The organism is Variovorax sp. PDC80 (assembly GCF_900115375.1).
Lineage (GTDB): Bacteria > Pseudomonadota > Gammaproteobacteria > Burkholderiales > Burkholderiaceae_C > Variovorax.
The window spans coordinates 113,661-212,314 of sequence record NZ_FOWG01000016.1 but is presented as its reverse complement, the minus strand read 5'-3'; the positions used below and the strand labels follow the sequence as shown (position 1 = coordinate 212,314).

Here is a 98,654-nt window from a genome sequence, read left to right as displayed (position 1 = left end):
ATCACCATGCAGCACGTGCTGCCCAACATCTCGGCGGTGCTGATCGTGCAGATCACCATCCGCTTCGCCATCGCGATCCTGGCCGAGGCCGCCCTGTCCTACCTCGGCCTGGGCACGCAGCCGCCGCAACCGTCCTGGGGCCGCATGCTCAGCGAGGCGCAGACCTTGATGTTCCAGCAGCCCCTGCTGGCCGTCTTCCCGGGCATGGCCATCGCGCTGGCGGTGCTGGGCCTGAACCTGCTGGGCGATGGCCTGCGCGACCTGCTTGATCCGCGCCTGGCGCGCGCGAGGTGAGCGCAAAAGTGAACCCCATGCCCCTCCTCGAAGTCGACAACCTCCACATCGGCCTGCAGACCCAGCGCGGCCCCGCCCAGGCCGTGCGCGGCGTCTCCTTCTCGCTCGAGCGCGGCCAGACCCTCGGCATCGTGGGCGAGTCGGGCTGCGGCAAGTCCATCACGGTCATGTCCCTCATGGGCCTCTTGCCGGCCACCGCCAAGGTCACCGGCAGCATCCGCCTGGACGGCCAGGAGCTCATCGGGCAGCCCGAGTCCGCCATGTGCCGGATCCGCGGCAACCGCATCGGCATGATCTTCCAGGAGCCGATGACGGCCCTGAACCCGGTCCACACCATCGCGCGCCAAGTCGGCGAGCCGCTGCGGCTGCACCGAGGCCTCACCGCCAAGCAGGCCCGAGCCGAGGCGCTGAACCTGCTGCAGCGCGTGGGCATTCCCGACGCGGCCTCGCGCCTGGATGCCTATCCGCACCAGTTCTCGGGCGGCCAGAGGCAGCGCATCGGCATCGCCATGGCGCTGGCCTGCGGGCCCGACCTGCTGATCGCCGACGAACCCACCACCGCCCTGGACGTGACGATCCAGAAGCAGGTGCTCGACCTGATCCAGAACCTGGTGGCCGAGATGGGCATGGCGCTGATCCTGATCTCGCACGACCTGGGCGTGATCGCCAACAGCGTGCAGCGCATGCTCGTGATGTATGGCGGCAGCGTGGTGGAGAGCGGGCCCACACGCGCCCTCTTCGCGAACCGCGCGCATCCGTACACCAAGGGGCTGTTCGCGGCGCGGCCGGTGATCGGGGCGCCGAAGGGGCAGCGGCTGGCGACCATCCGGGGCAGCGTGCCCGAGCTGGTGGACCTGCCCGCGGGCTGTCCGTTCGCGGGGCGCTGCAGCTACACGGTCGATGCCTGCCGGTCGACGCGGCCACCCGCGGTGATGCTGCCCGACGACCATGCGGTGCGCTGCATCCGGCTCGACGAGATCGAAGCGGAGGCCGTGGCATGAGCACGACCACCACCAACAACACACCGCTGCTGCAGGTCACCGACCTGGTCCGACACTACGCCCTGCCGCGCGAGAAGCTGCTGGGCCCACCGCCCACGGTCAAGGCGCTCAATGGCGTGAGCTTCGAGGTGCAGGCCGGGCGCAGCGTGGGGATCGTCGGCGAGTCCGGTTCGGGCAAGTCGACCATCGCACGCCTCGTGATGGCGCTCGACAAGCCCACCTCGGGCAGCGTGAAGCTCGAGGGGCGCGAGTTGCATGCACTGAGCAAGGACGAACTGCGCACCGCCCGGCGCGACTTCCAGATGGTCTTCCAGGACCCCTACGGCTCCCTCGACCCACGCCAGACGGTCGCGCGCATCGTGGCCGAGCCGCTCGAAGCGCTGGCCCAGGTCTCGAAGAAGGAGCAACGCGAGCGCGCCGCCGAATCCCTCGCCGCCGTGGGCCTGCGCCCCACCGACCTCGACAAGTACCCGCACGAGTTCTCGGGCGGCCAGCGCCAGCGCATCGCGATCGCCCGCGCCCTCATCACCCGCCCCAAGCTCATCGTCGCCGACGAGCCCGTGAGCGCCCTGGACGTCTCCGTGCAGGCCCAGGTGCTCAACCTCATGCAGGACCTGCAGCAGCAGTTCGGCATCAGCTACCTGCTCATCAGCCATGACCTCGCCGTCGTCAACCACCTGTGCGACGAAGTGTGCGTGGTCTTCAAGGGGCAGATCGTCGAGCGCGGGACGCCGCAGGCGCTGTTCGCCAACGCCCAGCACCCGTACACGCGCACGCTGCTCGGCGCCGTGCTGCAGGCACCGGCCCACTGATTTTTTTCTGTTGTCTTTTCCAGGAGCTATCGAAGTATGTTGAAGCGACGCACCCTCATGACGTCCGCCATGGCCGCGGCCATCCCGGGCGTCTTCCTGCCGCAGGCGCGCGCGCAGGCCGGCAAGAACACGCTGACCATCGGCATGCCGCTCGAACCGCCGGGCCTGGACCCGACCACGGGCGCGGCCTCGGCCATCGCCGAGATCACGCAGTACAACATCTTCGAGACGCTGACCAAGGTCAACGCCGACGGCTCCGTCACGCCGATGCTGGCCGAGAGCTGGACCTCCTCGCCCGACATGAAGACCTTCGTCTTCAAGCTCAAGCGCGGCGTCAAGTTCCAGAACGGCGAGCCCTTCAACGCGGCGGTGGTGAAGTTCTCCTTCGACCGCGCGGGCAACGCCAAGAGCACCAACAAGGACAAGCGCTTCTTCAGCGAGATCGGCACCGTGGTGCTCGACGAGCACACGGTGGGCGTGAACAGCACGCTGCCCAATCCCGACCTGCCCTTCATGCTGGGCCAGTCCACCGCCTGCCTGGTCGAGCCCAAGAGCGCCGACACCAATGCCACGCAGCCCGTGGGCACCGGCCCCTACAAGCTCGGCGGCTGGCAGCGCGGCGCCTCGTGCACGCTGGTCAAGTCCACCACCTACCGCGATCCGGCGCAGGCCAAGATCGAGCGCTTCGTGTTCCGCTTCATGTCGGACACCGCGGCCCAGACCGCCGCGCTGCTGTCGGGCGACATCGACATCTTCCCGCGCGCGGGCACGCGCTCGGTGAGCCAGTTCAAGGGCAACAACCGCTTCCAGGTGATCGAGGTCGGCACGCGCGGCAAGGTGATCCTCACCATCAACAACCGCAAGAAGCCGCTCGACGACGTGCGCGTGCGCCGCGCGATCCTGGCGGCGATCGACCGCAACGCGATCGTGCAGGGCGCGGCCGACGGCTTCGGCAAGCCCATCGGCAGCCACTACGCGCTGGGCGCGCCGGGCTTCGTCGACACCACGGCGATGAATCCCTTCGACGTCGAGAAGGCGAAGAAGCTCTTGGCCGAGGCCGGCGTGAAGACGCCGCTCGAGCTGCGCCTGCAGCTGCCGCCGCCGTCGTATGCACGCCAGGGCGGCGAGGTGATCGCCGCGCAGCTCGCGCAGATCGGCATCAACGTGAAGATCCAGAACGTGGAATGGGCCCAGTGGCTCAGCGGCACCTTCGGCGGCGCGCACGACTTCGACCTCACGATGGTCGCGCACGTCGAGCCCTTCGACCTCGTGAAGTACACCGAGCCCGACTACTACTGGGGCTACGACTCGAAGAAGTTCCGCGACCTCTACGTCGCGATCCAGAACGAGGAGAACAAGAAGCGCCGCGCCGACCTGCTGGGCGACGCGCAGAAGATGCTCGCGACCGACGCGGTCAACGGCTTCCTCTACCAGGCCGTGTTCCCGACCATCGCGCGCAAGGAAGTCAAGGGCCTGTGGCCCAGCATGCCGATCGTGGTGAACGACCTCGCGGCCATCTCGTGGAGCTGATGCGATGACGACGAAGAACCTGTACGACCTCGGCGCGGCCGAGCTCGTCGCCGCCTACGCACGCCGCGAACTCTCGCCGGTCGAGGTGGCGCGCTCGGTCAATGCGCGCATCGAGGCGCTCGAGCCCAGGCTCTGCGCCACCTGGCTGTTCCGCCCCGAGCTCGCGCTCGAGCAGGCGCGCGCCTCCGAGGCGCGCTGGCTCGCCGGCACGCAGCGCGGCGCGCTCGACGGCGTGCCCGTGACCATCAAGGACAACCTCGCGACCGCGGGCGACCCGATGCCGCTGGGCACCGCCGCCTATCCACTGGTGCCGATGGCGCAGGACTCGCCGCCCGCCGCGCGCCTCAAGGAGGACGGCACGGTGCTCGTGGCCAAGACCACCATGCCCGACGTGGGCATGCTGTCCTCGGGCCTGTCGACCTTCCACCATCTGTCGCGCAATCCCTGGGACCTGTCGCGCACGCCGGGCGGCTCGAGCGCCGGCGCCGGCTCGGCCGCCGCGGCCGGCTACGGCCCGCTGCACGTGGGCACCGACATCGGCGGCTCGCTGCGCCTGCCCGCGAGCTGGTGCGGCATCTACTCGCTCAAGCCCAGCTTCGGCCGCATCCCGCTGAGCACGCCCTACATGGGCCGCTGCGCCGGCCCGATGACGCGCACCGTGGAAGACTCGGCGCTGATGATGGCCTCGATGGCCCAGCCCGACGCGCGCGACTACTCCGAGCTGCCGCCCGGCGCGATCGACTGGGCCGCCTTCGCGGTCGAGCCCGATTTCATCAAGGGCAAGCGCGTGGGCCTGCTGATGGACGCGGGCTGCGGCCTGCCGCTCGATCCGCAGATCGCCGAGGCGGTGCGCCGCGCCGCGAAGCGCATCGAGGACGCGGGCGCGCACGTCGAGCCGATGCAGCCCTTCATGACGCCGAAGATGCTGCAGGGCATGGACCACTTCTGGCGCATGCGCTCGCTGAGCGACCTGCGCACGATGAGCGCCGAGCAGCGCGCGAAGATGCTGCCCTACATCCTGACCTGGGCCGAGAGCGCGGCCGGGTTCTCGGGCGAGCACATCTACGAGGCCTACAGCCAGTTCATCGCCACGCGCGCCGCGGCGGTGGCGGCCACGGTCGGCTTCGACTTCGTGCTCTCGCCGGTGTCGCCCAACATGCCCGCGCCCGCGGAGCATGCCTCGCCCACCAACGACCCGCTGCGCTCGCTCGAGCACATCGGCTTCACCGTGCCCTACAACATGTCGGAGCAGCCGGCGGCCTCGATCAACTGCGGCTACTCCGCCGAGGGCCTGCCGATCGGCCTGCAGATCATCGGCCGGCGCTTCGACGACCTCGGCGTGCTGCAGTTCAGCCGCGCCTTCGAGCAGATCCGCGAGCCGCAGAAGCCCTGGCCCGAACTCGGCTGAAGCGCTTGTCCGACACTGGGCGGCGCGCGAGCCTCTCGCGCACCGCCCCCGTTTTTCCGCGGCGCCCCGCCGGCGCCGCCCGCAAGGAGACACCCCCATGAACCCCACCCACTTCATCGACGGCCGGCGCGTGCCCTCGGAAGGCAACGCCACCATCGACGTGATCGACCCCAGCGACGGCGAGCGCTTCGGCCAGCTCGCGCGCGGCACCGCGGGCGACATCGATGCCGCCGTGAAGGCCGCGCGCCGCGCGGTCGGCGAGAACTTCGACGGCCCCTGGGGCGCGCTGAGCGCGCTCGAGCGCGGCCGGCTGATGGCCAAGCTCGGCGCGGCCGTGCTCGCCCACCACGAGGAACTGGCCCAGCTCGAGGCGCGCGACACCGGCAAGGCGCTGCGCGTGGCGCGCAACGACGCCACCGCGCTCGCGCGCTACATGGAGTACTACGCCGGCGCCTGCGACAAGCTGCACGGCGATACCCTGCCCTACGAGCGCGGCTACACCGTGCTCACCGTGCGCGTGCCGCACGGCGTGACCGGCCACATCATTCCCTGGAACTACCCGATGCAGATCGCGGGCCGCAGCGTGGGCGCCGCGCTGGCCGCGGGCAACGCCTGCGTGGTCAAGCCGGCCGAGGACGCGAGCCTCTCGCTGCTGCGCCTGGCCGAGCTGGCGGCCGAGGTCGGCTTTCCGGCCGGCACGCTCAACGTGGTCACGGGCTACGGCAAGGAAGCCGGCGCGGCGCTGTGCGCGCACCCGGGCATCGACCACATCTCCTTCACCGGCTCCACCGTCACCGGCCGCAGCGTGGGCCTGGCGGCCGCCGAGCGCCACTGCCCCGTGACGCTGGAGCTGGGCGGCAAGTCGCCGCAGATCGTGTTCGCCGACGCCGACCTCGACGCGGCCGAGCCGGTGCTGGTCAACGCCATCATCCAGAACGCCGGCCAGACCTGCTCGGCCGGCAGCCGGGTGCTGGTCGAGCAGTCGATCTACGAAGAGGTGGTGCAGCGGCTCGCGAAGCGCTTCTCGGCCGTGCGCGCCGGCCCGCCGGCCGACGACCTCGACATGGGCCCGCTGATCAACGAGAAGCAGTTCCGCCAGGTGCGCGACATGGTCGCCACCGCCGAGGCCCAGGGCCTGAAGGTGGCCGCGCGCGGCAGCGTGGCGCCCAGTGCATCGGCCCAGGGCTTCTACCAGGAGGCCGTGCTGTTCCGCGACGTGCCCGGCGACAGCGACATCGCGCAGCGCGAGATCTTCGGCCCGGTGCTGGCGCTCACGCCCTTCGCCGACGAGGCCGAGGCCGTGCGCCTGGCCAACGGCACCGACTTCGGCCTGGTGGCCGGCATCTGGACGCGCGACGGCGCCCGCCAGCTGCGCATGGCGCACAAGATGCACTGCGGCCAGGTCTTCATCAACAATTACGGCGCGGCCGGCGGCGTGGAACTGCCCTTCGGCGGCGTGAAGTCCTCGGGCTTCGGCCGCGAGAAGGGCTTCGAGGCCCTGCTCGGCTTCACCACCCTCAAGACCATCGCGATCAAGCACGGATAAGCAAGGCGGAAACGAACCATGGCATTGAACGAACAAGAGAAGGCGGCCGCTCCCAAGCGCCGCGTGGGCCTGGTGGGCGTGGGCCTGATGGGCAGCGGCATCGCGCAGAACATCGTGGGCCACGGCCATGCGCTCACGGTGCTCGAGCACCCGGGCAACCAGCCGATCGACGCCCTGCTCGCGGCCGGCGCGACCTCCACGCCCGACGTGGCGAAGCTCGCAGCCGAGGTCGACGTGCTGATCCTCTGCGTGACGGGCACGCCGCAGGTCGAGGCCGTGATGCTCGGCGAGAAGGGCGCGCTGTCGGCCCTGCGCCCCGGCACCGTGGTGGTCGACTGCTCGACAGCGGTGCCCGAATCCACCTCGCGCGTGGCGCGCGCCGTCGAGACCAGGGGCGGCCATTTTCTCGACGCGCCGATGACCCGCACCGCCAAGGAAGCGGCCGAAGGCAGGCTCAACCTGCTGGTGGGCGGCGACGCCGAGGTGCTGGCTTCCTGCCTGCCGCTGCTGCGTGCCTTCGCCGAGAACGTCACGCACGTGGGCGGCATCGGCGCCGGCCATGCGATGAAGCTGCTGCACAACTTCGTCTCGCTGGGCACTGTGGCGCTGCTGTGCGAGGCCGCGGCCTGCGCCGAGCGCGCGGGCGTCAAGCCCGAGGTATTCGTCGACGTGCTGGCCAAGGGCGGCGGCAACGGCGTCGCGCTCGAGCGCGTCAAGCCCAAGCTCCTGACCGGCAGCACCGATTCGCTCAAGTTCTCGATGGCCAACGCCAAGAAGGACCTGGGCTACTACAACGACATGGCCGAGCAGTCCTCGTCCGCGCACGGCATCGCCCAGGCGGTCGACGCGCTGCTCACGCGCGGCGTCGACACCTTCGGCGGCGACCGCATGGTGCTGGACCTGGTCGAGGCGCTCAAGCGCTGAACCCGGCGCTGGAAACGCCCTCGCGCGGGCGTTTCCAGCGCAGGTTCGCGCGACGCCCGCATGACCGCCGGGCCCCGCGCGACCCCATACCCGTTTTTCGAAGTCGCTGAAGCGACAAGGCAAGTTCGGGCAAACCTCAGTCGACGCGGCCACACCGCGCTTCCACAATCCTCCGCTGGACCCCGACGACACCGACCTCCAGAGCCGGTGCGCGGGTGAATGCCGTTGCGGCAACTGCGAGGATCGACGTGGAACTGTTCTTTCAGCAACTGCTCAACGGCCTGACCGTGGGCGGCGTCTACAGCCTGGTGGCCCTGGGCCTCACGCTGGTCTACGGCATCCTGCACGTGCCGAACTTCGCGCACGGCGCCTTCTACATGGCCGGGGCCTTCGCGGGCTACTACCTGATGGCGCGGCTGGGCCTCAACTACTGGATCGCCATGGCCGGCGCGGCGGTGGTGGTCGCGGTGATCGCGATGCTGGCCGAGCGGCTGGTGTTCCATCCGCTGCGCAACGCGCCCGAGCTGCACGACATGATCGCCGCCATCGGCATCCTGCTGTTCATCGAGGCCGGTGCGCAGGCCATCTTCGGCGCCGACTTCCACCGCATGCCCACGCCCTACGGCCAGATCGTCGAGGTGTTCGGGCTCACGGCGCCGCTGCAGCGCCTGCTGATCATCGCGGGCGCCTTCGGGCTGATGGTGCTGCTGCACCTGTTCCTCAACCACACGGTGCTGGGCTCGACCATCATCGCGATGGCGCAGAACCGCGACGGCGCGGCGCTGGTGGGCATCGACGCCACGCGCGTCACGCTGCTGGTGTTCGCGATCTCGGGCGCGCTGGCGGCGGTGGCCGCGGTGCTCTACGCGCCGATCAACCTGGTCTACCCGAGCATGGGCAACCTGGTGATCACCAAGGCCTTCGTGATCATCATCCTCGGCGGCATGGGCAGCTTCCCGGGCGCCATCGTCGGCGGCTTGATCATCGGCATGGCCGAGAGCTTCGGCGGCTTCTACTTCTCGACCGACTACAAGGACATCATCGCCTTCGTGCTGCTGGTGGTGATCCTGTCGCTGCGCCCGCAGGGCCTGTTCACGCCGAAGGGAGCGCGCTGATGGGATCGCTGCTGCAAGGCAAGGCCGGCTGGGCCGTGCTCGCGCTGATCGCGCTGGCCTTTCCGCTGTTCGCGCCCAACAACTACCTGATCTCGGTGGCGACGCAGGCCTTCATCATGGCCATCGCCGCGCTGGGCCTGAACCTGATCACCGGCTACACGGGCCAGTTCAACCTCGCGCACGGCGCCTTCATGGCCGTGGGCGCCTACACGGTGGGCATCCTCACGGTCGACCACCAGGTGCCGTTCTGGATCGCGTTCGCGCTCGCGGGCGTGGTCACGGGCGTGCTGGGCTTCTTCATCGGCATCCTGTCGCTGCGCCTGAAGGGCCACTACTTCTCGATCTTCACGCTGTGCGTGAGCTACATCATGTTCCTGCTGATCGAGAAGTGGGAGAGCCTCACGCACGGTCCGGTGGGCATCATGGGCATCCCCTCGCCCACGGGCATCGGGCCGCTGCAGTTCGGCACGCCGCTGTCGCAGTACTACCTGGTGCTGGCCTTCCTCGCGCTGGGCATCTGGGTCATGGCGCGCATCGTGCGCTCGCTGCTGGGCCGCAGCTTCATGGCGGTGCGCAACAGCGACGAGCTGGCCGAGGCGCTCGGCACCGACCTGATGCGCACCAAGACGCTGTCGTTCGTGCTGTCGGTGATCTACGCCGGTTTCGCGGGCGCGCTCTACGCGGGCCAGGTGCGCTTCCTCGGCCCCGACCTGGCGAGCGAGGCCGTGACCTTCGACCTCGTGATGTTCGTGCTGGTGGGCGGCATCGGCACGCTGCTCGGCCCGCTGGTGGGCACCTTCCTCGTCACCGGCCTCACGCAGAGCCTGCAGTTCCTGCAGGACTACCGCATGGTGGTGTTCGGCCCGGTGCTGATCGCGCTGATCATCTTCCTGCCCGACGGCATCGTCGGCACCTGGCTCAAGCGCCGCGCGCGCCGTGCCGATGCGCGGCGGGCCGCGGCCTCCGCCGCCACCGTGCAGGAGGTGCAGCGCCATGCTTGAGATCGAGGGCCTCACCAAGCAGTTCTTCGGCCTGACCGCGGTCGACAGCGTGAGCACGCGCTTCGAACGCGGCCAGATCAGCGCCATCATCGGCCCCAACGGCGCCGGCAAGACCACCTTCTTCAACCTGGTGGCGGGCACGCACAAGCCGAGCGCGGGCCGCATCGCCTTCGAGGGCCGCGACGTCACGGGCATGCGCCCCGACCACGTGGCGCGGCTGGGCATCGCGCGCACCTTCCAGACCACGCACCTGTTCGACAACGCCACCGTGCTCGACAACCTGATCGTGGGCCACCGGCTGCGCACGCACTCGGGCCTGTGGGACGTGCTGATCGGCAGCCGCCGCCTGCGCGAGGAAGAGAAGCTGTGCCGCGACAAGGCGCAGGAGGCGCTGGATTTCGTGGGCCTCTCGCACATCGCCAACCGCATCGCGGCCGACATCACGCAGGAGGAGCGCAAGCGCGTGGCCTTCGCGCTCGCGCTGGCGACCGACCCGCAGCTGCTCCTGCTCGACGAACCCGCGGGCGGCGTGAACCCCGAGGAGACCGTGGGCCTGGCGGCGCTGATCCGCAAGCTGGTGGCGCACGGCAAGACCGTGTGCCTGATCGAGCACAAGATGGACATGATCATGCAGCTGGCCGACAAGATCGTCGTGCTCAACAACGGCGCCAAGATCGCCGAGGGAACGCCCGCCGAGATCCGCCGCGATCCACAGGTGATCGAGGCCTACCTGGGGACCGACCATGCTGCGGTTTGAGGGCGTCGACCTCCACTACGGCAGCTTTCGCGCGCTCAGCGGCGTGAGCCTGCATGCCGATCCGGGCGAGCTGGTGGTGCTGCTGGGCGCCAACGGCGCGGGCAAGACCTCGATCTTCATGGCCGCCAGCGGCATCCGCCGCCCGAGCGCGGGCCGCATCCGCCTGGGCGACGGCGACATCACGGGCCAGCGCCCGGCGCAGATCGTGGCCTCGGGCCTGGTGCACTGCCCCGAGGGCCGCAAGCTGTTCCCGATGATGACGGTGCGCAAGAACCTCACGCTGGGCGCCTATGTGCACCGCGGCGACAAGGCCGGCATCCAGCGCTCGCTCGACGAGGTGTTCTCGCTGTTCCCGATCCTCGCGGCCAAGCAGAACGATCCCGCGGGCTCGCTGTCGGGCGGCCAGCAGCAGATGGTGGCGATCGGCCGCGCGATGCTCGGGCGGCCCAAGGTGCTGCTGCTCGACGAGCCCTCGCTGGGCCTGGCGCCGCTGATCGTGAAGCAGGTGTTCGAGGTGATCCAGCGCATCAACCAGCAGGGCACCACGGTGCTGCTGGCCGAGCAGAACGCCTACTCGGCGCTGGCCATCGCGCACCGCGCCTACGTCATCGAGCGCGGCCGCATCGCGCTCGAGGGTGACCGCGAGTCGCTGCTGCACAACGAGGCGGTGCGCGCCGCCTACATCGGCGCCTGAGCCGCGCGCCGGTCCCCGCTTTTTTCCTCGCCCCCCAACTACAGGAGACAACGCCATGACATCCACCACGCCCCTTCGCACCCGCCGCCGCCTCGCCGCGCTGCCCGTGGCCGCCGCGCTGGCCGCCGCCTTCGGTGCCGGCACCGCCTTCGCGCAGGACACGGTGAAGATCGGCTTCACCGGCCCCCTGAGCGGCGGTGCCGCGCTCTACGGCAAGAACGTGGTCAACGGCATGGAGATGGCGATCAAGGAAGTGAATGCCGCGGGCCTCGAAGTGGGCGGCAAGAAGTACAAGTTCGAGCTGGTCGCGCTCGACGACAAGTACTCGCCGGCCGACGCCGCCATCAACGCGCGCCGGCTGGTGCAGCAGCACCAGTCGCCGGCGGTGTTCGTGCCGCACTCGGGCGGCATCTACGCGATGCAGGCCTTCAACGAGCAGGAGAAGTTCATCGTGATGGCGTACTCGAGCACGCCGAAGATCACCGAGACCGGCAACAAGCTCACGATCCGCATCCCGCCGACCTTCAACTCCTACATCGAGCCCTTCACGCGCTACGAGATGAACAAGTTCGGCAAGCGCGTCGGCATGCTGCCGGGCGACCACGAGTACGCGAAGAACTGGAGCCAGCTGTTCGGCCCGGCCTGGGAGAAGGCCGGCGGCACCATCGCCTCGAACAACCCCATGTCGTACAACCGCTCGGCCGACTTCTACAGCGGCGTGAGCCGCGTACTGGCCGAGAAGCCCGACGTGCTGTTCGTCGGCGGCCCCTCGGAGCCCACCGCGCTGGTGGCCAAGCAGGCGCGCGAGCTCGGCTTCAAGGGCGGCTTCCTGGTGATGGACCAGGCCAAGTTCGACGAGATGGCCAAGGTCACGGGCGGCCTCGGCGCGCTCGAGGGCTCGATCGGCGTGCTGCCGGTGTCCTACGACGAGCGCGTGGGCCCGAAGAGCTTCGCCGAGGCCTACCGCAAGGCCTACGGCGCCGACAAGGACGCGACCACCGAGTCTTCCTACAACTACACGCTGGTGCACGCGCTGGCCGGCGCGATGAAGCTCGCGGGCACCACCAGCGACGCGGCGGCGATCCGCGCCAAGCTCGGCGATGCGCTCAAGGCACTGCCCGAGAAGATCAATGCCGGCAGCTTCAAGGGCGTGGACAGCGTGGGCGGCACCATTGTCGACCCGCTGGTGGCCACAGTGGAAGGCGGCAAGATCAAGCCGGTGAACCTCAGCGACCTGATGAAGTGACGGGCGCGACGCTGCGCGCCAGCAGGTGGTCCACCAGCCGGCGCTGCGGAAAGCCCAGCGTCTCCTGCCGCGTGCAGATGTACATGCGGCGCGAGGCCCAGGCGTCGGTGAGGTTCAGGAAGCGCAGCCCCATCTCCTTGCGGTAGGTGGCGGCCGCGCCCTCGGGCAGGATGCCCACGCCCATGCCGGCCTCGATCATCCGGCACACGGCCTCGAAGCTCTTGACCTGCACGCGCAACCGCAGCACCTTGCGCGCCAGCGCGGCCGCGTCCTCGATGGTGCGCGCGATCGCGGAGTCGCTCTCGAGGCCGACGAAGTCGAAATCGAGCAGCTGCTCGAACGAGACCTCGCGGCCGCGGTGCGGATGCCGCCGGTGCACCACGGCCACCAGCCGGTCCATGCGGTAGGGGATGAAGTTGAGGCTGGCGTCCGAGGTCTCGCCGGTGATCACGCCGACGTCGGCCTGGCGCTCGCGGATGGCCTGCACGATCCACACGCTGCGGTGCTCCTCCACGTCGACGCGGATCTCGGGATAGGCACGCCGGAAGCTCGCCACGTCGTCGGGCAGGAACTGCCCCATCGCCGAGGCATTGGCCTGCAGCCGCACGCGGCCGGTGGCGCCCTGCGCGTAGTCGGACAGGTCGGCGCGCATGCGGTCGACGTCGCGCAGGATCAGCCGCGCATGCACCGCGAGCGACTCGCCGGCGCCGGTCACGGTCACGCCGCGCGAGCTGCGCTGGAACAGGGTCACGCCGAACTGGCTCTCGAGCATCGCGATGCGGCGGCTCGCGGCCGACAGCACCATGTGGCTCTCGGCGGCGGCCTTCGAGAGGCTGCCGCATTCGACGGCGCGCAGGAACAGCGCAAGGGAATCCAGGTCGGGTCTCATGGGGGCGGGGGGCGGTCGGCCACTATCATTGCACGCCGCCGCGCGCCCACTGCCGCGGCCGGCCCCTTCGACCGACAATCCTTGCCATGACCGACGCCACCGAACGCCCGCCCCTGCCCGACCGCCTCTCGACCGACGCACGCAGCCCCTTCCACCTGCCCACGGCCTTCGAGCACGAGATCGGCATCCGCTTCAACGGCAAGGAACGCCTCGACGTCGAGGAGTACTGCATCAGCGAAGGCTGGATCAAGGTGCCGGCCGGCAAGACGGTGGACCGCAAGGGCCATCCGCTGCTGCTCAAGCTCAAGGGCGCGGTCGAGGTCTACTACCGCTGACCCTCGCCGAGGGGACAGTCCTTCAGCGCCCCCAGCGCAGCACCAGCGGATCGAGCCGCCGCGCGGTCTCGATCAGTCCCGCGCGCGTGTCGGGATGCAGCGCCGGCAGCGGATGCCGCGGCGCCTCGCAGGCGATGACGCCGCCCTCCTTCATCAGCGCCTTGCAGGCCAAAAGGCCGGCCTGGCGGTTCTCGTAGTTGATCAGCGGCAGCCACTGCTGGTAGCGCGCGAAGGCCTCCTCGCGCCGGCCCTCGCGGTGCGCCACCAGGATCGGGCGCAGGCCGTCGGGATAGCCGCCACCGGTCATCGAGCCGGTGGCGCCGGCATCGAGGTCGGGCATCAGCGTGATCGCCTCCTCGCCGTCCCACGGGCCCTCGACCGCGTCGCCGCCCAGGCGGATCAGCTCGCGCAGCTTGGCGGCCGCGCCCGCGGTCTCGATCTTGAAATAGGCCAGGTGCTCGATCTCGCGCGCCATGCGCGCGAGGAACGGCGCCGACAGCACGGTGCCGCTGGCCGGCGCGTCCTGCACCATGATCGGAATGCCCACGGCGTCCGACAGCCGCGCGTAGAACGCGAAGATCTGTTCCTCGGGCACGCGGAAGGTGGCGCCGTGATACGGCGGCATCACCATCAGCATCGCGGCGCCCATGTCCCGCGCGCGGCGGCTGCGCTCGGCGCATACCCTGGTGCTGTAGTGGGTGGTGGTGACGATCACCGGCACACGGCCCTTCACGTGCTCGAGCACGGTGCGCGTGAGCACCTCGCGCTCCTCGTCCGACAGCACGAACTGCTCGGAGAAGTTGGCCAGGATGCACAGGCCGTCGGAGCCGGCGTCGATCATGAAGTCGACGCAGCGCTTCTGGCTCTCGAGGTCGAGCGCGCCCCGTTCGTCGAAGGTGGTGGGCACCACCGGGAAGATGCCGCGGTATCGGGGGGTCATGGAATGGCTCGGGCTTTCAATGGGAATGACGCGGCACGGCCGCGCCGCGGCAGCCGACCAGGAAATCGAAGTCGCAGCCCTCGTCGGCCTGCAGCACGTGGTTCACGTAGAGCTTCTGGTAGCCGCCGCCGCGCGTGCTCATGGGCTGCGCGTCGGAGGGCCCGAGCGCGGCCAGCCGGGCGGCCAGTTCCTCGTCGCCGATGTCCAGGTGCAGCCGACCGGCATCGCAGTCGAGCTCGATCCAGTCGCCGTCGCGCACCGCCGCCAGCGGGCCGCCGTCGGCCGCCTCGGGCGCGACGTGCAGCACCACGGTGCCGTAGGCGGTGCCGCTCATGCGCGCGTCGGAGATGCGCACCATGTCCTTGATGCCCTGGCGCAGCAGCTTGGGCGGCAGGCCCATGTTGCCGACCTCGGCCATGCCGGGATAGCCCTTGGGGCCGCAGTTCTTCAGCACGAGGACGGAGCTGGCGTCGACCTCGAGCGACTCGTCGACGATGCGTTCCTTGTAATGCTCGAGGTTCTCGAACACCACCGCGCGGCCGCGGTGCTTGAGCAGCTCGGGCGTGGCCGCCGAGGGCTTGAGCACGGCGCCGCGCGGCGACAGGTTGCCGCGCAGGATGCGGATGCCGCCGTCGGCGATCAGGGGTTTGGCCAGCGGACGGATCACCTCGTCGTCGAGGCTGGGCGCGTCGCGCACGTTGTCCCACAGCGAGCGGCCGTTGACGGTGAGCGCGCCCGGGTGCGGCAGCAGGCCGTTCTCGCCGAGGCGGCGCAGCACCGCGGGCAGGCCGCCCGCGTAGTAGAACTCCTCCATCAGGAAGCGGCCCGAAGGCATCAGGTCGACGATGGTCGGCGTGTGGCTGCCGATGCGGGTCCAGTCCTCGAGCTCGAGTTCGACGCCGATGCGCCCCGCGATCGCCTTCAGGTGGATCACGGCATTGGTCGAGCCGCCGATGGCCGCATTGACGCGGATGGCATTCTCGAAGGCCTCGCGCGTGAGCACCTTCGAGAGCGTCAGGCCCTCCTTCGCCATCTCGACCGCGCGCATGCCCGACATCTGCGCCAGCACGTAGCGCCGCGCGTCGACCGCGGGAATGGCCGCGTTGTGCGGCAGCGAGGTACCGAGCGCTTCTGCCATGCAGGCCATGGTGGAGGCCGTGCCCATGGTGTTGCAGGTGCCGGCCGAGCGCGACATGCCGCCTTCGGCCGAGAGGAACTGGTGCAGGTCGATCTCGCCGGCCTTGAGCGATTCGTGCAGCTGCCACACGGCCGTGCCCGAGCCGATGTTGCGGCCGTCGAGCTTGCCGTTGAGCATCGGCCCGCCCGTGACCACGATGGCCGGGATGTCGCAGCTCGCGGCGCCCATCAGCAGCGCGGGCGTGGTCTTGTCGCAGCCGGTCAGCAGCACCACGGCATCGACCGGGTTGCCGCGGATGGCTTCCTCGACGTCCATGCTCGCGAGGTTGCGCGTGAGCATGGCGGTGGGCCGCAGGTTCGATTCGCCGTTGGAGAACACCGGGAACTCGACCGGGAAGCCGCCGGCCTCCGAGATGCCGCGCTTGACGTGCTCGGCGATCTTGCGGAAGTGGGCGTTGCAGGGCGTGAGTTCCGACCAGGTGTTGCAGATGCCGACGATCGGCCGGCCGTCGAACTCGTGATCGGGGATGCCCTGGTTCTTCATCCAGCTGCGGTACATGAAGCCGTTCTTGTCGGCCGTGCCGAACCATTCGGCGGAGCGCAATTTCTTGGGGGTCATGGGGAGGTCGATCAGCGGCGCGGGGCGCGCGAGGTGAAGAAGCGTTGCAGCAGGCAGAACACGAACAGCAGCGCACCGACGACGATGCGCGTCCACCACGAGCTCAGCGTGCCGTCGAAGGAGATCAGGGTCTGGATGATCCCGAGCATCAGCACGCCGAACAGCGTGCCGGCGACATAGCCCACGCCGCCCGTGAGCAAGGTGCCGCCGATGACCACCGCCGCGATGGCGTCGAGCTCGAGGCCCACGGCATGCAGGCCGTAGCCCGAGAGCATGTAGAAGGTGAAGATGACGCCGGCCAGCGCCGAGCAGAAGCCCGAGAGGGTGTAGACGCCGATCAGCGTGCGGCGCACCGGCAAGCCCATCAGCATGGCCGAATGCTCGCTGCCGCCGATGGCATAGACGGCGCGGCCGAAGGGCGTGCAGTGGGCGACGAAGACCGCGGCCAGCAGCACGCCGACGGCGATCGCCGCGCTCAGCGAGATCGAGGCCTCGCCCCAGATGGGAATGCGGATCTGCGAGACCTCGGTGTAGAACTCGTTGGTGATGCTGATCGAGTCGATGCTGATCAGGTAGCACAGGCCGCGCGCGAGGAACATGCCGGCCAGCGTGACGATGAAGGGCTGCAGCCGGTAGCGCTCAATCAGGAGGCCCATGAAGGCGCCGAAGGCGGTGCCCATGGCGAGCACGAGCGGAATCACGACCGCCGGGCTCCAGCCGTGCTTCTCGACCAGCGCGGCCGACACCATGGTGGTGAGCGCGATCACCGAGCCCACCGAAAGATCGATGCCGCCCGAGAGGATCACGAAGGTCATGCCGACGGCGACGACGATCAGGAAGGCGTTGTCGATCAGCAGGTTGAGAAAGACCTGGGCCGAGAAGAAGCCGTCGTAGAACACCGAGCCCAGCGTGGCGACGAGCACGAACAGCGAGATGGTCGCGGCCAGCGGCAGGTACTTGGGATTGAGCCTGCTGCGCCCTCTTCCGCTTGCGGGTGAGGGCCGGGGTGAGGGTGCGGTTTCGATCACGGCGCTCATGCCTTGGCTCCGTCACGCGCCGGCCGCTGCACCAGCGCCCGGATCTCCGCCCTGAACTCGGGCGACTGCAGCAGCATCACCGCGAACACCACGCCGGCCTTCACCACGAGGTTGATCTCGGGCGGCACGCCGAGCGAATAGATCGCATAGGTCAGGGTCTGGATGATCAGGGCGCCGATCACGCTGCCCACGAGGCTGAAGCGCCCGCCGGTCAGCGCGGTGCCGCCGAGGGTCACGGCGAGGATCGCGTCGAGCTCGATCAGCTGGCCGGCGTTGTTGCCGTCCGCGCTCTTGACGTTGGAGCTGATCAAAAGGCCCGCCACGCCCGCGCAGGCGCCGCAGAAGGCATAGGCCCCGACGATCAGCCGCCGCGCCTGCACACCCGCCACGCGCGCGGCCGTCGGGTTGATGCCCACGGCCTGGATGAACAGGCCCAGCGCGGTGCGCGTGATGGCGAGATACAGCAGCACGAACACGGTGGCGACGATGAACAGCGAGAACGGCAGGCCCAGCAGGTAGCCGCTGCCGAGGAAGAAGAAGGGCTTGTAGTAGATGGTGATGATCTGGCCGTCGGCGATGAGCTGCGCGATGCCGCGACCGGCCACCATGAGGATCAGCGTGGCGATGATCGGCTGCATGCCGACCTTGGCGACCAGCAGGCCGTTCCACAGACCGCACAGCACCGCGATGCCGATGGCCGCCAGGATGGCCAGGCCCATGGGAAAGCGGCTCACGTCGCTGGCCACCGAGCCGCCGATCATCCAGGCCGCGAGCGCCGCCGCGATGGCCACGACGGCGCCGACCGAGATGTCGATGCCGCGGGTGGCGATGACCAGGGTCATACCCAGCGACACCAGCACCAGGGGGGCGGCGCGGTTGAGGATGTCGATGAGGCTGCCGTAGAGGTGGCCTTCTCTCCATTCGAGGTGGAGGAAGCTGGGGTTGAAGGCTGTGTTGATGGCCAGCAAGAGGAACAGCGTGACCAGGGGCCAGGTCAGGCGGTGGTGCATGGCTTTGTGCACTCGGCTTTTTGTTGTTGTCATTGGGGGGGTCTCTGCTGGAGGGCTGGGGCGCGTGCACAGGACAGCGGGTACTTCCCTCCGCGAATGTCCCCCGCCTTCGGCTCCTCCTTTATTTCGCTGCGGGAAGCACCCACTGCCCTGTGCACGAGGAGCGCAGTCGTTGTGCGGCCGGTTCCACGGTCGTGTCCAGGCTCACGTCGATGGGGTACTCCCCGCAGCGAAATAAAGGAGGAGGCCGAAGGCCGGGGGACATTCGCGGAGGGGAGTACCCCGTCGGCGTGAGCCCGCCCCGAACGAACAACAAAAGACAAGCGCGTCATGCCGCAGCAATCATGTCGTACACCTCGTCCTCCGTAGCCCCGCCCGGCAACTCCCCCACCTTCTTCCGGTCACGCAGGACCACGATGCGATGCGCAACCCGCACCACCTCGCTCATCTCGGAAGAAATGAAGATCACCGCCATCCCCGCGCGCGCGAGCCGCAGGATCTCTTCCATGATCTCCTGCTTGGCCGCCACGTCGATACCGCGCGTGGGCTCGTCGAGGATCAGGATGCGTGGCTCGGTCGCGAGCCAGCGCGCGATCATCGCCTTCTGCTGGTTGCCGCCCGAGAGCAGACCGATGGGGGTTTCGACACTCGCCGTCTTGATGCCCAGCGAGGCCACGAAGCGCTCGGCCATCGCCGTCTGTTCGGCATGCGAGAGGAACTTGCGCGTGCCCAACCGTGCCTGCAACGCGAGCGCGATGTTCTCGCGCACCGACAGCTCGGCCACGATGCCGTCGGTCTTGCGTTCCTCGGGACACAGTGCCAGGCCCTCGCGGATCGCATCGGCCGGGTTCGAGAAGCTCAGCGTGCGGCCCTCGATCTTCAACACCCCGCGATCGGGCGTCTCGAGCCCGAACAGCAGCCGCGCCAGTTCCGTACGGCCCGCGCCCAGCAGGCCCGCGATGCCGACCACCTCGCCGGCGCGCACTCGCAGGTCGGTCGGTTGCAGCTGGCCGGCCTGTGCCAGTCCCTCGATCTGAAGCAGCGCGGGGGCCGCCTCGTCGAAGGCCGGCAATGCCGCGGGCCGCGCCGACTGCGCCGCCAGCTCGCGCCCGAGCATCGCCGCGATCAGCGCCTGCGGCCCCAGGTCCGCCGCCTTCCATTCGCCCACCCAGTGGCCGTTGCGCAGCACCGTGATGCGGTCGGACACCGCGTACATCTGGTTGAGGAAGTGCGTCACGAAGACGATCGCCATGCCCTCCGCGCGCAGCCGCCGCAGCACCTCGAACAGCTTCTCGACCTCGTCGTCGTCCAGGCTCGAGGTCGGCTCGTCGAGGATCAGCACCTTCGACGACACGCCGAGCGCGCGCGCGATCGCCACCATCTGCTGCACCGCCACCGAATAGCTCGACAGCAAGCGCGTCACGTCGATCTCGAGACCGATGCGCGCGAGCAGTTCCTCCGCGCGGCGGTTCACCGCGCGCCAGTCGATGCGAAAGCCCTGCAGCGCGCCGCAGCGCGGATAGCGGCCCGCGAACACGTTCTCGGCCACCGACAGGTTCGGGCACAGGTTCACTTCCTGGTAGACCGTGCTGATGCCGAGTTTCTGCGCATCGAGCGGCGAGGCCGGATGGATCGCCTGCCCGTCGAGGAACATCTCGCCGCCGCTCGACGGCAGCACGCCCGTCAGCACCTTGATCAGCGTCGACTTGCCCGCGCCGTTCTGCCCCATCAGCGCATGCACCTCGCCCGGGTACAGCTCGAGCTGCACGTCGTCGAGCACGGCGATGCCGCCGAACTGCTTGCGGATGCCGCGCAGCGCGAGCACGGGCGGGGGCGCGGAGGTCGCTGATTCGGTCATGGGGCTACTTGTTCTTGTTGTAGACGTCGATGAACACCGCCGCCAGCAGCACCAGCCCCTTGATCACCTGCTGGTAGTCGATGCCGATGCCGAGGATCGACATGCCGTTGTTCATCACGCCCATGATGAAGGCGCCGATCACCGCGCCCATCACCTTGCCCACGCCGCCCGAGGCCGAGGCGCCGCCGATAAAGCAGGCCGCGATCACGTCGAGCTCGAAGCCCAGGCCGGCCTTGGGCGTGGCGGTGTTGAGCCGGGCCGCGAACACCAGTCCCGCGAGCGCCGCCAGCGCGCCCATGTTCACGAAGGTCAGGAAGGCCAGGCGTTGCGTCTTCACGCCCGACAGCCGCGCCGCCTTCTCGTTGCCGCCCAGCGCATAGATGCGCCGGCCGATGGTGGTGCGGTTGGTGACGAAGTCGTAGGCCACGATCAGCACCGCCATCACGATCAGCACGTTGGGCAGGCCCTTGTAGGTGGCCAGCAGGTAGCTGAAGAACAGGATGATGGCCGCGAAGAACAGGTTCTTCACGAGGAAGAAGGCATAGGGCTCCTGCGCCATGCCGTGCGCGGCGAGCTTGGCGCGGCCGCGCAGCTTGAAGAACACCAGCGCCGCGGCCGCCAGCGCGCCCACGACCAGCGAGGTGGTGCGCAGCGCCGCGCCGCCGATCGGGTCGGGGATGAAGCCCGAGCTCAGGCGCTGGAAGGCCTCGGGAAACGGCCCCACCGACTGGCCCGCGAGCAGCGCCAGCGTGAGCCCCTTGAACACCAGCATGCCCGCGAGCGTGACGATGAACGAGGGGATCTTGCGGAAGGCCACGAACCAGCCCTGCGCCGCGCCGATGACCGCGCCCGCGAGGATGCTCACGATGGCGGTCGGCACGAAATGCCATTCGTACTCCACCATCAGCACCGCCGCCAGCGCGCCGATGAAGCCGCAGACCGAACCCACCGACAGGTCGATGTGGCCGGCCACGATCACCAGCAGCATGCCCAGCGCCATGATCACCACGTAGCTGTTCTGCAGCAGCAGGTTCGTGAGGTTCAGCGGCCGCAGCAGGGTGCCGTCGGTCAGCACCTGGAACAACACCATGATCGCGACCAGCGAGATCAGCATGCCGTATTCGCGCAGGTTGTTCTTGAGGAAGCCCGCGTGCAGGCCCCTGGGCTCGGCGGCCACGGCGGCGGTCACCGCCTGCGCTTCAGGCTGCGACATGGACCGTGCTCCCCGCGCGCACGATGGCGTGCATGATGCGTTCCTGCGTGGCCTCGGCGGCCGTGAATTCGGCGACGAAGCGCCCCTCGTTCATCACGTAAATGCGGTCGCACATGCCGAGCAGCTCCGGCAGTTCGGAAGAGATCATGAGAATGCCTTTGCCCTCGCGCGCGAGCCGGTCGATGATGGTGTAGATCTCGTACTTGGCGCCCACGTCGATGCCGCGCGTGGGCTCGTCGAGGATCAGCAGCTCGGGCTTCGTGAACAGCCACTTGCTCAGCACCACCTTCTGCTGGTTGCCGCCCGAGAGGTTGACCACCGGCTGCTCGATGCCCGCGCAGCGGATGTTGAGCGCCTTGCGGTACTCGTTCGCCACCTGGAACTCGCGGCCCGGGTCGATCACCAGGCCGTCGGCCACCGCGTCGAGGTTCGCGAGGCTCACGTTCTTGCGGATCTCCTCCTCGAGCACCAGGCCCAGGCCCTTGCGGTCCTCGGTCACGTAGGCGATGCCGTGGTCGATGGCCTTGCGCACCGTGCTCACGTCCACCGTCTTGCCGTGCATCAGCACCTCGCCGCTGATGCGCTGGCCGTAGGAGCGGCCGAACACGCTCATCGCGAGCTCGGTGCGGCCCGCGCCCATCAGGCCCGCGATGCCGACGATCTCGCCCTGGCGCACGCGCAGGCTCACGCCGTGGATCTGCTCGCGATCGGCATGCTGCGCATGGTGCACGCGCCAGTCGCGCAGCTCGAACACCGTCTCGCCGATCCTCGGCTCGCGCGGCGGATAGCGGTGCGCCATGTCGCGCCCCACCATGCCGCGCACGATGCGGTCCTCGCTGATCGCCTGGGCGCGGCAGTCCATGGTCTCGACCGTGGCGCCGTCGCGCAGCACGGTGATCGCATCGGCCACCTTGGCGATCTCGTTGAGCTTGTGAGAGATCAGGATCGAGGCGATGCCCTGGCGCTTGAGCTCGAGCAGCAGGCGCAGCAGCGCGTCGCTGTCGGTCTCGTTGAGGCTCGCGGTGGGCTCGTCGAGGATCAGCAGGCGCACCTCCTTCGCGAGCGCCTTGGCGATCTCCACCAGCTGCTGCTTGCCCACGCCGAGGTCGGTCACCAGCGTGGTCGGCGCTTCTTTCAGGCCGACCTTGGCGAGCAGCTCGCGCGTCCTCGCATAGGCCGCGAACCAGTCGATCACGCCGCCGCGCGCGATCTCGTTGCCGAGGAAGATGTTCTCGGCGATCGACAGCAGCGGCACCAGCGCGAGCTCCTGGTGGATGATGATGATGCCGAGCTTCTCGCTGTCGGCGATGCCCCGGAAGCGGCGCGGCTCGCCCTCGAACAGGATCTCTCCGTCGTACGAGTCGCAGGGGTAGACGCCGCTGAGCACCTTCATCAGCGTGGACTTGCCGGCGCCGTTCTCGCCCACCACCGCGTGGATCTCGCCCGCGCGCACCGCGAGGTTGACGTTGCTCAGCGCCTTCACGCCCGGGAAGGTCTTGGTGATCCCGCGCATCTCGAGGATCGTGCCGCCGCCGTGCGCGTCGCGCTCGTTCACTTGACCTGGCTTTCCTTGTAGTAGCCGCTGTCGACCAGCACCTGCTTCCAGTTGCTGCCGTCGACGCTGACCGGCTTGAGCAGGTACGAGGGCACGACCTTGACGCCGTTGTTGTAGGTCTTGGTGTCGTTGACCTCGGGCGTCTTGCCCGAGAGCATGGCGTCGACCATCGCCACCGTGACCTTGGCGAGTTCGCGCGTGTCCTTGAACACGGTCGAGCTCTGCTCCTTGCGCAGGATCGACTTCACCGAGGGAATCTCGGCGTCCTGGCCCGACACCACCGGCATGGCCTGCGAGCCCGAGCCGTAGCCCACGCCCTTGAGCGAGGACAGGATGCCGATCGACAGCCCGTCGTAGGGCGAGAGCACCGCGTCGACGCGCTCCTTGGTGTAGAAGGCCGACAGCAGGTTGTCCATGCGCGCCTGCGCCACCGCGCCGTCCCAGCGCAGGGTGCCGACCTTGTCCATGCCCATCTGCTTGCTGCGCACCACCAGCTTGCCGCTCTTGATGTAGGGCTCGAGCACCGACATCGCGCCGTTGTAGAAGAAGAAGGCGTTGTTGTCGTCGGGCGAGCCGCCGAACAGCTCGATGTTGAACGGCCCCTTGCCGGCCTTGAGGTCGAGCGCCTTCTCGATCGACTGCGCCTGCAGCACGCCGACCTGGAAGTTGTCGAAGGTGGCGTAGTAGTCGACGTTCTTCGAGCCCTTGATGAGCCGGTCGTAGGCGATCACCTTCACGCCCTTGTCGGCAGCCTTCTGCAGCACGTCGGACAGCGTGGTGCCGTCGATGGCCGCGATCACCAGCACCTTCGAGCCCTTGGTCACCATGTTCTCGACCTGCGCGAGCTGGTTCGGAATGTCGTCGTCGGCGTACTGCAGGTCGGTCTTGTAGCCCTTCTCCTTGAAGTACTTGACCATGTTGGCGCCATCGGCGATCCAGCGCGCCGAGGACTTGGTGGGCATCGAGATCGCGATCAGGCCCTTGTCCTGCGCATGGGCCAGCGGCACGATGCCGGCGGCGGCGAGCGCGAGGCCCGCCACGGCGGCCTTGAGGAAGTTGCGCTTCATGGTCGTTCTCAGTACTTGCGGTTCGGGAATTCCTTGGCGGCCACTTCCATCGGGAAGATGCCCTCCTCGGTCACGATGCGCTTGGGCAGCGTCTTGCCGGCCTTGATGTCCTTCACCGCCTGCATCAGCTGCGGGCCCAGCAGCGGGCTGCATTCGACCGAGACGTTGAGCTTGCCGGCGATCATGGCCTCGAAGGCGCCCTTCACGCCGTCGATGGAGATGATCACGATGTCCTTCGCGGGCTTGAGGCCGGCCTCCTCGATGGCCTGGATCGCACCGATCGCCATGTCGTCGTTGTGCGCGTAGAGCACGTTGATCTTCTTGCCCTCGGCCTTGAGGAAGGCTTCCATCACCTCCTTGCCCTTGGCGCGCGTGAAGTCGCCGGTCTGCGAGCGCACGATCTTGAACTTCGGGTCGGCCTTGATGATTTCCTCGAAGCCCTTCTTGCGGTCGATGGCGGGCGCCGAGCCCACCGTGCCCTGCAGCTCGACGATGTTGACCTCGCCCTTCTGGTCCTTCATCTTCTCGACCAGCCAGCGGCCGGCCTTGCGGCCCTCCTCGACGAAGTCCGAGCCCATGAAGGTCACGTAGAGCGTGTCGTCCTTGCTGTTGACGGAGCGGTCGGTCAGCACCACCGGGATCTTGGCGGCCTTGGCCTCGCGCAGCACCGTGTCCCAGCCCGACTCGACCACGGGCGAGAAGGCGATCACGTCGACCTTCTGCGCGATGTACGAGCGGATCGCCTTGATCTGGTTCTCCTGCTTCTGCTGCGCGTCGGAGAACTTGAGCTCGATGCCGGCCTCCTTGGCCGAGGCCTTGATCGACTCGGTGTTGGCGGTGCGCCATTCGCTCTCGGCGCCGACCTGCGCGAAGCCCAGCACGAGCTTCTTCTGCGCGAGGACGGAAGCCGGCAGCAGACCGCCGAGGGCGGCGGCGGCGAGCGCGGCGTTGAGGGTGCGGCGGTTCATGGTCATGGGTCGTCTCCTGTTGTGGATGGGGGCTGCTGGTCGGGAAACTTCGGGGGATCAGGGTGCGGCTCAGGCCAGCATGTAGCCGGTCTTGACCTGCGTGTAGAACTCGGCGGCATGGCGTCCCTGCTCGCGCGGGCCGTAGCCCGAGCCCTTGCGGCCGCCGAAGGGCACGTGGAAGTCCACGCCCGCGGTCGGCAGGTTGACCATGGTCATGCCGACCTCGGCATGGCGCCTGAAATGCATCGCGTGCTTCAGCGAGTTGGTACAGATGCCCGCGCACAAGCCGAAGGGCGTGTCGTTGCACAGCGCGAGCGCATGCTCGTAGTCGGTGGCGCGCAGCACGCAGGCCAGCGGGCCGAAGATCTCCTCGCGCGCGATGCGGTGGCCGGGCTCGGCCAGGAACAGCGCCGGGCTCATGTAGTGGCCGGCGGTGGCGCGCTCCAGCGCTTCGCCGCCCCAGACATGCTCGGCGCCCTCGGCGCGCGCGATCTCGACCCAGGCGAGATGCCCCGCGAGCCGTTCGGCGTCGGCCACCGGGCCGATCTCCACGCCGCGCTCGAGCGCATGGCCCACGCGCAGCGCCTTGAGCCGCTCGCGCAGCCGCGCCACGAAGGCGTCGTGCACCGCGGCCTCGACGATCAGCCGGCTCGAGGCGGTGCAGCGCTGGCCGGCCGAGAAGTAGGCGCCCTGCACCGCGCAGTCGACCGCGCGCTCGAGGTCGGCATCGGCCAGCACCACCAGCGCGTTCTTGCCGCCCATCTCGAGCTGCACCCGGGCACGGCGCGCGCTGGCACCGCGCAGCACGCGCTCGCCGACGGCGGCCGAGCCGGTGAAGCTCAGCGCGTCGACGTGCGGGCTGTCGACCAGCGCCTGGCCGACCTCGCGGCCGCTGCCCATCACGAGGTTGAACACGCCCGCGGGCAGCGCGGCGCGGCTGATGATCTCGGCCAGCGCCCAGCCGCAGGCCGGCACCCGCTCGGCCGGCTTGAACACCACGCTGTTGCCGTGCGCGAGCGCGGGCGCGATCTTCCAGGCCGGCACCGCGAAGGGCGCGTTCCACGGCGCGATCAGGCCGACCACGCCGAGCGGCTCGCGCGTGACGTCGACCTGCACGCCCGCGCGCGCCGAGGCGAGGCTCTCGCCGCCGCCGGCGCCCGCGCCGCCACGGAAGGCCTCGCCCGCGAAGAACTTGAACACCTGCCCCGCGCGCGCCACCTCGGCCACGGCCTCGGGCAGCACCTTGCCCTCCTCGCGCGCCAGCAGCAGGCCCAGCTCGTCCTTGCGCGCCAGCAGCTCGGCGCCGATGCGGTCGAGCACGTCGGCGCGGCGCTGCGGCGTGCTGTGGCTCCAGTGGGGGAAGGCGTCGGAGGCGGCGCGGATCGCCGCGTCGGTCTGGCGGCGGTCGGCCCGTGCGTATTCGGCCACCACTTCGCTGGTGTCCGAGGGATTGGTGCTCACACCGGTGGTCGCGCTGGTTTCCCAGCGGCCGTTGATGTACTGCCGCACGTTCTGATGGATCTCGCCGTGGAACACCGTGGCGCCGACCTTGTCTCTGTTGTTGTAGGGGGTGGGCGGCAGTCTAGGAATGAAACGGATATCGATCCAATCATTTTTTCGACAAAATGAATATCGATCGAGACATTCTGGAAAACCCGGGCGAACCGAGGTTCTCACCCTTCATGACGAACTACACCCATTGGTTTATCCGCGCGCGGCTCAAGACGCGCCAGCTGCTGCTGCTGGTGGCACTGGCCGAGGAAGGCAACATCCACCGCGCCGCGCAGGTGCTCAACATGACGCAGCCGGCGGCCTCCAAGCTGCTCAAGGACCTGGAGGACGTGCTCGAGGTGCCGCTGTTCGAGCGGCTGCCGCGCGGCATGCGGCCGACCTGGTACGGCGAGACCATGATCCGCCACGCGCGGGTGGCGCTCGCGAGCCTGAACCAGGCGCACGACGAGCTCACCGCGCTCAAGGCCGGCCGCTTCGGCCAGGTGAGCGTGGGCGCGATCACCGCGCCGGGCCTCACGCTGCTGCCGCCCGCGGTGGCGATGGTCAAGCGCGAGCAGCCCCACCTGCGGATCTCGCTCGAGATCGAGACCAGCCCGGTGCTGATCGAGCGGCTCGAGCAGGGCAAGCTCGACATCCTGGTGGCGCGGCTGTTCGCCGAGCACGACAAGTCGCAGCTGCGCTACGAGGCGCTGACCGAGGAGCCGGTGTGCGCGCTGGTGCGCCCCGGCCATCCGCTGCTGGGCGTGAGCGGCCTCACGCTGCGCGACGTGGTCGGCGAGGGCTGGATCGTGCCGCCGGCCGGCAGCGTGCTGCGGCACCGCTTCGAGCTGATGTTCCAGGAGGAGGGGCTGCAGCCGCCGATCAACACCATCGAGAGCTCGGCGCTGCTGTTCATCACGCGCATGCTGCAGCAGAGCGACATGGTGGCGGTGCTGGCGACCGACGTGGCGCGCTACTACGCCGCGCACGGCATCGTGTCGCTGCTGCCGCTGGACATGCCCTGCCACATGGACGCCTTCGGCATCATCACGCGCACCGACCGGCTGCTGTCGCCGGCGGCCAAGGTGATGATGAAGGCGCTGAAGACGGCGAGCCTGAGCGTCTACGGGCGCAAGCTCGAGATCGACTGACGGGCCGCCGGCCGGGCTTCAGGTCCAGCCGGCGTCCACCGTGAACTCCTGCGCCGTGCACATCCGCGCATCGTCCGAGGCCAGGAACAGCACCATGCGCGCGATGTCCTCGGGCATCAGCTTGTCGGGCAGGCACTGGTTGCGCTTCAGGGCCTGCTCGCCCTCGGCATCGAGCCACAGCGCGACCTGGCGCTCGGTCATCACCCAGCCGGGCGAGACGGTGTTGATGCGGATGCGGTCGCGGCCCAGCTCCACCGCGAGCCCGCGCGTGAGGCCGTTGACCGAGGACTTGGCGATCGCATAGCAGGGATAGCCCGAGCCCTTGGTCTGCCAGCCGGTGGAGCCGAGGTTGACGATCGAGCCCGCGCCCAGGCGCTTCATGCCCGGCACCACCGACTGGATCGCGAACAGCGCGGGGCGCTCGTTGATCGCCATGCGGTTGTCGTAGTAGTCGGGCGTGACCGACTCGAGCGTGTGGCGGTCGTCGCTCGCGACGTTGTTGACCAGCACGGCGAAGTCGCCGAGTTCGGTGGCCGCATCGGCGATGGCGGCCTGCAGCGCGCCGATGTCGCGCACGTCGCAGGCGCGCCACCAGGGCGCCGCGTGGCCGGCCTGCGCGATGCGTTGCGCGAGCTCGGCGCTGGCGGCTTCGGCGATGTCGACGAAGGCCACCCTGGCGCCCTGCGCGGCGAAGGCCGACACGATGGCCGCGCCGATGCCGCTGCCGCCACCCGTGACGAACACGGTGCGGCCCGAGAGGCTGGGGTGGATGGCGAGGGAGGAGGAAGCGGTCAAGGAGGTCTCCGGACGGGGTGGTCTTGATGCATTGCAAATTGCATATCAATGCATACAGTTATTTTTGATTTCCGTTATCAATATGCCTTGATACGATCCGCGGCGTCAAGAAGACCCGCCACGAGGCACACAACGAAGAAGGCACGCGCAATCACCGCCGCAGAGACAAGCCCCCTCCCCGCGCCGACGATCCTCGGCACGCCCGAATGCATCTGGGATGCCGGCGCCAACCTCGGCGAAGGCACGATGTGGTCGCCGCGCGAGCAGGCGCTCTACTGGATCGACATCCTCACGCCGCGGTTGTTCCGCTTCGACCCCGCGAGCGGCGAGCGCCGGACCTGGCGCTTCGCCGAGGAGATCACCGCGATCGCCGAGCGCGCCGCCGCCCCGGGCCTGGTGATCACGCTGAGCCGCGGCTTCGCCTTCTTCGATCCCGCGACGGCGCCCGAGGGCGAGACCGCCGCGCCCGCCTACCTGCACCAGCCCGAGCCCGAGCGCGCGGGCAACCGCTTCAACGACGGCAAGTGCGATGCGCGCGGCCGCTTCTGGGGCGGCAGCATGGACTTCGACTGCCAGGCGCCCACTGGCGCGCTCTACCGCTTCGACGGCGACGGCCGCTGCAGCCGGCACGACGACGGCTTCGAGGTCACGAACGGCCCGACCTGGTCGGCCGACGGACGCACCCTGTACTTCAACAACACGGTGCTCAACCACCTCTACGCCTACGACTTCGACATGGAGGCCGGCACGGTGGCGAACCGCCGCCTCTGGCACCGCTTCCCCGCGACCGACGGCCTGCCCGACGGCATGACCACCGACGTGGCCGGCCGGCTGTGGATCGCGCACTGGGACGGCGCCTGCGTGAGCTGCCACGACCCGGTGAGCGCGCGGGAACTCGCGCGCATCGCGCTGCCCGCGGGCAACGTCACCGACTGCGCCTTCGGCGGTCCCGATCTGCGCACGCTCTACATCTCGACCGCGCGCAACGGCCGCACCGAAGCGCAGCTCGCGTCGGAACCGCTGGCCGGCGGCCTGTTCGCGGTGCGCATCGACGGCCCGGGTGTACCGGCGAGCCTGTTCGCAGGCTGACCCGACCCTGCTGGCCCCACGGGCACGGGGGATTGCGATGCCGGCGCCGCCGAGTCGCCGGACAATCCCCCGCTTCGCTCCGACGGCCATGCTGCACTTCACGACCGACGACCTCCGCCCGCAGGACCGCTTCGACCACTGGTGCGAGGTGCGCGGCCGGCACCTGTTCGGCGTCACGATCGAGCTGCCGCGCGAGCGGCGCACGGCCTTCGAAGGGCACTTCCTCTCCACGCCGGTCGGCAACGCGAACGCCTGCGCCAGCGTCTCCGAGCTGCGCGCCTCCTCCTACCGCGTGAGCCGCACGCGCGCCGACATCGCGCGCGTCGCGGGCCAGAGCCTGTGCATCGGCCTGCAGGTGCGCGGCCCGGGCTGGGTCAGCAGCGGCCGCGACGAAGGCCGGCTGGTGCGCGAGGGCGACCTCGTGGTCCACCATGCCGACCTGCCGTTCGAGGCCACGCCGATGCGCGGGGACGGCTTCGATTTCCGCTCGCTGCGCATACCGCTCGCGCCCGGCATGCTGCTGGGCGCGCGCGCCGACGACCTGTTCGCGGCACCGCTCACGCGCACGGCCGCCTTCGCGCGGCCGCTGATGGCGCTGTTCCGCGCGCTGACGACGCGGCCGGGAGAGCTCGCGAACGCCGGGGCCGAGGTGGTGCATGCCGTGCGGCTGACGCTGCTGGCGCGCGGCCGCCTCGCGCCGGGCCTGCCCGAGAGCCGCGCCGCGCTGCGCTCGGGCCTGCTGCACGCGGCGCGCGAGATCCTGCAGCGCGACCTGCGGCTGCCCGAGCTCTCGCCCTCGAGCGTCGCGCGCGAGCTGGGCATCTCGCTGCGCCAGGTGCACGTGCTGTTCGAGCCCACCGGCCGTTCGTTCGCGCGCACGCTCACGGCGCTGCGGCTCGCCGACGCCTCGCGGCTGCTGGGCGCGGCACCGGGCCGCTCGATCACCGACATCGCCTACCTCTGCGGCTTCGACAGCCTCGCGACCTTCTACCGCGCCTTCCGCGCCGCCTATGCCATGACGCCGCGCGACGCGCGGGCGCTGGCAGACGGCCCCTGATCGTTTCACCGCGGGGCGCCTGCGCGCAATGAGAAGACGCGGCGGCCGCGCGCGCCAATCATCGCGGCCATGTACCTGCATCCCCTCACGGCCGGCCTTCCGATGGCGGAACGGGAATGGCTGACCCGCCACAGCGAGCTGCGCTACTTCCGGCGCAACGAGACCGTGCTCGAGGCTGGCGAAGACACCGACCGCGTCTACTGCGTGGCGAGCGGGCTGCTGCGCGTGGTGGCGCGCGGCCGCACGCCGGGCGCCGACTTCACGAGCGAGTTCATCCGCGCCGACGACTTCTTCCTCGACCTCGGGCTGCCGGAGGACCGCTACCGCTCGACGCAGGCGCTGGTCGCGGCGCTGCCCTCGTCGGTGCATCTGGTGTCGGTGGCCGCGCTGCGCGAGCTGTGCGCGCGCCGGCCCGAGATCGCGCTGCGCCTGCTGGGCCTGGTGGCGAAGCGGCTGGCCCTGCTGCGCGGACGGCTGCGGCGCGTCTCCACGCTGTCCTCGGGCGCGCTGGTGGGCCACGTGCTGCACCAGCTCACGCAGCTGGCGCCGGTGCACGCGGGCGGCTTCGACAAGCGCATCTCGCAGTCGATGATCGCCTCGTACTCGGGGCTGTCGCGCGAGGTGGTCAACAAGACCATGCGCGCCATGGAGCAGCGCGGCCTGCTGCGGCGCGATGCGCAGGCCGTGCACGTGCCCGAGGATTTCGCGCTGACGGATTTCGGCGCGCTGCCCGACGACCAGCTGTCGACGGCCTGAGCCCGGCGCCGGGCTTCAGGCGATGCCGAAGCGGTGCTCGGTGACGCTGCGGAACACCTCGCCGGGCCGCAGCACCGTGGAGGGAAATTCCGGCCGGTTCGGCGAATCGGGGAAGTGCTGCGTCTCCAGGCACAGGCCGTCGCCCTGGCGGATCGCCGCGCCGCCGCTGCCCAGCAGGCTGCCGTCGAGGAAGTTGCCCGAATAGAACTGCACGCCGGGCTCGGTGGTGTGCACCTCCATCGTGCGGCCCGAGGGCTCGTGCGCCAGCCGCGCGGCCAGCGCGAGGCCGTCGCGCTCCTGCGCGCGGTCGAGCACCCAGTTGTGGTCGTAGCCGCGCGCGATCAGCATCTGCGCATGGCCGTCGCGGATGCGATCGCCGATGGCCAGCGGCTGCCGGAAATCGAAGGGCGTGCCCGCCACCTCGGCCAGCCCGGTGGGGATCAGCGTGGCATCGACCGGGCAGTAGCGGCTGGCCGGCAGCGTGAGCCGGTGCGCCATCACGCTGCCCTGCCCCGCGAGGTTGAAGTAGTCGTGGTGGCTCAGGTTCAGCACGGTCGGCCGGTCGGTCTCGGCGCGGTAGCCGATGCGCCAGGTGTTGGCGGTGGTGCTCAGTTCGTAGCGCACCGCGAGCCGCAGCTCGCCCGGATAGCCCTCGTCGCCATGCGCGCTGACATGGCGCAGCTCGATGCCGATGCGCCCGGGCTCGCCCGGCAGCGCGTAGATGCTCCAGAAGCGCTTCCCGAAGCCCTGCGTTCCGCCGTGCAGCGAGTTCGGCCCGTCGTTGAGCGCGAGCTGGTGCGCCTGGCCGTCGAGTTCGAAGCGCCCGGCGGCGATGCGGTTGGCGAAGCGCCCGACGATGGTGCCGAAGTGCGGATGCGGCCCGAGGTAGGCCGCGAGGTCGGGCAGGCCCAGCACCACGTTGGCGGCGCGGCCCTGGCGGTCGGGCACCAGCAGCGCGGTGACGATGCCGCCGAGGTTGATCGCCTGCAGCCGCAGGCCGAGGCCGTTGTCGAGCGTGTACTCGATGACGGGCCGGCCGTCGGGCATGCGGCCGTAGCTGCGCTGGGAGATCCTCGGTTCGCTCATCGGATGAAGTCGGGTGTGGATGGAGCGGCCCGGCGCTCAGCGTTCGGTGCCGCGCGGCTCCGGGTACATGGCTTCGCGCGCGCAGGCCGCGGCGGCATTCGGCCCCGCGCGGTCCTTGAGGTCGTGGAAGTCGGGCGGCTCCGCGGCCGCGGTGCGGATCTCCACGCGATGGCCCGCGCGCTGCAGTGCCTCGGCGAAGCGCTCCTGCAGCGCGAAGGGCGTGTTCTCGTCCTCGCGGTTGCCGATCAGCACGATGCGGCGCGCCGGATCGGGCACCACGCCGTCGACATGGTCGAGCGGGTCGTAGAAGCGCGTGCTGCCGGTGGTGTCGGTGCGGCCGTCGCGCGAACGCCCGAGCAGGCGCGCGCGCTCGAGCAGGCCGTAGGCGCCCGAGGTCAGCACCGCGCAGGCCACGCGCGTGCGGCCCAGCGTGAGCAGCGCGGCACCCGCGGTGGCGCCACCGCTGTGGCCGAGGATGACCAGGCGCTGGATCCGGTGGCGCTGCATCAGCGCGTCGAGCGCGGCATCGAGCGCATGGAACTCCACCGGCTGGCGGCGCTGGCGGTGGTTGCCCGAGGAGCCGTAGGTGCCGGGCCGCGCGACGAAGATCCAGGGCACGCCGGCGCGGTCGCGGTTGCGCTGCGCGTCGGTGGTGCGCAGCGCCTCGGTGTTGCCCGAGATGCGCGCGGGCGGCTGGTCCATCACGGCGTCGCGGTCGCCCGAGAACTGCACGATGGCGACGCGCGCGCCCTCGATGTCGCTGCTCGCGAAATAGCGGATGCAGGCCGGCCCCTCGACCGGCTGCACCCAGAGGAAGCCGAAGCGGCCCTCGGGGCAGTTCTCGCGCACCGCGGGCTGGTTCCAGTGCAGCACCTCGTCGCCGATGGCGCGGATCGCGGGCGGTCGGATCTCGGCGCGCTGCGCGCAGGCCGCCTGCACCAGCGCCACGGCGAGCGCGCACAGCAGCACGGAGGTCGAGCGCAGGTTCATAACTTCTGCAGCAGCTCGGGGATGTCGCCGAAGTCGGAGCGGTCGCGGTCGCCCTTCACCAGCAGCAGGTCGCCGTCGCGCAGGAAGGCGCCGAGGTAGCCGGCGGCCTCGGCCGCGCTCTCGAAGTGCGGGCCCAGCATCGAGGCCGGCATCTCCTCGCGCAGCCAGCGCATCTCCTGGCCGTGCGTCACCACGTGCTCGATGCCCGAGTCCAGCAGCGGTGCCGCGAGGCTGCGGTGCATGGCCTCGGCCGCATGGTCGAGGTTGACGATGCGGCCCAGCATGGCGATGCGGCGCGCGACCGGCGCGGCGCCATTGCCGCCAACGCCCGCGCGGCCGTAGTCGCGCACGAACGCCATTGCATTGCGCATCGACATCACCTCGGCGTTCCAGCTGTCGTCGATCAGCGTGGCCTGCACGCCGCTTTCGGTGCGCAGCGCCTGCACGTGCATCACCGAGGCCGGCAGCCGCACGCCGGGCATGCGCGCGCAGGCGGCCTCGGGGTCGAAGCCCATCGCGACCAGCGCCGCGAACGAGAGCGTGGAGTTGCGCACCAGCCCTTCGCTCGCGACCGGGAACAGGTAGGAATGGGTGCGCCCGCGCAGCGCGATGTGCACGCGGCAGCCATGGCCCTCGGGCTCGGTGCCGAGCACGCGCACGTCGGCCTGCGGCCCGCGCCCCACCACCCAGACCGCGCCCGCGGTGCGCGCGGCGGCCTGCACCATCTGCAGCAGACAGGGGATGTGGTCGGGCACGATCGCCACGCCGCCGGGCTCCAGGCCGAGGAAGATGCGCGACTTGTACTCGGCCGTCTGCTCCACGCTCACGGCCTGCCGGGTCTGCGACAGGCCGATCTCGGTGACGATCGCCACGTGCGGGCGCGCCATCAGCGAGATCGGGCCGCGGTCCATCCACAGCGAGCTCTGCGCCATCTCGAGGATGCAGACGTCGACGTCGGGCCCGAGGCTGGCCAGCATCGCCGGCACGCCGACGCGCGAGTTGTAGTTGTCGATGGTGGTGTGCACGCGCGCCTGCGCGGGCAGCAGGTCGCGCAGGATCGCGATGGTGGAGGACTTGCCCACGGTGCCGGTCACGCCGACCAGCAGGCCGCGGTAGCGCTCGCGCGCGGCGGCACCCAGGCGCAGCATGGCGCGGATCGGGTCCTCGACCTGCAGCAGCGGGAAGTCCGGAGCCAGGCCCTCGACCGGGTGCTGCACGATCGCGCCCGCGAGCTGGTCCTGCAGGCCGGGCAGCAGCAGGTGGCGGTCCCAGTTGACCGTGCTGCGCGGCCGGCTGTAGCGCTCGTGCGCGGCCAGGGTCTGGTAGTCGGAGGCGACGAACAGCGCGGGCGCCGGCAGCAGCTCCATGTGCTTCGGGCCGCGCACCACCGAGCGCGCGAGCCAATCGGGCGGCGGCTCGACCAGCCACTGGCCGCGCGTGATGCGCTGCAGCGCCTCGGCGGTCCACACCGGCTCGGGCGTGGCCGAGGCGCCGGGGCGCAGCGCGAACAGCACGGGCGCGGGCCGCTCGGGCAGCGGCAGCGCCACCTGCGAGGCGCGCAGCCCGCACCACACGGGCAGGCGCTGCGCCGGCCATTCGGGCGCGGGCACGGTCTCCTCGGTTTCCTCGCCCAGGCGCGCGGGCCGGGCACTGCCGACCACCCGCACCTCGATCTGCAGCACGTCGCTGCGCAGCAGGCTGCTCGCGGGCGGCCGCAGTCCGTAGCGGTCGCGGTGGATGCGCCCCGGCTGCCAGCGGCTGGTGGGCCACATCCAGTCGCAGGGATCGTGGTCCATGCTCTCGCCCCAGGGCGGCATGTGGGTGCTGCGCATCGGCATGGCGCGGAACTGCACGCGCAGGTCGTCGGCCACCGGTTCGACCGCGCGCCAGAACGACTCGACCCACAGCATGCGGCGGCCCGAGATCTGCGTCGGCGCGCAGCGGATGCCGAGCAGCTCGAGCGGGCCGAAGCGGATCGGCGCGATGTGGCGCGAATCGGGCGGCAGCACGTCGACCAGCCATTCGGGCCGTGGCGCGAGCAGCGGCGCGACGCGCGCGAACGCCGGCTCGGGCAGCGCGGACACGTCGGCGGCGAGCCGCGAGGCGCGCTCGGGCGGTGCCAGCGCCAGGGTGCAGCGGCCTTCGGGCAGCACCGTCATGCGGGTGCCGAGTGCCTCGCACTGGCGCGCGAAACGCGTGGCCGCGCCGCGCGCGCGCTCGTTCGCATACTGGCGCGAACGGCCGAAGCCCACGCCGATCGGCGTGAAGCTCAGCTGCTCGACGCCGCGCGGGCTCAGCGCGAGCGTGAACACGCCCGCGTCGACGAAGTCGTCGCGCACCGCCTCGAACAGCAGGTCGCCCGCGTCGTGCACGATCGGCCGCCCGCGGTAGACCTCGATGCCCTGCAGCACGTGCGCCGAGGTGCCGAGCACCGCGTCGGCGCCGGCATCGACGATCGCATGGCCGGCCGCGATCTCGGCCTCGGAGGGTTCGGTCTCGAGGTTGTCGCCCCAGTGCACCGCCACCAGCACCACGTCGGCCGACTCGCGCGCCTTCTCGATGCGCGGCGCGAGCAGCGCGGTCCAGGCCGCGGGCTCGTCGAGCGGCAGGTAGGCGGCGCCGGGCCGGTCGGGGCCGGCCGCGAACTGGGGCTGGGTGGCGTCGAGCGAGAACAGCGCGACGCGCACGCCGCCGGCCATCGCGAAGGCCGGGCGCAGCGCGGCCTCGAGGTCGCGGCCGGTGCCGGCCCAGGCGATGCCCGCGGCCTGCAGGTGCCACTGCTGCTCCATCAGCGCGCCCGGACCGTAGTCGCCGCTGTGGTTGTTGGCGGTGGCGACGATGCCGATGCGCGCGGTGGTCAGCACGTCGAGCATCTCGGGCCGTGCGCGGAAGTAGTAGGAACCGGCCTCGCCCTTCTCCACGCCCTGCTCGCCGGTGGTGGCGACCACGCATTCGAGGTTGACGATGCGCAGATCGGCCTCGCGCAGCGCGGGGATTCCGCTGAGCATGCGACGCGCGCCGCCCAGCTCGAGGCGCCGGTAGTGCAGGCGGCGGCCGAGGTTCACGTCGCCGCCAAAGGCGACGGTGCCGGTGCGCGCCGCGGGCGTGTCGGCCGGCACCGGCAAGGCAGCGGCCTGCGGCGCGAACGACGGCGCGGGCAGCTCGCCGCCCTCGCGCGCCTTCAGCAGCCGGTGGTAGGCGACATAGCCCGACAAGTAGTGCTCCACGTCGTCGATGCGCACGCGGAAGCTGTGGTGCTTGATGAAGAACGAGCCCGCGATGCGGTCGGGATGGCGGAAGAACATCGCGAGCTCGGGCCAGAAGTGGCCGTTCGCGAGGTAGCGCGCGCGGTGCTCGAGCGCGCGCTCGAACTTGTCGCGGTCCAGGCCCTCGAGCAGGTGGCGCAGCTCGGGATCGGCCTCGATGCGCAGCACCATCTCGCGCGCGGCCATCATCAGCTCGAGCAGGGTCGGGAAGGTGGTGATGCGCTCGCGCACGAAGTCGAGGTAGTCGGCCACGTTGCGCAGCCCGAACTCGTAATAGCGCAGCGCGGGCCGGTGGCGCGTGAGCTCGTTGACGCAGTAGCCGAGCCAGTGGTCGTGCGCGCGCCAGTGCTCGGCGGCGATGAAGTGGTCGAAGGCCTTCTCGACCATCGCGAGCCAGCGCGGATCGCGCGTGAGGCCGTACAGCCGCATCAGGCCGAACGCGGCCTCGCCGTCGTAGTAGATGACGCGGAAGGCCTCCTTCACCGCGAGGCTGGGCCGGTGCAGCACGTGCACGAAGCGGCCGGTCTCGGGGTCCTGCATGTGGCGGATGCCGAGCGCGAGCAGCTCGAGCAGCGGCAGGAAGCGGCGGTCGCCGGTCAGTTCGGTGTACTTGACGAAGGCCAGCAGGCAGACCGCGTTGCCGCCGAGCTTGACCTCGTGCGCCACGTCGACCAGGAAGGCCGCGCGGCTGCCGTCGGGCAGCACCGCGGGCCGGATCAGCGAGCCCGCGAGAAAGGCCAGCGAACGGTCGATGGCCTCCTTCTGCGCCGCGTCGCGCGTGAGCTCCCAGGCCTCGAGCAGCGCATAGGTCGAGCTCGCATGGCGCAGCGTGTTGTAGGTCGGGATGGCGCGGTCGAAGCAGGGGAACCAGCCGTAGTGGAACTCGCCCGTGGGCTTGACCTGCGCGGCCAGGTAGCGGCTCGCGTCCTCGACCATGCGGCGCACCGGCGCGGCGCCCCAGTCGTCGAGGCGGCGCAGGTGGGCCTCCTGGCCCTCGGGGACGATCGGCCAGGCGCCCTCGGCATCGACGTAGACGGCGCGCGTGGTGAAGCACCACACGGGCACGGCGTCGTCGTCGGGAAAGTCGAGCTCCTTGCCGAAGCGGCGCCGGGTGTGCAGCCGCAGGTTGCCGGGGTTGGGCTGGCAATGGTCCACGCTGCCGTCGTAGAAGACCGCGCTGCCGTTGGCCTCGGGCGCGAGCAGCGCGAACTCGAAGCGGCTGTCGAAGGACACGCCCTGCTGGAAGTAGTTGCGCCGCGTCTTCGCGAGCAGTTCCTTGAACTCGCCCCAGTGCATCGGCAGCACGTGCTCGACCAGTTCCGCGCGCAGCCGCTGCGGCGGCCGCTCGCCGCGCTGCGCGGCATCGGCCAGCGCCTCGGCCGCTTCCTCCCAGGCCTGCGCGGCATCGGCGCCGCGGCCCGAGACCACGCGCGCGCGGCTGCCGCCCTCGCCGATCGCGAGGAAGACCACGCTGCCGGTGACCGGCGTGGCCGGCGGCAGCGCGGGCAGCACGCCCTCGGGACCCGCCAGTGCCTGCCTGGCGCGGTTCAGGAGTTCGGCGAGAGAAAGGGTCGATTCGGGCATGCGAGAAAGGAGGAAGACCCCGCCAGCGGCAGGCCGCGCGCATCGTACCCGCGTGCCGGCGTTTCGCGCTGACCGGAGGCTGACAGGGGCCGCCTTGCCACAGGGGCGGATGGCCTCAGACGCCCCAGGCCTCGAACACCGCCTGCCGCACCACCTCGACCGCCGGCGCCCGCGCACCCGCGGCCGGTTCGATCCAGCACAGCCAGGTGTGGGCGCGCCAGCCGGGCCAGATCGCGAGCTCGCCGTGGCGCTCGCCCTGCTCGGCCTGGTCGAGCCGCATCAGCCCCGCGCCCATGCCGCTCGCGACCATGCTGCGCACCGCGCTCTCGCTGTCGGCGGTGCGGCCCTGGCGGTACTCGCGGCCGGCACCGGCGAACAGGCGGTCGAGGTGCGCGCGCAGCACGCAGGTGGGCGGCGTGCCGACCCAGGGCTGCTCGGTGAGCGCCTCGAGCGACAGGCCCGGATGGGAGTCGGCCATCGGCAGCGGCAGCACGACCACCAGGTCGACCGGCGCCAGCCGGTGCAGCGCCAGGCCTTCGCGCGAAGCCACGTCGCTCAGCGTGTAGGCGCAGTCGAGCTCGCCGCGCTCGACCGCCGAGGCGGTCTCGTACGACAGGCCCTGGCGCAGTTGCAGCGTGACCTGCGGATGGCGCTCGGCCAGCTTCACGAGCACGTCGCCGAGCCGCAGCGAGACCGGGTCGACCACGGTGCCGAAGCGCACCACGCCCTGCGCGGCGCCGCGCAGCTGCTCGGCGGCCGAACGCATGCGCAGTGCCGAGGCCAGCGTGCGCTCGGCCTCCTCGAGCAGGCTCTGGCCCGCGGGCGTGGGCGTCATGCCGCGCGGCGTGCGCTCGAACAGGCGCACGCCGAGCTCGTCCTCGAGCGCCTTGAGCTGCGCGCTCACGGCGGGCGCGCTGGTGAACACGCGCTCGGCGGCGCGCGTGAGGCTGCCCTCGCGGGCGATGGCGACGAAGGTCTTCAGCTGGTAGAGCTCCATGGCGGCCGATTGTGAGCGCGCGGCGGCGCGCGGTCCCTTCGTTTTTTCGGAGGGCCCGCTCCAAAGAAGCGAATGGCATTCGCGCGGCCCCGCCCCGATCCTCGGACATCGACTCCTTCATCGTCCGAAAGCCCTCCATGTCCCGATCTCAACGCCTGTACGGCATCGCCGCCTTGCTCTTCGCCACCTCCGGCTGGGGCTCCCTGTTCCTCGTCAGCAAGGGCGTGCTCCACCACGTCGAACCCGTGTGGTTCACGCTGATCCGCTACAGCCTCTCGGCGCTGCTGTTCGCGCTGCTGGTGCTGCCGCGCGGCGCCGCGCCCTGGCGCAGGCTGCGCCGCCATGCGGGCGCGCTGGCGCTGCGCGGCGCGGCCGGCTTCGGGGTGTTCAGCGTGCTGTTGCTGATCGGCCTCGCGCACTCGGTGCCCTCGCACGGCGCGGTGATCATCGCCACCACGCCGATGACCACGCAGCTCGTGCGCTGGCTGCTCGACGGCGTGCGCCCCACGCGCGCCGCGCTGCTCGCCACCGCGCTGGCGCTCGCGGGCGTGGCGATCGTCTCGGGTCTCATCGGCGGTCATGGCGGCCACGGCGGCGCGGGCAACGCCACGCTGTTCGGCGATGCCATCGCCTTCGTCGGCACCTTGGGCTGGGTCGGGTACACGCGCGGCGCGGCGCGCTTTCCCGAACTCGACGCGGTCGAGTACAGCGCGCTCACGGTGCTGGCCGCGTGGCCGGTGCTGCTGGTCGCCGCGGTCGGTGCCGCGCTGCTCGGCTGGTCGGCGGCGCCCAGCCTCGAAGGACTGCGGCTGTCGTGGCAGGCGCTGCTGTTCGTCGGCGTGGTGCCCTCGGCCGCCTCGGTGCTGGCCTTCAACCATGGCGTGCGCACGCTCGGCGCCGTCACCGGCACGGCCTTCCTCAACTTCGTGCCGGTGTCGGCGCTGCTGATGAGCGCGGCGCTCGGCACCCTGCCCACGGCGAACGAGCTGCTGGGCATGGCGATGGTGGTGGCGGCGCTCCTGATCCATACCGCCCTGAACCGCAAGGCCAACGCCCTGCCCGCGGCAAGGATCGCGCCGCCCCCGCAGAATCCCTGCACCTACCGCACCCCTGGAGCCACGACACCGTGAGCAGCGACACCCCCCGCCTCTTCGAGCCGATGCGGCTCGGCCCGCTTTCGCTCGACAACCGCATCCTGATCGCGCCGATGTGCCAGTACTCGGCGAGCGAGGGCACGCCGGGCGACTGGCACCTGATCCATCTCGGCCATCTCGCGCTGTCGGGCGCGGGCCTGCTGATCCTCGAGGCCACCGCGGTCGAGGCCGAGGGCCGCATCACGCCGGGCGACCTCGGACTCTATTCGGACGCCAACGAGGCGGGCCTGGCGCGCGTGCTCGCCGCCGTGCGCGCCCATTCGTCGATGCCCGTGGCAATGCAGCTCGGCCACGCCGGGCGCAAGGCCTCGAGCCGCGCGCCCTGGGAAGGCGGCGCGCAGATCCGTCCCGGCGAGCCGGGCGGCTGGAAGGCCTTCGCGCCCTCGGCCGTGCCGCACGCACCCGGCGAGGACACGCCGCTCGCGCTCGACGCCGAGGGCCTGGCGCGCGTGCGCGAGGCCTTCGTGGCCGCCGCCCGGCGTGCCGCGCGGCTCGGCATCGAGGGCATCGAGATCCATGCCGCGCATGGCTACCTGCTGCACCAGTTCCTGTCGCCGCTGGCCAACCACCGCGACGACGCCTATGGCGGCAGCCTCGAGAACCGGCTGCGCTTTCCGCTCGAGGTGTTCGACGCGGTGCGCGCCGTCTTCCCGGCCGAGCGGCCCGTGTGGGTGCGCGTGTCGGCGGTCGACTGGGTGGAAGGCGGCTGGGACCTCGAGGGCACCGTGGCCTTCGCCAAGGCACTCGAGGCACGCGGCTGCGCGGCCATCCATGTCTCGAGCGGCGGCGTGTCGCCGAAGCAGGCGATCGCGCTGGGCGCGGGCTACCAGGTGCCGTTCGCCGAACGCGTGAAGGCCGAGGTCGGCATCCCGGTGATCGCGGTCGGCCTGATCACCGAGGCGCGGCAGGCCGAGGCCATCCTCGCCGAGGGCAAGGCCGATGCCATCTCGCTGGCGCGCGCCATCCTCTACGACCCGCGCTGGCCCTGGCACGCGGCCGCCGAGCTCGGCGCGCAGGTGAAGGCGCCGGTGCAGTACTGGCGCTCGCAGCCGCGCGAGTTCAAGGACCTGTTCGAGAACGCGAAATTCGGGGCGCGCTGAACGCCTTCAGCGCAGCGCCTCGAGCCAGAACAAGGTCTGGCGCACCTCGATCGCCTCGCCCGCCTGCTGCCGGCGATGCAGCTGCGCGAGCGCATCGCGCGTGCCTTCGATCGTGAAGTCGGGGCAGACATAGGGCACGTTCTTCAGGTACCAGGCGAAGGCGCCCACGTCGGCGAAGCGCAGCAGCTCGGCGCCCGCCTCGGCGCGCAGGATCTCGAAGCCCGCGCGCTCGAGCTGGCGCCGCGCGATGTCGAGCCGCCACTCGGGCGGTGGCTCGGCCGGTGCCAGGCCCGCGAGCCGGTAGTGGTCGGCATTGAAGTCCGAGTCCACCTGCTGCGTGAGGAAGTGGCCGCCGCGCGCGAGCACGCGCGCCACCTCGGCCGGCACGAAGGACTCGTGGCGGTTGACCACCAGGTGGAACTCGCCGTCGGCGAAGGGCAGCGGCGCGTCGTCCTGCGCATCGCCATCGTGCTGCGCGCCGTTGTCGAGCGCGCCCTCCACCGCCACCACCTCGATGCCCAGCGGCGCGAGCCGCTCGCGCGCCACCGCGACGTTGGGCGCCCAGCCCTCGGTGGCGACGGTGCGCGCGGGCCGCAGCGGCAGCCGGCTGAGCCACTCGCCGCCGCCCGTGCCCATGTCGAGCAGGTCGGGCGACTGGCGCGCGCGGTGGACCACCGCCCGTTCGAAATCCCAGGGCACGGCGGTGGTCGCGATGCGGCCATCGCAGGACAGGTCCCAGCCGACCAGCGGCTTGCGCGCAGCCTCGGCCAGCAGTCGATCGAATTCGGTCATCGCGCCAGTCTGCCGCACGACGGCCTCAGGGCGCGAGCGTGCGATAGAAGTAGGTGGTATCGCAGAAGCCGCCGCGCGGCAGCAGCGCATAGCCGGGGATGGTGCCGCTGCGCTGCCAGCCCGAGCGTTCGTAGAGCCGCTCGGCCTCGGGGCTCGAGGTGTCGAGCACCAGCAGCGTCTTGCCGCTGTCGCGCGCGGCCTGCTCGGCCGCCTGCATCAGCAGCGCGCCGAGCCCCTGGCGCCGAGCGCGCCGGTGCACCAGCATCTTCGCGAGGTCGGCGCGGTGCGGCTGGTTGTCGGGCTGGTCGAGCACGAGCTGCACCGTGCCGACGATGCCCTGCGCATCCTCCACCACCATCAGCGCGCGCTCCCCGCGCGCCACCCCGTCGGCCACCTTGCGCCAGAAGGCCAGCGCCTGCTCGAGCGGCAGCGGATGCATGAAGCTCACCGAGGCATCGCCGTCGACGCAGTCGATCAGCAACTCGGCCAGCGATTGCAGTTGCGCCGCGTCCACCGCCCGCAGGCGGCGCACCGGGTGGAGGCTGGTGGGGCTCGTGGGGTTCATGGCGTTCGTTCTCACTTCCAGACGTCGGGATGCGGACTCACGATCGCGACCGCATAGCGGGCGGTCTCGCGCGTGGGATTGAAGTAGGCGACGGGCCGGTCGAGCACCATCGCGAGGCAGTCGCCGGCGTCGAGCCGGTGGCGCTCGTCGCCCACCGTGATCTCGATGGTTCCCTCGAGCATCCAGACCTGCTGGTGCACCCGCGCTTCGCGCGCACCCGATTCGTAGGCCACGCGCGCCTTGGGCGGGAACAGCACCTCGACGATCTGCAGCGGCGAGGCGATGCCGCCGGGCGACACGTTGCGCCGCAGATAGCCCGACGAGGGATCGCGCCATTGCGGCTGGTCGGCGCGGCGCGCCACCGGATCGGCGCGCGGGCGCGGCTCGTCGAACAGCGCGGCCAGCATGGTGCCGAGCCCGGCCGCGAGCTTCTCGAGCACCACCGCCGTGGGGCTGCTCTCGCCGCGCTCGATCAGCGAGATCATCGAGCGGCTGACCCCGCTCTGCGCGGCCAGCGCCTCGAGCGAGAGGCCGCGCGCGGCGCGCAGCTCGCGCACGCGCCGGGCGATGCGGTCGTTGAGAGGGGCGGGAGCTTCTTCTTTCATGTTGGATTTATTCTCCAACATGATGGAATTGTGGTCAAGCCGGCGATGCCGCCTCGCGCAGTGCCTTGTAGGCGGCCACCAGGTCATCGAGCGAGAACGCGCGATTGAGTCCGCTGGGATTGGGCAGGACCCAGGTCTCGATGCCGGCGAAGGGCTCGGGCTGACGGCCCCATTCGATCTGCGGGCGCCCCGTCATGCCCGCATAGGCGGCCTTGCCGAGGAACGCGAGGCGGCGCGGGCCGCAGGCGGCGATCTTGCGGGTGAAGGCCTCGGTGGCGGCCGCGAATTCATGCGCCGCCAACTGGCTCGCGCGCGCCGTCGGCCGGTCGACGGCCGTGGTCAGGCCGTAGCCGCGTTGCAACAGCTGCGGCGCCTCGGCGGGCTGCATCTGCACCGGCGTGAAGCCCGCCAGGTGCAGCACGCGCCAGAAGCGGTTGCCCCGGCCTTCGAAGTGCAGGCCCGAGGCGGCCGCGCGCTGGCCCGGGTTGATGCCGCAGAAGACGATGGCGAGGCCGGGGGCGAGGAGGTCGGGCAGAGCTTGGGAAGCCATGCGGGTCGATTGTGTCGTCTCGCGACGAGAGGCGCCCGCGTGCCTGCGCGGCCTTCTTCTAGGCTTTCGACGCCCCCGCTTGCGCGCCGGGCCCGGCCTGATCGGCATGGGCAGGGTCTTCGGGCGGTTGCCCGCGAACGGCAGGCAGGGTGCCATGCCGCAGCCATGCATCGAGCTCACCCTGCGAGATGCCCATCCAGCCGGCCGTCGATGCACCCAGGCCGTCGACCGCCTGCTGGTACGCGAGCTTGAAGGCACCCTGCGCCTCGGCCTCGCTGCCGAAATGCCCGTCCCTGTGCCAGAGCCCGACAGGAACGACCTGACCGGGTTTCGCTCCCGCCTCGACGAGCCTGCGGTGATCCCTCTGCGTGAAGCCCTTCGATCGGCGACTTGCCGGAAGATCCTTGGGGGTGCTCAAAGCCATGGCGCTCTCTGGTGGGGGTTGAACCTGCCCCACGGCCAGACAGCCCGCACCGCAGGAGTTGGTCTTCGACCAACGCCATCTACGCAGTGGAAACGGCTTCGGATTCAGCCTGGCGATGGCGCGTCCTTGCGTTGTCGCCCGCCCATCGACCGCTCATGCCAGGCGAGCCGAGGCTCGCCCTCCTCCTCATCACTCCACCGTCACGCTCTTCGCCAGGTTGCGCGGCTTGTCGACGTCCGTGCCGCGCGCGCAGGCCGTGTGATAGGCCAGCAGCTGCAGCGGCACCACGTGCAGCAGCGGCGACAGCGCGCCGTAGTGCTCGGGCATGTGGATCACGTGCAGGCCTTCGCTGCTCTTGATCTTCGAGTCGCCGTCGGCCAGCACGTAGAGCACGCCGCCGCGCGCGCGCACTTCCTGCAGGTTGCTCTTGAGCTTCTCGAGCAGGGCGTCGTTGGGCGCCACGGCGACCACCGGCATCTCGCTGGTCACCAGCGCGAGCGGGCCGTGCTTGAGCTCGCCGGCGGCATAGGCCTCGGCGTGGATGTAGGTGATCTCCTTGAGCTTGAGCGCGCCCTCGAGCGCGATCGGGTAGTGCAGGCCGCGGCCCAGGAACAGCGCGTTGTCCTTGCGCGCGAAGTCCTCGGCCCAGTTGATGATCTGCGGCTCGAGCGCGAGCACCGACTGCAGCGCGACCGGCAGGTGGCGCATCTCCTTGAGGTAACGCGCCTCGTCCTCCGCGCTCAGCAGGCCCTTCGACTGCGCGATCGCCAGCGTGAGCAGGAACAGGCCCGCGAGCTGGGTGGTGAAGGCCTTGGTCGAGGCCACGCCGATCTCGACGCCGGCGCGCGTGATGTAGGCCAGCTTGCACTCGCGCACCATGGCGCTGGTGGCGACGTTGCAGATGGTCAGGGTCTGCTCCATGCCGAGCGAGCGCGCATGCTTGAGCGCGGCCAGGGTGTCGGCGGTCTCGCCCGACTGGCTGATGGTGACGACCAGGGTGCGCGGATCGGGCACCGAGTCGCGGTAGCGGTACTCGCTCGCGATCTCGACCTGGGTCGAGATCTTCGCGATGCCCTCGAGCCAGTACTTGGCGGTACAGCCGCTGTAGTAGCTGGTGCCGCAGGCCAGGATCAGGATGCGGTCGATGTCCTTGAACACGCGGTGCGCGCTGGCGCCGCTCTGCTTGCCGTCCTGGCCGATGCCGTCGAACAGCTCGGGCACGATGCCTTCCACGCCCTCGAGCGTGTCGCCGATGGCGCGCGGCTGCTCGAAGATCTCCTTCTGCATGTAGTGGCGGTAGGGGCCGAGCTCGGCCGCGCCGCTGTGGGCCTGCACGGTGCGCACGGGACGCTGCACCGGCTTGTGGGCACGGTCGACGATCCAGTACTTGCCGGGCTGCAGGTCGACCACGTCGCCTTCCTCGAGGTACACGATCTGGTCGGTGACGCCGGCCAGCGCCATCGCGTCGCTGGCCAGGAAGTTCTCGGCACCGTCCTTGCCGGCGCCCAGGATCAGCGGCGAACCAGCGCGCGCGCCGACCACGCGCTGCGGCTCGTCGCGGCTGATCACGGCGATGGCGTAGGCGCCCGTGAGCTGGCGCACGGCGCCCTTCACGGCCTCGAACAGGTCACCGTCGTAGAGGCTGTCGACCAGGTGGGCGATGACCTCGGTGTCGGTCTGGCTCTCGAACACGTAGCCCTTGGCTTCGAGGCTGGCACGCAGCGCCTCGTGGTTCTCGATGATGCCGTTGTGAACCAGCGCGATGCGGCCGGGCCGCGCTTCCTGCGCGCCGGCGCCCGGGCCGTGGCTGAAGTGCGGGTGCGCGTTGTGCACCGCGGGCGCGCCGTGCGTGGCCCAGCGGGTGTGGGCGATGCCGGTCAGGCCCTCGAGCTTGTCCTCGGCCACCTGGGTCTGGAGGTCGGCCACGCGCGAGGTGGTGCGCGCGCGCGTCAGGCCGCCCGCGTGCACGGCCACGCCGCAGGAGTCATAGCCGCGGTATTCGAGCCGCTGCAGGCCCTGGACCAGGACCGGGACGATGTTTCGATGGGAAGCCGCGCCGACGATGCCGCACATGGTTGTCTTGCCTTTGGAAAGGAATGAAGGAGAACGAAAAGAATTGCTGCGAATGGTAGGGAGGGTGAAAAGAAATTTGCCGTCTAAATTTCCATGAATTTGGACTTTTCTTTCACACATTCAAGTCAATGAATTTTTATTCCATAATTTCACAAATCATGGAATCCATCGCACTAGACGCCATCGACCTGAAGCTGCTCGACGCCCTGCAGCGCGACGCCTCGGCCACCAACCAGAAGCTGGCGGCGGCCGTGGGCATCTCGCCGCCGACCTGCCTGCGGCGGGTCCAGCGGCTGTGGCAGGAGGGATTGATCGAGCGCCAGGTGGCGCTGCTGTCGCCCGACCGGCTGGCCGCCGTGCTGGGCCACGGGCTGCAAGCGGTGGTGGAGATCTCGCTCGACCGGCAGGACGCCGAGTCGCTCGAGGCCTTCGAGGCGCGCGTGATCGCGGACGACGCGGTGCAGCAGTGCTGGCGCGTGTCGCCGGGACCGGATTTCGTGCTGGTGGTGGCGGCGCGCGACATGCCCGACTACGGCGCGCTGGTGCAGCGGCTGTTCACCGCCGACGCCAACGTGCGCAACGTCAAGGCCTTCTTCAGCCTCAAGCGTGCGAAGTTCGAGCCGCGGGTGCCGCTGGCGCCCGCGGGCTGAGGTCCGTCAGGCCGTCAGCCCTTCGGCTTCTTCTGCGGCCGCTGCCAGTTCGGCAGGCTGATCTGCTTGCCGCGCGCCACGGTCAGCGCGCCGGCCGGCGTGGTCTTGGTGACGGTGGAGCCGCCGCCCACGGTGCCGCCCGCGCCGATGGTGACCGGCGCCACCAGCACGCAGTTGCTGCCGATGTGCACGTCGTCCTCGAGCACGGTGCGGTGCTTGTTGGCGCCGTCGTAGTTGGCCGTGATGCTGCCCGCGCCGTAGTTGACGCGCGCGCCCACGGTGGCGTCGCCCAGGTAGGCCAGGTGGTTGGCCTTGGCGCCGGCGGCCAGGGTGGAGTTCTTGACCTCGACGAAGTTGCCGATGTGCACCTCGGTGCCGAGCTGGGCACCGGGGCGCAGCCGCGCGAAGGGGCCGATCAGCGCGCGCTCGCCCACGGTCACGCCGGCCTTCTCGCCGTCGATGTGGGTGAAGGGATGGATCACGGCGCCGGCCTCGATGCGGGCATTGGCGATCACGCAGTTGGCGCCGATGCGCACGCCCTCGCCGAGCGAGACCTGGCCCTCGAACACGCAGTTGACGTCGATCTCGACGTCGCCGCCGCATTCGAGCGTGCCGCGCAGGTCGAAGCGCGCCGGGTCGGCCAGCCGCACGCCCTGGGTCATCAGGGCCTCGGCCTGGCGGCGCTGGAAGGCGCGCTCGAGCTCGGCCAGCTGCACCGGGCTGTTGATACCGGCCACCTGCAGCCCGTCGGTCGTGATGTGGGCCACCACCGGCACGCCGTCGGCCGCGGCGTGCTTGACGATGTCGGGCAGGTAGTACTCGGACTGCGCATTGCGGTTGTCCAGGCGCTCGAGCCAGCCCTTGAGCTGTTTCGCGGGCACGGCCATCACGCCGCTGTTGACTTCGCGCACCGCGCGCTGCGCCTCGCTGGCGTCCTTGTGCTCGACGATGGCGGTCACCTCGCCGCCCGCGGCGTTGCGGATGATGCGGCCGTAGCCGGTGGGGTCGTCCAGCTCGATGGTCAGCAGCGCCAGCCGCTCGCCGCCGCTGGCGGCGATCAGGGTGCGCAAGGTGTCCTCGGCGATCAGCGGCACGTCGCCCGAGAGGATCACCACCGTGCCGTCGTCGGGCAAGAGCGGCGTGGCCTGCTGCACCGCGTGGCCGGTGCCCAGCTGCGGCTCCTGGCGCGCGAAGCGCAGCGAAGCCGCCTCGGGCGAGGCGGCCATGGCGGCCTCGACCTGTTCGGCGCCGTGGCCGGTGACGATCACCACGTGCCGGGCGCCGATGCGCGCGGCGGTGCCGGTCACGTGCGACAACAGCGCGCGGCCGGCCAAACGATGCAACACTTTGGGCAGTCTGCTCTTCATGCGCGTGCCCTTGCCGGCCGCCATGATCACGACGTCGACCGGTCCCTGGTTGCCCTGCTTCGGAATCTGATTCATGCCTTTTTCTACCCGGATGCGTTGTTTCAAGCTGGCGCGGATTATCGGCGTGATGGCGCTGGTGGCCGTCCTGGGGGCTTGCAGCGCCATCAAGCTGGCCTACAACAACCTGCCCGAGCTCAGCTACTGGTGGCTCGACGGCTACCTCGATTTCGACGGTTCGCAGACGCCCAAGGTGCGCGACGAACTCGCGCAGTTGCTCGACTGGCACCGGCGCAACGAGCTGCCGAAGATCGCGGCGCTGCTGCAGGAGGCCGAGACGCTGGCGCCCGGCGAGGTGACGCCGGCCCAGGCCTGCGCCATGACCGACCGCATCCGCGACCGGCTGCTGGCGGTCAGCGAGCGCGCCGAGCCCGCGGGCACCGAGCTGTTGCTGAGCCTCAGCGAGGCCCAGCTGCAGCAGCTCGAGCGCAAGTACGCGAAGAACAACGCCGACTACCGCAAGGACTGGCTCGACCGCTCGCCGGCCCGGGTGCAGGAGAAGCGCTACGACCAGTTCCTCGACCGCTTCGAGGACTTCTACGGCCGGCTCGCGCCCGAGCAGCGCGAGCTGCTGCGCCAGCAGGTGGCGCAGTCGGTGTTCGACCCGAAGCTGCAGGACGTGGAGCGTCGCAAGCGCCAGCAGGAGGCGCTGGTGCTGCTGCGCGGCTTCGTCGCGAACCGCACGCCGCCCACCGAGGCGCGCGCCGCGCTGCATGCCTACCTGCAGCGCATCGCCGATCCGCCCCCGGGCCCCTGGCGCGAGCAGCAGCAGGCGCTGCTGCAGGAAGGCTGCCGCAACCTGGCCGCGCTGCACAACGGCACGAGCGCGGCGCAGCGCGCGCAGGCGGTCAAGCGGCTGCAGGCCTACCAGAACGACCTGCGGCAGCTGGTGGCCGGCGGCTGAGCCGGCGCCACCCCCGGGTCAGATCAGCGGCGTGGGCCGCAGCGGGCGCTCGAAATAGTCGCCCAGCGCCTCGAGCGCGCGCGGCTCGAGGATGCGCAGCCAGCGGTCGTCGAGCTTGTAGAGCCCGAGCTGCGACAGCCGCCGCAAGGTCTTGTTGGTGTGGACCAGCGACAGCCCGAGCGCATCGGCGATGTGCTGCTGGTTGAGCGGGAACTCGACCCAGCCGTCGCGCACCATGCCCACGCGCTCGGCGCGGCGGTACAGGTGCATCAGCAGCATCGCCACGCGCTCGACGGCGCTGCGCCGGCCGGTGGTCACGAGGTTGTCGTCGATCATCTTTTCCTCGCGCGCGGCCAGCCAGGTGATGTCGTAGCCGAGCTTGGGCTCGGCATGGAACAGCTCCCAGAGCCTCTCGCGCGCGAACACGCACAGCGAGACCTCGGTCAGGGCCTCGACGCCGTGGGTCTGGCCGTCGGCGAACTCGTCCTGCAGCCCGACGAAGTCGCCGGGCAGCAGCACGTTGAGGATCTGCCGCCGGCCGTCGCTCAGGGTCTTGTAGCGGAAGGCCCAGCCCGAATAGAGCGTGAACAGCTGCGGGCTGCGCCGGTGTTCCTCGATGATCGAGCCGCCGGCCTCGACGCGGCGCGCGCCGATGCGGAACGATTCGATGGTGCGCAACTGGTCGGCGGACACCGGCAAAAAGGCCGGCAGCTGACGCAGCGCGCAACGGCTGCAGGGATGGGGCCCGTTCTCCGGGGCGGCGGGTGTGGGGTACTGGTCGGGCACCACCGACTATAGGCATCGAGGGGGGTGGGACCGGTATGTCTTTTTACATTTCGTGATGTCGGACGGCTGCCTACACTGCGCTCGCTTTTCCCATCCCGGCCCATGATTTCCGACGAACAGACGCAAGCTCCCGCGCCCGCCCCGGCGCTCTCCGAGATCCTCTACTGCAGCGAGCTTGCGCCGGACCTGCCGCCCGGCACGGTGGCCAACATCGTCGCGCGCGCCCGCGCGCGCAACGGCGAACTCGGCATCACCGGGCTGCTGGTCTTCGACGGCCAGCGCTTCTGCCAGCACATCGAGGGACCGCCCGACGCCCTGCGCTCGCTGATGGACCGCATCGCGCGCGACCCGCGCCATGTCGACGTGCGCGTGGCCTGGCAGGGCGAACTGGCCGCGCGCCGTTACAGCGGCTTCCGGCTCGGGCTGGCCGAGAGCGAGGGACCCGACCTGATGGCCGGCGTGCATGCGCTCGACGGTGAGGTCGCGCTCAAGCATTTCCTGGCGCTGCGCCGCAGTTTCGACATCAACGGCTGAAGACGGCCGCGCCAAAGGAAAAGGGCCGGACGATGCGCGAAGCGCCGTCCGGCCCCTTGGTATGGCGGGCGCGGCTCGCGCCGCCGCCCGATGGCCCAGGATCGATCAGTAAACCCGCGGGATCAAGCGGCGTCCCACGTGTACGTGGCGCCGTAGCCGTCCCAGGCTTCCATCACGATGCGCTGGCCGGCCGCCACGGTGAGCGACTCACCGGGGGCGAGCACCAGGTCCTCGCTCGGGTTCTCGAGCGTGGCATCGGGCGTGATCCAGACCCGGCCCTGGCGCACGCGCAGCACGCTGTCGCCGCGCGCCTTCAGGCTCATCGCCTCGCCGGGCGCGATTTGCCAGGCACCGCGGCGCACGGCCGGCGGAATCGCGGCGGCGGTGTTGCGGTTGGGCAGCGACAGGGTGGACAGCGTAGAGGTGGTGCAGACGGCAGTGGACATGATGGGCTCCTAGGTGTTTGCCGAATCGCGAATCAATGGGTGCTTGGAAAAGGAGGCAGCAATGGCGCGGTTCGGGAATGAATGATCGTTTCCCGGCCGTTGGCAGTCCAATGAAAAGGAGGTAGCCTACTGATTCCGGTTTCGCATCAATCCCGAAGCAGGCGCCGGCCCCCGATCCATGCAGCATTCGCAAACCCACCTGCGCTCCCGCCCGATCTCCGCCGGCCACCTGCGCGCCTTCGAGGCGGTCGCGCGGCACCTGAACTTCCGCGCCGCGGCCGAGGAAATGGCCCTGACCCAGTCGGCCGTGAGCCGCCAGATCCAGTCGCTCGAGGAGGAAGTGGGCGTGCCGCTGTTCCTGCGCCACACGCGCGCGGTCGAGCTGACCAGCGCGGGCGCCCAGCTGCTTTTGGCGGTGCAGCAGGCGCTGCCGCGCGTCGACACCGCGGTGCGGCAGATCCGCCAGAGCGCCGGGCGCAAGAGCGTCTCGCTGACCACCTTCGCCTCGTTCGCCTCGATGTGGCTGATCCCGCGGCTCGAGGCCTTCCAGCGCGACAACCCCGAGATCGACATCCGGATCGACGCCAGCGACCTCGCGGTCGACCTCGAGGTGGCCGACGTCGACATCGCGCTGCGCTACGGCCCGCGCGAGGCCATGCCCCCGCAGGCCGTGCGGTTGTTCGGCGAAAACCTCACGCCGGTGGCGAGCCCCTGGCTCATCAAGAGCAGCCCGCCGATCAAGAAGCCCGAGGACATCGCGCGCTTCACGCTGATCGAGGCCGGCGACGCCCACCGCACCCACCTCGAGTGGCTGACCTGGCGGCGCTGGTTCGAGCTGCACGGCCTGGAACGCGCCCAGCCCAAGCGCTGGCTCTATTTCAACTACGCCTACCAGATGGTGCAGGCCGCGCTGACCGGCCAGGGCGTGGTGCTGGCGCGCAGTTCGTTGATCGCCGAGAGCCTGGCCAACGGCGACCTGATCGAGGTGCTGCCGCAGCACCGCATGGATTCGCCGATGTCCTATTGGCTGATCGCCGGCCCGCGCAGCGCGCTGCGGCCCGAGATCAAGGCTTTCTGGGACTGGCTGCTGGCGCAGGCCGGCACCACGCGCGAGACCATCGGCGAGGTGCCCGACCCGGACACCATCGACAACATGGACTGAAGAGAAAAAGGGCGCCGCGGCTCGAGGCCGGGCGCCCGTATGCGCAGGAAGCAGCCGCTCAGCCGATCGGCCAGACCACCCCGTTGTCGTTGAGGATCGCGTCGAGCGGCAGGTCGTGCGCCTCGGGCTCGAAGTCCTCGAGGAAGCCGTTCGCGAAACCCAGGCCGACCGTGAAGGGCCGCGGCTCGAGGGCGGCCAGCGTGCGGTCGTAGAAGCCGCCGCCGTAGCCGAGCCGGTAGCCGCCCGCGCTGTAGCCCACGCAGGGCACGAACAGCAGGGTCGGCACGATCAGCTCGGTGTCCTTGGGCTTGGGGATGCCGTAGGCGTCCTCTTCCATCTGGCAGCCCGGGTACCAGGCGTGGAAGGTCAGGGTCTTGTGGACCTTGTCGATCACCGGCAGGCCGATGCGGCGGCGCTGCGGCTCGTCGATCAGTTCGCCGTCCTCCTTCCACCGATGCAGCGCGGGCAGCGGATCGAACTCGCCCTTGATCGGCCAGTAGGCGCCGATCACGGTGTCGGGCCGGCCGACCAGCCAGATGCGCATCACGCGCTGCAGCAGGTCCGCGCGTGTCAGCCGGTCCGGCATCCCCAGACGTTGTTCGATCAACGCCTTGCGCAGCTGATCCTTGAGAAAACTCGCCGTCGCCGACGTGGCGGCATCCTTTGACTTGTCCATAATCTCCCGATGCAGTTTCCAAGCATTTTGGCATCCATGTGCCGCCGCCCGCGCAGCGTCGCGCCGGCACTGGTTCTTTCGGCCCTCGCGGCCTGTGCGCTGACCCTCTTCGCGCCCGCCGCGGCGCTGGCGCAGAACAACAGCAACGACGAGGTGCTGCTGCAGATGAAGCAGGCCTTCCAGCGCGGCGACAAGGCCCGGCTGGCGGCGCTGCTGCCGCAGGCACGCGGCCACGTGCTCGAACCCTGGGCCGCCTATTGGGAACTCAAGGCGCGGCTGCAGGAAGCCGGCGCGAACGAGGTGCAGGACTTCTTCGCGCGCTACCCCGGCACCTACCAGGAAGACCGGCTGCGCAACGACTGGCTGCTGCTCACGGGCCAGCGCCGCGACTGGGACAACTTCTCGGCCGCCATCGCGGGCTTCCGCATGGGCGACGACGCCCAGGTGCGCTGCTACGCGATCCTGGTCGACGCGCTGCGCAGCGGCAGCGCCACCCAGGCCCAGGCCGACGAGATCCGGCGCAACTGGTTCGCCCAGCGCGACAGCGACGACGGCTGCCTCACGGCCGCCGACCGCATGATCGCCGCGCGCCTGCTCTCGCCCAACGACGCCTGGAAGAAGGCGCGCCTGGCCATCGAGGCCAACCGGCCGCAGGCCGCGCGCGGTGCCGTCACGCTGGCGTCGCCCGATGCGCTGCCGCTGTTCGAGGAGGTCAACGCGAGCGCGGCCAAGTTCCTCGTCACGCGCGGGCCCGTGGCCGCCAAGTCGCGCCGCGAGCTGGTCACGCTGGCGCTGATCAAGATCGCGATGGCCGATCCCGAGCAGGCCGCCTCGCAGCTCGACGCCAAGTGGAGCGCGATGCTCTCGGCCGAGGAGCGCAACTGGATCTGGGGCACCATCGGCCGCCAGTCGGCGATCAAGCTCTGGCCGCAGGCCGTGAGCTACTTCGGCAACGTCACCAAGAACGCCGACCTGTCGGACGACATGCTCGGCTGGCGCGTGCGCGCGGCGCTGCGCGCCGGCCAGTGGAAGGACGTGGCGCCCGCCATCAACGCCATGAGCGAGGCCAGCCAGCAGGACCCGACCTGGACCTACTGGAAGGCGCGCGCGCTGGTCAATGCCGGCGGCGACGAGCGCCGCGCCCAGGCGCGCGAGCTCTACCAGGGCATCGCGGGTACGCGCGGCTTCTACGAGATGCTGGCGCTCGAGGAGCTGGGCCAGCGCGTGATGGCCGCCACCCGGCCCGCGCCGCTCACGCCCGAGGAACGCAACGCCGCGCGCCTGAACCCCTCGCTCAACCGCGGCCTCTACGCGATCGCGATCGGCCTGCGCCCCGAGGGCACGCGCGAATGGAACTACGCCACCAACCTGCACGACCGGGGCGGCATGGACGACCGCGCGCTGCTGGCCGCGGCCGACTTCGCCTGCCAGCGCGAGGTCTGGGACCGCTGCATCAACACCAGCGAGCGCACCAAGGGCGTGATCGACGTCGAGCAGCGCTTCCCGATGCCCTTCCACGACACCGTGCTGCGCAAGAGCCAGGACATCGGCCTCGACCCGGCCTACGTCTACGGCCTGATCCGCCAGGAGAGCCGCTTCATCATGGACGCGCGCTCGGGCGTCGGCGCCTCGGGCCTGATGCAGGTGATGCCCGCCACCGCGCGCTGGACCGCGCGCAAGATCGGCATGACCGACTTCACGCCGGGCCAGATCAACGACCGCGAGACCAACATCACCATCGGCACCAACTACCTGAAGCTCGCGCTCGACGACTTCGACGACTCGATGGCGCTGGCCGCCGCGGCCTACAACGCCGGCCCGGGCCGCCCGCGCAGCTGGCGCAACGGCCCGGTGCTCGATGCCGCGATCTGGGCCGAGAACGTGCCGTTCAACGAGACCCGCGACTACGTGAAGAAGGTGCTGGCCAACACCACCAACTACGCCGCGATCATCACCGGCCGGCCGCAGTCGCTGAAGGAACGCCTGGGCCGGGTCGGCCCGCGCGACGCCGCGATGCCCGAGCCCAACAAGGACCTGCCCTGAGATGAGCTGGCGCGACGAGGTCCTCGACACCATCGCCGCCGAGTTCTCGGACGTGGGCGACCTCGCCCAGCTCACGCGCATCCTGGTGCGGCTGCTGCTCGCGGCGCTGCTGGGCTTCGTGCTCGGCTTCGAGCGCGAGCAGCAGGGCAAGGCGGCCGGCGTGCGCACCCACATGCTGGTGGCCATCGGCTCGGCCATGTTCGTGCTCGTGCCGCAGCAGACCGGCATCGTGCCGGCCGACATGAGCCGCGTGATCCAGGGCCTGGTGGCCGGCGTCGGCTTCCTCTGCGCGGGCACCATCCTCAAGCAGGGCAAGGACGAGCACCACGTGCAGGGCCTCACCACCGCCGCGGGGCTGTGGATGACGGCCGCGATCGGCATGGCCTGCGGCCTGGGCCGCGAGGCCACGGCGGTGATCAGCGCGCTGCTGGCGCTGGTGGTGCTGCAGTTCGTGCCGCGGCTCGTGAGCCTGATCGAGCGCGTGATCGGGCCACCCAAGGGCGAGGAGGCACCCGGCCGCGCCGCGCCGCGCGTCATCGCCTCGAGCAGCGAGCCCCCGCTGCGCACCGACGACACCGACCGGCGATAGCCGCCGGCGTGCGGGCCGCGCCCGTCATCAATGCGCGCCGCAAACGGTATCAATCGCGCGGCGCCCGCGCCCTAGCATCGAAGGCTTTGCCACGAAACCAACCGGAGGAAATCCATGCTCAAGCTCTACATCGGCAACAAGAACTACTCGTCGTGGTCCATGCGTCCCTGGGTGCTGCTCAAGCAGGCCGGCATTCCCTTCGAGGAAGTGATGGTGCGCTTCGACGCCTTCGAGGCCGGCTCCAACTTCAAGGCCGTGGTCGGCGCGGTCAACCCCACGGCGCGCGTGCCGGTGCTGATCGACGGCGACATCACGGTCTGGGATTCGCTCGCCATCGCCGAGTACCTGGCCGAGCAGTTCCCCGACAAGGCGCTGTGGCCGCGCGACAAGGCCGCGCGGGCCCGCGCGCGCAGCGTCAGCGCCGAGATGCACTCGGGCTTCGGCAACCTGCGCAACCACTTCCCGATGAACATCGAGGCCTCGCTGGCCGAGGTGGGCGCGCGCGTGCTGAAGGAACAGCCCGGCGTGGTCGAGGACCTGGAACGCATCGCGGCCATGTGGAGCGAGCTGCTCGACACCCATGGCGGCCCGATGCTGTTCGGCGAGTTCGGCATCGCCGATGCCTTCTATGCGCCGGTGTGCATGCGCATCCGCAGCTACGGGCTGCCGGTGCCGCCCGCGGCGCAGGCCTACATCGATCGGGTGGCGGCCCTGCCGGGCGTCGCCGCGTGGATCGAGCAGGCGCTCGCGGAGCAGGATTTCGTGGCCTTCGACGAGCCCTACCGGACCTCGCGCTGATCGTCGTTCGCTGTCGTCGATCGGCGCGAGCCGGCCAGGCCGCGTCGTGTCCGGTCAGAAGCGGTAGGTGGCCGCCACGTAGGTCACGATCGGATTGAGCTTCAGGCGCGCTTCGCTGGTCGCGATCGGCAGGCCCGTGATCGAGGTCGTCGTGAGCTTGGCCTTGGTCTTCAGCGGGATGTAGGAGACCGAGAAGGAAATGCCCCAGTGCTTGTCGAACTGGTAGGCCAGGCCGGCGTTGAGCACGGGCGCGAACGAGCTGTCGAGCTTGGCGGTGGTCACGGTCGACAGCGGCCGCTGGCGCAGCTGGCTGCCGAGCGCTTCCTGCAGGTTGCTGGTGATCTGCACGCCGCTGTACCAGACGTAGGTGGCGCCCAGGCCCACGAAGGGACGGAAGGCGGCATTGCCGTCGTTGAAGTAGTACTTGCCGAGGATGGTCGGGCTCCACTGGCGTGCCTTGCCCAGTTCGCCCACGCGCGCCAGCGTGCCGGTGCCTTCGAGCTTGAACTTCGGCGGGATGCCCAGCACGCCTTCCACGGCCCAGTGGTCGTCGAGGAAATAGGCCGCGTTGAGACCCAGCGTGTCGGAATCGCTCACGCTGGCGCCCGAGCCGGCGAGCACGCTCTGCACCGGCGAGGTCAGCATCAGCGGCTTGCTCTTGTCCTGCGGCGAAAGATGGAACCAGCCCGCGCCGACGACCCAGTCGCCGGCCTTCTGTGCAAAGGCGCTGCCGGACGTCAGTGCCCCGAGGGCTGCCAACGCCAACATGGTTTTTTTCATGATGTGAATACTCCTTTGGTTGAAATTCCCCCTCCAAACGCGGTGCCGGTCTGAGGCCGGTGAGGCGTTCGAGCACCTCGAACGAGCGAACGATCGTTCGATTTGCCCGGCAATTATCGAACGACCGTTCTTTTTAGGCCCTGCGGGGTATCCCTACACTGGGCGCATGAAAACCTATCTCGTCGGCGGCGCGGTGCGCGACCGCCTGCTCGGACGCCCGGTGTCGGACCACGACTGGCTCGTGGTCGGCGCCACGCCCGAGGACATGGTGGCACAGGGCTTCCTGCCCGTGGGGCGCGACTTCCCGGTATTCCTGCATCCATCGACGCGCGAGGAGTACGCGCTCGCGCGCACCGAGCGCAAGAGCGCGCCCGGCTACCGCGGCTTCGTGATCCACGCCGCGCCCGACGTGAGCCTCGAGCAGGACCTCGCGCGGCGCGACCTGACCATCAACGCGATCGCGCTGCCGGCCGAGCGCGTGGGCGCCGACGGCAGCTTCGACCCCGCCCCCACCGACCTGGCCGACCCCTTCCACGGCCAGCGCGACCTGCGCGAGAAGCGGCTGCGCCACGTCACCGACGCCTTCCGCGAGGACCCGGTGCGCATCCTGCGCGTGGCGCGCTTCGCCGCGCGCTTCGACGACTTCGAGGTCGCGCCCGACACGCTGGCGCTGATGCGCGAGATGGTCGCGGCCGGCGAGGTCGATGCGCTGGTGCCCGAGCGCGTGTGGCAGGAACTCTCGCGCGGGCTGATGGAGACGCGGCCCTCGCGCATGTTCGAGGTGCTGCGCGCCTGCGGCGCGCTCGCGGTGCTGCTGCCCGAGGTCGACCGGCTCTGGGGCGTGCCACAGCCCGCGCAGCACCATCCCGAGATCGACACCGGCGTGCACCTGATGATGGTGCTCGACACCAGCGCGCGCCTGTCGGCGTCGCTGGGCGTGCGCTTCGCCTGCCTGATGCACGACCTCGGCAAGGGCACCACCGAGCCGGAGATCCTGCCGCGCCACATCGGCCACGAGAAGCGCAGCGCCGAGCTGCTGCAGGCGGTGTGCGATCGCTGGCGCGTGCCGGTCGACCTCCGCGAGCTGGCCGAGGTGGTGGCGCGCGAGCACGGCAACATCCACCGCAGCGGCGAGCTCGATGCCGCCGCACTGGTGCGGCTGCTCGAGCGATGCGACGCCTTCCGCAAGCCCGCGCGCTTCGCCGAGGCGCTGCTGGCCTGCGAATGCGACGCGCGCGGCCGGCTCGGCTTCGAGCAGCGCGACTATCCGCAGCGCGAGCGCCTGCTCGCGGTGCTGGCCGTGGCCGCGGCCGTGGCCACCGACGCGGTCGCGCGCCAGGCGCAGCAGGCCGGCGCCACCGGCCCGAAGATCGGCGAGGCGATCCACCGCGCGCGCATCGACGCCGTGAAGGCCGCGACCGGCTGAACGGCCGACCGCCCCAGGCGCGCGAATACCACGCGCGCCGCGGCATGTCTTCACGCCTATGGCGGAGGTTCCATGACTTAGGGCACTTCCGACGCCGCACGCCCCGGCTAGCATGGGCCGGGTGATCGCCGCCCCGCCTCCCACCTCCTCGCCGGACCCGAGCGCCACGCACGCCGCGCCGCCGGTCGCGGCCGCGGTGCCGCAGGACCTGGCGCTGCGCGTGCTGCGCGAGCACCTGGCCTCGGTCTACGGCGCCTACGACGCCTCGATCGTGGTGCACTTCGGCCTCGGCGTCGCGCTCGGGGCCGCGATGTACATCGCCTCGCCGCGCGCCTGGATCCTGGCCTGGATGGCGGCCCACCTGCTGCTCGGCCTGGCGCTGTACCTGATGCCGCGCTGGCATGCCGACCTGCCGCTGGACCAGACCCCGCTGTGGGCGCGCCGCCATGCGCGCACCGTCACCCTGGTGAGCCTGGCGACCGCCACCGCGCCCTGGCTGTTCATCTCGCGCGACGACCTGTCCGCGACCTCGGTGCTCACGGTGGTCGTCATCGGCAGCTGCGCGCGCGCCATGCAGCTGCTGTGGCCGCTCAAGCCCGCGCTCTACGGCTACACGCTGCCGATGATGCTGAGCCTGATCACCGCGCTGGCCTGGCAGGGCGACGGCATGCACCTGTTCCTGTCGATGTTCAGCCTGGCCTACCTGCTGTTCACGCTGCGCGTGGGCCAGCAGCAGCACCGGCTGCTGACCGACTCGCTGGTGCTGCGCTTCGAGAACGAGGCGCTGGCCGAGCGCCTGGGCGAGCAGATCGCCGCGGCCGAGCGCGCGAGCATCGAGAAGACCCGCTTCCTGGCCACCGCCAGCCACGACCTGCGCCAGCCGCTGCATGCCATTGCGCTGTTCGGCGCCGCGCTCGAGAACGAGCATCCCCAAAGCCGCAACGCGCAGCGCCTGATGCGCGCGGTGAACGCGCTCGGCAGTTCGCTCGACACCATGCTCGATGTCTCGCGCCTCGATGCCGGCGTGGTCGAGCCGGCGCTCGAGCCGGTCTCGCTCGACGTGCTGTTCCGCGCGCTCAATCCCATGTTCGCGGCGCAGGCCGAGCAGCGCCAATTGCAGCTGCGGCTGCGCGCGAGCGGCCTGTGGGTGCGCAGCGATCCGCGGCTGCTGCACCGCATGCTGTCGAACCTGCTCGACAACGCGCTCAAGTACACGGCGCGCGGCGGCGTGTCGGTGCGCGCGCGCGTGCGGCGCAACGGCGACGGGCTCGGCGATTCGGTGTGGATCGAGGTGGTCGATTCGGGCATCGGCATCGCGCCGGGCCAGCTCGACCGCGTGTTCGAGGAGTTCTACCAGGTCGACAACCCCGGGCGCGAGCGCTCGCACGGGCTGGGCATCGGCCTGGCCATCGTGCGCCGCCTCTCGCGGCTGCTCGGCCATCCGGTGCAGCTGCGCTCGCGCGTGGGACGCGGCACGCGCTTTCGGCTCGTGCTGCCGCGCTGCGACGCGCAGGCCGCCGCCGGGCCCTGGGCCGTCCGCGCCGAAACCGCACCCGCCCCGGCGGCACCGGTGCCGGGCCGCATCCTGCTGATCGACGACGACGCCGAGATCCGCGCGGCGATGACCGAGCTGCTGCAGGCCCACGGCATCGACCTGGAGGCCGTGGCCGGCGAGGCGGAAGCGGCCGCGCTGCTGGCATCGGGCCCGGCGCCCTTCCGTGCGCTGCTGTGCGACTACCGGCTCGCCAACGGCGACAACGGCCTCGACGTCGGCCAGCGCCTGCGCGCGCGCTTCGACCTCGCGGCGCCGCTGATGCTGGTGACCGGCGAGACCGCGCCCGAGCGGCTGCAGCGCGTGCGCGCCTCGGGCGTGCCGGTGCTGTTCAAGCCGGTGGAGGCCACGGCGCTGCTGCGCGCGCTGGCCGATCTCGCGCCCGGCGCCGCGCCCTGAGCCTGCGCGCAGGTCGCGGCCCCGGCCCCCGGGCACGTCCGGTTTTGGCCGACACGGCGCGCGCGGGGGCCGTGCTAAGGTCTTTCACGATGTCCAATCCCATCCGCAGCAACGATCCGCTGCCTCCTCCCCTGGGCCGGGACGCGGCCCTCTTCCTCGATTTCGACGGCACCCTGGTGGGCCTCGCGGCCACGCCCGAGGCGATCGAAGTCCCCCCTGCCCTGGTCGCGCTGCTCGGCGACCTCAAGGACCTGCTCGGCGGCGCCCTCGCCGTGGTGTCGGGCCGCCAGATCGACGTGCTCGACCGCTTCCTCGCGCCGCTGCGCCTGCCGGCCGCGGGCGAGCACGGCGTGCAGCGCCGCGATGCCAAGGGCGCGATGCAGGAACAGCATCCGCCCGACCTGGTGCCCGTGCTCGAGATCGCCAACGAGCTCGCGCGCGTGCACGAAGGCCTGCTGGTCGAGCGCAAGCACGCGGCCATCGCGCTGCACTACCGGCTCGCGCCGCAGCTCGAGGCCGTGTGCGGCGACGCCATGTCGCGCGCCATCGCCGAGCGGCCGCAGCTCGAGCTGCTGCACGGCAAGTTCGTGTTCGAGGTCAAGCCCGCCGGCGTCAACAAGGGCATCGCCATCGACGCCTTCATGCACGAGCCGCCGTTCGCGGGCCGCGTGCCGGTGTTCGCGGGCGACGACACCACCGACGAGAGCGGCTTCGCCGTGGTGCAGCCACGCGGCGGCGTCGGCATCAAGGTCGGCTCGGGTCCGAGCCTCGCGCAGCACCGGCTCGAGTCGCCGCGCGCCGTCTACGAATGGCTGGTGCAGGCGCGCGACCAGCTCGCGAACGCGCCCTCCCCCGCTCCCGAAGAAGCTTCGCCAAGGAATCCCGCATGAGCGACACCCAGCAGGAAGAACAACAACAAGTCCCGGCCGGGCGGCACGACGATCCGCAAGCACGGCAGCTCCAGAAGGCTCCCGAGGACCGCGGCGGCGAAGCGGTGGCCGGCGCGGCCGGCCCCGACGACGATGCGCCGGTCGACGAACGCACGGCCGCCGCGCCCAAGCCGCGCGAATTTCCGCGCCCGGCCGACTGCTCGCTCAACCTCGGCGTGATCGGCAACTGCGCCTTCAGCGCGCTGGTCGATGCGCGCGCGCGCGTGGTCTGGTGCTGCCTGCCGCGCTTCGACGGCGACCCGGTGTTCAACGCCCTGCTGCATCCGGGCGAAGGCGGCGCGGCCTGGGGCTTCGAGATCGAGGACTTCGCCGAAGCCAGGCAGTGGTACGAGCCGAACACCGCCGTGCTGCGCACCCAGCTGTTCGACAGCGCGGGCCAGGGCATCGAGATCACCGACTTCGCGCCGCGCTTCTACAGCCGCGCGCGCTACTTCCGCCCGCTGATGCTGGTGCGCCGCGTGCGCCCGATCGCCGGCGCGCCGCGCATGCGCGTGGCGCTCGACCCGCGCTTCCAGTGGGGCGCGACCGAGCCGGTCGAGGTCACGCGCGGCAGCAACCACATCCGCTACGTCGGCCCCGACGTCACGCTCAGGCTGAACACCGACGCCTCGATCTCGCACATCCTCGCGCGCCAGCCCTTCGTGGTCTCGCGCGAATACAACTTCATGTTCGGCGTCGACGAGACCCTGCTCGACGGCATCGCCGACACCGCGCGCCGCTTCGAGCAGGAGACCATCGCCTACTGGCGCGTCTGGTCGAAGCGGCTCGCGATCCCCTTCGAGTACCAGGACGCGGTGATCCGCGCGGCCATCACGCTGAAGATGTCGCTGTACGAGGACACCGGCGCCATCGTGGCCGCGATGACCACCAGCATCCCCGAGGCGCCCGACAGCCAGCGCAACTGGGACTACCGCTACTGCTGGCTGCGCGATGCCTTCTTCGTGGTGCGCGCGCTCAACTCGCTGAGCGAGGTCGGCACCATGGAGGACTACCTGCGCTGGCTCGGCAACGTGGTGATCGGCTCGCACGGCGAGCACATCCAGCCGCTGTACGGCATCGGCCTGGAGCGCGAGCTGCCCGAGTCCTTCGTCGAGACCCTGCCCGGCTACCGCGGCATGGGCCCGGTTCGCGTGGGCAACCAGGCGCAGGAGCATTTCCAGCACGACGTCTACGGCAACATCGTGCTGGGCGCCGCGCAGGCCTTCCACGACCACCGGCTGCTGCAGCGCGCGGGCGAGGCGGAGTTTCCGCACCTCGAGGCCGTGGGCGAGCGCGCGATCGCGGTCTACGGCACGCCCGACGCCGGCATGTGGGAGCTGCGCACCCGCGCGCGCGTGCACACCAGCTCGGCGCTCATGAGCTGGGCCGCCTGCGACCGGCTCGCGAAGATCGCGCGCGCGCTCGACAAGACCGCGCGCGCCGAGGCCGCCTCCTCGGGCAAGCCCGCGGAGAACCGCATCAACTTCGCCGAGCGCGCCGCCTACTGGCACGGCCATGCCTCGCGCATGCGCGAGGAGATCCTCGCCAAGTCGTGGAGCGAGGAGCGCCAGGCCTTCGCCGAGAGCTTCGGCGGCCGCGAGCTCGACGCCAGCATCCTGCTGATGGCCGAGGTGGGGCTGATCGACGCGCGCGATCCGCGCTTCGTCTCGACCGTCGACGCGATGGAGAAGTCGCTGTGCGACGGTCCCTACATGCGCCGCTACGAGGCGGCCGACGACTTCGGCAAGCCCGAGACCGCGTTCAACATCTGCACCTTCTGGCGCATCGACGCGCTCGCGAAGATCGGCCGCAAGGCCGAGGCGCGCCAGATCTTCGAGACCATGCTGGCCGCGCGCAATCCGCTCGGGCTGCTGTCCGAGGACACGCATCCGGTCACGGGCGAGATGTGGGGCAACTTCCCGCAGACCTATTCCATGGTCGGCATCATCAACGCGGCGATGCGTCTGTCCGCCCCCTGGGACTCCGCCATATGAGCCGCCTCGTCGTCATCTCCAACCGCGTGGCCGATCCGCGCAAGCCCGCCGCCGGCGGCCTGGCCGTGGCGCTCGGCGAGAGCCTGCAGCAATCGGGCGGCATGTGGTTCGGCTGGAGTGGCCAGATCGTCGAGGGCGGCCCGACCGGCGAGGGCGAGCTGCGGCGCCAGCAGGCCGGCAAGGTCACGCTGGCCACCATCGACCTGAGCCGCGAGGACCACGACAGCTACTACCTCGGCTACAGCAACGACGTGCTGTGGCCGGTGTTCCACGACCGGCTCGACCTGGCCCATTTCGACGCCAACTTCATCGGCGGCTACCGGCGCGTGAACCAGCTGTTCGCGCGCAAGCTGATGCCGCTGCTGAAGGACGACGACGTCATCTGGGTCCACGACTACCACCTGATCCCGCTGGCGGCCGAGCTGCGCGCCATGGGCTGCAAGCAGCGCATCGGCTTCTTCCTGCACATCCCGCTGCCGCCGCAGATCATCATGGCGGCGATCCCGCAGCACGAATGGCTGATGCGCTCGCTGTTCGCCTACGACCTGATCGGCTTCCAGGCGCAGCAGGACGTGCAGCACTTCGAGCACTACGTGCACAACGAGGCCAAGGGCGAGAGCCTGGGCGCAGAGATGTACCGCGCCTACGGCAACACGGTGCGCGCGGCGGCGTTTCCGATCGGCATCGACGTCGACGAGTTCGCGGCGCTCACCCATGCCAAGGAAGCGCGCGACATGTACGAGACCATGAAGCGCGAGTACTCGCAGCGCCGGCTGCTGCTGGGCATCGACCGGCTCGACTACTCCAAGGGCATCCCGAACCGGGTGCGCGCCTTCCGCGAGCTGCTGGCCCACTACCCCGAGAACCGGCGCAGCGCCACCTTGATCCAGATCGCCTCGCCCACGCGCGAGACGGTCGATGCCTACGCCGACATCCGGCGCGAGCTCGAGTCGCTGTGCGGCGCCATCAACGGCGACTACGGCGAGCTCGACTGGATGCCGGTGCGCTACATCCACCGCATGGTCGCGCGCAAGCGCGTGCCGGGCCTGTGCCGCGCCGCGGCCGTGGGGCTGGTGACGCCGCTGCGCGACGGCATGAACCTGGTCGCCAAGGAGTACGTGGCGGCGCAGGACCCGGCCGACCCCGGCGTGCTGGTGCTGTCGCGCTTCGCGGGCGCGGCCGAGCAGATGAAGGAAGCGCTGCTGGTCAATCCCTACGACACCCACGGCACCGCCGAGACGGTGCAGCAGGCGCTGCAGATGCCGCTGGAAGAGCGGCGCGAGCGGCACCAGGCGCTGCTCTCGCGCATCCGCGAGCAGGACATCCACTGGTGGCGGCGCAGCTTCCTCGAGACGCTGCGCGAGGCGGCCAGCGTGCGCTGACGCGGCCGCTCACCAGCCGGTGAGCAGCTGCATCAGCCGCATCACCGGCCGCCGCGGCACGGCCCAGGCGGCCGACACCGGCTCGGCCGGCGGCTCGGCCCGCGCGGGCAACCGCCGCGCGACGGCGATCGGCGCATGGATGCGCAACTGCACCGGCGACAGCGCCGTCAGCTCGATCCAGCCGCCGTGCTCCACGCCATGCGTCTCGCCCTCGCCGAGCACCGTGTGCGCGGTCCACACGGCCTCGCCGATCCAGCGCGGCGGCGACGACACCCGCACGCGGCCCTCGGCCACCTGCAGCCAGGTGCCGGCGTCCACCGCCGTGCGGAAGGAATCGCCGGCTTCGAGGAAGACGGCATCGGGGGCTTGCGAGAGGGTGGTGATCATGGCGGTACCTCGGGTTCGGAAGTCGGTGAAGGAAGGGCTGGGCGCGCTTCGATCGTAGAAATTCCCCGGCCCGTAAAACAGGCACACGCCGGCGCGATTCGCACCGGAACAGTCAGGGCCGGCGGCCATCTGTTATGGTCGTTTTCCCTCGCAACTGCATCTGTTTTCCAATGAACGATCGCGCGAGCATCGACGCCATGGACTCGCTACCGCTCTATCGGCAACTGGCGGCGCGCTACGTGGACGCGATCCACACCGGCTCGCTCAAGCAGGGCGACCGCCTGCCCTCCCTGCGCAGCCTGATGCGGCTGCACGCCATCAGCCTGTCGACCGCACTGCAACTGTGTCGCGCCATGGAGAGCGACGGCTGGGTCGAGGCGCGCGACCGCTCGGGCTACTTCGTGCGCCGGCCGCGCCGGCTCGCGATCGCGCCGATGGAGGAGCCGCTGACCGTGCTGCCGCCCGATCCGGCGCAGTACGTGGGCATCCATGCGCGCGTGTCCGACTTCGTGGTGCGCGGCCGCACGGCCGGCGACACGCTGAACTTCGCGATCGCGCGCGGCGCGCCGCAGCTCTATCCGGCCGAGGCACTGCGCAATGCGATGACGCGCGCGCTGCGCCACAAGCCCGAGCTGCTGACCTCGGCCACGCCGCAGAAGGGCAACGCGCAGTTCCGCGCCGTGCTGGCCCAGCGCAGCCTGCGCATCGGCATGACGATCCCGCCCGACGAGGTGCTGGTCACCAACGGCTGCATCGAGGCGCTGAACCTCGCGCTGCGCGCGGTCACGCAGCCCGGCGACACGGTGGCCGTGGAGTCGCCCACCTTCTACGGCCTGCTGCAGGTGCTCGAGAGCCTGGGCCTGCGCGCGCTCGAGATCCCGACCAGCCCGCAGACCGGCATCTCGATCGAGGCGCTCGAGCTCGCGCTGCAGGCCTACGACAACGTGAAGGCCGTGGCCGTGGTGCCGCACCTGCAGAACCCGCTGGGCAGCGTGATGCCCGACGCGCACAAGCAGCGGCTCGCGCAGCTGTGCGAGCGCCACGGCATCCCGGTGATCGAGGACGACTCCTACAGCGAACTGGTCGACAGCGAGACCCCGCTGCGCGCGCTCAAGTCCTGGGACCGCACGGGCAACGTCATCTACTGCGCCTCGCTGCACAAGATCCTCGCGCCCGGCCTGCGCCTGGGCTGGATCACGGCCGGGCGCTGGCATGCGCGCGTGGAGATGCTCAAGTACGCCCAGACCCGCAACAACGAGGACCTGGCCCAGCTCGCGGCCGGCGAATTCATGGGCACGGGCAGCTACGACCGCCACCTGCGCCGGCTGCGCGAGCACCTGGGCCGCCAGCGCGAGCAGACGGCCGAGGCGATCGCGAACTACTTCCCCGCCGGCACCCGGCTCAACCTGCCGCGCGGCGGGCTGCAGCTGTGGCTGGAGCTGCCCGAGCGCATCGGCGCCAACGCCCTGTTCGAGGCGGCGCTGGCCGAGCGCATCCAGATCGCGCCCGGCGCCATGTTCTCGAACTCGGGCCGCTTCGACCACTATCTGCGCATCAACTGCGGCTGGCCCTATTCGCCGGCCATCGATGCGGGGTTGAAGCGGCTCGGCGAGCTCGCGGCGCAGTGTTGCGCCGCGGCGCGCCGGGCCGCCTGAACAGCCCGGTGCTCAGGGCGCGATCGGCGTCAGCCCCGTGGCGCCCTTCGCCGCATAGGCCGCGAACAGCGCGTTCGAGGCCGCGAGGTTCAACCGCAGCTGCTGCTTGCCGACCGCCTTCGACTTGTAGCCGAACGACACCTCGCCGCCGCGTTCGATGAAGACGCGCTCGTAGTCGATGAACAGCGCGAAGTCGCCCACCGGGCTGAAGCTCAGCACGCGCGCATCGCCCAGGGTCTCGATCTTGTAGCTGCCCGTACCGACCGCGATGCAGTTGCGCGGCGAGCCGTTGATCACGCGCTGCTGGCATTGCAGGAAGGTCACGGCGTTGCTGCCGCCGCCCGCGAAGCTCGCGCGCATCAGGTAGTTGCCGGTGTAGTAGCCGGTGATGGTGGCCGCGGTGCCCAGCGGCGCGCCGCCGACCGTACCGAGGTCGACCGAGGTGGCACCCCACCACTCGTTCTTCGGCCCACTCTGGAAGCTGCCGTTGTCGCCGTCGAGGGTGCCCACGCCGAAGACGCAGGGCACGCCCGGGCTGCGCTGGATCAGCGTCTCGAGGGTCGCGACGCGCGCGGTGGCCGGCAGCGGGTTCGCCGCGCAGGCCACGCTGCCCCGGGTGCTGTCGCCGCCTTGCGCGATGTCCGCCGGATAGAGCTGGACCTTCGCGTTGTCGCGCACGTCGTAGGCGATCGCGGTGGCGAGGTCCATGCTGCCTTGCAGGCGCAGCCGGGAGCCGGCCGGGAAGGTGGCGCTGCCGAGGTCGGCGCTGATCGCCGCCGCGCTGGCCTGCGGGCCCCAGTTGGCATAGCGCGATCCATAGGGACCGTTGCTGGTGTACGGGGAGGACTTGATGCGGTTCACCACGTCGGCCAGCTTCTGGCCCGAGATGTCGACATCGATGCGGCGCGAGCGGCTCACGCTCAAGCCGTCGCAGTAGTCCGAGATGTTGCGCCCGGCGGCGTCGCGCACGGTGGTCGTGTTCTTCGAGTCCGCGCACGCGAGCCAGCTGCGGCCGTTCCAGTGCAGGTCGCCGACCCGCGCCGGATCGCCGCCCGAGGCCCAGTGCGTGACCGTGCCGGCCACGCTGCGCTCGCGCTGGTCGCGAAAGTGCGTCAGTCCGTCCACCGGCGTGTTCTCCGCGACGGTCGAGACCAGCAGGCGGCGGCTCCAGTTGTTGCTGTCGGAGATGGTGAACCAGTCGAGGATGCCGGTCGCCGCGATGGCCTCGCCGGCGCCCACGGACGGCCCCGCGGCCAGCTTGGTGAGGCCGACGGCCACGCCGATGTTGGCCGGGCGCAGCTGGTTCTCCTGGGCGTTGGTCGCGTAGTAGGTCGACTGGCCCGCCATCAGGTCCTGGCACGGCTTGGTGCCGACACCGCCCGCGCAACTGGCGCGCGAGAACTCCTGGTTCACGAGGTTGCGCACCGAGGTCAGCTTGTCGAGCAGCATGCGCTGCGTCTCGAGCGAGATGTCGCCGACCGAGATGGTGCCGCCGCTGATGTCGGCGGTGCCGATGCTGTCGGCGAGCGTGCGGGAGATCGCCTGCGAGAACGCGACCAGCGTCGCGGCCGTGGTGGCCGAGAGCAGGTCGCCGTTGGCGGTGTAGTCGTCGAACAGGCTGCCGCCCAGGCCGAGCTGCGCGCGCAGGTTGGCTTCGGCCTCGGCGGAGGTGGCGCCCGCGCCGGTGCCCAGGTAGTGCACGAGCGTGGTCAGCGGGCTCACGAGGCCCGGCTTGTCGGCCGGTGCCTTGAGCACGTAGGCGGTCTTCACCGGCCCGAGCTCGGCATCGACGGCGTCGGTGCCCACCAGCGCGACGACCGGGTACTTGCCGGCGTCCGCGGCATCGATCTCGAGCGTGACCTTGCCCGCCGTGTCGGTCCTGCCGCTGGGCTCGCCGCTGTCGAGCAGGCCGTTGTTGTTCTTGTCGAGGAAGACGTTGGCATTGCGCAGCACGCCGTCGACCACCTTGACCTCGAGCTTCTGCGCGGCCGGCGGTGCGGGCGCCGGTGGCGGCGGCGCGACGCCGACGAAGGGAAAGCCACCACCGCCACCGCCGCCTCCACCCCCGCATGCCGCCAGCGCCAGCAACGCCGCGACGCTCGCCAGCGACATGCCCGAACGCGAGAACACCCTCTTGGAACCAGTCATGGGAACACTCCTTTTTTTGCGTCAACGAAGGTTCTCCATGAACCCCCTCGGCTCGAGTGTTCTGGCCCGCGCGCGGGCGCGCATCATCGAAATGAATGAGAGGCGGGGTGGTGGCGCGAATTCATCGCGCGAGGCCGGTGCGGGCCTGGCCCGGTGCCGGTGGCGTTCAGTCGAGCAGCGCGAGCGCCGCGTAGTCGCCGATCTTGTCGCCCAGGCCCGCGCGCACCAGCTCGACGCCGCGCGTCAGCGGCAGCAGCCGGCCGTCGATCTGCGCCTGCAGCCGCGGCAGCAGGAAGTCGCTGTGGTGCAGGAACACGCTGCCGCCGAGGCTGATGCGCTGCAGGTCGAGCGTGGCGACCAGGTTGTAGAGCAGGCGGCCCATGACGCGGCACAGCGCGTCGACCACCTCGAGCGCATGCCGCTCGCCGGCCGAGGCGGCGGCGAACAGGTCGGGCGCGGGCCGGCCGAAGCGACGGTCGATGGAGTTGCCGGCCACCAGCGCCTCGACGTCGCCGATGTTGCCGCAACCGCAGAGCGCGCCGCTGCCGTCGTCGGCCACGAAGCTGTGGCCCGCATGGCCCGCGTTGCCGTTCTTGCCGCGCAGCGCGCGGCCGTCCACGCACAGGCCCACGCCCACGCCGGTGCTCCAGGTGACGTAGGCGCAATGGTCGAAGCCCTGCAGCGCGCCCCAGTGGCGCTCGGCCTCGAGCGCGGCCACGGCGTCGTTCTCGACCCGCACCCAGCCGTAGCGCTGCGCGAGCGGCGCCTCGACCACCGCCGTCATCCAGTCGTTGGGCAGGCCGCGCGCCGGGCCGGCGATGCCGCCGCAGATGTTGGGCGTGGCGAGCTCGACCTTGCCGTCGCGCAGTTCGAAGGGGCCGGTCGAGGACACGCCCACGCGCTCGATGCTCGCGGGGTCGACGTTCTGCTCGGCGCAGATGGCATCGATCATGCGGATGATCTGCAGCGCCACCGCGTCGTTGTCGCCGGTCTTCGCGGTGGGCTCGCTGCGCCGCCCGATCAGCGGTGCATCGCTCGACGCGGAAAGGCTCACGGCCACCTTGGTGCCACCGATATCGACGCAGGCTCTCATTGCGGTTGTCTTCCTTCGTGAAATCCGGCGTTGCCGGAGCTACAGCAGCCGCGCCACCAGCGCCGCGATCATGCTGAGCACCACCGTGCTCGCGATCGGCAGTTGCCATTCGCGGCCGAAGGCGCGGAACTCGAAATCGCCGGGCAGTCGTCCGAAGCCGAAGCGGCGCAGCCAGGCGGTCAGGCCGCTCATGAGCACCAGCGCCAGGACGACGACGATCAGCCAGCGAAGCATGAAACCAGTCTAGCCCTGGAGCACGGCCAGTGCTTGTCGGTGAAGTTCGGGTGTGGCCGCCGCGATCACGCGGCCATCGGACTTCAGCCCCAGCGGCCGGCCTTCCCAATCGGTGATCACGCCGCCCGCGGCCTCGATCAGCCCGGCCGGGCCGAGGTAGTCGTAGGGCTGCAGGCCGGTCTCGACCACCAGGTCGATGGTGCCGCCCGCGAGCTGGGCATAGCCGTAGCAGTCGCCGCCGAAGCGGCGCATCGCGCACTGGCGGCTCAGCCGGTCGAAGGCCTGCCAGTCGGCGGGCGCGAAGATGTCGGGCGAGGTTGTGACGATGCGCGCCTTGGCGACCTCCGTGCAGGCGCTCGCATGCACCGGCTGGCCGTCGCGCGTGGCGCCCACGCCGGCCTGGCCGACCCAGCGTTCCTTCAGCACCGGCATGTCGACCATGCCGAACACCACGCGCCCACCCTGCAGCACGCCGATCAGCGTGCCCCACAGCGGCGAGCCGGTGATGAAGCTGCGGGTGCCGTCGATCGGGTCGAGCACCCAGACGCGCTCGGCCTCCAGGCGCTCGGCGCCGTGCTCCTCGCCGTAGATGCCGTCGGCCGGCGCGCGCTGCGCCAGCAGTTCGCGCATGGCGGTCTCGGCCGCGCGGTCGGCCAGCGTGACCGGGCTCTCGTCGGCCTTGGTGATGATGTCCAGCGGGGTGCGGAAATGGCGCATCGACTGGGCGGCGGCGGCGTCGGCCAGCGCCTGCGCGAGGCTCGGGAGATCGGCGTTGGAAGTGCTCATGGCAAAGGACTGCGGGCAAAGCGGCAGGGCGCCGCGAACCCCGGATTAGACCCGACCTTGCGCCGAGGTCCAGGCCGAACTTGGATCGGCCCGGGGTTTGACCGGCACGACACGCCGTCCTAGCATGGCCCGAAAATTGCCAAGCGGAGACGACATGACCAGCTTCCAGCCCCTGCGCCGCGCCCTGCTCGCGGCCCTGCTCGGCACCGCCGCCGCCTTCGCCCACGCCACCCCGTCCGAATCGGAACACCGGCTGATCGACACGCTGATCCAGCGCGTGGCGAAGATGGGCTCGATGACCTTCCTGCGCAACGGCAGCGAGTACAACGCCACCGAGGCCGCCAAGCACATGCAGGCCAAGTACGAGCACTTCAAGAAGGAGATCGTGACCGCCGAGGACTTCATCGAGCGCTGCGCCACGCGCTCGGAGATGACCGGCCAGGCCTACCGCGTGAAGCTCGGCGGCGGCGCGATCAAGGAATCGGGCGAGTTCCTGCGCGCCGAGCTGCACAGCCTGCGCGAGGAGGCGAAGAAGGGCGGCGCCAAGGCCGGCTGAGCACGGTCGGTCAGCGCTGCTGGCCCCACTTGCGCACCGTCAGGCGCTCGAGCGTCTTGAAGCCCAGGCTCTCGACCAGCAGTCCGATCAGCACCACCATGACCAGGCCCGCGAACACGCGGTCGGTGTAGAGCTCGTTGCGGTTCTGGAAGATGTACCAGCCCAGCCCGCCCTTGCCCGAGGAGGCGCCGAACACCAGCTCGGCCGCGATCAGCGTGCGCCAGGCGAAGGCCCAGCCGATCTTGAGCCCCGAGAGGATCGACGGCAGCGCGGCCGGCACCAGGATCTGCAGCACGTAGCGCAGGCCCGTGAGGCCGTAGTTGCGCCCGGCCATGCGCAGGGTCTCGGGCACGCCCTGGAAGCCCGCATAGGTGTTGAGCGCCAGCGGCCACAGCACCGAGTGGATCAGCACGAACACCAGGCTGCCGCGGCCCAGGCCGAACCACAGCAGCGCCAGCGGCAGCAGCGCGATCGCGGGCAGCGGGTTGAACATCGAGGTCAGCGTGTCCAGCAGGTCGCGGCCGATGCGCGTCGACACCGCGAGCGTGGTCAGCGCGAAGGCCAGCACCACGCCCGCGAGATAGCCCTGCACCAGCACCGCGAGCGAGATGCGCACCTTCTCGAGCAGCTCGCCGCTGGCCAGGCCCTCGACCAGCGCGCGCGCGGTGGCGCTGAAGGTGGGCAGCAGCAGGTCGTTGTCCTGCCAGCGCGCTGCCAGCTCCCACAGCAGCGCGATCGCGACCAGGATCAGGCCCTTGCGCAGCCAGGCCTGCGAGGCCAGGCGCGCGCCCAGCGGCAGCCGGCGCTCGACCGGCAGCTCGGTGAAGGGTTCGAGCGTGCGCTCGTACTCGGGGCGCACGGGGGGAAGGATCGCGCTCATCGGCCGGCCTCGGTGTCGTGTGCTTCGTCGAACAGCATGTCGTGGATGCGTTTCGCGGTCTGCTGGAACTCGGTGCCGCCGAGGCTGTCGAGCGTGAAGCCGTGGCTGTTGATCTCGGCGCGCATGCGCCCGGGATGCGGCGACAGCAGCGCGATGCGGTTGCCCACCACCAGCGCCTCCTCGATCGAGTGGGTGACGAACAGCAGCGTGAAGCGCACCTCGTCCCACAGCGCCAGCAGCTCCTGCTGCATGCGCCGGCGCGTGAGCGCATCGAGCGCGGCGAAGGGCTCGTCCATCAGCAGCACGCGCGGCTGCATCGCGAGCGCGCGCGCGATCGCCACGCGCTGCTTCATGCCGCCCGAGAGCTGGTGCGGATGCACGTCGGCGAATTTCGCGAGGCCCACCTTGTCGAGGTAGTGCAGCGCGCGCTCGGCCGCCTCCTTGCGGCCCAGCGTGCGCGAGGCCAGCAGCGGGAACATCACGTTCTGCCGGACGGTCTTCCACGGCGGCAGCTGGTCGAACTCCTGGAACACCACGATGCGGTCGGGCCCGGGCCGCAGCACGCGCTCGCCGGCCAGCCGGATCTCGCCCTCGACCGGCGCGATGAAGCCCGCGACCGATTTCAGCAGGGTCGACTTGCCGCAGCCCGAGGGGCCGAGCAGCACGAAGCGGTCGGCCTGGTGCACGTCGAAGCTCACGCGGTGCGTGGCGCGCACCACGCGCTCGGGCGTGCGGTACTCGAGACTGACACCGTCGACCTGCAGCAGCGCCGCCGCGGCCTCCTGCGCGCGCGCCTCGTCGCGTGCCAGCTCCGGGAAGGAGGACCCGGCCGCGGGCGCCACCCGCTGCCGGTGGGCCAGGGCATCGGCCCGCGAATCCAGCACCGCCGCCGTGCTCATCAGTTGCCCGAGGCGTTGTGCGCGTCGTCGAAGAAGTAGTCCTTCACCGAGGCCGGCTTGTTCTTGATCGCGCCCACGCGGTGCATGAAGTCGGCCAGCGCGTAGGTGTTCTGCGGCGTGGTCTTGAACTGCACCTCGGGGTTCTTGATGATCTTCAGCAGCAGCTCGCGGTCGAGCTTGGCGTTGCTGACCTTGAGGTAGATGTCGGCCGCCTTCTCGGGATTGGCACTGACGAACTTCGCGGCCTCGTCGAGCGCGTCGATGAAGGCCTTGTAGGTCTTGGGGTTCTCGTTGCGAAATTTCTCGGTGGCGTAGAGCACCGTGGCCGACGAGGGGCCGCCCAGCACCTGGTAGGAGTTCAGCACGATGTGCGCCGCGGGGTTGCCCGCGAGCTCCTGCTCCTGAAACGGCGGGTTGCCGAAGTGGGCCGTGATCTCGGTGCCGCCCTTGATGATGGCCGCGGCCGCGTCGGGATGCGGCAGCGCCACGCTGATCTTGTCGAGCTTGTTGAACTCCTTGTCGCCCCAGAGCTTGGCCGAGGCGAACTGCAGCACGCGCGACTGCACCGACACGCCGACCGCGGGCAGCGCGATGCGGTCCTTGTCCGTGAAGTCGGCGATGGTCTTCACGTTCGGGTTGTTGCTCACCAGGTAGTAGGGGAAGTTGCCCAGCGAGGCCACGCCCTTGACGTTCTGCTTGCCCTTGGTGCGGTCCCACAGCGTGAGCAGCGGGCCGACGCCCGCGCCCGCGATCTCGATGTTGCCCGACAGCAGCGCGTCGTTGACCGCCGAGCCGCCCGAGAGCTTGACCCATTCGACCTTGGCGTCGACGCCCGCGGCCTTCGCGTGCTTCTCGATCAGCTTCTGGTCCTGCGCCACGTTGAGCAGCAGGTAGACGATGCCGAACTGCTCGGCGATGCGGATCTGGCCTTCGGCGTGCGCGGCGAGGCTGCCGGCCAGGAGGCCGAGGCCGGCGACGAGGGATGCGGCCTGGCGGGTGAAGCGGTTCATGGCGGGAAGGACTCCAAGGGAAGAAATTCGGGGTGCAGCGCTCCGCGCGGACCCGGCGTCGCCGGTCCGTCGAGGACGTTCGTCTGCGGAGGTGGTCGGTCTATCGGGGCTCGTCGCCCACGATGGTGGTGCGGTTGAGCCGGCGGCGCAGGTGGTCGGGCGTGCCCGCCGCCAGGTGCATCAGCGAGCGGTTGTCCCAGAACACGAGGTCATGGGGCGCCCATTGGTGGCGGTAGACGAATTCGGGCTTCACGCTGTGCGCGAACAGCTCGGACAGGAGTTCATCGCTTTCTTCCTTGGGCAGGCCGACGATGCGGGTGGTGAAGTGCTCGCTGACGAACAGCGCCTTGCGCCCGGTCTCGGGATGCGTGCGCACCACCGGCTGCACCGCGGGCGCAACCTGGTCGATCTGCGCCTGCGAGAGCTTGGGCCGCCACGGATTCTTGGCGCGCAGTTCCTCGTACTTGGCGAGGTAGCTGTGCTCGGCCTTGAGCGGCAGGATGCGCTGCTGCAGGTCGCTCGGCAGCGCTTCCCAGGCCAGGTGCTGGTCGGCGAACAGCGTGTCGCCGCCCTCGCTCGGCAGTTCCTGCGCGTGCAGCAGGGAGCCGAGGCTGGGCTTGGGCTTGTAGGAGATGTCGGAATGCCAGTAGACGCCCGCGTCGCCGAGGCCGATGGGCTCGCCGTTCTCCTTGATGTTGGAGACGATGAGGATCTCGGGATGGTTCTTGAGCTGGAACTGGTGCAGGACGTGGATCTCGAGCGGGCCGAAGCGGCGGCTGAAGTCGATGTGCTGCTGGGGGGTGATCTGCTGGTTGCGGAAGACCAGGACGTGGTGGTCGAGGTGGGCGCGGTGGATGCGGGCGAAGTCTTCTTCCGGGATGGGGCGCGCGATGTCGAGGCCGATGACTTCGGCGCCTACGGGGGCGGGGAAGGGGCGGATCTCGAAGGATTGGGTGCGCTCGGGGACGAGGACTTGGCTCATGTGCCGCAATGTAGGCGGGGATGGGGGGTTGGGCAACGAACTCTTCGTTGAATGCTTATGACTGCTCTGGGTGTTTTTTGGGGTTTTTCTCTCTGCTTAGGCCGTTGGCCGGGTCTCGCCCCGGCGGGCGAGTCACTTTCTCTTGTCTCGCCAAGAGAAAGTAACCAAAGAGAAGGCGACCCCGCTGTCTGTGTCCCTCCGCTTCGCTGCGGGCAACCTGCGGTGCTCGGAGAAAGCGGGGGTCCGCAGAACTCGCTGCGCTGCGCTCCGCTCAGACAGCTGCGGCCCTTATCCCGCTTTCTCCTGCGCTCCTCGGCACAGCCAGAGGGGACTAGGGTCAACGCGCCGTGGCGCGTCCTTGTGTGGTGAGTGCGTATGCAGAGGCCCTGGATCTTTCACTGAGGCCGAGCGAAGCGAAGGCCCGTTGGGGTATCTGTGGCCGAGCGCAGCGATGGCCCGCCCCACCCCTCTGGCTGCGCCGAGGAGCGCAGCGTTTCGCGGATAAGGGCTCGCAGCTGTTTGAGCGGAACACAGTGGAGCGAGTTCTGCGAGACCCCGCGAAACGCGAGCACCGCAGGTTGCCCCGGAGCGAAGCGCAGGGGTCGCAGACAGTGGGTCGCCTTTTCTTTGGTTACTTTCTTTTGGCGAAGCAAAAGAAAGTGACTCGCCCGCCGGGGCGAGTCCCGGCCGACAACCTACCCAAAGTCAACAGCCGCAAAAGAATCAGAGCGTATGACTCCGATCCCCCTCACTAAACCCAACAGCCTCCCAAGCATCACCCACAGCAAACCCCACCACCTTGAACAACTCCCCCATCTCATGCTCATGCACCAGCCGAGCCCCCATAGCCCTCTCCCCCACAGAAGCCGTCTCCATCAAAGAAACCAGCCCGCAGTTCAACAGAAAGCGCGCCTGACTCGCATACCCCAACACAGCCAACCCCGCCTCCTGCCCAGCCAACGCCACCCCCGTGAAGTCAACGTGAGCAGTGATGTCCTTCAACCCCACGTCGGACAGCGGATCCCCATCCGCCCGATGCGCCCGATGGCACATCACCGTCCCCATGTGCCGCTGCGGGTGGTAGTACTCGCTCTCGGGAAAGCCGTAGTCGATCAAGAAGGCGGCCCCACGCTCGAGCCGGTCCGCCAGGGTCGCGACGAAGGCCTTGGCCTGGGGATGGATCTCGGTCAGGTAGTCGTGCTCGCCCGGCACCTCGACCGGCGGCCGCAGCTCGGTCTCGCGGTCGGCCCAGGCCCAGCCGTCGCCGGCCGCATTGCGCACCACGCCGCGCTCGAACCAGCGCCCGCCGTGGCGCGCGAGCAGTTGCACCGGCATCGCGTCGAGCACCTCGTTGCCGACCACCACGCCCTGCATCGCCGCGGGCAATTCGAGCCGCCATTCGACGCGGTCGCCGAAGCGCGCCAGCACCTGCTGCTGGCGCGCGCGCAGGGTGCCCGAGAGGTCGACGATGCGGTAGTTCACGTCGCCGCGGCCCAGGGCATCGAGCGCGTCGAGCAACTGGGCGGCGAGCGCGCCCGAGCCGGCGCCGAATTCCCACACCGTGGTGGTGCCGGTCTTCTCGAGCGCCTCGGCCAGCTGCGCGGCCAGCGCGCGGCCGAACAGCGGGGTGAGCTCGGGCGCGGTCACGAAGTCGCTGCCCGATTCGGGCATCTGGCCGAACTTGGCGAGGCTGTTGGCGTAGTAGCCGAGCCCCGGCGCATAGAGCGCGAGCGCCATGAAGCGGTCGAAGCCGATCCAGCCGCCGGCGCGCTCGACGGCACGGGCGATCAGGGTGTCGAGGGCGATGGGTAAACTGCTGTGGGTCTGTGTCGTCACGGGCACCGATTCTCCTCGCATCCTCCAGCCCCCACCTTCCGCATGAGCGCCGCGCCCTCCTCCACCGCCCCGGCCCCCGAGCGCCGCACCGTCCTCGTCACGGGCGCGGGCAAGCGGCTGGGGCGCGAGATCGCGCTGGCGCTGGCCGCGGGCGGCTGGCGCGTGGCGGTGCATTTCCGCCAGTCGCGCGCCGAGGCCGAGCAGACGGTGGCCGACTGCGCCGCGCTCGCGGGCGAGGCCCATGCCTTCGGCGCCGATCTGCTCGACGAGGCCGCCACGCGCGCGCTGCTGCCGCAGGTGGCGGCGCACTTCGGCCGGGTCGACGCGGTGGTGCACAGCGCCGCGCTGTTCGAGCACGACGACGCGGCCAGCTTCAGCTACGCGCTGATGGACCGCCATGCGCGCGGCAACACGGGGGCCGCGATCGTGCTGGCGCAGGCGCTGCACGCGCACCTCGCGCAGCGCGACCCGGAAGGCACGCTCACCGGCGCGGTGGTCCACATGCTCGACCAGAAGCTGTGGAACACCAACCCCGATTTCCTCAGCTACACGCTCTCCAAGGCCGCGCTCGAGGCCGCCACGCCGATGCTGGCGCTGGCGCTCGCGCCGCGCGTGCGCGTGGTGGGCGTGGCGCCCGGCCTCACGCTGCCGAGCCACATGCACGACGACGACAAGTTCGCGCAGCTGCACAAGCTGTCGCCGCTGGGGCGCTCGTCCACGCCGGCCGACGTGGCCGCCACCGTGCGCTTCGCGCTCGAGAACGGCTCGATCACCGGCACCACGCTGCTGGTGGACGGCGGCCAGCACCTGATGAAGTTCGAGCGCGATTTCTCGCACATGTGAGCTGAACCCGCCGCCCGCGGCACCCTTTTTCGAGCCCCACCCGATGTCACCCACCACCCCCCTCGGGCGCCAGACGCTCACCCTCAACGGCCTGCGCTTCGACGCCAACCTCGGCATCCTCGAGCAAGAAAAGGTCGCGCCGCAGCCGATCCAGGTCGATGCCGAACTCAACCTCGGCCCGCAGCCGCTGCTGCCCAAGGACGACGACATCTTCCACGTGCTCGACTACCGCAAGGTGCGCCGGATCATCATCGACGAGTGCACGGCCGAGCACGTGAACCTGCTCGAAAGCCTGATCGGCAAGCTCGCGCAGCGCCTGCTGCAGCTGCCCGGCGTGCTGGGCGTGCGCGTGAAGATCGCCAAGCTCGAGATCTTCGAGGACTGCGAGGTCGCGATCCGCATCGAAGCCGGGGAATGGTGATCCGGGGCAAAATCGCCCCCTTCCCCCGTTTTTTGCTGCCCCGGGCAGCCCTTTTGCCATGAACGCCGTCTGGATCGACGAGGCGCCCGTCGCCGACGCCCTTGCCCCGCCCGCCAACTCGATGAAGATCGAGCGCGAAACGCACAAGCTCGAGAAACGCCTGTGCCGCGAGGTGGGCCGCGCCATCGTCGACTACAACATGATCGAGGAAGGCGACAAGGTCATGGTCTGCGTGTCGGGCGGCAAGGACAGCTACGGCCTGCTCGACATCCTGCTCAAGCTCAAGGCCCGCGCGCCGATCCACTTCGACATCGTCGCGGTCAACCTCGACCAGAAGCAGCCCGGCTTCCCCGAGGAAGTGCTGCCGAAGTACCTGAGCGATCTCGGCGTGGCCTTCCACATCGAGAACCAGGACACCTACAGCATCGTCAAGCGCGTGATCCCCGAGGGCAAGACCACCTGCGGCCTGTGCAGCCGGCTGCGCCGCGGCATCCTCTACCGCGTGGCCGACGAGCTGGGCGCCACCAAGGTCGCGCTGGGCCACCACCGCGACGACATGCTGCAGACCTTCTTCCTCAACATGTTCTTCGCGGCCAAGCTCAAGAGCATGCCGCCGAAGCTGGTGAGCGACGACGGCCGCCACGTGGTGATCCGGCCGCTGGCCTACGTGGCCGAGAAGGACCTGGTGCGCTGGGCCCAGCACCGCAAGTTCCCGATCATTCCGTGCACGCTGTGCGGCAGCCAGGAGAACCTGCAGCGCAAGCAGGTCGGCGAGATGCTGCGCGAATGGGAGCGCAAGTACCCGGGGCGCATCGAGAACATGTTCAGCGCGATGCAGAACGTGGTGCCTTCGCACCTGCTCGACGGAACGCTGCACGACTTCAAGGGTCTGAAGCCGACGGGCGTGGCCGACGAGAACGGCGACAAGGCCTTCGACGCGCCCTCCTTCGACCCGCTCTCCCAGGCACCCGCCGCCCTGCGCATCGTCCAGGGCTGATCCGGCTACCCAGGGGAATTTGGGGCCCCACCGGCCCGGAGACCCTCATGAAACGCGCCTTTTTTGCTCTTCTTTTGGTAGCAACCCTGTCCGGCTGCGCCACCTCCTGGGTGGTCGACAGCGACGTGAAGAGCTTCTCCGCCATCGACACCGTTCCCGCCGGCGCCACCTACCGCTTCGAGCGCCTGCCCTCGCAGCAGGCCAACGGCGAGCGCCAGGCCTCGCTCGAGGCCATGGCCGCCGCCGCGCTCGAGCAGGTCGGCCTGCGCCGCGATGACGCCAACCCGCGCTACACGGCGCAGATCAGCGCCCGCGTGACCACCACGCTGTCGCCCTGGGCCGATCCCTGGCTCTGGGACGGCCCCTTCGGCTATGGCTATGGCTACGGCCCCTACGGCTACGGCCGGCGCTGGTACGGCGGCGGCTGGTATGGCGCGCCGATCATTCCGCAGGCCTCCAACCCCTGGTACGAGCGCGAGGTCGGCGTGGTGCTGCGCGAGCTCGGCAGCAACCGCGTGGTCTACGAGACCCGCGCGCGCAACGACGGCCCCTACACCGCGAGCGCGGCGGTGCTGCCGGTGATGTTCCAGGCCGCGCTGCAGGGCTTCCCGAAGCCGCCCGAGGGCGTGCGGCGCGTCAACATCGAGCTGCCCACGGCGAAGAAGCAACAGTAAGGGCCCGCCTCGGGCCTGGAGCGGCGGCACGATCCGAAATGCCGCCCTCCTAGAATTTCGACCATGGAAGACCTCACCCGCCTGATCGCCGTTCGCCATGGCGAAACCGCCTGGAACGTCGACACGCGCATCCAGGGCCAGCTCGACATCGGGCTCAATGCCACCGGGCTCTGGCAGGCCCAGCGCGTGGGACAGGCGCTGGCCGACGAACCGCTGGCCGTCATCTACGCCAGCGACCTCTCGCGCGCCTGGCAGACCGCGCTCGAGATCGCCAAACCGCACGGCCTCGAGGTCCGGCCCGAACCCGGCCTGCGCGAGCGCGCCTTCGGCCGCTTCGAGGGCATGAGCTTCGCCGAGATCGAGGCCGAGCTGCCCGAGCAGGCCAGGCGCTGGCGCGAGCGCGATCCCGAGTTCGAACCCGAGGGCGGAGAGAGCCTGCTGGTGTTCCGCGAGCGCATCACGCGCGTGGCCGCCGACCTGGCCTCGCGCCACACGGGCGAGCTGGTGGCGCTGGTCGCGCACGGCGGCGTGATGGACGTGCTCTACCGCGCCGCCACGCGCCAGGAGCTGCAGGCGCCGCGCACCTGGCAGCTCGGCAACGCGGCCATCAACCGCATGCTGTGGAGCAGCGAGGGCTTCAGCCTCGTGGGCTGGAGCGACATCTCGCACCTCGCGGCCGAGGGCGGGCCGCGCGACGAGTTCGCCAACTAGGTCAATGCGAGCCGGGCGCCACCATCCGGTGGCGCAGCTGGTCGGCCACCACCGCCACGATCAGCAGCGCGCCCAGCACCACCATCTGCAGGTACGACCCCACGCTCGCGAGGTTCATGCCGTTCTGCACCAGGCCGATGAAGATCGCGCCCATCACCACGTTCGGCACCCGGCCCATGCCGCCGCGCAGGCTCACGCCGGCGATCACGCAGGCCGCGATCGATTCCAGCGCCACGGTGCCGCCGAGGTTGGCCTCGCCGGTCTCGACGCGCGCGGTCAGCAGCAGGCCGCTGACGGCCGCGAGGCCCGCGCACAGCAGGTAGGCCACGAGCAGCACGCGCCGGGTGTCGATGCCCGACAGCGCCGCGGCCTTGGCATTGCCGCCCACGGCCAGCAGGTGGGTGCCGGTCGGCATGCGGCCCATCAGCACGCCCATGGCCGCCACGCAGGCCGCCGTGACCCAGATCGGCACCGGCACGCCCAGCAGCGTGCCGAAGCCGAACAGCTCGCTGAAGCCCGCGGGCAGCCCCGACACCGGCACGCCGCCCGTGAGGTAGAGCGCCAGGCCGAAGCCGATCGACTGCACGCCCAGCGTGACGATGAAGGGCGAGACGCCGATGAAGGCCACGCCGATGCCGTTGACCAGTCCCACCGCGAGCCCGGCCAGCATGCCGCAGGCGCAGCCCAGGGCAATGGCCAGCCAGGCGGCGTCGGGCAGCGCGGCGCCGAAGAACTGCATGGCCAGCGCCGCCACCACCGAGGTGATCGCCATCACGGTGCCGACCGAGAGGTCGAAGCCGCCGGTCACCAGCGCCAGCATCTGGCCCATGGCCACCAGGATCAGGTAGACCGACTGGCGCAGCAGGTTCACCAGGTTCTGCACCGTGAGGAACTGGTCCGACAGGGTGCCGAACACCACGAAGGCGATCGCCAGCATGAAGGGCAGCACGCCCAGGCGCAGGAACAGGGCGCGCAGCAGGGCCAGCGCGCGGCCGGCGGGCCCCGGTGCCGAAGGCACGGCGGTGGCGACGGAGGAAGACGAAGTCATGGCTTGTTGTTCTCGCTGGAACCGAAGAAGAGATTGAGCACGGCGGTCTCGCCGATGGCGTCGCCCTGCAGCTCGCCGGCGATCTCGCCGCGGCACATCACGTAGACACGGCGGCTCAGGTGCAGCACCTCGGGCAGGTCGGAGGAGATCACGACCACCGCCGCGCCGCCTTCGCAGAGCTTGCGGATCACCTGGTAGAGCGCGCTGCGGGTGCCGATGTCGACGCCCACCGTGGGCTCGTCGAACACGTAGAGCGCGGCGTCGCGCGTCATGCCCTTGCCGAACAGCACCTTCTGCTGGTTGCCGCCCGACAGCAGCGCCACCGGCCGCTCGAGGTTGCGCGGCGCGAGCTCCACGCGCTCGGCCGCGGCCGTCGACAGCCGGCGCCCGAGCCGCTTGCGCAGCCAGCCGCCGTGGCCGCGCAGCGGGCCGTGCACCAGCGGCAGCGTGATGTTGGCGCGCGAGCTGAAGCCCAGCACCAGCCCCTCGCCCTTGCGGTCGGGCGGCAGGTAGAACAGGCCCTCGTCGAGCAGCCGGCGCACCCTGGCGCCGGTGCGCGGCTGACCCTTGAACAGCACGCGGCCCGCGCTCACCGGGTCGAGCCCGCAGACCGCGCGAAACAGCTCCGACTTGCCGCAGCCCACGAGGCCGGCCAGCCCGACCACCTCGCCGCGCCGCACCGTGAGGCTGGCGCCGCGCACGCCGTTGGGCGAATGCAGGCCCTCGACCTCGAGCACCGTCTCGCCCGGCGCAAAGGCGATGCGCGGATAGACCTGTTCGATGGCACGCCCGCTCATCAGCTCGATCAGGCGGTCGGCATCGGTCTCGCGCGCCTCGACCGTCGTGACCTGGCGGCCGTCGCGCAGCACCGTGATGCGGTCGGCGATCCGCGCGATCTCCTGCATGCGGTGCGAGATGTAGACGATGCCCACGCCGCGCGCCTGCAGCCGCGCCACCAGCTCGAACAGGCGCTGCGTCTCGGCATCGGTCAGCGAGGCCGTGGGCTCGTCGAGGATCAGCACCGAGACCTCGCCGCGCAGGCCCTTGGCGATCTCCACCATCTGCTGCTGCGCGCGCGTGAGGCCGGCCACGGGCGCATCGACGTCGATCGCGAAGCCCAGGTCGGCCAGCATCGCGCGGGCGCGTTCGCGCAGCGCGCCGCGGTCGAGCAGTCCGCCGCGGCGCGGCTCCTCGCCGAGGCTCAGGTTCTGCGCCACCGACAGCGTGGGGATCAGCGAGAACTCCTGGAACACCGCGCTGATGCCGTGGCGCCGCGCCTCGTGCACGTTCGCGAAGCGCACCGGCTCGCCGCGCAGCCGGATCTCGCCGGCGCTCGGCACATTGGCGCCGGCCAGCAGCGAGATCAGCGTCGACTTGCCGGCGCCGTTCTCGCCGAACAGCACGTGCACCTCGCCCGCGCGCAGCTCGAAGTCCACGCCGTCGAGCGCCAGCACGCCCGGATAGCGCTTGCCGAGTCCGCGGGTCTGCAGCAGGGGTGGCATCGCGGGCCTACTTGGCCTCGAACACCGGCTTGAAGCCGGTCGGCGGCAGGATGTCGGCCTGCTTCACGCTCTGGATGTTGCTGCTGTCGACCACGAAGATCTTCGGGCCCACGTGCTTCGCGACCTCCTTGCCCTCGAGCAGGCGCACCGCCTGGTCGACCGCGATGCGGCCCTGGATCACCATCGAGTCGGCCGGCGCCGCCACGATGCGGCCGCGCTGGATGCCCTCGTAGACGCCCGGCGTCATGTAGAAGGACAGCACCTGCACCTTCTTGTCGAGGTTGCGCGAGCGCAGGATGCCGGTGGCGGCCTCGGCCGTGACCGCCGTGCCCGCCACGTAGGCCAGGTCGGGGTTGGCCTGCAGCACGTCCTCGATCAGCTTGCTCTGCGCTTCCTTGCCGGTGTCGCCGTACTTCGGATCGAGCACCACCACCGCGCTGCCCTTGACCGCCTCCATGAAGCCCTTGTGCGCGGCCTCGACCCAGCCCGCGCCGGCCGGGCCCGGGAACCAGCCGACCTTGACCGGCGGCGAACCGGCCGGATGCTTCTTCGCGAGGTAGGCACCGGTCGACTGGCCCATGGTGTGGAAGGACACCAGCGACTTGGCCGAGAGGTCGGGCGAGTTGATGCCGTTGACCAGGTCGATCACCGGCACCTTCTTCGCGGCCGTGGCCTTGATGACGTTGTTCAGCCCGTCGCCCGAGATCGCGCCGATGATCACCGCGTTGGCGCCGCGCGCCACGCAGTCCTCGATCTGCGAGACCTGCTTGCCGAGGTTGGTGTAGCCGCCCGCGTCGGCCACCTGCAGCTTCACGCCCTGGCGCCGGGCCTCCTCGATCACGCCGTAGTCCACGCCGAGCCAGTAGGCGTCCTTCATGTGCGGGAACGACACGCAGAGGTCCCACTTCTTCGAGGCCTTGGGCAGCGGCACGTAGTCGATGGGCTTCTTCGTGCCCTCGGCCGAGAAGGCGGGCTCGGTGGCCTCGGCCTTGTAGGGAAACCAGTCGGCGGCCGAAGCACCGCCGTGCCACAGCACGGTGGCGGCGAAGGCGGCGGCGGTCAATGAAACGCGCAGGGGCAAGCTGTTCATGAAGAACTCCTAGGTGGCAACGGGGAAGAAAAGGAAGGGGTGGGCGGCCTTGCCGCCCGGGCGCTCAGTCGGCGAGCGCGGCGCGCAGGCGCTCGATGCGCCGTCGTCGCTCGGCGCGCGCGGCCAGCGCCTGCGCCATGTCGACCGCGACGAAGCGGGCCTTGTGGTTGGGCTGCATCTGGGCGATCAGGTCCATGTCGGCGCTGATCACCGTGCCGACCATCGCGTAGCCGCCGCCCGAGACCGCGTCGCGGTGCAGGATGATCGGCTCGCGCCCGCCCGGCACCTGGATCGAGCCGTAGGGATAGCCGGCATCGACGATGTTCGACGGATCGGCGCCCGCGCCGAAGGGCGGCGTGCGCTCGATGAACTTCAGCGGCGTGCCGTTCTTGTAGCGGTAGCCGATGCGGTCGGCCTCCGAGCCCACGCTCCAGGTGTCGGCGAAGAAGCTGCGCACCGAGTCCTGCTGCAGCCGGTGGAAGTAGATGCCGGGCAGCACGCGCAGCGTCACCTCCTTGGCGAGCACCGGCAGCAGCTCCGCCGCCACGCCACGCCCGGGCCGCGCGCGCGCCGAGGGCGTGCCCACGGGCAGCCGGTCGCCGGCCAGCAGCTTGCGGCCCTCGAAGCCACCGAAGGCGCCGAGGCCGTAGGTCGAGCGGCTGCCGAGCACCAGCGGCACGTCGATGCCACCGGCCACCGCGATGCACATGCGCGCGCCCAGCAGCATGAAGTCGAAGCCGAGCACGTCGCCGGCCTGCACCGCGAAGGCTTCGTTGCGCGGCCTCTCGGCGCCATTGAGCTTGACCTTGGCCTGCGCGCCCGTCACCGCCACCACGGCGGGCGCATCGAAGCGCAGCTCGGGCCCGAGCAGCGTGCTCTCGATCACGGCCGCGCCCTCGTCGTTGCCCACCAGCAGGTTGGCCAGCACCAGGCCCTGCTGGTCGAGCGCGCCCGACAGCGGAATGCCCAGGTGGTAGTAGCCGGGACGGCCCGCGTCCTGCACGCTGGTCGCGAGGCCGGGCTTGAGCACTTCAATCGCCATGGAGCACCTTCAGCAGCTGTTGGTTGTAGCCGTCGGGATCGGCCAGGAATTCCTGCAGCGAGAACGACACCGGCGCGATGCGCAAGGCGTAGTCGCCGGCCTCCACCTGCGCCACCTGGCGGTCGTACTCGGCGCGGTCGATCGGCTTCCACTTGACGATGTCGCCGGGGCGGAAGAACACCATCAGCTCCTTGAGGTAGGGCAGGCGCTGGGCCGGATCGAAGATCGGCGCCGGCGTGACGCCGAACATCTGGTAGCCGCCGGCCCCGCGCACCGAGTAGATGCAGCTGAAGCAGCCGCCGTGGCCCAAGGTGAGCCGCGGCGTGTCGGTGCGCGGGCTCAGGTACTTGGGCACCTCGAGCTGGCGCTCGCGCTCGACCATCTGGAACAGGAAGGGCAGCCCGGCCACGAAGCCCACCATGGAGACGAACCACGGCGCGCCCGAATGCGCGGCGATGAAGGCATCGACGGAATCGAGGCCATTGATGCGCGCGGCGTATTCGATGTCGGTGCTGGCCGGGTCCTGGTGGCGCTCACGGAAGCGCATCAGGGTCTCGTGCGTCCACGGGTCGTTGTAGAGCACGGGGATCTCGACGATGCGGGTCGAAAGCCGCAGGTCGGCCTCGCCGATGCCGGCCTCGATCCCCTCGAGCACGGCCTGCAGCGCGTCGGGCGCGATCAGGTCGGGATCGAAGCGCACCAGGTAGGCCGCGTTGGCCGGACAGATCTCGGTGACGCCCGCGATCTCGCCGGCCTGCACGCGGCGGCGCAGCTCGTTGCAGATCGCCATGCCCTTGAAGAAGGCGGGCAGCGACATCGATTCGCTGATCTCGACGAACAGGTGCTCGTCGCCGCCGAAGCTGTAGCGGGCCTGGGCCGGGAGGATGGCGGCGGCGGTCATGCGGGCACCTTCTCGAGAGTCGGGACGGAAGCGGCGGGCTCCGCCAGCGGGTTCGCCGCGAGCCACTGCTCGAGGAAGCCGGTGTGGAAGGCCGCGGCCGCGACCTCGGCGTCGTCGCACAGCGCGCGGTGCAGCGGGATGGTGGTGTGGATGCCCTCCACGCGCAGCTCGCCGAGCGCACGGCGCATGCGCGCGAGCGCGGCGGCCCGGTCGCTGTCGTGCACGATCAGCTTGCCGAGCAGCGAGTCGTAGTAGGCGGGCACGTTGCAGCCCGCGAACATCAGGGTGTCGAAGCGCACGCCGGGCCCGCCCGGCACCGCGAGCCGCGTCACCAGGCCCGGGCTCGGCATGAAGTTCTTCGCGGCGTTCTCGGCGTTGATGCGCACCTCGATGGCGGCGCCGGCGAGCCGGATGTCCTCCTGCTTCAGGCGCAGCGGCTGGCCCAGCGCGATGCGCAGCATCTCCTTCACGAGGTCGATGCCGGTGACCATCTCGGTGATCGGATGCTCGACCTGGATGCGGGTGTTCATCTCGATGAAGAAGAACTCGCGCGTGTCGTCGTCGTAGAGGTACTCGAGCGTGCCCGCGCCGCGGTAGGCCACGGCGCTCGCGAGGCGCAGCGCCGATTCGCACAGCGCGGCGCGCGTGGCGGCATCGATGGCAGCCGAGGGCGCCTCTTCCCACACCTTCTGGCGCCGGCGCTGCAGCGAGCATTCACGCTCGAAGCAGTGCACCACGCGCTGGCCGTCGCCGAGGATCTGCACCTCGATGTGGCGCGCCTTGCGGATGAAGCGCTCGAGGTAGACCTCGCCGTTGCCGAAGGCGGCCTGCGCCTCGGCGGTGGCGGTGGCGAACTGCTGGCGCAGCTCGGCCTCGTCGTGCGCCACGCGGATGCCGCGCCCGCCACCGCCGGCCGAGGCCTTGATCATGATCGGGTAGCCGATGTCGCGCGCGAGCTCGACCGCCACGCCGGCATCGCTCACCACGCCGGCGCTGCCGGGCACGGTCGGCACGCCGGCCTTCATGGCGGCAGCGCGCGCGGCCGCCTTGTCGCCCATGGTGCGGATCGCATGCGGCGTCGGGCCCACGAACACCAGGCCCGCGGCCTCGACGCGCGCCGCGAAGTCTGCGTTCTCCGAGAGGAAGCCGTAGCCCGGATGCACGGCGCCCGCGCCGCTGTGGGCCGCGGCCTGCAGGATGGCGTCGGCGCTCAGGTAGCTCTTGCTGGCATGGGCCGGGCCGATGCGCACGGCCTCGTCGGCCATCTGCACGGCCAGGCTCTGGGCGTCGGCGTCGCTGTAGACGGCGACGGTCTTCAGGCCCAGCTCCTGCGCGGCGCGGATCACGCGCACCGCGATCTCCCCGCGGTTGGCGATCAGCAGCTTGTCGAATGCAGCGGTCATCGCGTCGTCTTCCTCAGGCGGTCTCGATCACGGCCAGCGGCTGGCCCGGATCGACCGGCTCGGCGTTCTCGACCGCGAAGCGCAGCAGGCGACCGGCCGCGTCGGCCGTGACTTCGCTGAACTGCTTCATCACCTCGACCAGGCCCAGCACGTCGCCCACGGCCACCGTGTCGCCCTCGGACTTGAACGGCGGCGCATCGGGCGCCGAGCGGCGGTAGAAGGTGCCCGGCAGCGGGCTCAGGACTTCATGGGTAGCGGACATGGGATGCACTCCTGGGAACGGAACGGAAAACGGGGAAGGGAAAGAGGGGATCAGCCCTGCGCGGCGAGCCCTGCAACCTCGATGCCATGCGCGGCCAGCGCGCGCCGCGTGGCCTGCACCAGCGCGAGCGCACCGGGCGTGTCGCTGTGGATGCAGACCGAGTCGAAGCCGATGGCCAGGTCCTCGCCCTCGACCGTGCGCACCGTGCCCTCGGTGCAGGCGCGCAGCACCTTGGCCGCGACCGCCTCGGGGTCGAGCGCGCCGACGCGGCGCGTGAAGACGATGGAGCCGCTCAGGTCATAGTCGCGGTCGGCATAGAACTCGCGCACCACCGGCTGGCCCAGCTCGCGCGCCACGCGGCAGGTGATCGAGGACTCCATGCAGAACAGGCGCAGGCCGGGCTCGATGCGCTGCAGCGCCTCGACCAGCGTGCGCGACAGCGCCTCGTCGCGCGCCGCATGCATGTAGAGCGCGCCGTGCGGCTTGATGTGCTGCAGCGCCAGCCCCTCGAGCCGCGCGAACTCGCGCAGCGCGCCGAGCTGGTAGACCATGTCGTTGACCAGTTCCTCGGCCGGCGCCTGGATGTGGCGCCGACCGAAGCCCACGAGGTCGCGAAAGCCCGGGTGCGCGCCGATGCCCACGCCGTGCTCGCGCGCCAGCGCGACCATGCGCCGCATGATGTTCGGATCGCCGGCATGGAAGCCGGTGGCGATGTTGGCCGAACTGATCAGCGGCATCAGTTCCGCGTCGACGCCATCGCCGATGGTCCAGGGGCCGAAGCCCTCGCCCATGTCGGAGTTCAGATCGATCCGCTTCTTCTTCACGTGTGACAGCCTTTGTTCGTTGTGCGTCCCGTGGCAGCCAAGGCGCGGCGCGGCGGGACGGTCCGAAGATTAGTGAGCGGTCCAAAGACTGAAAAGCATTGTTTTCCGCGCACTCGGTATCTGAAAAACAGATGCTGCGTTGCGGCGCATGCCTTGCTACGCTGGAGCCATTCGATCGCGCGGTATCGGGTTTTCACCAACCCATGCACCGGCTGCCCCGCGTTGCCGATACCGATCCACTCCCCGAAGTCCCGCCATGTCCCTGACCCTTCGCCAGCTCAAGTACTTCTCGGCGGTGGCCGAGGCGGGCCGCATCTCGCACGCGGCGCTGCAGCTCAACATCTCGCAGTCGGCCGTGACCACCGCGATCCGCGAGCTCGAGGAGATGCTGGGCCAGCAGCTGTTCGAGCGCCATCCGCACGGCGTGGAACTGACCAAGGGCGGGCGCCGCTTCCTGAGCCATGCCTATGCGGTGCTGGCCGCGGCCGACGAGGCGCAGCGCATGCCGCACGAGGACGCCGCCGTGCAGGGCGAGCTGACCATCGCCGCGAGCTACACGGTGCTGGGCTACTTCCTGCCGCACCACCTGCAGCGCTTCGAGCAGCTGCATCCGCAGGTCACGCTGAAGGTGCACGAGGTGGCGCGCGAGGCGATCGAGGAAGGACTGATCACGCGGCGCTACGACCTCGGCGTGGTGCTGACCTCGAACGTGGTGTTGCGCGAGCTCTCGCTCGAGACCTTCTTCGGCTCGCAGCGCCGGCTGTGGGTGCCGGCCAAGCATCCGCTGCTCGACAAGGCCGAGGTCACGCTGGCCGACGTGGCGGCCGAGCCCTACATCATGCTCACGGTCGACGAGGCCGCGGCCACCGCGCTCAAGTACTGGGGCCGCACGCCGCACCAGCCCAAGGTGCGGCTGCGCACCAGCTCGGTGGAGGCGGTGCGCAGCACGGTCGCCAACGGCGGCGGAGTGACGGTGCTGTCGGACATGGTCTACCGCCCGTGGTCGCTCGAGGGCAAGCGCATCGAGACCATCAACCTGCGCGACCCGATCCCCACGATGAACATCGGGCTCGGCTGGAAGCAGGGCGTGGAGTTCTCGCCCGCGATGACGGCGCTGCGCGACTACTTCCGCCAGCTGTTCCTCGATCCCGCGTCGGCGCGGCAGGGACGAGGCCGGGCTTGAGCCGGAATGCGGGCAGCCGAACGCAGAGGTCGCGAAGGTTTCGCAGAGGTCGCAGAAGGACAGCCAAAGCGCTTTGTCTCCTCTTCTGCGACTTCTGCGTAGCTTTTGTCTTCCTTCTGCGTTCGGCTGTCCGATCCCGATCCCGATCCCGATCCCGATCCCGCATTCAAGCGTGCGAGACCTCGGCCTGCGCTTCCTTCGGCAGGTCGACCATCGGCCCGCTGCCGCTGTAGCGGTCGAGCGCCAGGTAGATCGCGGGCGTGATGTAGAGCGTGATCACCTGCGAGAAGATCAGCCCGCCCACCACCGCCACGCCCAGCGGCTGGCGCAGCTCGGCACCGGCGCCCAGGCCCAGCGCGAGCGGCAGCGCGCCCATCAGCGCGGCCAGCGTGGTCATCAGGATCGGGCGGAAGCGCAGCCGGCAGGCCTCGCGGATCGCCTCCACCGGCTGCAGGCCCTCGGTGCGCTGCGCGTCGAGCGCGAAGTCGATCATCATGATCGCGTTCTTCTTCACGATGCCGATCAAAAGCAGGATGCCGATGGTCGCGATCAGCGTGAGGTCGAAGCCGAAGATCTTCAGCGAGATCAGCGCACCCACCGCCGCCGAGGGCAGGCCCGCGAGGATGGTGATCGGATGGATGTAGCTCTCGTAGAGCACGCCCAGCAGCACGTAGATGACCAGCACCGCCAGCACCAGCAGCACGGCCTGGCTGGACTGCGAGCTCTGGAACACCGCGGCATCGCCCCCGTAGGTGGTGATGATCGACTGCGGCATCTTGAGCTCGTCCTTGAAGCGGTCGATCTTGGCGGTGGCGTTGCCCAGCGGCACGTCGGGCCCGAGGTTGAACGACACCGTCACCGCCTGCAGCTGGCCCTGGTGGTTGACCGAGGTCGGGCCCACGGTGCGCTCGATGCTCGAGAAGGCCGACAGCGGCACCAGCCGGCCGGTGGTGCTGCGCACCGACAGGCGCGAGACGTCGTCCTCGAACTGCCGGTCGTTGTCGGACGCCGAGAGGATCACCTGGTAGGTGTTGCTGGCCGCGTAGATGCTGCCGATCTGGCGGTCGCCATAGGCGTTGTAGAGCGCGGTGCGCAGGTCGCCCACGGCCACGCCGAGCACGCCGGCCTTGTCGCGGTCGATCTTCAGCGTCGCCTGCAGGCCGCGGTTCTGCGAGTCGCTGGTGACGTCGCGGAAGTCCGGGTCGGCGCGCATGCGTTCCATCAGCCGCGTGGCCCAGGGCACCATCTCGCCGGCATTCACGCTCTGCAGCGTGTACTGGAAGCGCGCCTTGCTCTGGCGCCCGCCCAGGCGCAGGTTCTGCACCGGCTGCATGTAGACGGCGATGCCGGGAATCTCGCGGAAGCGCTGGCGCAGCGACTCGAGCACCTTGGGCATCTTCGGCCGCTCGCTGCGCGCCTTGAGCACCGCGAACAGCCGGCCCGAGTTCTGCGTGGCGGTGGGGCCGCCCACGCCGACGAAGGAGCTCACGTAGTCGACGCTGGGGTCGGCCATCAGCGCGTCGGACACGCGGTCCTGCAGCGCCTTCATGGCGGTGAAGGAGATGTCCTCGGCGGCCTCGGTCGTGATCTGGATCTGGCCGATGTCCTCCTCGGGGAAGAAGCCCTTGGGGATCGTGATGAACAGCCAGGCCGTGACGACGAAGGTGGCGCCGGCCATCAGCAGCATCAGCCCGCGGTGCGCCAGAGTCCAGTCGAGCGTGCGCATGTAGCTGCCGTGCACCCAGCGGTAGCCGCGCTCGAAGGCGCGGCCGATCGCGGTGCCGGGCTCGGGATGCTCCTCCTCATGGTCGTGGCGCGCGCCGCCCTCGGGCCGCGGCACCTGCTTGAGCAGCCGGCTCGCGAGCATCGGCACCAGGGTCAGCGAGACGATGGCCGACACCAGCACCGCCAGCGCCACCACCACCGCGAACTCGTGGAACAAGAGGCCGATCACGCCCGGCATGAAGAAGATCGGGATGAACACCGCCACCAGCGAGATCGAGATCGAGACGATGGTGAAGCCCACCTCGCGCGCGCCGCGCAGCGAGGCCGCCAGCGGGTCCATGCCCTTCTCGACGTAGCGCATGATGTTCTCGAGCACCACGATGGCGTCGTCCACCACCAGGCCCACGGCCAGCGTGATGCCCAAGAGCGAGACGTTGTCGAGGCTGTAGCCGAAGGCATAGAGCAGCGCCACCGCGCCGATCAGCGAGATCGGGATGGTGGCGGCCGGGATCAGCGTGGCGACCAGCCGGTGCAGGAACAGGAAGATCACCAGCACCACCAGCGCGATGGTGCCCAGCAGCGTGAGCTGCACGTCGTGCACCGCCTCGCGGATCGACAGCGAGCGGTCGTTGACCATCTGGATCTCGACCGACTGCGGCAGCTCGGCCTTGAAGCGCGGGATCAGCGCGCGCACCGCGTCGACCACCTGCACCGTGTTGGCGTTGGGCTGGCGCTGCACGGCCAGCGAGATCGAGCTCTGGCCGTTGAAGCTGCTGGCGGTCTTGACCGACTCGAAGCTGTCCTCGATGGTCGCGACCTCGTCGAGCCGCACCGGTGCGCCGTTGCGCTGGCCGACGATCAGCTTGGCGAAGTCGGCCGCGCGCGTGAGCTGCTGGTTGGCCTGGATGGTCAGCGTCTGGCGCGGGCCGTCGAGCACGCCGACCGGCGTGTTGGCGTTGGCCGAGTTGACCGCGCGCGCGAGCTCGTCGAGCGTGATGTTGCGCGCGTTGAGCAGGTCGGCATTGGCCTTGATGCGCACCGCGAAGGCCTTGCGGCCGTACACGCCCACCTGTGCCACGCCGTCGATGGTCGAGAGCGTGGGCGAGATCAGGTTCTCGGCGTAGTCGTTGAGCTCCGAGGGGTTCATCGACGGCGAGATCAGCGCGATGAACAGCACCGGCGCATCGGCCGGGTTGACCTTGCGGTACGAGGGCAGCTGCGTGAGCTCCTGCGGCAGCTGGCGCTGCGCGCGCAAGAGCGCGGCCTGCACGTCGACCGCGGCGGCGTCGATGTCGCGGCTGCTGACGAACTCGAGCGTGAGCGAGGTCACGCCCTGCGTGTTGACCGAGCTGATGGTCTGCAGGCCCGGGATGGTCGAGAACTGCTTCTCGAGCGGCAGCGCGACCGAACTCGCCATGGTGTCGGGACTGGCGCCCGGCAGCTGCGCATTGACGTTGATGACGGGCGTGTTGTAGCTGGGCAGCGCCGCGACCGGGATGCTGAAGTAGGCGAAGATGCCCACCACCACGACGGCCGCGGACAGCAGCACCGTCATCGCGGGACGGCGGATGCACAGCTCTGAAATGTTCATGCGCGTTCCCGCTGCGTCGAGCGGATGTCGACGCCATCGGACGACGCCGCGCTGCCGGGCGTCACGCCCGTGGTGCCGCCGGGCGCGGCCGGGGTCGCGGGCGCGTCGCCGCGCGGCTTGTCGTCGATGCGCACCTTGCCGTTGGGCCGCACGTTCTGGCTGCCCTCGATCACGACCTGCTCGCCGGGCTCGACGCCGCTGACCGCGACCTTGGTGCCGAAGGTGTGCAGCGTCTTCACCTTGCGGCGGCTCGCGTTGCGTTCCTTGTCGACCACGTAGAGCGAGGTGCCCTCGGGCAGCATCATCAGCGCCGCCGCCGGCACCACCGTCACGCCCTCGAGCGTGCGCACCGTGATGCGGGTGCCGACGAACTGGCCGGGCCACAGGCTCTGGTCGGCGTTGTCGAACACGGCCTTGGCGCGCACGGTGCCGATCTGCGGATCGACCGTGTTGTCGACGAAGTTGAGCGTGCCCTGCAGCGTGTCCTTGCGGCCCGTGACCACGGCCTCGACGCGCGAGCGGGTGCGCGCGGCGGCCAGCAGGTCCTGCAGGTTGGCCTCGGGCACGGGGAAGCTCACGGCGATCGGGTCGAGCTGCGTGACCGTGACCAGCGACAGCGTGGGCTGCACCAGCGTGCCCGGGTAGATGTTGACGGCGCCGATGCGGCCCGCGATCGGCGCATGCAGCTTGGTGTAGCTCAGCGCCACCTGGGCCGACTGCACCGCGGCGCGGTCGGCCGCGACCGCCGCGCGCTGCGCCTCGAGTTGCGACAGCGTGGCGTCGGTCGCGCTCTTGGAGATGAAGTTCTGCGCCAGCAATTCCTGGCTGCGCTTGTACTGGCGATCCAGGTCGGCCAGCGTGGCCTCGTCGCGCTTCTGCTGGGCCTGGGCGCGCGCCAGGTTGGCCTGGTCGTTGCGGTCGTCGAGCGTGAAGAGCAACTGCCCCTGCTTCACGAACTGGCCTTCCTTCACATGCACCACGTCGACCGTGTTGGTCACCTGCGGTCGCAGGTCCACGCTGTTGAGCGAGACCACGCTGCCGTTGACCTGCACCGTGACCGGCACGTCCTGGCGCACGGCGGTGGCGAGCGTGACCAGCGCGGTCGGCGCGGCGACCGGCCCCTTGGCGCTCTTCGCCGCGGCGCGCTCGCCCGAGCCGCTCCACCACCATCCCGCGGCGGCGACGATCGACACGCCCACGAGGGCGATGACTGCGTTCTTCTTCATGGGTTTTTGTGCACTTTGGGCTGACAGCGGCTATTGGATCGCGGGGGGTTCCGAGTGTCCATCCACGCCGTAAAGAAAAGTAAAGGCCAGGGCGCCGCGCCCGGTAAAAACGGTCGGGATAAGCACCGATGGACAGGCACCCCGCTCGCTAGAATCCCCGCTCCACAGCCTCTGGATGAACCCCATGAACCGCTGCAAGACACCCACGAACGCTCTTCATTTCATAGCAGCCTGCGCAACGCTGGCAGCCACTTCCAGCTTCTTCCCGCTCCAGGCCAGCGCGCAGGACGCGGTGCCCCGGCCGCAGACCCAGAACGAATCGCTGGTCGGCGGGCGCAATTTCCCGGTCGGCACCCTGCGCGGCAAGTTCCGCGTGATCGACGGCAACGACGTGATGCTCGACGGCCGCGCCGACCGGCTCGCGCCCGGCGCGCGCATCCGCAGCGGCCAGAACATGCTGGTGATGAGCGGCGCGATCACGGGCCAGAACCTGCTGGTCAACTACACGCGCGATGCCGCGGGCATGCTGCGCGAGGTCTGGATCCTCACGCCCGACGAAGCCACCGCCAGCCGCGAATCGCTGAACAAGCCCTTCCTCAACATCTGGCCCTTCGTGCAGAACGACACGGTCAACACGCAGTAGGTATCTCGCCGGCGGCCGTCGGCCGCACCGGCATTCCTTTCGCGGACACGCCCCGCCGCTTTCGCCACGAAAGCCCCGTGTCCGCCCGGCCCTCCGCAAGACGAGGGCCTCTCCTATATAGAAGAGCTCCCCATGACCGCCAAGAAAGTCTTCATCAAAACCTTCGGCTGCCAGATGAACGAGTACGACTCGGACAAGATGGCCGACGTGCTCCATGCCGCGCAGGGCTACGAGCCGACGCAGAACGTCGACGAGGCCGACCTGATCCTGTTCAACACCTGCTCGGTGCGCGAGAAGGCGCAGGAAAAAGTGTTCTCCGACCTGGGCCGCGTCAAGCACCTGAAGGCGCGCGGCGTGAAGATCGGCGTCGGCGGTTGCGTGGCCAGCCAGGAGGGCAACGCCATCATCGCGCGCGCGCCCTACGTCGACATCGTGTTCGGCCCGCAGACCCTGCACCGGCTGCCCGAGATGCTGGCCGAGCGCGAGCGGCTCGACCGCCCGCAGGTGGACATCAGCTTTCCCGAGATCGAGAAGTTCGACCACCTGCCGCCCGCGCGCGTGGAAGGCGCCACCGCCTTCGTGTCGATCATGGAAGGCTGCTCCAAGTACTGCAGCTACTGCGTGGTGCCCTACACGCGTGGCGAGGAGGTCAACCGGCCGCTCGACGACGTGCTGGTCGAGATCGCCGGCCTGGCCGACCAGGGCGTGCGCGAGGTCACGCTGCTGGGCCAGAACGTCAATGCCTACCGCGGCCGCATGGGCGACACGGCCGAGATCGCCGACTTCGCGCTGCTGATCGAGTACGTGGCCGAGATCCCCGGCATCGAGCGCATCCGCTACACCACCAGCCATCCGAACGAATTCACGCCGCGGCTGATCGAGGCCTATGCCAAGGTGCCGCAGCTCGTGAGCCACCTGCACCTGCCGGTGCAGCACGGCAGCGACCGCATCCTGATGGCGATGAAGCGCGGCTACACCGCCATGGAATACAAGAGCACGGTGCGCAAGCTGCGCGCGATCCGGCCCGAGCTCGCGCTGTCGAGCGACTTCATCGTCGGCTTCCCCGGCGAGACCGAGGCCGACTTCGACAAGATGATGAAGCTGATCGACGACTGCCAGTTCGACGCCAGCTTCAGCTTCATCTTCAGCCCGCGCCCCGGCACGCCGGCCGCCGCGCTGCACGACGACACGCCGCACGAGGTCAAGCTGGCGCGGCTGCAGAAGCTGCAGGCCGTGATCGACGGCAATGTGAAGCGCTTCGGCGAGGCGCTGGTGGGCAGCACCCAGCGCGTGCTGGTGGAAGGCGCCTCGCGCCGCGACGCGAACGAGCTGATGGGCCGCACGGCCTGCAACCGGGTCGTCAACTTCGAGGGCGACGCACGGCTCGTGGGCCGGATGACCGATCTGCGCATCACGCGCTCGCTGGCCTACACGCTGCGCGGCGAAGTGCCCACGCGCGAGAGCGCGTCCGCCGCCGGGGCGCTCGCCTGATGGCGAAGCGATCGATACGGGGCTCGTTCCAGCAGCTCCTGCTGTTCGCCTTCCTGCTGATCACCGCGCTGCTGGTGGGCGTGGCGCTGCGCTCGGTGCTGCAGTACGACACCTTGATGACGCAAAGCCGCGACGCCGCGGCGCGCGCGCTGCGGCTGTCGGGCGCGGCGCAGTCGCTGGCCGAGCGCAGCGCGGCGATGGAGCGCGCCGGGCGCCAGTCGCTGGTGCTCAACGATTCGGTGCTGCGGCGCCGCTTCGACGATGCCGCGCGCGAGGCCCACGGCGTGCTCGAACGGCTCGAGAAGAACGGCCTGGCGCCCGCCAGCACCGAGGCCTGGCGCACCCAGCTCGGCGTGATCGAGGGCCTGATGAGCGGCAACGCCGACAGCGCGCTGCAGCGCGAGAGCACGATGGCGATGCAGTTCCGCGACCTCGACGCGCTCAACACCAACATCGCGCAGCAGGCCCAGTTCCTGATCGAGATGCAGAACGACGCGCTGGCCAAGCGCATCGAGAACGCGCGCCGCCGGCTGATGCGCGAGGTGGTCGCGGCCAGCGTGCTCGCGGTGTCGCTGGCGCTGGCCTTCGGCATCTGGCTGGCGCGGCCGTTCAAGCGGCTCGAGCACGCCATCGTCGGCCTGGGCCAGAACCGGCTCGACGAGCCGATCGACATCCGCGGCCCGGCCGACGTGCGGCGCGTGTCGCAGCAGCTCGAATGGCTGCGGCTGCGGCTGACCGAGCTCGACGCCGACAAGGCGCGCTTCCTGCGCCACGTCTCGCACGAATTGAAGACGCCGCTGGCGGCGCTGCGCGAGGGCGTGTCGCTGCTGGAGGACGGCGTGACCGGCGCGCTGAACCCGGCGCAGCTCGAGGTGGCGCAGATCCTGAACCAGAACACGGTGGCGCTGCAGGGCCAGATCGAGGCCCTGCTGCGCTTCAACGCGGCCGCCTTCGAGGCGCGCGAGCTGCGCCGCGAGCGCACCGAGCTGCTGCCGCTGATCGAGGAGCAGATCGAATCGCAGCGGCTCCAGTGGCAGGCCCACGGCCTCACGGTGCGCGCCGAGGGCGAGCGCATCGCGCTCACGGTCGACCGCACCAAGCTCGGCACCGCGATCGCCAACCTGCTGTCGAACGCGATCCGCTTCTCGGCGCGCGGCGGCACCATCACGCTGGTGGTCTCGGGCACGCCCGAGGCGGTGCGCATCGACGTCAACGACGCCGGCCCGGGCATCGCCGAGGGCGACCGCGACCGCATCTTCGAGCCCTTCTACCGCGGCGAACGCCAACCGGAGCATGCGGTCAAGGGCACGGGCATCGGACTTTCCATCGTGCAGGAGTACATTGCAGCCCATGGGGGCCGCATCGCCCTGCTGCCCGAGGGGCCCGGCGCGCGTTTCCGCATCGAGCTGCCGCGCACGGCCTGAGCTTCCCGGCGCCCCCCACATCCCCGTAGCCATCGCCAACGCCCCGCGTCGTCCTTCTTCGTCCATGTCTTTTTCGTCCGTACGCCCCTCCACCGCCACCCGCGCACTGGCTGCGCTGGCCGCGCCGTGGCTCCTGCTGCTGGCCGCCTGCAGCGCGCCGCCCAAGCCGCCTGCGGAAGCCGATGCGCTGCCGCCGCCGCCGGTGCTGCCGCGCGTGATGCCGGTCGAGGCC

Annotated in this window: 90 protein-coding genes (1 of these 90 only partly in view); 43 read left to right on the top strand and 47 right to left on the bottom strand. The window is 70.2% G+C overall.

Annotation, left to right across the window (positions count from 1 at the left end; genetic code table 11):
- The 12 genes from BM109_RS35245 to BM109_RS35190 form a co-directional block, all read left to right on the top strand.
- The coding region (locus tag BM109_RS35245) for an ABC transporter permease subunit (RefSeq protein ID WP_143129248.1) at positions 1 to 294 on the top strand (294 nt) is incomplete at its 5' end.
- Positions 295 to 311: 17 nt separating this feature from the next.
- On the top strand, positions 312 to 1,295 hold the full coding sequence (locus tag BM109_RS35240; protein WP_093353721.1) for an ABC transporter ATP-binding protein: 984 nt from the start codon (positions 312 to 314) through the stop codon (positions 1,293 to 1,295).
- Positions 1,292 to 2,107 (top strand): ATP-binding cassette domain-containing protein, encoded by an 816-nt coding sequence (locus BM109_RS35235; RefSeq protein WP_093353678.1) that lies wholly within the window; start codon positions 1,292 to 1,294, stop codon positions 2,105 to 2,107. The genes BM109_RS35240 and BM109_RS35235 overlap by 4 nt, the downstream gene beginning before the upstream one ends.
- Positions 2,108 to 2,143: 36 nt before the next feature.
- Positions 2,144 to 3,637, top strand: a complete 1,494-nt coding sequence (locus tag BM109_RS35230; protein ID WP_093353676.1) for an ABC transporter substrate-binding protein — start codon at positions 2,144 to 2,146, stop codon at positions 3,635 to 3,637.
- 4 nt (positions 3,638 to 3,641) lie between these two features.
- Entirely contained in the window at positions 3,642 to 5,045 is a 1,404-nt protein-coding gene (locus tag BM109_RS35225) for an amidase (RefSeq protein WP_093353673.1), read from the top strand.
- Positions 5,046 to 5,142: 97 nt separating this feature from the next.
- Positions 5,143 to 6,591, top strand: a complete 1,449-nt coding sequence (locus BM109_RS35220; protein ID WP_093353671.1) for an aldehyde dehydrogenase family protein — start codon at positions 5,143 to 5,145, stop codon at positions 6,589 to 6,591.
- A gap of 18 nt (positions 6,592 to 6,609) precedes the next feature.
- Complete coding sequence (locus BM109_RS35215) at positions 6,610 to 7,515, top strand: NAD(P)-dependent oxidoreductase (RefSeq protein WP_093353668.1); 906 nt, start codon at positions 6,610 to 6,612, stop codon at positions 7,513 to 7,515.
- A 248-nt stretch (positions 7,516 to 7,763) separates the two neighbouring features.
- Positions 7,764 to 8,630, top strand: a complete 867-nt coding sequence (locus BM109_RS35210; RefSeq protein WP_093353666.1) for a branched-chain amino acid ABC transporter permease — start codon at positions 7,764 to 7,766, stop codon at positions 8,628 to 8,630.
- Positions 8,630 to 9,631 carry a branched-chain amino acid ABC transporter permease gene (locus BM109_RS35205; protein WP_093353663.1) on the top strand — a complete coding sequence of 334 codons (1,002 nt, stop codon included), beginning with the start codon at positions 8,630 to 8,632 and terminating at the stop codon, positions 9,629 to 9,631. Before BM109_RS35210 ends, BM109_RS35205 begins: the two co-directional genes overlap by 1 nt.
- Positions 9,624 to 10,388, top strand: coding sequence for an ABC transporter ATP-binding protein (locus BM109_RS35200; RefSeq protein WP_093353660.1), 765 nt, complete (start codon positions 9,624 to 9,626; stop codon positions 10,386 to 10,388). Before BM109_RS35205 ends, BM109_RS35200 begins: the two co-directional genes overlap by 8 nt.
- Positions 10,375 to 11,082 (top strand): ABC transporter ATP-binding protein, encoded by a 708-nt coding sequence (locus tag BM109_RS35195; RefSeq protein ID WP_093353658.1) that lies wholly within the window; start codon positions 10,375 to 10,377, stop codon positions 11,080 to 11,082. The genes BM109_RS35200 and BM109_RS35195 overlap by 14 nt, the downstream gene beginning before the upstream one ends.
- A 55-nt stretch (positions 11,083 to 11,137) precedes the next feature.
- Positions 11,138 to 12,328 (top strand): ABC transporter substrate-binding protein, encoded by a 1,191-nt coding sequence (locus BM109_RS35190; protein ID WP_093353655.1) that lies wholly within the window; start codon positions 11,138 to 11,140, stop codon positions 12,326 to 12,328.
- Here BM109_RS35190 and BM109_RS35185 read toward each other — a convergent pair.
- Positions 12,309 to 13,217 carry a LysR family transcriptional regulator gene (locus tag BM109_RS35185; RefSeq protein ID WP_057594602.1) on the bottom strand — a complete coding sequence of 303 codons (909 nt, stop codon included), beginning with the start codon at positions 13,215 to 13,217 and terminating at the stop codon, positions 12,309 to 12,311. The genes BM109_RS35190 and BM109_RS35185 overlap by 20 nt on opposite strands.
- Positions 13,218 to 13,303: 86 nt before the next feature.
- Between BM109_RS35185 and BM109_RS35180 the strand changes: the two genes are divergently transcribed.
- Positions 13,304 to 13,552, top strand: coding sequence for a DUF3297 family protein (locus BM109_RS35180; RefSeq protein WP_093353653.1), 249 nt, complete (start codon positions 13,304 to 13,306; stop codon positions 13,550 to 13,552).
- Between the two features lie 22 nt (positions 13,553 to 13,574).
- Here the strand turns inward: BM109_RS35180 and BM109_RS35175 are convergent, their stop codons facing one another.
- The 10 genes from BM109_RS35175 to BM109_RS35130 all read right to left on the bottom strand — a co-directional run bounded on the left by BM109_RS35175 (position 13,575) and on the right by BM109_RS35130 (position 26,492).
- Entirely contained in the window at positions 13,575 to 14,492 is a 918-nt protein-coding gene (locus tag BM109_RS35175; RefSeq protein ID WP_093353650.1) for a dihydrodipicolinate synthase family protein, read from the bottom strand.
- Positions 14,493 to 14,508: 16 nt separating this feature from the next.
- Entirely contained in the window at positions 14,509 to 16,248 is a 1,740-nt protein-coding gene (locus BM109_RS35170; protein ID WP_093353647.1) for an IlvD/Edd family dehydratase, read from the bottom strand.
- 11 nt (positions 16,249 to 16,259) lie between these two features.
- Positions 16,260 to 17,285 carry a galactofuranose ABC transporter, permease protein YjfF gene (yjfF, locus tag BM109_RS35165; RefSeq protein ID WP_093353645.1) on the bottom strand — a complete coding sequence of 342 codons (1,026 nt, stop codon included), beginning with the start codon at positions 17,283 to 17,285 and terminating at the stop codon, positions 16,260 to 16,262.
- On the bottom strand, positions 17,282 to 18,295 hold the full coding sequence (locus BM109_RS35160) for an ABC transporter permease (protein ID WP_371269232.1): 1,014 nt from the start codon (positions 18,293 to 18,295) through the stop codon (positions 17,282 to 17,284). The genes yjfF and BM109_RS35160 overlap by 4 nt, the downstream gene beginning before the upstream one ends.
- 328 nt (positions 18,296 to 18,623) lie before the next feature.
- Positions 18,624 to 20,153: a sugar ABC transporter ATP-binding protein gene (locus BM109_RS35155; RefSeq protein ID WP_093353640.1), complete on the bottom strand. Its 1,530-nt coding sequence runs from the start codon at positions 20,151 to 20,153 to the stop codon at positions 18,624 to 18,626.
- Between the two features lie 4 nt (positions 20,154 to 20,157).
- Positions 20,158 to 21,366 (bottom strand): multiple monosaccharide ABC transporter permease, encoded by a 1,209-nt coding sequence (mmsB, locus tag BM109_RS35150; protein ID WP_093353637.1) that lies wholly within the window; start codon positions 21,364 to 21,366, stop codon positions 20,158 to 20,160.
- Positions 21,353 to 22,879 (bottom strand): multiple monosaccharide ABC transporter ATP-binding protein, encoded by a 1,527-nt coding sequence (gene mmsA, locus BM109_RS35145; protein WP_093353718.1) that lies wholly within the window; start codon positions 22,877 to 22,879, stop codon positions 21,353 to 21,355. The genes mmsB and mmsA overlap by 14 nt, the downstream gene beginning before the upstream one ends.
- A 38-nt stretch (positions 22,880 to 22,917) precedes the next feature.
- Positions 22,918 to 23,988: a multiple monosaccharide ABC transporter substrate-binding protein gene (chvE, locus tag BM109_RS35140; RefSeq protein WP_093353634.1), complete on the bottom strand. Its 1,071-nt coding sequence runs from the start codon at positions 23,986 to 23,988 to the stop codon at positions 22,918 to 22,920.
- Positions 23,989 to 23,996: 8 nt separating this feature from the next.
- Positions 23,997 to 24,962 carry an ABC transporter substrate-binding protein gene (locus tag BM109_RS35135; RefSeq protein ID WP_057594593.1) on the bottom strand — a complete coding sequence of 322 codons (966 nt, stop codon included), beginning with the start codon at positions 24,960 to 24,962 and terminating at the stop codon, positions 23,997 to 23,999.
- Between the two features lie 63 nt (positions 24,963 to 25,025).
- Positions 25,026 to 26,492: an aldehyde dehydrogenase family protein gene (locus BM109_RS35130; protein ID WP_093353632.1), complete on the bottom strand. Its 1,467-nt coding sequence runs from the start codon at positions 26,490 to 26,492 to the stop codon at positions 25,026 to 25,028.
- Positions 26,493 to 26,638: 146 nt separating this feature from the next.
- Here BM109_RS35130 and BM109_RS35125 point away from each other — a divergent pair, with 146 nt between their 5' ends.
- A complete protein-coding gene (locus BM109_RS35125; protein ID WP_093353629.1) occupies positions 26,639 to 27,598 on the top strand; it encodes a LysR family transcriptional regulator in 960 nt (319 codons plus the stop codon).
- Positions 27,599 to 27,616: 18 nt separating this feature from the next.
- Here the strand turns inward: BM109_RS35125 and BM109_RS35120 are convergent, their stop codons facing one another.
- Positions 27,617 to 28,393: an SDR family NAD(P)-dependent oxidoreductase gene (locus BM109_RS35120; RefSeq protein ID WP_093353626.1), complete on the bottom strand. Its 777-nt coding sequence runs from the start codon at positions 28,391 to 28,393 to the stop codon at positions 27,617 to 27,619.
- Positions 28,394 to 28,543: 150 nt separating this feature from the next.
- On the opposite strand from BM109_RS35120, the gene BM109_RS35115 reads away from it, so the two are divergent.
- The 3 genes from BM109_RS35115 (at position 28,544) to BM109_RS35105 (ending at position 31,295) form a co-directional block, all read left to right on the top strand.
- A complete protein-coding gene (locus BM109_RS35115) occupies positions 28,544 to 29,482 on the top strand; it encodes an SMP-30/gluconolactonase/LRE family protein (protein ID WP_256222992.1) in 939 nt (312 codons plus the stop codon).
- An 88-nt stretch (positions 29,483 to 29,570) separates the two neighbouring features.
- Positions 29,571 to 30,539, top strand: coding sequence for a helix-turn-helix transcriptional regulator (locus BM109_RS35110; RefSeq protein ID WP_093353621.1), 969 nt, complete (start codon positions 29,571 to 29,573; stop codon positions 30,537 to 30,539).
- Positions 30,540 to 30,608: 69 nt separating this feature from the next.
- On the top strand, positions 30,609 to 31,295 hold the full coding sequence (locus tag BM109_RS35105) for a Crp/Fnr family transcriptional regulator (RefSeq protein ID WP_093353619.1): 687 nt from the start codon (positions 30,609 to 30,611) through the stop codon (positions 31,293 to 31,295).
- A 15-nt stretch (positions 31,296 to 31,310) separates the two neighbouring features.
- Here BM109_RS35105 and BM109_RS35100 read toward each other — a convergent pair whose 3' ends face one another.
- From BM109_RS35100 to BM109_RS35085, 4 genes are all read right to left on the bottom strand, one after another.
- Positions 31,311 to 32,381 (bottom strand): aldose epimerase family protein, encoded by a 1,071-nt coding sequence (locus BM109_RS35100; protein WP_093353616.1) that lies wholly within the window; start codon positions 32,379 to 32,381, stop codon positions 31,311 to 31,313.
- A 36-nt stretch (positions 32,382 to 32,417) separates the two neighbouring features.
- Positions 32,418 to 33,371 carry an alpha/beta hydrolase family protein gene (locus BM109_RS35095; protein WP_093353614.1) on the bottom strand — a complete coding sequence of 318 codons (954 nt, stop codon included), beginning with the start codon at positions 33,369 to 33,371 and terminating at the stop codon, positions 32,418 to 32,420.
- Complete coding sequence (locus tag BM109_RS35090; RefSeq protein ID WP_093353611.1) at positions 33,368 to 38,221, bottom strand: CapA family protein; 4,854 nt, start codon at positions 38,219 to 38,221, stop codon at positions 33,368 to 33,370. The genes BM109_RS35095 and BM109_RS35090 overlap by 4 nt, the downstream gene beginning before the upstream one ends.
- A 115-nt stretch (positions 38,222 to 38,336) precedes the next feature.
- Complete coding sequence (locus BM109_RS35085) at positions 38,337 to 39,218, bottom strand: LysR family transcriptional regulator (RefSeq protein WP_093353609.1); 882 nt, start codon at positions 39,216 to 39,218, stop codon at positions 38,337 to 38,339.
- Positions 39,219 to 39,355: 137 nt separating this feature from the next.
- Here BM109_RS35085 and BM109_RS35080 point away from each other — a divergent pair, with 137 nt between their 5' ends.
- Positions 39,356 to 40,348 (top strand): DMT family transporter, encoded by a 993-nt coding sequence (locus tag BM109_RS35080; RefSeq protein ID WP_093353607.1) that lies wholly within the window; start codon positions 39,356 to 39,358, stop codon positions 40,346 to 40,348.
- Positions 40,349 to 40,377: 29 nt separating this feature from the next.
- Entirely contained in the window at positions 40,378 to 41,472 is a 1,095-nt protein-coding gene (locus tag BM109_RS35075; protein ID WP_093353716.1) for an NADH:flavin oxidoreductase/NADH oxidase, read from the top strand.
- A gap of 6 nt (positions 41,473 to 41,478) precedes the next feature.
- On the opposite strand, the gene BM109_RS35070 is transcribed toward BM109_RS35075, so the two are convergent.
- The 6 genes from BM109_RS35070 to glmS all read right to left on the bottom strand — a co-directional run bounded on the left by BM109_RS35070 (position 41,479) and on the right by glmS (position 46,481).
- Complete coding sequence (locus BM109_RS35070) at positions 41,479 to 42,264, bottom strand: class I SAM-dependent methyltransferase (protein WP_093353604.1); 786 nt, start codon at positions 42,262 to 42,264, stop codon at positions 41,479 to 41,481.
- 25 nt (positions 42,265 to 42,289) lie between these two features.
- Entirely contained in the window at positions 42,290 to 42,829 is a 540-nt protein-coding gene (locus BM109_RS35065) for a GNAT family N-acetyltransferase (protein ID WP_093353602.1), read from the bottom strand.
- Between the two features lie 11 nt (positions 42,830 to 42,840).
- Complete coding sequence (locus tag BM109_RS35060; RefSeq protein ID WP_256222989.1) at positions 42,841 to 43,434, bottom strand: helix-turn-helix domain-containing protein; 594 nt, start codon at positions 43,432 to 43,434, stop codon at positions 42,841 to 42,843.
- 34 nt (positions 43,435 to 43,468) lie between these two features.
- Positions 43,469 to 43,984: a G/U mismatch-specific DNA glycosylase gene (gene mug, locus BM109_RS35055; RefSeq protein WP_093353597.1), complete on the bottom strand. Its 516-nt coding sequence runs from the start codon at positions 43,982 to 43,984 to the stop codon at positions 43,469 to 43,471.
- 58 nt (positions 43,985 to 44,042) lie between these two features.
- A complete protein-coding gene (locus tag BM109_RS35050) occupies positions 44,043 to 44,408 on the bottom strand; it encodes a hypothetical protein (protein ID WP_093353594.1) in 366 nt (121 codons plus the stop codon).
- Between the two features lie 189 nt (positions 44,409 to 44,597).
- The gene (gene glmS, locus BM109_RS35045) at positions 44,598 to 46,481 is read right to left on the bottom strand and encodes a glutamine--fructose-6-phosphate transaminase (isomerizing) (protein WP_093353592.1); all 1,884 of its coding nucleotides are present in this window, start codon (positions 46,479 to 46,481) and stop codon (positions 44,598 to 44,600) included.
- 158 nt (positions 46,482 to 46,639) lie between these two features.
- Between glmS and BM109_RS35040 the strand changes: the two genes are divergently transcribed.
- Complete coding sequence (locus BM109_RS35040; protein ID WP_093353589.1) at positions 46,640 to 47,131, top strand: Lrp/AsnC family transcriptional regulator; 492 nt, start codon at positions 46,640 to 46,642, stop codon at positions 47,129 to 47,131.
- 14 nt (positions 47,132 to 47,145) lie between these two features.
- On the opposite strand, the gene glmU is transcribed toward BM109_RS35040, so the two are convergent.
- Positions 47,146 to 48,573, bottom strand: coding sequence for a bifunctional UDP-N-acetylglucosamine diphosphorylase/glucosamine-1-phosphate N-acetyltransferase GlmU (gene glmU / locus BM109_RS35035; RefSeq protein ID WP_093353587.1), 1,428 nt, complete (start codon positions 48,571 to 48,573; stop codon positions 47,146 to 47,148).
- On the opposite strand from glmU, the gene BM109_RS35030 reads away from it, so the two are divergent.
- A complete protein-coding gene (locus BM109_RS35030) occupies positions 48,572 to 49,459 on the top strand; it encodes a DUF6279 family lipoprotein (protein WP_256222986.1) in 888 nt (295 codons plus the stop codon). The genes glmU and BM109_RS35030 overlap by 2 nt on opposite strands.
- An 18-nt stretch (positions 49,460 to 49,477) precedes the next feature.
- On the opposite strand, the gene BM109_RS35025 is transcribed toward BM109_RS35030, so the two are convergent.
- Positions 49,478 to 50,179: a Crp/Fnr family transcriptional regulator gene (locus BM109_RS35025; protein WP_371269245.1), complete on the bottom strand. Its 702-nt coding sequence runs from the start codon at positions 50,177 to 50,179 to the stop codon at positions 49,478 to 49,480.
- A 168-nt stretch (positions 50,180 to 50,347) separates the two neighbouring features.
- On the opposite strand from BM109_RS35025, the gene BM109_RS35020 reads away from it, so the two are divergent.
- Entirely contained in the window at positions 50,348 to 50,779 is a 432-nt protein-coding gene (locus BM109_RS35020; RefSeq protein WP_093353582.1) for a BLUF domain-containing protein, read from the top strand.
- 122 nt (positions 50,780 to 50,901) lie between these two features.
- Here the strand turns inward: BM109_RS35020 and BM109_RS35015 are convergent, their stop codons facing one another.
- Positions 50,902 to 51,225, bottom strand: coding sequence for a DUF2917 domain-containing protein (locus BM109_RS35015; protein ID WP_093353579.1), 324 nt, complete (start codon positions 51,223 to 51,225; stop codon positions 50,902 to 50,904).
- Between the two features lie 178 nt (positions 51,226 to 51,403).
- On the opposite strand from BM109_RS35015, the gene BM109_RS35010 reads away from it, so the two are divergent.
- Positions 51,404 to 52,387, top strand: a complete 984-nt coding sequence (locus BM109_RS35010; RefSeq protein ID WP_057596550.1) for a LysR substrate-binding domain-containing protein — start codon at positions 51,404 to 51,406, stop codon at positions 52,385 to 52,387.
- Positions 52,388 to 52,445: 58 nt separating this feature from the next.
- On the opposite strand, the gene BM109_RS35005 is transcribed toward BM109_RS35010, so the two are convergent.
- Positions 52,446 to 53,063, bottom strand: a complete 618-nt coding sequence (locus tag BM109_RS35005) for a 5-formyltetrahydrofolate cyclo-ligase (RefSeq protein WP_057596551.1) — start codon at positions 53,061 to 53,063, stop codon at positions 52,446 to 52,448.
- 36 nt (positions 53,064 to 53,099) lie between these two features.
- Here BM109_RS35005 and BM109_RS35000 point away from each other — a divergent pair, with 36 nt between their 5' ends.
- The 3 genes from BM109_RS35000 to BM109_RS34990 all read left to right on the top strand — a co-directional run bounded on the left by BM109_RS35000 (position 53,100) and on the right by BM109_RS34990 (position 56,493).
- Positions 53,100 to 55,106, top strand: coding sequence for a lytic transglycosylase domain-containing protein (locus BM109_RS35000; RefSeq protein WP_256222983.1), 2,007 nt, complete (start codon positions 53,100 to 53,102; stop codon positions 55,104 to 55,106).
- A gap of 1 nt (position 55,107) precedes the next feature.
- The gene (locus tag BM109_RS34995; RefSeq protein ID WP_093353573.1) at positions 55,108 to 55,695 is read left to right on the top strand and encodes an MgtC/SapB family protein; all 588 of its coding nucleotides are present in this window, start codon (positions 55,108 to 55,110) and stop codon (positions 55,693 to 55,695) included.
- 114 nt (positions 55,696 to 55,809) lie between these two features.
- Entirely contained in the window at positions 55,810 to 56,493 is a 684-nt protein-coding gene (locus tag BM109_RS34990) for a glutathione S-transferase family protein (protein ID WP_093353570.1), read from the top strand.
- A 54-nt stretch (positions 56,494 to 56,547) separates the two neighbouring features.
- On the opposite strand, the gene BM109_RS34985 is transcribed toward BM109_RS34990, so the two are convergent.
- Entirely contained in the window at positions 56,548 to 57,273 is a 726-nt protein-coding gene (locus BM109_RS34985; protein WP_093353568.1) for an OmpW/AlkL family protein, read from the bottom strand.
- A gap of 166 nt (positions 57,274 to 57,439) precedes the next feature.
- Here BM109_RS34985 and BM109_RS34980 point away from each other — a divergent pair, with 166 nt between their 5' ends.
- The 5 genes from BM109_RS34980 (at position 57,440) to otsA (ending at position 64,955) form a co-directional block, all read left to right on the top strand.
- Positions 57,440 to 58,699: a multifunctional CCA addition/repair protein gene (locus tag BM109_RS34980; protein ID WP_093353565.1), complete on the top strand. Its 1,260-nt coding sequence runs from the start codon at positions 57,440 to 57,442 to the stop codon at positions 58,697 to 58,699.
- Between the two features lie 121 nt (positions 58,700 to 58,820).
- Complete coding sequence (locus BM109_RS34975; RefSeq protein ID WP_371269219.1) at positions 58,821 to 60,650, top strand: ATP-binding response regulator; 1,830 nt, start codon at positions 58,821 to 58,823, stop codon at positions 60,648 to 60,650.
- Between the two features lie 89 nt (positions 60,651 to 60,739).
- Positions 60,740 to 61,540, top strand: coding sequence for a trehalose-phosphatase (gene otsB, locus BM109_RS34970; RefSeq protein ID WP_093353560.1), 801 nt, complete (start codon positions 60,740 to 60,742; stop codon positions 61,538 to 61,540).
- Complete coding sequence (locus BM109_RS34965) at positions 61,537 to 63,573, top strand: glycoside hydrolase family 15 protein (RefSeq protein ID WP_256222981.1); 2,037 nt, start codon at positions 61,537 to 61,539, stop codon at positions 63,571 to 63,573. The genes otsB and BM109_RS34965 overlap by 4 nt, the downstream gene beginning before the upstream one ends.
- Positions 63,570 to 64,955 (top strand): alpha,alpha-trehalose-phosphate synthase (UDP-forming), encoded by a 1,386-nt coding sequence (gene otsA, locus BM109_RS34960; protein ID WP_093353558.1) that lies wholly within the window; start codon positions 63,570 to 63,572, stop codon positions 64,953 to 64,955. The genes BM109_RS34965 and otsA overlap by 4 nt, the downstream gene beginning before the upstream one ends.
- Before the next feature lie 9 nt (positions 64,956 to 64,964).
- Here the strand turns inward: otsA and BM109_RS34955 are convergent, their stop codons facing one another.
- Entirely contained in the window at positions 64,965 to 65,342 is a 378-nt protein-coding gene (locus tag BM109_RS34955) for a hypothetical protein (protein WP_093353555.1), read from the bottom strand.
- Positions 65,343 to 65,512: 170 nt separating this feature from the next.
- Here BM109_RS34955 and BM109_RS34950 point away from each other — a divergent pair, with 170 nt between their 5' ends.
- The gene (locus BM109_RS34950; protein WP_256222980.1) at positions 65,513 to 66,997 is read left to right on the top strand and encodes an aminotransferase-like domain-containing protein; all 1,485 of its coding nucleotides are present in this window, start codon (positions 65,513 to 65,515) and stop codon (positions 66,995 to 66,997) included.
- 12 nt (positions 66,998 to 67,009) lie between these two features.
- Here BM109_RS34950 and BM109_RS34945 read toward each other — a convergent pair whose 3' ends face one another.
- The 4 genes from BM109_RS34945 to hisN all read right to left on the bottom strand — a co-directional run bounded on the left by BM109_RS34945 (position 67,010) and on the right by hisN (position 71,258).
- Positions 67,010 to 69,145, bottom strand: a complete 2,136-nt coding sequence (locus BM109_RS34945) for a hypothetical protein (RefSeq protein ID WP_093353553.1) — start codon at positions 69,143 to 69,145, stop codon at positions 67,010 to 67,012.
- Positions 69,146 to 69,311: 166 nt separating this feature from the next.
- The gene (locus tag BM109_RS34940) at positions 69,312 to 70,238 is read right to left on the bottom strand and encodes an ROK family protein (protein WP_093353550.1); all 927 of its coding nucleotides are present in this window, start codon (positions 70,236 to 70,238) and stop codon (positions 69,312 to 69,314) included.
- Positions 70,239 to 70,277: 39 nt separating this feature from the next.
- Positions 70,278 to 70,472, bottom strand: a complete 195-nt coding sequence (locus tag BM109_RS34935) for a DUF2905 domain-containing protein (protein WP_019654592.1) — start codon at positions 70,470 to 70,472, stop codon at positions 70,278 to 70,280.
- A 9-nt stretch (positions 70,473 to 70,481) separates the two neighbouring features.
- A complete protein-coding gene (hisN, locus tag BM109_RS34930; protein ID WP_093353548.1) occupies positions 70,482 to 71,258 on the bottom strand; it encodes a histidinol-phosphatase in 777 nt (258 codons plus the stop codon).
- 154 nt (positions 71,259 to 71,412) lie between these two features.
- Here hisN and BM109_RS34925 point away from each other — a divergent pair, with 154 nt between their 5' ends.
- Complete coding sequence (locus BM109_RS34925; protein WP_093353534.1) at positions 71,413 to 71,814, top strand: DUF5329 family protein; 402 nt, start codon at positions 71,413 to 71,415, stop codon at positions 71,812 to 71,814.
- A 10-nt stretch (positions 71,815 to 71,824) separates the two neighbouring features.
- Here the strand turns inward: BM109_RS34925 and BM109_RS34920 are convergent, their stop codons facing one another.
- The 5 genes from BM109_RS34920 to BM109_RS34900 all read right to left on the bottom strand — a co-directional run bounded on the left by BM109_RS34920 (position 71,825) and on the right by BM109_RS34900 (position 77,442).
- Positions 71,825 to 72,694 (bottom strand): ABC transporter permease, encoded by an 870-nt coding sequence (locus BM109_RS34920; RefSeq protein WP_093353531.1) that lies wholly within the window; start codon positions 72,692 to 72,694, stop codon positions 71,825 to 71,827.
- On the bottom strand, positions 72,691 to 73,593 hold the full coding sequence (locus tag BM109_RS34915) for an ABC transporter ATP-binding protein (protein WP_256222977.1): 903 nt from the start codon (positions 73,591 to 73,593) through the stop codon (positions 72,691 to 72,693). Before BM109_RS34915 ends, BM109_RS34920 begins: the two co-directional genes overlap by 4 nt.
- Positions 73,593 to 74,603 carry an ABC transporter substrate-binding protein gene (locus BM109_RS34910; protein ID WP_093353529.1) on the bottom strand — a complete coding sequence of 337 codons (1,011 nt, stop codon included), beginning with the start codon at positions 74,601 to 74,603 and terminating at the stop codon, positions 73,593 to 73,595. The genes BM109_RS34915 and BM109_RS34910 overlap by 1 nt, the downstream gene beginning before the upstream one ends.
- A 100-nt stretch (positions 74,604 to 74,703) precedes the next feature.
- A complete protein-coding gene (locus BM109_RS34905; RefSeq protein WP_093353526.1) occupies positions 74,704 to 75,585 on the bottom strand; it encodes a TauD/TfdA dioxygenase family protein in 882 nt (293 codons plus the stop codon).
- A 723-nt stretch (positions 75,586 to 76,308) separates the two neighbouring features.
- The gene (locus BM109_RS34900; RefSeq protein ID WP_093353524.1) at positions 76,309 to 77,442 is read right to left on the bottom strand and encodes a class I SAM-dependent methyltransferase; all 1,134 of its coding nucleotides are present in this window, start codon (positions 77,440 to 77,442) and stop codon (positions 76,309 to 76,311) included.
- A gap of 21 nt (positions 77,443 to 77,463) precedes the next feature.
- Between BM109_RS34900 and BM109_RS34895 the strand changes: the two genes are divergently transcribed.
- The 5 genes from BM109_RS34895 to BM109_RS34875 all read left to right on the top strand — a co-directional run bounded on the left by BM109_RS34895 (position 77,464) and on the right by BM109_RS34875 (position 81,067).
- Positions 77,464 to 78,264, top strand: coding sequence for an SDR family oxidoreductase (locus BM109_RS34895; protein WP_093353521.1), 801 nt, complete (start codon positions 77,464 to 77,466; stop codon positions 78,262 to 78,264).
- A gap of 43 nt (positions 78,265 to 78,307) precedes the next feature.
- Positions 78,308 to 78,685 carry a dihydroneopterin aldolase gene (locus tag BM109_RS34890; protein ID WP_057591108.1) on the top strand — a complete coding sequence of 126 codons (378 nt, stop codon included), beginning with the start codon at positions 78,308 to 78,310 and terminating at the stop codon, positions 78,683 to 78,685.
- Between the two features lie 58 nt (positions 78,686 to 78,743).
- Positions 78,744 to 79,682, top strand: coding sequence for a tRNA 2-thiocytidine(32) synthetase TtcA (gene ttcA / locus BM109_RS34885; protein WP_093353517.1), 939 nt, complete (start codon positions 78,744 to 78,746; stop codon positions 79,680 to 79,682).
- Positions 79,683 to 79,729: 47 nt separating this feature from the next.
- Positions 79,730 to 80,356, top strand: coding sequence for a membrane lipoprotein lipid attachment site-containing protein (locus tag BM109_RS34880; protein ID WP_093353514.1), 627 nt, complete (start codon positions 79,730 to 79,732; stop codon positions 80,354 to 80,356).
- A gap of 63 nt (positions 80,357 to 80,419) precedes the next feature.
- The gene (locus BM109_RS34875) at positions 80,420 to 81,067 is read left to right on the top strand and encodes a histidine phosphatase family protein (RefSeq protein ID WP_093353511.1); all 648 of its coding nucleotides are present in this window, start codon (positions 80,420 to 80,422) and stop codon (positions 81,065 to 81,067) included.
- A 1-nt stretch (position 81,068) separates the two neighbouring features.
- Here the strand turns inward: BM109_RS34875 and BM109_RS34870 are convergent, their stop codons facing one another.
- From BM109_RS34870 to BM109_RS34835, 8 genes are all read right to left on the bottom strand, one after another.
- Complete coding sequence (locus BM109_RS34870; protein ID WP_082321632.1) at positions 81,069 to 82,115, bottom strand: ABC transporter permease; 1,047 nt, start codon at positions 82,113 to 82,115, stop codon at positions 81,069 to 81,071.
- The gene (locus tag BM109_RS34865; protein WP_093353508.1) at positions 82,112 to 83,617 is read right to left on the bottom strand and encodes a sugar ABC transporter ATP-binding protein; all 1,506 of its coding nucleotides are present in this window, start codon (positions 83,615 to 83,617) and stop codon (positions 82,112 to 82,114) included. The genes BM109_RS34870 and BM109_RS34865 overlap by 4 nt, the downstream gene beginning before the upstream one ends.
- A gap of 7 nt (positions 83,618 to 83,624) precedes the next feature.
- Positions 83,625 to 84,707 (bottom strand): TMAO reductase system periplasmic protein TorT, encoded by a 1,083-nt coding sequence (gene torT / locus BM109_RS34860; RefSeq protein ID WP_093353506.1) that lies wholly within the window; start codon positions 84,705 to 84,707, stop codon positions 83,625 to 83,627.
- Positions 84,708 to 84,771: 64 nt separating this feature from the next.
- Positions 84,772 to 85,749 carry a 5-oxoprolinase subunit C family protein gene (locus BM109_RS34855; RefSeq protein WP_057591114.1) on the bottom strand — a complete coding sequence of 326 codons (978 nt, stop codon included), beginning with the start codon at positions 85,747 to 85,749 and terminating at the stop codon, positions 84,772 to 84,774.
- Positions 85,739 to 86,650: a 5-oxoprolinase subunit B family protein gene (locus tag BM109_RS34850; protein WP_093353503.1), complete on the bottom strand. Its 912-nt coding sequence runs from the start codon at positions 86,648 to 86,650 to the stop codon at positions 85,739 to 85,741. The genes BM109_RS34855 and BM109_RS34850 overlap by 11 nt, the downstream gene beginning before the upstream one ends.
- A complete protein-coding gene (locus BM109_RS34845; protein ID WP_093353501.1) occupies positions 86,647 to 88,053 on the bottom strand; it encodes an acetyl-CoA carboxylase biotin carboxylase subunit in 1,407 nt (468 codons plus the stop codon). Before BM109_RS34845 ends, BM109_RS34850 begins: the two co-directional genes overlap by 4 nt.
- 13 nt (positions 88,054 to 88,066) lie before the next feature.
- Positions 88,067 to 88,315 (bottom strand): acetyl-CoA carboxylase, encoded by a 249-nt coding sequence (locus tag BM109_RS34840; protein WP_057591117.1) that lies wholly within the window; start codon positions 88,313 to 88,315, stop codon positions 88,067 to 88,069.
- A gap of 50 nt (positions 88,316 to 88,365) precedes the next feature.
- The gene (locus tag BM109_RS34835) at positions 88,366 to 89,139 is read right to left on the bottom strand and encodes a 5-oxoprolinase subunit PxpA (RefSeq protein WP_093353498.1); all 774 of its coding nucleotides are present in this window, start codon (positions 89,137 to 89,139) and stop codon (positions 88,366 to 88,368) included.
- A gap of 256 nt (positions 89,140 to 89,395) precedes the next feature.
- Between BM109_RS34835 and BM109_RS34830 the strand changes: the two genes are divergently transcribed.
- The gene (locus BM109_RS34830) at positions 89,396 to 90,322 is read left to right on the top strand and encodes a LysR family transcriptional regulator (RefSeq protein ID WP_057591119.1); all 927 of its coding nucleotides are present in this window, start codon (positions 89,396 to 89,398) and stop codon (positions 90,320 to 90,322) included.
- Between the two features lie 166 nt (positions 90,323 to 90,488).
- Here BM109_RS34830 and BM109_RS34825 read toward each other — a convergent pair whose 3' ends face one another.
- Both BM109_RS34825 and BM109_RS34820 read right to left on the bottom strand, forming a co-directional pair.
- Complete coding sequence (locus BM109_RS34825; RefSeq protein ID WP_093353495.1) at positions 90,489 to 93,638, bottom strand: efflux RND transporter permease subunit; 3,150 nt, start codon at positions 93,636 to 93,638, stop codon at positions 90,489 to 90,491.
- Positions 93,635 to 94,864 (bottom strand): efflux RND transporter periplasmic adaptor subunit, encoded by a 1,230-nt coding sequence (locus tag BM109_RS34820; RefSeq protein WP_093353492.1) that lies wholly within the window; start codon positions 94,862 to 94,864, stop codon positions 93,635 to 93,637. The genes BM109_RS34825 and BM109_RS34820 overlap by 4 nt, the downstream gene beginning before the upstream one ends.
- Before the next feature lie 184 nt (positions 94,865 to 95,048).
- Here BM109_RS34820 and BM109_RS34815 point away from each other — a divergent pair, with 184 nt between their 5' ends.
- The 4 genes from BM109_RS34815 to BM109_RS34800 all read left to right on the top strand — a co-directional run.
- Positions 95,049 to 95,507 (top strand): hypothetical protein, encoded by a 459-nt coding sequence (locus BM109_RS34815; protein WP_093353702.1) that lies wholly within the window; start codon positions 95,049 to 95,051, stop codon positions 95,505 to 95,507.
- A 132-nt stretch (positions 95,508 to 95,639) separates the two neighbouring features.
- Entirely contained in the window at positions 95,640 to 96,998 is a 1,359-nt protein-coding gene (gene miaB / locus BM109_RS34810; protein WP_093353487.1) for a tRNA (N6-isopentenyl adenosine(37)-C2)-methylthiotransferase MiaB, read from the top strand.
- The gene (locus BM109_RS34805; protein WP_093353484.1) at positions 96,998 to 98,422 is read left to right on the top strand and encodes a sensor histidine kinase; all 1,425 of its coding nucleotides are present in this window, start codon (positions 96,998 to 97,000) and stop codon (positions 98,420 to 98,422) included. The genes miaB and BM109_RS34805 overlap by 1 nt, the downstream gene beginning before the upstream one ends.
- Positions 98,423 to 98,486: 64 nt before the next feature.
- Positions 98,487 to 98,654 carry the 5' portion of a hypothetical protein gene (locus BM109_RS34800; protein WP_093353480.1) on the top strand. Its footprint extends 498 nt past the window's final position, so 168 of the gene's 666 nt are visible here — the first part of the coding sequence; its start codon is at positions 98,487 to 98,489; its stop codon lies beyond the right edge, outside the window.

Bases quoted from the DNA above. Each gene is read 5' to 3' on its own strand.
- BM109_RS35240 (WP_093353721.1), top strand. From the start codon at position 312: ATGCCCCTCCTCGAAGTCGACAACCTCCACATCGGCCTGCAGACCCAG.
- BM109_RS35220 (WP_093353671.1), top strand. From the start codon at position 5,143: ATGAACCCCACCCACTTCATCGACGGCCGGCGCGTGCCCTCGGAAGGC.
- BM109_RS35160 (WP_371269232.1), bottom strand. From the start codon at position 18,295: ATGCACCACCGCCTGACCTGGCCCCTGGTCACGCTGTTCCTCTTGCTG.
- BM109_RS34915 (WP_256222977.1), bottom strand. From the start codon at position 73,593: ATGAGCACGGCGGCGGTGCTGGATTCGCGGGCCGATGCCCTGGCCCAC.
- BM109_RS34865 (WP_093353508.1), bottom strand. From the start codon at position 83,617: ATGCCACCCCTGCTGCAGACCCGCGGACTCGGCAAGCGCTATCCGGGC.
- BM109_RS34840 (WP_057591117.1), bottom strand. From the start codon at position 88,315: ATGTCCGCTACCCATGAAGTCCTGAGCCCGCTGCCGGGCACCTTCTAC.
- miaB (WP_093353487.1), top strand. From the start codon at position 95,640: ATGACCGCCAAGAAAGTCTTCATCAAAACCTTCGGCTGCCAGATGAAC.
- BM109_RS35190 (WP_093353655.1), top strand. From the start codon at position 11,138: ATGACATCCACCACGCCCCTTCGCACCCGCCGCCGCCTCGCCGCGCTG.
- BM109_RS34845 (WP_093353501.1), bottom strand. From the start codon at position 88,053: ATGACCGCTGCATTCGACAAGCTGCTGATCGCCAACCGCGGGGAGATC.
- BM109_RS34805 (WP_093353484.1), top strand. From the start codon at position 96,998: ATGGCGAAGCGATCGATACGGGGCTCGTTCCAGCAGCTCCTGCTGTTC.
- hisN (WP_093353548.1), bottom strand. From the start codon at position 71,258: ATGAGCACTTCCAACGCCGATCTCCCGAGCCTCGCGCAGGCGCTGGCC.
- BM109_RS34935 (WP_019654592.1), bottom strand. From the start codon at position 70,472: ATGCTTCGCTGGCTGATCGTCGTCGTCCTGGCGCTGGTGCTCATGAGC.
- BM109_RS35175 (WP_093353650.1), bottom strand. From the start codon at position 14,492: ATGACCCCCCGATACCGCGGCATCTTCCCGGTGGTGCCCACCACCTTC.
- BM109_RS35065 (WP_093353602.1), bottom strand. From the start codon at position 42,829: ATGAACCCCACGAGCCCCACCAGCCTCCACCCGGTGCGCCGCCTGCGG.
- BM109_RS34890 (WP_057591108.1), top strand. From the start codon at position 78,308: ATGTCACCCACCACCCCCCTCGGGCGCCAGACGCTCACCCTCAACGGC.
- BM109_RS34900 (WP_093353524.1), bottom strand. From the start codon at position 77,442: ATGCGAGGAGAATCGGTGCCCGTGACGACACAGACCCACAGCAGTTTA.
- BM109_RS34965 (WP_256222981.1), top strand. From the start codon at position 61,537: ATGAGCGACACCCAGCAGGAAGAACAACAACAAGTCCCGGCCGGGCGG.
- BM109_RS35230 (WP_093353676.1), top strand. From the start codon at position 2,144: ATGTTGAAGCGACGCACCCTCATGACGTCCGCCATGGCCGCGGCCATC.
- BM109_RS34910 (WP_093353529.1), bottom strand. From the start codon at position 74,603: ATGAACCGCTTCACCCGCCAGGCCGCATCCCTCGTCGCCGGCCTCGGC.
- BM109_RS34875 (WP_093353511.1), top strand. From the start codon at position 80,420: ATGGAAGACCTCACCCGCCTGATCGCCGTTCGCCATGGCGAAACCGCC.
- BM109_RS35085 (WP_093353609.1), bottom strand. From the start codon at position 39,218: ATGGAGCTCTACCAGCTGAAGACCTTCGTCGCCATCGCCCGCGAGGGC.
- BM109_RS35100 (WP_093353616.1), bottom strand. From the start codon at position 32,381: ATGAGCGAACCGAGGATCTCCCAGCGCAGCTACGGCCGCATGCCCGAC.
- BM109_RS34940 (WP_093353550.1), bottom strand. From the start codon at position 70,238: ATGAGAGCCTGCGTCGATATCGGTGGCACCAAGGTGGCCGTGAGCCTT.
- BM109_RS35225 (WP_093353673.1), top strand. From the start codon at position 3,642: ATGACGACGAAGAACCTGTACGACCTCGGCGCGGCCGAGCTCGTCGCC.
- BM109_RS35075 (WP_093353716.1), top strand. From the start codon at position 40,378: ATGCGGCTCGGCCCGCTTTCGCTCGACAACCGCATCCTGATCGCGCCG.
- BM109_RS34880 (WP_093353514.1), top strand. From the start codon at position 79,730: ATGAAACGCGCCTTTTTTGCTCTTCTTTTGGTAGCAACCCTGTCCGGC.
- BM109_RS34815 (WP_093353702.1), top strand. From the start codon at position 95,049: ATGAACCGCTGCAAGACACCCACGAACGCTCTTCATTTCATAGCAGCC.
- BM109_RS35110 (WP_093353621.1), top strand. From the start codon at position 29,571: ATGCTGCACTTCACGACCGACGACCTCCGCCCGCAGGACCGCTTCGAC.
- BM109_RS35090 (WP_093353611.1), bottom strand. From the start codon at position 38,221: ATGCCCGAATCGACCCTTTCTCTCGCCGAACTCCTGAACCGCGCCAGG.
- yjfF (WP_093353645.1), bottom strand. From the start codon at position 17,285: ATGAGCGCCGTGATCGAAACCGCACCCTCACCCCGGCCCTCACCCGCA.
- mmsB (WP_093353637.1), bottom strand. From the start codon at position 21,366: ATGTCGCAGCCTGAAGCGCAGGCGGTGACCGCCGCCGTGGCCGCCGAG.
- BM109_RS35060 (WP_256222989.1), bottom strand. From the start codon at position 43,434: ATGAAAGAAGAAGCTCCCGCCCCTCTCAACGACCGCATCGCCCGGCGC.
- torT (WP_093353506.1), bottom strand. From the start codon at position 84,707: ATGAACAGCTTGCCCCTGCGCGTTTCATTGACCGCCGCCGCCTTCGCC.
- BM109_RS35170 (WP_093353647.1), bottom strand. From the start codon at position 16,248: ATGACCCCCAAGAAATTGCGCTCCGCCGAATGGTTCGGCACGGCCGAC.
- BM109_RS35195 (WP_093353658.1), top strand. From the start codon at position 10,375: ATGCTGCGGTTTGAGGGCGTCGACCTCCACTACGGCAGCTTTCGCGCG.
- BM109_RS35185 (WP_057594602.1), bottom strand. From the start codon at position 13,217: ATGAGACCCGACCTGGATTCCCTTGCGCTGTTCCTGCGCGCCGTCGAA.
- BM109_RS34870 (WP_082321632.1), bottom strand. From the start codon at position 82,115: ATGACTTCGTCTTCCTCCGTCGCCACCGCCGTGCCTTCGGCACCGGGG.
- chvE (WP_093353634.1), bottom strand. From the start codon at position 23,988: ATGAAGCGCAACTTCCTCAAGGCCGCCGTGGCGGGCCTCGCGCTCGCC.
- BM109_RS35010 (WP_057596550.1), top strand. From the start codon at position 51,404: ATGCAGCATTCGCAAACCCACCTGCGCTCCCGCCCGATCTCCGCCGGC.
- BM109_RS35155 (WP_093353640.1), bottom strand. From the start codon at position 20,153: ATGACCGAATCAGCGACCTCCGCGCCCCCGCCCGTGCTCGCGCTGCGC.
- BM109_RS35020 (WP_093353582.1), top strand. From the start codon at position 50,348: ATGATTTCCGACGAACAGACGCAAGCTCCCGCGCCCGCCCCGGCGCTC.
- BM109_RS35135 (WP_057594593.1), bottom strand. From the start codon at position 24,962: ATGACCATGAACCGCCGCACCCTCAACGCCGCGCTCGCCGCCGCCGCC.
- BM109_RS34905 (WP_093353526.1), bottom strand. From the start codon at position 75,585: ATGAGCCAAGTCCTCGTCCCCGAGCGCACCCAATCCTTCGAGATCCGC.
- BM109_RS34825 (WP_093353495.1), bottom strand. From the start codon at position 93,638: ATGAACATTTCAGAGCTGTGCATCCGCCGTCCCGCGATGACGGTGCTG.
- BM109_RS34855 (WP_057591114.1), bottom strand. From the start codon at position 85,749: ATGGCGATTGAAGTGCTCAAGCCCGGCCTCGCGACCAGCGTGCAGGAC.
- BM109_RS34990 (WP_093353570.1), top strand. From the start codon at position 55,810: ATGCTCAAGCTCTACATCGGCAACAAGAACTACTCGTCGTGGTCCATG.
- BM109_RS34820 (WP_093353492.1), bottom strand. From the start codon at position 94,864: ATGAAGAAGAACGCAGTCATCGCCCTCGTGGGCGTGTCGATCGTCGCC.
- otsA (WP_093353558.1), top strand. From the start codon at position 63,570: ATGAGCCGCCTCGTCGTCATCTCCAACCGCGTGGCCGATCCGCGCAAG.
- BM109_RS35105 (WP_093353619.1), top strand. From the start codon at position 30,609: ATGTACCTGCATCCCCTCACGGCCGGCCTTCCGATGGCGGAACGGGAA.
- glmS (WP_093353592.1), bottom strand. From the start codon at position 46,481: ATGTGCGGCATCGTCGGCGCGGCTTCCCATCGAAACATCGTCCCGGTC.
- BM109_RS34830 (WP_057591119.1), top strand. From the start codon at position 89,396: ATGTCCCTGACCCTTCGCCAGCTCAAGTACTTCTCGGCGGTGGCCGAG.
- BM109_RS34920 (WP_093353531.1), bottom strand. From the start codon at position 72,694: ATGAGCGCGATCCTTCCCCCCGTGCGCCCCGAGTACGAGCGCACGCTC.
- BM109_RS34950 (WP_256222980.1), top strand. From the start codon at position 65,513: ATGAACGATCGCGCGAGCATCGACGCCATGGACTCGCTACCGCTCTAT.
- BM109_RS35080 (WP_093353607.1), top strand. From the start codon at position 39,356: ATGTCCCGATCTCAACGCCTGTACGGCATCGCCGCCTTGCTCTTCGCC.
- mmsA (WP_093353718.1), bottom strand. From the start codon at position 22,879: ATGCGCGGGATCACCAAGACCTTCCCGGGCGTGAAGGCGCTGAGCAAC.
- BM109_RS35000 (WP_256222983.1), top strand. From the start codon at position 53,100: ATGTGCCGCCGCCCGCGCAGCGTCGCGCCGGCACTGGTTCTTTCGGCC.
- glmU (WP_093353587.1), bottom strand. From the start codon at position 48,573: ATGAATCAGATTCCGAAGCAGGGCAACCAGGGACCGGTCGACGTCGTG.
- BM109_RS34895 (WP_093353521.1), top strand. From the start codon at position 77,464: ATGAGCGCCGCGCCCTCCTCCACCGCCCCGGCCCCCGAGCGCCGCACC.
- BM109_RS35235 (WP_093353678.1), top strand. From the start codon at position 1,292: ATGAGCACGACCACCACCAACAACACACCGCTGCTGCAGGTCACCGAC.
- BM109_RS35180 (WP_093353653.1), top strand. From the start codon at position 13,304: ATGACCGACGCCACCGAACGCCCGCCCCTGCCCGACCGCCTCTCGACC.
- BM109_RS34850 (WP_093353503.1), bottom strand. From the start codon at position 86,650: ATGACCGCCGCCGCCATCCTCCCGGCCCAGGCCCGCTACAGCTTCGGC.
- BM109_RS35005 (WP_057596551.1), bottom strand. From the start codon at position 53,063: ATGGACAAGTCAAAGGATGCCGCCACGTCGGCGACGGCGAGTTTTCTC.
- BM109_RS34945 (WP_093353553.1), bottom strand. From the start codon at position 69,145: ATGACTGGTTCCAAGAGGGTGTTCTCGCGTTCGGGCATGTCGCTGGCG.
- BM109_RS35095 (WP_093353614.1), bottom strand. From the start codon at position 33,371: ATGAACCTGCGCTCGACCTCCGTGCTGCTGTGCGCGCTCGCCGTGGCG.
- BM109_RS35030 (WP_256222986.1), top strand. From the start codon at position 48,572: ATGCCTTTTTCTACCCGGATGCGTTGTTTCAAGCTGGCGCGGATTATC.
- BM109_RS34925 (WP_093353534.1), top strand. From the start codon at position 71,413: ATGACCAGCTTCCAGCCCCTGCGCCGCGCCCTGCTCGCGGCCCTGCTC.
- BM109_RS34980 (WP_093353565.1), top strand. From the start codon at position 57,440: ATGAAAACCTATCTCGTCGGCGGCGCGGTGCGCGACCGCCTGCTCGGA.
- BM109_RS35200 (WP_093353660.1), top strand. From the start codon at position 9,624: ATGCTTGAGATCGAGGGCCTCACCAAGCAGTTCTTCGGCCTGACCGCG.
- BM109_RS34985 (WP_093353568.1), bottom strand. From the start codon at position 57,273: ATGAAAAAAACCATGTTGGCGTTGGCAGCCCTCGGGGCACTGACGTCC.
- otsB (WP_093353560.1), top strand. From the start codon at position 60,740: ATGTCCAATCCCATCCGCAGCAACGATCCGCTGCCTCCTCCCCTGGGC.
- ttcA (WP_093353517.1), top strand. From the start codon at position 78,744: ATGAACGCCGTCTGGATCGACGAGGCGCCCGTCGCCGACGCCCTTGCC.
- BM109_RS35050 (WP_093353594.1), bottom strand. From the start codon at position 44,408: ATGGCTTTGAGCACCCCCAAGGATCTTCCGGCAAGTCGCCGATCGAAG.
- BM109_RS35205 (WP_093353663.1), top strand. From the start codon at position 8,630: ATGGGATCGCTGCTGCAAGGCAAGGCCGGCTGGGCCGTGCTCGCGCTG.
- BM109_RS35015 (WP_093353579.1), bottom strand. From the start codon at position 51,225: ATGTCCACTGCCGTCTGCACCACCTCTACGCTGTCCACCCTGTCGCTG.
- BM109_RS35040 (WP_093353589.1), top strand. From the start codon at position 46,640: ATGGAATCCATCGCACTAGACGCCATCGACCTGAAGCTGCTCGACGCC.
- BM109_RS34955 (WP_093353555.1), bottom strand. From the start codon at position 65,342: ATGATCACCACCCTCTCGCAAGCCCCCGATGCCGTCTTCCTCGAAGCC.
- BM109_RS35125 (WP_093353629.1), top strand. From the start codon at position 26,639: ATGACGAACTACACCCATTGGTTTATCCGCGCGCGGCTCAAGACGCGC.
- BM109_RS35215 (WP_093353668.1), top strand. From the start codon at position 6,610: ATGGCATTGAACGAACAAGAGAAGGCGGCCGCTCCCAAGCGCCGCGTG.
- mug (WP_093353597.1), bottom strand. From the start codon at position 43,984: ATGGCTTCCCAAGCTCTGCCCGACCTCCTCGCCCCCGGCCTCGCCATC.
- BM109_RS34995 (WP_093353573.1), top strand. From the start codon at position 55,108: ATGAGCTGGCGCGACGAGGTCCTCGACACCATCGCCGCCGAGTTCTCG.
- BM109_RS35070 (WP_093353604.1), bottom strand. From the start codon at position 42,264: ATGACCGAATTCGATCGACTGCTGGCCGAGGCTGCGCGCAAGCCGCTG.